This is a genomic window from Caballeronia sordidicola (genome assembly GCF_000729995.1).
Classification (GTDB): Bacteria; Pseudomonadota; Gammaproteobacteria; order Burkholderiales; family Burkholderiaceae; genus Caballeronia; species Caballeronia sordidicola_A.
The window spans coordinates 1-93,700 of sequence record NZ_JNFG01000027.1 but is presented as its reverse complement, the minus strand read 5'-3'; the positions used below and the strand labels follow the sequence as shown (position 1 = coordinate 93,700).

At 58.6% G+C, this 93,700-nt stretch carries 99 protein-coding genes and 2 pseudogenes; 42 read left to right on the top strand and 59 right to left on the bottom strand.

Annotation, left to right across the window (positions count from 1 at the left end; all coding sequences use genetic code 11):
- Nucleotides 1–45 precede the first annotated feature (45 nt).
- From FH08_RS0124810 to FH08_RS0124800, 3 genes are read left to right on the top strand one after another with little or no spacing between them, the layout of a single operon-like run.
- The gene (locus tag FH08_RS0124810; protein WP_031360950.1) at nt 46–1,323 is read left to right on the top strand and encodes a NupC/NupG family nucleoside CNT transporter; all 1,278 of its coding nucleotides are present in this window, start codon (nt 46–48) and stop codon (nt 1,321–1,323) included.
- 10 nt (nt 1,324–1,333) lie between these two features.
- Nucleotides 1,334–1,723, top strand: a complete 390-nt coding sequence (locus FH08_RS0124805) for a cytidine deaminase (RefSeq protein ID WP_031360949.1) — start codon at nt 1,334–1,336, stop codon at nt 1,721–1,723.
- Nucleotides 1,720–2,685 (top strand): nucleoside hydrolase, encoded by a 966-nt coding sequence (locus tag FH08_RS0124800; protein ID WP_031360948.1) that lies wholly within the window; start codon nt 1,720–1,722, stop codon nt 2,683–2,685. The genes FH08_RS0124805 and FH08_RS0124800 overlap by 4 nt, the downstream gene beginning before the upstream one ends.
- Here the strand turns inward: FH08_RS0124800 and FH08_RS0124795 are convergent.
- Nucleotides 2,672–3,379, bottom strand: coding sequence for an alpha/beta hydrolase (locus tag FH08_RS0124795; RefSeq protein WP_031360947.1), 708 nt, complete (start codon nt 3,377–3,379; stop codon nt 2,672–2,674). The two genes, FH08_RS0124800 and FH08_RS0124795, sit on opposite strands and share 14 nt — an antisense overlap.
- A gap of 30 nt (nt 3,380–3,409) precedes the next feature.
- Nucleotides 3,410–3,799 (bottom strand): MAPEG family protein, encoded by a 390-nt coding sequence (locus tag FH08_RS0124790; RefSeq protein WP_031360946.1) that lies wholly within the window; start codon nt 3,797–3,799, stop codon nt 3,410–3,412.
- An 88-nt stretch (nt 3,800–3,887) separates the two neighbouring features.
- Between FH08_RS0124790 and FH08_RS0124785 the strand changes: the two genes are divergently transcribed.
- Complete coding sequence (locus FH08_RS0124785; protein ID WP_031360945.1) at nt 3,888–4,286, top strand: PPC domain-containing DNA-binding protein; 399 nt, start codon at nt 3,888–3,890, stop codon at nt 4,284–4,286.
- Here the strand turns inward: FH08_RS0124785 and FH08_RS0124780 are convergent.
- From FH08_RS0124780 to FH08_RS0124765, 4 genes are all read right to left on the bottom strand, one after another.
- The gene (locus tag FH08_RS0124780; RefSeq protein ID WP_051888482.1) at nt 4,277–5,110 is read right to left on the bottom strand and encodes a phosphatase PAP2 family protein; all 834 of its coding nucleotides are present in this window, start codon (nt 5,108–5,110) and stop codon (nt 4,277–4,279) included. The genes FH08_RS0124785 and FH08_RS0124780 overlap by 10 nt on opposite strands.
- Nucleotides 5,107–5,961, bottom strand: a complete 855-nt coding sequence (locus FH08_RS0124775; RefSeq protein WP_031360943.1) for a metallophosphoesterase family protein — start codon at nt 5,959–5,961, stop codon at nt 5,107–5,109. The genes FH08_RS0124780 and FH08_RS0124775 overlap by 4 nt, the downstream gene beginning before the upstream one ends.
- A complete protein-coding gene (locus tag FH08_RS0124770; RefSeq protein WP_031360942.1) occupies nt 5,958–6,968 on the bottom strand; it encodes a diacylglycerol/lipid kinase family protein in 1,011 nt (336 codons plus the stop codon). The genes FH08_RS0124775 and FH08_RS0124770 overlap by 4 nt, the downstream gene beginning before the upstream one ends.
- A 268-nt stretch (nt 6,969–7,236) precedes the next feature.
- Entirely contained in the window at nt 7,237–7,677 is a 441-nt protein-coding gene (locus tag FH08_RS0124765) for a CBS domain-containing protein (protein ID WP_031360941.1), read from the bottom strand.
- Between the two features lie 401 nt (nt 7,678–8,078).
- Between FH08_RS0124765 and FH08_RS0124760 the strand changes: the two genes are divergently transcribed.
- Nucleotides 8,079–9,041, top strand: a complete 963-nt coding sequence (locus tag FH08_RS0124760) for a chemotaxis protein (protein ID WP_031360940.1) — start codon at nt 8,079–8,081, stop codon at nt 9,039–9,041.
- Nucleotides 9,042–9,203: 162 nt separating this feature from the next.
- Here FH08_RS0124760 and FH08_RS0124755 read toward each other — a convergent pair whose 3' ends face one another.
- From FH08_RS0124755 to FH08_RS0124745, 3 genes are all read right to left on the bottom strand, one after another.
- Entirely contained in the window at nt 9,204–9,470 is a 267-nt protein-coding gene (locus FH08_RS0124755) for a hypothetical protein (RefSeq protein WP_031360939.1), read from the bottom strand.
- Between the two features lie 350 nt (nt 9,471–9,820).
- Complete coding sequence (locus FH08_RS0124750) at nt 9,821–10,258, bottom strand: response regulator (RefSeq protein WP_031360938.1); 438 nt, start codon at nt 10,256–10,258, stop codon at nt 9,821–9,823.
- A gap of 178 nt (nt 10,259–10,436) precedes the next feature.
- Nucleotides 10,437–10,769, bottom strand: a complete 333-nt coding sequence (locus FH08_RS0124745; protein ID WP_031360937.1) for a hypothetical protein — start codon at nt 10,767–10,769, stop codon at nt 10,437–10,439.
- Nucleotides 10,770–10,995: 226 nt separating this feature from the next.
- On the opposite strand from FH08_RS0124745, the gene FH08_RS0124740 reads away from it, so the two are divergent.
- Nucleotides 10,996–12,021 carry a transporter gene (locus FH08_RS0124740; RefSeq protein WP_031360936.1) on the top strand — a complete coding sequence of 342 codons (1,026 nt, stop codon included), beginning with the start codon at nt 10,996–10,998 and terminating at the stop codon, nt 12,019–12,021.
- Between the two features lie 120 nt (nt 12,022–12,141).
- Here FH08_RS0124740 and FH08_RS0124735 read toward each other — a convergent pair whose 3' ends face one another.
- On the bottom strand, nt 12,142–12,609 hold the full coding sequence (locus tag FH08_RS0124735; protein ID WP_031360935.1) for a DUF1348 family protein: 468 nt from the start codon (nt 12,607–12,609) through the stop codon (nt 12,142–12,144).
- Nucleotides 12,610–12,753: 144 nt separating this feature from the next.
- On the opposite strand from FH08_RS0124735, the gene FH08_RS0124730 reads away from it, so the two are divergent.
- The gene (locus FH08_RS0124730; RefSeq protein WP_031360934.1) at nt 12,754–13,350 is read left to right on the top strand and encodes a TetR/AcrR family transcriptional regulator; all 597 of its coding nucleotides are present in this window, start codon (nt 12,754–12,756) and stop codon (nt 13,348–13,350) included.
- Between the two features lie 118 nt (nt 13,351–13,468).
- Here the strand turns inward: FH08_RS0124730 and FH08_RS50090 are convergent, their stop codons facing one another.
- A complete protein-coding gene (locus FH08_RS50090; RefSeq protein WP_031360933.1) occupies nt 13,469–13,957 on the bottom strand; it encodes an RcnB family protein in 489 nt (162 codons plus the stop codon).
- A 346-nt stretch (nt 13,958–14,303) separates the two neighbouring features.
- Between FH08_RS50090 and FH08_RS48580 the strand changes: the two genes are divergently transcribed.
- Both FH08_RS48580 and FH08_RS0124710 read left to right on the top strand, forming a co-directional pair.
- Complete coding sequence (locus FH08_RS48580; protein WP_035567064.1) at nt 14,304–14,786, top strand: DUF3331 domain-containing protein; 483 nt, start codon at nt 14,304–14,306, stop codon at nt 14,784–14,786.
- Nucleotides 14,787–15,282: 496 nt separating this feature from the next.
- Entirely contained in the window at nt 15,283–15,486 is a 204-nt protein-coding gene (locus FH08_RS0124710) for a hypothetical protein (protein ID WP_031360931.1), read from the top strand.
- A 121-nt stretch (nt 15,487–15,607) separates the two neighbouring features.
- On the opposite strand, the gene FH08_RS0124705 is transcribed toward FH08_RS0124710, so the two are convergent.
- From FH08_RS0124705 to FH08_RS0124695, 3 genes are read right to left on the bottom strand one after another with little or no spacing between them, the layout of a single operon-like run.
- Entirely contained in the window at nt 15,608–16,114 is a 507-nt protein-coding gene (locus FH08_RS0124705; RefSeq protein ID WP_031360930.1) for a cupin domain-containing protein, read from the bottom strand.
- A 12-nt stretch (nt 16,115–16,126) separates the two neighbouring features.
- On the bottom strand, nt 16,127–16,888 hold the full coding sequence (locus FH08_RS0124700) for an ABC transporter permease (protein ID WP_031360929.1): 762 nt from the start codon (nt 16,886–16,888) through the stop codon (nt 16,127–16,129).
- Complete coding sequence (locus FH08_RS0124695) at nt 16,885–17,811, bottom strand: ABC transporter ATP-binding protein (RefSeq protein WP_031360928.1); 927 nt, start codon at nt 17,809–17,811, stop codon at nt 16,885–16,887. The genes FH08_RS0124700 and FH08_RS0124695 overlap by 4 nt, the downstream gene beginning before the upstream one ends.
- A 163-nt stretch (nt 17,812–17,974) precedes the next feature.
- Between FH08_RS0124695 and FH08_RS0124690 the strand changes: the two genes are divergently transcribed.
- From FH08_RS0124690 to FH08_RS0124680, 3 genes are all read left to right on the top strand, one after another.
- A complete protein-coding gene (locus tag FH08_RS0124690) occupies nt 17,975–18,403 on the top strand; it encodes a DUF1810 domain-containing protein (protein ID WP_031360927.1) in 429 nt (142 codons plus the stop codon).
- A gap of 267 nt (nt 18,404–18,670) precedes the next feature.
- Nucleotides 18,671–19,639: a ketopantoate/pantoate/pantothenate transporter PanS gene (gene panS, locus FH08_RS0124685; RefSeq protein WP_031360926.1), complete on the top strand. Its 969-nt coding sequence runs from the start codon at nt 18,671–18,673 to the stop codon at nt 19,637–19,639.
- 273 nt (nt 19,640–19,912) lie between these two features.
- Nucleotides 19,913–20,179, top strand: coding sequence for a cupin domain-containing protein (locus tag FH08_RS0124680; protein ID WP_031360925.1), 267 nt, complete (start codon nt 19,913–19,915; stop codon nt 20,177–20,179).
- A 245-nt stretch (nt 20,180–20,424) separates the two neighbouring features.
- On the opposite strand, the gene nhaR is transcribed toward FH08_RS0124680, so the two are convergent.
- Nucleotides 20,425–21,318 (bottom strand): transcriptional activator NhaR, encoded by an 894-nt coding sequence (gene nhaR / locus FH08_RS0124675; RefSeq protein WP_031360924.1) that lies wholly within the window; start codon nt 21,316–21,318, stop codon nt 20,425–20,427.
- Nucleotides 21,319–21,459: 141 nt separating this feature from the next.
- Here nhaR and FH08_RS0124670 point away from each other — a divergent pair, with 141 nt between their 5' ends.
- The 3 genes from FH08_RS0124670 (at nt 21,460) to FH08_RS0124660 (ending at nt 23,605) form a co-directional block, all read left to right on the top strand.
- Nucleotides 21,460–21,780 (top strand): zf-TFIIB domain-containing protein, encoded by a 321-nt coding sequence (locus FH08_RS0124670; RefSeq protein ID WP_031360923.1) that lies wholly within the window; start codon nt 21,460–21,462, stop codon nt 21,778–21,780.
- A gap of 76 nt (nt 21,781–21,856) precedes the next feature.
- Nucleotides 21,857–22,324 (top strand): CBS domain-containing protein, encoded by a 468-nt coding sequence (locus FH08_RS0124665; RefSeq protein WP_051888481.1) that lies wholly within the window; start codon nt 21,857–21,859, stop codon nt 22,322–22,324.
- Nucleotides 22,325–22,768: 444 nt separating this feature from the next.
- Complete coding sequence (locus FH08_RS0124660) at nt 22,769–23,605, top strand: DMT family transporter (protein WP_031360921.1); 837 nt, start codon at nt 22,769–22,771, stop codon at nt 23,603–23,605.
- Between the two features lie 35 nt (nt 23,606–23,640).
- On the opposite strand, the gene FH08_RS0124655 is transcribed toward FH08_RS0124660, so the two are convergent.
- The 5 genes from FH08_RS0124655 to FH08_RS0124630 form a co-directional block, all read right to left on the bottom strand.
- Nucleotides 23,641–24,228 (bottom strand): hypothetical protein, encoded by a 588-nt coding sequence (locus tag FH08_RS0124655; protein WP_031360920.1) that lies wholly within the window; start codon nt 24,226–24,228, stop codon nt 23,641–23,643.
- Between the two features lie 329 nt (nt 24,229–24,557).
- Nucleotides 24,558–25,715 (bottom strand): metallophosphoesterase, encoded by a 1,158-nt coding sequence (locus tag FH08_RS0124650; protein ID WP_031360919.1) that lies wholly within the window; start codon nt 25,713–25,715, stop codon nt 24,558–24,560.
- Between the two features lie 400 nt (nt 25,716–26,115).
- The gene (locus tag FH08_RS0124645) at nt 26,116–26,469 is read right to left on the bottom strand and encodes a DUF4148 domain-containing protein (protein ID WP_235210485.1); all 354 of its coding nucleotides are present in this window, start codon (nt 26,467–26,469) and stop codon (nt 26,116–26,118) included.
- 189 nt (nt 26,470–26,658) lie between these two features.
- The gene (locus FH08_RS0124640) at nt 26,659–27,357 is read right to left on the bottom strand and encodes a nitroreductase (protein ID WP_031360917.1); all 699 of its coding nucleotides are present in this window, start codon (nt 27,355–27,357) and stop codon (nt 26,659–26,661) included.
- 620 nt (nt 27,358–27,977) lie between these two features.
- The gene (locus FH08_RS0124630) at nt 27,978–28,496 is read right to left on the bottom strand and encodes a hypothetical protein (RefSeq protein WP_031360916.1); all 519 of its coding nucleotides are present in this window, start codon (nt 28,494–28,496) and stop codon (nt 27,978–27,980) included.
- A 324-nt stretch (nt 28,497–28,820) separates the two neighbouring features.
- Here FH08_RS0124630 and FH08_RS49605 point away from each other — a divergent pair, with 324 nt between their 5' ends.
- A complete protein-coding gene (locus FH08_RS49605; protein ID WP_051888480.1) occupies nt 28,821–29,342 on the top strand; it encodes a DUF6572 domain-containing protein in 522 nt (173 codons plus the stop codon).
- A 266-nt stretch (nt 29,343–29,608) separates the two neighbouring features.
- On the opposite strand, the gene hfq is transcribed toward FH08_RS49605, so the two are convergent.
- Nucleotides 29,609–29,938, bottom strand: a complete 330-nt coding sequence (gene hfq, locus FH08_RS54420; RefSeq protein WP_031360914.1) for an RNA chaperone Hfq — start codon at nt 29,936–29,938, stop codon at nt 29,609–29,611.
- Between the two features lie 316 nt (nt 29,939–30,254).
- Between hfq and FH08_RS0124615 the strand changes: the two genes are divergently transcribed.
- Nucleotides 30,255–30,605 carry a hypothetical protein gene (locus tag FH08_RS0124615; protein ID WP_031360913.1) on the top strand — a complete coding sequence of 117 codons (351 nt, stop codon included), beginning with the start codon at nt 30,255–30,257 and terminating at the stop codon, nt 30,603–30,605.
- Here the strand turns inward: FH08_RS0124615 and FH08_RS48570 are convergent.
- The 12 genes from FH08_RS48570 to FH08_RS0124545 all read right to left on the bottom strand — a co-directional run bounded on the left by FH08_RS48570 (nt 30,599) and on the right by FH08_RS0124545 (nt 41,127).
- Entirely contained in the window at nt 30,599–30,826 is a 228-nt protein-coding gene (locus FH08_RS48570; protein ID WP_035567061.1) for a hypothetical protein, read from the bottom strand. The two genes, FH08_RS0124615 and FH08_RS48570, sit on opposite strands and share 7 nt — an antisense overlap.
- A gap of 163 nt (nt 30,827–30,989) precedes the next feature.
- The gene (locus tag FH08_RS0124605; protein ID WP_031360912.1) at nt 30,990–31,559 is read right to left on the bottom strand and encodes a TetR/AcrR family transcriptional regulator; all 570 of its coding nucleotides are present in this window, start codon (nt 31,557–31,559) and stop codon (nt 30,990–30,992) included.
- 243 nt (nt 31,560–31,802) lie between these two features.
- Nucleotides 31,803–33,131, bottom strand: a complete 1,329-nt coding sequence (locus tag FH08_RS0124595; RefSeq protein WP_031360911.1) for an LLM class flavin-dependent oxidoreductase — start codon at nt 33,129–33,131, stop codon at nt 31,803–31,805.
- A gap of 206 nt (nt 33,132–33,337) precedes the next feature.
- Entirely contained in the window at nt 33,338–33,721 is a 384-nt protein-coding gene (locus FH08_RS0124590) for a DUF427 domain-containing protein (RefSeq protein ID WP_031360910.1), read from the bottom strand.
- Between the two features lie 297 nt (nt 33,722–34,018).
- On the bottom strand, nt 34,019–34,315 hold the full coding sequence (locus FH08_RS0124580; RefSeq protein ID WP_031360908.1) for a YciI family protein: 297 nt from the start codon (nt 34,313–34,315) through the stop codon (nt 34,019–34,021).
- 20 nt (nt 34,316–34,335) lie between these two features.
- The gene (gene catC / locus FH08_RS0124575; protein ID WP_031360907.1) at nt 34,336–34,620 is read right to left on the bottom strand and encodes a muconolactone Delta-isomerase; all 285 of its coding nucleotides are present in this window, start codon (nt 34,618–34,620) and stop codon (nt 34,336–34,338) included.
- Nucleotides 34,621–34,653: 33 nt separating this feature from the next.
- Nucleotides 34,654–35,988: a short-chain fatty acid transporter gene (locus FH08_RS0124570; RefSeq protein ID WP_031360906.1), complete on the bottom strand. Its 1,335-nt coding sequence runs from the start codon at nt 35,986–35,988 to the stop codon at nt 34,654–34,656.
- A gap of 80 nt (nt 35,989–36,068) precedes the next feature.
- Complete coding sequence (locus FH08_RS0124565) at nt 36,069–37,028, bottom strand: 3-hydroxyacyl-CoA dehydrogenase (protein WP_235210484.1); 960 nt, start codon at nt 37,026–37,028, stop codon at nt 36,069–36,071.
- Between the two features lies 1 nt (nt 37,029).
- Nucleotides 37,030–37,731, bottom strand: coding sequence for an SDR family oxidoreductase (locus FH08_RS0124560; RefSeq protein WP_031360904.1), 702 nt, complete (start codon nt 37,729–37,731; stop codon nt 37,030–37,032).
- A gap of 18 nt (nt 37,732–37,749) precedes the next feature.
- Nucleotides 37,750–38,808, bottom strand: a complete 1,059-nt coding sequence (locus FH08_RS0124555; protein WP_031360903.1) for a cyclase family protein — start codon at nt 38,806–38,808, stop codon at nt 37,750–37,752.
- Between the two features lie 57 nt (nt 38,809–38,865).
- The gene (locus tag FH08_RS0124550) at nt 38,866–39,609 is read right to left on the bottom strand and encodes an IclR family transcriptional regulator (protein WP_031360902.1); all 744 of its coding nucleotides are present in this window, start codon (nt 39,607–39,609) and stop codon (nt 38,866–38,868) included.
- Nucleotides 39,610–39,993: 384 nt separating this feature from the next.
- The gene (locus tag FH08_RS0124545; protein ID WP_031360901.1) at nt 39,994–41,127 is read right to left on the bottom strand and encodes an acyl-CoA dehydrogenase family protein; all 1,134 of its coding nucleotides are present in this window, start codon (nt 41,125–41,127) and stop codon (nt 39,994–39,996) included.
- Between the two features lie 307 nt (nt 41,128–41,434).
- On the opposite strand from FH08_RS0124545, the gene FH08_RS0124540 reads away from it, so the two are divergent.
- Nucleotides 41,435–42,457, top strand: coding sequence for an AraC family transcriptional regulator (locus tag FH08_RS0124540; RefSeq protein ID WP_235210483.1), 1,023 nt, complete (start codon nt 41,435–41,437; stop codon nt 42,455–42,457).
- A 1,026-nt stretch (nt 42,458–43,483) separates the two neighbouring features.
- Here the strand turns inward: FH08_RS0124540 and FH08_RS0124530 are convergent.
- Nucleotides 43,484–43,888, bottom strand: a complete 405-nt coding sequence (locus FH08_RS0124530; RefSeq protein ID WP_152602907.1) for a hypothetical protein — start codon at nt 43,886–43,888, stop codon at nt 43,484–43,486.
- A 28-nt stretch (nt 43,889–43,916) separates the two neighbouring features.
- Complete coding sequence (locus FH08_RS0124525) at nt 43,917–47,021, bottom strand: ATP-binding protein (protein ID WP_081889558.1); 3,105 nt, start codon at nt 47,019–47,021, stop codon at nt 43,917–43,919.
- 430 nt (nt 47,022–47,451) lie between these two features.
- On the opposite strand from FH08_RS0124525, the gene FH08_RS52985 reads away from it, so the two are divergent.
- Nucleotides 47,452–48,003: a hypothetical protein gene (locus FH08_RS52985; RefSeq protein ID WP_200878783.1), complete on the top strand. Its 552-nt coding sequence runs from the start codon at nt 47,452–47,454 to the stop codon at nt 48,001–48,003.
- On the opposite strand, the pseudogene FH08_RS53515 reads toward FH08_RS52985, so the two are convergent.
- Nucleotides 47,966–48,456, bottom strand: a pseudogene (locus FH08_RS53515) (site-specific integrase); the annotation flags it as partial. The gene FH08_RS52985 and the pseudogene FH08_RS53515 sit on opposite strands and share 38 nt — an antisense overlap.
- A 238-nt stretch (nt 48,457–48,694) precedes the next feature.
- Here FH08_RS53515 and FH08_RS0124515 point away from each other — a divergent pair.
- Nucleotides 48,695–48,883, top strand: a complete 189-nt coding sequence (locus tag FH08_RS0124515; protein ID WP_031360896.1) for a hypothetical protein — start codon at nt 48,695–48,697, stop codon at nt 48,881–48,883.
- A gap of 6 nt (nt 48,884–48,889) precedes the next feature.
- On the opposite strand, the gene FH08_RS0124510 is transcribed toward FH08_RS0124515, so the two are convergent.
- Nucleotides 48,890–49,546 (bottom strand): hypothetical protein, encoded by a 657-nt coding sequence (locus FH08_RS0124510; protein ID WP_031360895.1) that lies wholly within the window; start codon nt 49,544–49,546, stop codon nt 48,890–48,892.
- 454 nt (nt 49,547–50,000) lie between these two features.
- Here FH08_RS0124510 and FH08_RS0124505 point away from each other — a divergent pair, with 454 nt between their 5' ends.
- On the top strand, nt 50,001–50,258 hold the full coding sequence (locus FH08_RS0124505; RefSeq protein WP_031360894.1) for a helix-turn-helix domain-containing protein: 258 nt from the start codon (nt 50,001–50,003) through the stop codon (nt 50,256–50,258).
- Entirely contained in the window at nt 50,258–51,610 is a 1,353-nt protein-coding gene (locus FH08_RS0124500) for a type II toxin-antitoxin system HipA family toxin (RefSeq protein WP_031360893.1), read from the top strand. The genes FH08_RS0124505 and FH08_RS0124500 overlap by 1 nt, the downstream gene beginning before the upstream one ends.
- Nucleotides 51,611–51,701: 91 nt before the next feature.
- On the opposite strand, the gene FH08_RS0124495 is transcribed toward FH08_RS0124500, so the two are convergent.
- Nucleotides 51,702–52,997, bottom strand: coding sequence for an MFS family transporter (locus FH08_RS0124495; protein WP_031360892.1), 1,296 nt, complete (start codon nt 52,995–52,997; stop codon nt 51,702–51,704).
- Between the two features lie 448 nt (nt 52,998–53,445).
- On the opposite strand from FH08_RS0124495, the gene FH08_RS0124490 reads away from it, so the two are divergent.
- Nucleotides 53,446–54,477 (top strand): DUF2891 domain-containing protein, encoded by a 1,032-nt coding sequence (locus FH08_RS0124490; RefSeq protein WP_035567059.1) that lies wholly within the window; start codon nt 53,446–53,448, stop codon nt 54,475–54,477.
- 36 nt (nt 54,478–54,513) lie between these two features.
- Here the strand turns inward: FH08_RS0124490 and FH08_RS0124485 are convergent, their stop codons facing one another.
- Both FH08_RS0124485 and FH08_RS0124480 read right to left on the bottom strand, forming a co-directional pair.
- Nucleotides 54,514–54,834, bottom strand: coding sequence for a YnfA family protein (locus FH08_RS0124485; RefSeq protein WP_031360890.1), 321 nt, complete (start codon nt 54,832–54,834; stop codon nt 54,514–54,516).
- 63 nt (nt 54,835–54,897) lie between these two features.
- A pseudogene (locus FH08_RS0124480) lies at nt 54,898–55,116 on the bottom strand (alpha/beta fold hydrolase); the annotation flags it as partial.
- 158 nt (nt 55,117–55,274) lie between these two features.
- Here FH08_RS0124480 and FH08_RS0124475 point away from each other — a divergent pair.
- Entirely contained in the window at nt 55,275–55,787 is a 513-nt protein-coding gene (locus tag FH08_RS0124475; protein WP_031360888.1) for a hypothetical protein, read from the top strand.
- The gene (locus FH08_RS0124470) at nt 55,777–56,346 is read left to right on the top strand and encodes a hypothetical protein (RefSeq protein WP_152602906.1); all 570 of its coding nucleotides are present in this window, start codon (nt 55,777–55,779) and stop codon (nt 56,344–56,346) included. Before FH08_RS0124475 ends, FH08_RS0124470 begins: the two co-directional genes overlap by 11 nt.
- A 265-nt stretch (nt 56,347–56,611) precedes the next feature.
- On the opposite strand, the gene FH08_RS0124465 is transcribed toward FH08_RS0124470, so the two are convergent.
- The 6 genes from FH08_RS0124465 to catA form a co-directional block, all read right to left on the bottom strand.
- Nucleotides 56,612–57,706 carry an alpha/beta fold hydrolase gene (locus FH08_RS0124465; protein ID WP_081889557.1) on the bottom strand — a complete coding sequence of 365 codons (1,095 nt, stop codon included), beginning with the start codon at nt 57,704–57,706 and terminating at the stop codon, nt 56,612–56,614.
- A gap of 301 nt (nt 57,707–58,007) precedes the next feature.
- Nucleotides 58,008–58,784, bottom strand: a complete 777-nt coding sequence (gene benD, locus FH08_RS0124455; RefSeq protein ID WP_031360885.1) for a benzoate diol dehydrogenase BenD — start codon at nt 58,782–58,784, stop codon at nt 58,008–58,010.
- Nucleotides 58,781–59,803 (bottom strand): benzoate 1,2-dioxygenase electron transfer component BenC, encoded by a 1,023-nt coding sequence (gene benC / locus FH08_RS0124450; protein WP_031360884.1) that lies wholly within the window; start codon nt 59,801–59,803, stop codon nt 58,781–58,783. The genes benD and benC overlap by 4 nt, the downstream gene beginning before the upstream one ends.
- A gap of 40 nt (nt 59,804–59,843) precedes the next feature.
- The gene (gene benB / locus FH08_RS0124445) at nt 59,844–60,332 is read right to left on the bottom strand and encodes a benzoate 1,2-dioxygenase small subunit (protein ID WP_031360883.1); all 489 of its coding nucleotides are present in this window, start codon (nt 60,330–60,332) and stop codon (nt 59,844–59,846) included.
- Nucleotides 60,329–61,687: a Rieske 2Fe-2S domain-containing protein gene (locus FH08_RS0124440; protein WP_031360882.1), complete on the bottom strand. Its 1,359-nt coding sequence runs from the start codon at nt 61,685–61,687 to the stop codon at nt 60,329–60,331. Before FH08_RS0124440 ends, benB begins: the two co-directional genes overlap by 4 nt.
- 112 nt (nt 61,688–61,799) lie before the next feature.
- Nucleotides 61,800–62,732 (bottom strand): catechol 1,2-dioxygenase, encoded by a 933-nt coding sequence (catA, locus tag FH08_RS0124435; protein WP_031360881.1) that lies wholly within the window; start codon nt 62,730–62,732, stop codon nt 61,800–61,802.
- 175 nt (nt 62,733–62,907) lie between these two features.
- On the opposite strand from catA, the gene FH08_RS0124430 reads away from it, so the two are divergent.
- From FH08_RS0124430 to FH08_RS0124410, 4 genes are all read left to right on the top strand, one after another.
- Nucleotides 62,908–63,831, top strand: coding sequence for a LysR family transcriptional regulator (locus tag FH08_RS0124430; protein WP_031360880.1), 924 nt, complete (start codon nt 62,908–62,910; stop codon nt 63,829–63,831).
- A 105-nt stretch (nt 63,832–63,936) separates the two neighbouring features.
- Nucleotides 63,937–65,064, top strand: a complete 1,128-nt coding sequence (locus FH08_RS0124425) for a muconate/chloromuconate family cycloisomerase (protein WP_031360879.1) — start codon at nt 63,937–63,939, stop codon at nt 65,062–65,064.
- 91 nt (nt 65,065–65,155) lie between these two features.
- Nucleotides 65,156–65,434, top strand: a complete 279-nt coding sequence (gene catC, locus FH08_RS0124420) for a muconolactone Delta-isomerase (protein ID WP_031360878.1) — start codon at nt 65,156–65,158, stop codon at nt 65,432–65,434.
- Between the two features lie 701 nt (nt 65,435–66,135).
- Entirely contained in the window at nt 66,136–66,702 is a 567-nt protein-coding gene (locus FH08_RS0124410) for a Uma2 family endonuclease (RefSeq protein ID WP_063771227.1), read from the top strand.
- Between the two features lie 245 nt (nt 66,703–66,947).
- On the opposite strand, the gene FH08_RS0124400 is transcribed toward FH08_RS0124410, so the two are convergent.
- From FH08_RS0124400 to FH08_RS0124385, 4 genes are all read right to left on the bottom strand, one after another.
- Nucleotides 66,948–68,609 (bottom strand): bifunctional aspartate transaminase/aspartate 4-decarboxylase, encoded by a 1,662-nt coding sequence (locus FH08_RS0124400; RefSeq protein WP_031360875.1) that lies wholly within the window; start codon nt 68,607–68,609, stop codon nt 66,948–66,950.
- Nucleotides 68,610–68,656: 47 nt separating this feature from the next.
- Complete coding sequence (gene aspT, locus FH08_RS0124395) at nt 68,657–70,348, bottom strand: aspartate-alanine antiporter (RefSeq protein ID WP_031360874.1); 1,692 nt, start codon at nt 70,346–70,348, stop codon at nt 68,657–68,659.
- A gap of 227 nt (nt 70,349–70,575) precedes the next feature.
- Nucleotides 70,576–70,980 (bottom strand): helix-turn-helix domain-containing protein, encoded by a 405-nt coding sequence (locus FH08_RS0124390; RefSeq protein ID WP_031360873.1) that lies wholly within the window; start codon nt 70,978–70,980, stop codon nt 70,576–70,578.
- Nucleotides 70,981–72,140: 1,160 nt separating this feature from the next.
- Nucleotides 72,141–72,593 (bottom strand): ferritin-like domain-containing protein, encoded by a 453-nt coding sequence (locus tag FH08_RS0124385; protein ID WP_031360872.1) that lies wholly within the window; start codon nt 72,591–72,593, stop codon nt 72,141–72,143.
- Between the two features lie 798 nt (nt 72,594–73,391).
- Between FH08_RS0124385 and FH08_RS0124365 the strand changes: the two genes are divergently transcribed.
- Complete coding sequence (locus FH08_RS0124365) at nt 73,392–73,895, top strand: methylated-DNA--[protein]-cysteine S-methyltransferase (RefSeq protein ID WP_031360871.1); 504 nt, start codon at nt 73,392–73,394, stop codon at nt 73,893–73,895.
- Nucleotides 73,896–74,000: 105 nt separating this feature from the next.
- Here FH08_RS0124365 and FH08_RS0124360 read toward each other — a convergent pair whose 3' ends face one another.
- The 5 genes from FH08_RS0124360 to FH08_RS0124340 all read right to left on the bottom strand — a co-directional run bounded on the left by FH08_RS0124360 (nt 74,001) and on the right by FH08_RS0124340 (nt 77,626).
- Entirely contained in the window at nt 74,001–74,705 is a 705-nt protein-coding gene (locus FH08_RS0124360) for an OmpA family protein (RefSeq protein ID WP_031360870.1), read from the bottom strand.
- A 409-nt stretch (nt 74,706–75,114) separates the two neighbouring features.
- The gene (locus FH08_RS0124355; RefSeq protein WP_051888479.1) at nt 75,115–75,816 is read right to left on the bottom strand and encodes a DUF2968 domain-containing protein; all 702 of its coding nucleotides are present in this window, start codon (nt 75,814–75,816) and stop codon (nt 75,115–75,117) included.
- Between the two features lie 220 nt (nt 75,817–76,036).
- Nucleotides 76,037–76,306 (bottom strand): hypothetical protein, encoded by a 270-nt coding sequence (locus FH08_RS0124350; protein WP_152602905.1) that lies wholly within the window; start codon nt 76,304–76,306, stop codon nt 76,037–76,039.
- 206 nt (nt 76,307–76,512) lie between these two features.
- Complete coding sequence (locus FH08_RS0124345; RefSeq protein WP_031360867.1) at nt 76,513–77,241, bottom strand: LrgB family protein; 729 nt, start codon at nt 77,239–77,241, stop codon at nt 76,513–76,515.
- A gap of 16 nt (nt 77,242–77,257) precedes the next feature.
- The gene (locus FH08_RS0124340; protein WP_031360866.1) at nt 77,258–77,626 is read right to left on the bottom strand and encodes a CidA/LrgA family protein; all 369 of its coding nucleotides are present in this window, start codon (nt 77,624–77,626) and stop codon (nt 77,258–77,260) included.
- 322 nt (nt 77,627–77,948) lie between these two features.
- Between FH08_RS0124340 and FH08_RS0124330 the strand changes: the two genes are divergently transcribed.
- The 4 genes from FH08_RS0124330 (at nt 77,949) to FH08_RS0124315 (ending at nt 80,565) form a co-directional block, all read left to right on the top strand.
- Nucleotides 77,949–79,448: an ATPase domain-containing protein gene (locus FH08_RS0124330; RefSeq protein ID WP_051888478.1), complete on the top strand. Its 1,500-nt coding sequence runs from the start codon at nt 77,949–77,951 to the stop codon at nt 79,446–79,448.
- Nucleotides 79,445–79,801: a response regulator gene (locus FH08_RS0124325; RefSeq protein WP_031360864.1), complete on the top strand. Its 357-nt coding sequence runs from the start codon at nt 79,445–79,447 to the stop codon at nt 79,799–79,801. The genes FH08_RS0124330 and FH08_RS0124325 overlap by 4 nt, the downstream gene beginning before the upstream one ends.
- A gap of 111 nt (nt 79,802–79,912) precedes the next feature.
- Nucleotides 79,913–80,167 carry a CsbD family protein gene (locus FH08_RS0124320; protein WP_031360863.1) on the top strand — a complete coding sequence of 85 codons (255 nt, stop codon included), beginning with the start codon at nt 79,913–79,915 and terminating at the stop codon, nt 80,165–80,167.
- A gap of 164 nt (nt 80,168–80,331) precedes the next feature.
- Nucleotides 80,332–80,565 carry a hypothetical protein gene (locus FH08_RS0124315; RefSeq protein WP_031360862.1) on the top strand — a complete coding sequence of 78 codons (234 nt, stop codon included), beginning with the start codon at nt 80,332–80,334 and terminating at the stop codon, nt 80,563–80,565.
- A gap of 52 nt (nt 80,566–80,617) precedes the next feature.
- Here the strand turns inward: FH08_RS0124315 and FH08_RS0124310 are convergent, their stop codons facing one another.
- Nucleotides 80,618–81,004 carry a hypothetical protein gene (locus FH08_RS0124310; RefSeq protein ID WP_051888477.1) on the bottom strand — a complete coding sequence of 129 codons (387 nt, stop codon included), beginning with the start codon at nt 81,002–81,004 and terminating at the stop codon, nt 80,618–80,620.
- A 113-nt stretch (nt 81,005–81,117) separates the two neighbouring features.
- On the bottom strand, nt 81,118–82,617 hold the full coding sequence (locus FH08_RS0124305; RefSeq protein WP_035567052.1) for an AarF/UbiB family protein: 1,500 nt from the start codon (nt 82,615–82,617) through the stop codon (nt 81,118–81,120).
- 1,196 nt (nt 82,618–83,813) lie between these two features.
- Here FH08_RS0124305 and FH08_RS0124300 point away from each other — a divergent pair.
- Together FH08_RS0124300 and FH08_RS0124295 are read left to right on the top strand one after the other, a co-directional pair.
- Nucleotides 83,814–84,359: a hypothetical protein gene (locus FH08_RS0124300; RefSeq protein ID WP_031360859.1), complete on the top strand. Its 546-nt coding sequence runs from the start codon at nt 83,814–83,816 to the stop codon at nt 84,357–84,359.
- Nucleotides 84,360–84,722: 363 nt separating this feature from the next.
- Nucleotides 84,723–85,088: a hypothetical protein gene (locus FH08_RS0124295; RefSeq protein ID WP_031360858.1), complete on the top strand. Its 366-nt coding sequence runs from the start codon at nt 84,723–84,725 to the stop codon at nt 85,086–85,088.
- Between the two features lie 101 nt (nt 85,089–85,189).
- On the opposite strand, the gene FH08_RS0124290 is transcribed toward FH08_RS0124295, so the two are convergent.
- A complete protein-coding gene (locus tag FH08_RS0124290) occupies nt 85,190–85,618 on the bottom strand; it encodes a hypothetical protein (protein WP_031360857.1) in 429 nt (142 codons plus the stop codon).
- On the opposite strand from FH08_RS0124290, the gene FH08_RS54025 reads away from it, so the two are divergent.
- The 6 genes from FH08_RS54025 (at nt 85,514) to FH08_RS0124260 (ending at nt 93,315) form a co-directional block, all read left to right on the top strand.
- On the top strand, nt 85,514–85,921 hold the full coding sequence (locus FH08_RS54025) for an AMP-binding protein (RefSeq protein WP_075583371.1): 408 nt from the start codon (nt 85,514–85,516) through the stop codon (nt 85,919–85,921). The genes FH08_RS0124290 and FH08_RS54025 overlap by 105 nt on opposite strands.
- A gap of 30 nt (nt 85,922–85,951) precedes the next feature.
- Nucleotides 85,952–86,779, top strand: a complete 828-nt coding sequence (locus FH08_RS0124280; protein WP_031360855.1) for an alpha/beta fold hydrolase — start codon at nt 85,952–85,954, stop codon at nt 86,777–86,779.
- Nucleotides 86,780–86,884: 105 nt separating this feature from the next.
- The gene (locus tag FH08_RS0124275; RefSeq protein WP_031360854.1) at nt 86,885–88,135 is read left to right on the top strand and encodes an NRAMP family divalent metal transporter; all 1,251 of its coding nucleotides are present in this window, start codon (nt 86,885–86,887) and stop codon (nt 88,133–88,135) included.
- A gap of 400 nt (nt 88,136–88,535) precedes the next feature.
- Nucleotides 88,536–89,507 (top strand): ferritin-like domain-containing protein, encoded by a 972-nt coding sequence (locus FH08_RS0124270; protein ID WP_031360853.1) that lies wholly within the window; start codon nt 88,536–88,538, stop codon nt 89,505–89,507.
- A gap of 700 nt (nt 89,508–90,207) precedes the next feature.
- Complete coding sequence (locus FH08_RS0124265) at nt 90,208–91,959, top strand: ABC transporter permease (protein WP_031360852.1); 1,752 nt, start codon at nt 90,208–90,210, stop codon at nt 91,957–91,959.
- Nucleotides 91,960–91,971: 12 nt separating this feature from the next.
- Nucleotides 91,972–93,315, top strand: coding sequence for an AAA-associated domain-containing protein (locus tag FH08_RS0124260; RefSeq protein ID WP_031360851.1), 1,344 nt, complete (start codon nt 91,972–91,974; stop codon nt 93,313–93,315).
- A gap of 197 nt (nt 93,316–93,512) precedes the next feature.
- Here FH08_RS0124260 and FH08_RS0124255 read toward each other — a convergent pair.
- The coding region (locus FH08_RS0124255; RefSeq protein ID WP_031358769.1) for a hypothetical protein at nt 93,513–93,700 on the bottom strand (188 nt) is incomplete at its 5' end.

The following is a 93,700-nucleotide window of genomic DNA, read 5'->3' as shown; positions in this document are numbered from 1 at the left end:
GGCGTAGCATCCGCCCATTCCTCTGACAAACACACACAACGAGACATGGCCCTGATCGCACGCAATCTACTCGGCATCGCCGTACTGCTGCTCATCGCTTTCATCTTCTCCACCAACCGCCGAGGTGTTCGCCTGCGCACCGTCGTGCCCGCATTGCTGGCGCAGGTCGGCATCGGCGCCTTCATCCTGTTCGTGCCCTTCGGCAAAAGCGTGCTCTCCGCCGCGGCAGCGGGCGTCAACCATGTACTCGGCTACGGCAACGCAGGCATCGAATTCCTGTTCGGCGGTCTCGTTCAATCGAAGATGTTCGAACTCTTCGGCAATGGCGGTTTTGTCTTCGCCGTTCGCGTGCTGCCCGCCATCATCTTCGTGACCGCGTTGATCTCGGTGCTCTATTACCTCGGCATCATGCGCTGGATCGTGATCGTGCTCGGCACGATCTTCCAGAAACTGCTCGGGGTATCGAAGATCGAATCGTTCTCGGCCGTCACCACCATCTTCCTCGGCCAAAGCGAAATGCCCGCGGTCGTAAAGCCGTTCGCGCGCGACATGACAAGCGCGGAACTGTTCGCCGTCATGTCGAGCGGCATGGCAGCAGTCGCAGGTTCAGTGCTCGCAGGCTATGCGGGTCTTGGCGTGAAGGTCGAATACCTGCTCGCTGCATCGTTCATGGCCGTGCCGGGCGGACTGCTGTTCGCCAAGATCATCCACCCCACGAGCGAAGCCAGCCGCGTCACCCTCGAAAACCTCAGCTTCGACGAAAAACGCCCGGCCAATGTGATCGAAGCGGCCAGTTCGGGCGCCACCGTCGGCCTGAAGATAGCGGTCATGGTCGGCGCCATGCTGATTGCGTTCGTTGGCCTGATCGCCATGCTGAACGGGATCGTGGGCGGCATAGGGGGCTGGTTCGGCGACCCCAATGTATCGATGCAATCCGTGCTCGGCGCCGTGTTCGCGCCGCTCGCGTATCTGATCGGCGTGCCCTGGGATCAGGCTGCGCTCGCCGGCAATTTCCTCGGTCAGAAACTCATTCTCAACGAGTTCGTGGCCTACGCGTCGCTGTCTCCGTATCTGAAGGACTCCGCCAGCGTCGCCGCGGCTGGATTGCAGGTGCTCGATCCGCGTACCATAGCGATCTTGTCTTTCGCGCTGTGCGGCTTCGCGAACTTTTCGTCGATCGCCGTGCTGACCGGCGGCTTCAGCGCGGTTGCGCCGGAGCGGCGCGCGGAAGTGGCGCGCTACGGCCTGCGCGTCGTGCTCGCCGCCACGCTCTCGAACCTGATGAGCGCGACGATCGCGGGCATGTTCCTGACGCTGAACTAAGGAGAAAATCATGACGATGGACGAATTGCTCGAACGCGCGAAGAACGCCCGCGAACGCGCTTACGCACCCTATTCCAAGTTCAAGGTCGGCGCAGCCTTGCTAACAAAAGACGGCAGCGTATTCGATGGCTGCAACGTCGAGAACGCATCGTATGGACTGTGCAATTGTGCGGAACGTACAGCGTTTTTCAGTGCAGTCGCCGCAGGTTACACACGTGACCAGTTCGCAGCGCTTGCGGTCATTGGCGACACGGACGGGCCGATCGCACCCTGCGGCGCGTGCCGTCAGGTGATCATCGAACTGGGCGGTCCCGAGCTGACCATTCGCCTCGGCAATCTCACCGGCGCGATCCGCGATACAACCGCCCGCGAACAACTCCCCGACGCGTTCTACCTATGACAACACATAAGGTCATCTACGACACCGACCCGGGTGTCGACGACGCCATGGCGCTGGTGTTCCAGGCGCTGCATCCCGAGATCGAATTGCTCGGCGTCACGAGCGTGTTCGGCAACGCGACCATCGAAACAACCACGGCCAACGCGCTCTACCTACGCTCGCGTTTTGCACCCGGCGTGCCGGTGGCACGCGGAGCGGCAGCGCCGTTGCATCGCGCGCCGCCTGCGCCGCTCGGCTGGATTCACGGCGATAACGGTCTCGGCAATATCGAACTGACCCAGCCCGCCGATACAACGCTCGACCCGCGTCCCGCGCATCAATTCATGATCGATACGATTCGTGCGCTTCCCGGCGAAGTGACACTGATCGCGGTCGGTCCGCTCACGAATCTCGCGCACGCGTTGCAGGCCGACCCGGACATTGCCGCTCTGGTGAAGCAGGTCGTCATCATGGGCGGCGCGTTTGGTACGGCCGGTGTGCTTGGCAACGTATCGCCGGCGGCGGAGGCCAACATCATGTGCGACCCCGATGCAGCCGATCTCGTGCTCGGCGCAGCGTGGCCGGTCACGCTCGTCGGCCTCGACGTCACGCAAAATACGCTCATGTCGAACGAATGGCTGGCATCGATTCGCGATGGCGCGGGCGAGGCCGGTCGTTTCGTGTGGGACGTATCACGACATTACGCGCAGTTCCACCAGGACAGCGCCGGACTCGAAGGTATCTATGTCCACGATGCATCGGCGGTGGCCTATGTGCTGGCGCCACATCTTTATGCGGTGAGGAAGGGTGCCGTGCGGGTGCTGACCAGCGGTATCGCGACCGGTCAGACGATACAAAAACCCTCGACCATGCGCGTTCCCGCGCCGGACTGGGACGACCGTCCGGCGCAGTCGGTCTGCATCGGCGTGGATGCGGCCGGCATGCTCGAGTTGTATAAAAATACCTTGTTCAAGGCGCTTTAAGCGGCGAGTCTTCGGCAAGCCTTTCGGCGAGCCTTGCGCCTAACCAAACGCGCAAGGCCTCGACTTCCTCGCCACAGACCGAGTGCGGCATCGGGTAGGTATGCCATTCCAGCTTGCAACCGTGCGCGAGCGCAAAGTCGCGGCCTTGAGTGGCCAGTTCAATCGATAGCACAGGGTCTTGCGTGCCATGTGCAGCGAAGATAGGCGTATCGCGATTCGCTTCGCTGAACGCAGCATCGATCAATCCAGGCGACGGCACGTAGCCGGACAACACAATAAGTCCCGCCAGTTTCTCCGGATGGGTGAGCCCCGCCGTGTAGGTCATGGCTCCTCCTTGCGAAAACCCCGCCAGGAAGATCTTCGAAGTTGGAATACCACGCTCGTTCTCCCGCGCGATCAGTGCGCGAATCCGTTCGCACGATGCCTTCAATCCGGCTTCATCGACCCGGCGGTTCACGCCTTCGAACGACAGAATGTCGTACCACGCGCGCATCACGTAACCGTTGTTGCCGGTAACCGGCATTTCGGTGGCGTTCGGAAAAACGAAACGCACGGCGGGCAGGTCGCCCAGGCGCAGCTCGGGCACCAGCGGGATAAAGTCGTTGGCGTCGGCTCCCAGGCCGTGCATCAGGATCACGGCGAACTCGGGATTCGGCGCGGTTTCCACGTCGATGGTGGTGAGCAAAGCGGTCATTGACTGGACTCCGGTTTCAGATGATTGATTTCAGATAATAGGGACGAGAACAAGAATGATGCCGAAAAGCGAGACCATCCATACCAGCGAGCGCAGGAACGGAATCCCTGCCGCATACAAAGGCAGGTAGATCACGCGCGCGACAATGTACAACCACGCGCCGTAAAGCGTCAGCGTGCCTTCACGGCCGGCCATGTGCGCGATCAGGATGGCGATGGCGAACACGGGCAAGGTCTCGAACAGGTTGTTCTGGGCACGCATCAGACGGCCGGTTACCTTGCCGACCGGCGGCCCCGGCTGGTCGCGAGGTCCGCCGTTATGTCCCAGGCCCGTTTCGCGGCTGCGCACCACCGACGGCAGCAGCACCTGAATGAGGGCAAGCACAAGCGTCCAGGCAAGGATATGAAGTTCGGTTGTCATGGGAAATGTCAGTTGAATTTGGGAGCGTTGCGCGAAATCGGAATCATCATGCCATCATTGAGTCTCCAAGTAGCCTTGGGGTTCACTCATGCAAACACTTCCCGTGCGCCTGGTCCCCGGCGACGACCTACGTGCTGCGCTTGAGACAATCGCGCGAGATCAGGCCATTGGCGCCGCATTCGTGATGCAGGGCATCGGCAGCCTGAGCGTGGCGAACCTGCGTTACGCGGGTCTCGACCAGCCGACCCGCCTTGACGGTGACCTCGAAATCCTGACGCTGGCCGGCTCACTTTCCGCCGATGGCGCGCATCTTCACATGGCCGTCTCGAATGCCGAGGGCCGCGTGGTCGGCGGCCATGTATCGCCGGGATGCATCGTGCGGACGACGGCGGAAATCCTGATCGTTTGTCTGGACGGCGTGCGCTTCTCACGCGATCTGGATCCACGGACCGGCTTTCCCGAACTGTCGATACACCCTCAGGACTGACGCCGCGGCTTCGGCCAATATCTGCGTGTCAATTCGATGCTCAAGATGCACGCCACTAGCCAGACCGTTCCCAGCGCAAAACCCGCCAGCACGTCGCTCGCGAAATGCACGCGCAGGAACACGCGGCTGCTCGCCGTGGTGATAGCTATCAGCGTGGCCGCCACAATGACGGGCAAGCGCCAGCCGTCCGGCAAGACCCGCACGAGCACATACGCGATGATGCCGTAGGTGACAAGCGACCCCGATGAATGGCCGCTTGGGAAACTCCATCCGGTAGCAGTGGCGATCGATACATCATGCACTGGCCGCGCGCGTTCGAAGATGTGTTTGATGATAGTGTTAAGCAAGCCGTTGCCGACTATCGCGAGCGTGAAGCCAATCGCAAGCGCGTACCGTCGCCGTATGGTCAGCGCCGCTGCGCCAAGTACGCACCAGACGGCGAGCACCCATGCATCGCCCAGATGCGTGACTAGCGCGAACGTACGGACCACGCTGATGGGAACAGCGCTCGCCATGCCGTCCGCGAAGGCCTGATCTAAGCGGCCAAGTGTCTCGCCCGCGCCGATTTCAGCGGCGATCGCGGCGAACAAGGCAGCCGCCCCGACGATGATGGCGAAGCTTACCGTCAAACTAACAACCAGCAAAACCTTGGGCGACAGGCCGCCGTTTTCCCGCGGCACACCGTACCGTTGAACGAGTTGCCACGCACTCAGCACCACGACCATCGCGAGAATCAGGGACACCGCAAACACCATCAGTGCATGCTCACCGGCACTATGCGCTATTTCAAACAAGCCGACGTACGGCACCTCTATCTGTTTCATGAAAGCGTCGCTAATGGAGCCTTGAGTGACTCGCTATCCAGGTCAAGTTCGTGCTGCATGTCGGGTTCAAACGATGCGCTCGCCCGATTAAAATCCCAGCGTGCAACAATTGCACGGCGTTTGCCCGTAGTGGACGCATCGTAGTTGATCACGTTCACCGAATTGGGCACGCGCCCACGCACCCGTGAAGACAACGCGGTTCCCGCCTGGACGGCCCACATCTGGCGCGGCAAATCCTTATACGCAACATGCAGCGGCGTCACATACGGAAGATGGATATGACCGCCCAGGATCAGGTCCACGCCCGCTTGCGACCAGCGTTCAATCGCATGTTCACGGCCGTGCAACAGGTTCCTGATGTCGTTGGCACGCGCCGCCACCACGGGCTGATGCGTGACGACAATCCGCAGCTGACGCGGCGTCGCATCGCCGAGAAGCCGGACCACGCGCTCCACTTGCCTCGTCGATATTTCGCCATCCTTACGACGATACGCCCGCGTAGTATTCACCCCGATCACCAGCAGCTCTGCCGATTCGAACACGGGCTCGAGATCGTCTCCGAACACACGCTGGTAATTGGCATAGGGATGTGCAATGCGCGCGAAGAGGTTGTACAGCGGAATGTCATGATTGCCGGGCACGACCACACAAGGCGCTGCACCGATTGCATCGATTGCATCGACGAACGCACGTGCCGCGCTGAATTGTGCACGCCTTGCGCGCTGCGTAATGTCGCCGGACATCACAACGAGATCGGGCTGCAACGTACTGGCGAGACGCAGCAACGCTGCCACGACCGGCGGTTGTTCGGTGCCAAAGTGCGGATCTGAAATCTGGAGCAACAGGGTCATGAGCGATTGGCGTTGGCCACGTCGGCCTCGGGCTTGAGCAGGAACAGCGGCTCCGAGGCGACGCGAAATTCGAGCGGCATGGTGATCCAGTTTATCTCGCCATCGGTGGCGACCTTGACGTGTCGGTGACGTTTGGACGGATGCGTTACCGTGATGCGCTTGAACGCGAAGCTGATCCCGTTGTCCGCATCGCTCATCCGGCGTGCCGCACCCCGCAGCGTGAGACCAAATTGCGCAAGGCGTCCGATCGCGCGAGGTGCGATTGCCGCGAGCAAACCGCGTTCCAGTTGCGGCGCTTGCGCCATACCGATTTGTTCAAGCTGCAAGCGATTGTTGCCAACAAAGAGCGTGGATGTCCGGACCTCATGCATTGTGCCATCGTGCTCAATGTGAAGGTGCAAATGACGGTGCGCTCGGAGCAGCGTCACAGCCGCTGACCAAAGCGCGATCAGGCGGCTGCGGCCAAACTGCCGCTTGTATCTCTCGCGGTCTTCCAGCAGCTTCGGATATAAACCGAGACTCGCATTGACGAGAAACATGCGCTCGTTCACAAAGCCGACCTGGACTGGAAACGCTCGCGCGTTGAGCAGGAGAGCAATGGACTTTGCAGGGTCCGCGGGGATGCCGTGGTCGCGGCTGAAGTAGTTGAATGTGCCGCGCGGCAGCACCGCGAACGCACAGCCGCTGCCGAGCACCGCTTGCGCCACCGCGCACAACGTCCCGTCGCCGCCTGCACCGACCACCACACCGTTTTGCGCTTTCGCATCGTGTACTGCCTGGCGTGTGATATCGGCGAATTGCGAAGGTCGCTCGACCAGGCGAACATCAAACTGGCGCCCGGCCGCACCCAGCGTTTCTTCGAGCGCAACGCGTATTTCGTCGCTTTGCTTGCGTCCTGAACCCGCATTCATCACGATGATAAATGGTGCATCTGCAGCGATGACGCGCGGCACAGGGTCAGCGAGACGGGTAACCGAAGGTGACGTGGAAAGTTCCGGGGGCGTCATGAACTGCGCTCCTCTAAGGTCGGGGCCGAGCGCAAGTCGGCGAGGATATAGGCGCCTTGAAATCAGGCCTGACTGCTGCACCTGACAATTACAACAATTAGCTTACAACGAGATTAACTGAACGAACCGCGGCAGCGGTCTTGACGGAAGGAACGCGGACTACAGAGCGAGGCAACACGAACTGCGTGAGCGCGATGCACACGCAGCGGCAACAACAATAAAACACAGCGCGGCGTCTTCACGCCGCGCTGCATTCCTCCCGGGCAAGCTACATGTGCTCGCCTCGTATATATCCCTCGAGCTGATGAATCGTGAGTTGCTGCTCGGAGATGATATTCGCCACCAGATCGCCGATCGAAATCATGCCCACCAGCTTTTCGCCATCGATCACCGGCAAGTGCCGCATGCGGCGCTCGGTCATCAGCGCCATGCAGTCGTCGGTGGTCTGGTCGGGCCGCACGAAGCGCACTTGCGATGTCATGATTTCGCGCACGGGAGTCTGCCGCGAAACACGGTCCATCAGCACGACTTTGCGCGCATAGTCGCGCTCGGTCATGATGCCGACGATCGCTTCGCCGTGGGTCACGATCAACGCGCCAATCTGCTTCTCCGCCATCATCGCGATGGCCTCGTAGACCGACGCCGTATCGGCGATCGTGAAGATGGTGTGATCGGGTTTCGAGTTAAGAACTTGTGCGACTGTTGCCATCGAACGCCTCCGTTGAACCGCGCGACGCCTGCCGGGTGGCGGGCGTTTCATGACCGGGTAGCTGGAGACCGGAACCCGGCACGACGGCTGACACTCCCAATCCGCCGCGTGAATCATTCGCCTTGCATCCAGCGCCTGACATCCCTTGCATCCACATTCTTACATCTACATTACCCAGCCCATTCAAAAAGTATAGGCCAGAGACCTGCTCCGTGAACGCTGGAAAACACTGCTTTTTATGCGTCCGAGGGTCTATCCCGATGCTGCCGCACGCGCGACTTGACCGGCATGAAACAGTCTCGTCACAAAGCGCCGAAAAGTGCTTCAGTTTCTCCGCGCCGCGCCGCTAATCAGGAACCGGCTATTTAGACGCACGGCATAAATCGATCAGGAGAACCACCTTGAGCAGTTCACAACACGACATCGAACAGCGGGTTCGGCTCGCCGGCAACAACATGTTCGAACTGCTCCTGTTTCGCCTGGGCGAAGCGCCGGACTCCGAACAACGGGAGCTTTACGGCATCAACGTGTTCAAGGTGCGCGAAATCCTCGCGATGCCGCCGATCACCGTGGTCGCCGGGGCCAACCCGGAGATCCTTGGCGTAGCCGACATCCGCGGCCAGATCATCCCCGTGATCGATCTGGCGCAGGTCACGGGCTGCAAGCCGAAGAACGGTCTCAAGATCCTGCTGGTCACCGAGTTCGCGCGCACGACGCAAGGTTTTGCCGTCGAGGAAGTCGATGACATCGTGCGGCTGGAGTGGAATCAGGTTTTATCTGCGGAATCGCATTCGAGCGGGCGAACGGTGACCAGCTTCGCGCGCCTCGACGGCAACGTGGACGGCTCGCGACTCGCGCAAGTGCTCGACGTCGAACAGATCCTGCGCGACGTGCTGCCATCGACGCAAGTGGACATCAATGAGGAGAGCACGGGCCGGCTGGTTCTGAAGCCCGGTACCAAAGTGCTCGCCGCCGACGACTCCGGCGTCGCGCGCAGCCTGATCGAACAAAGCCTGACCGCGATGGGCGTGTCGTTCATCATGACCAAGAGTGGCCAGGAAGCGTGGAACGTACTGGAAGACTTGCAGAGCAAGGCGGAAAAACACGGCCGTTGTGCCGCGGACGAAATTGCACTCGTCCTGACCGACCTCGAGATGCCGGAAATGGACGGATTCACGCTGACACGCCGTATCAAGGCGAACGCCGGCATGCAGGCCATTCCGGTCGTGATTCACTCGTCGTTGTCCGGGTCGGCGAATGAGGAGCACGTGCGCAAGGTGGGCGCGAACGCTTATGTGGCCAAGTTTGCCGCGGGAGAACTGGCGGCGGTGATGCGCGATGCGCTCAAGATGACAGGCACCTGAAGCGGTCATTCTTCATGTAATTCTTTGCGCAGAAACACAAACGCCCGCTGAACTTTCGTTCAGCGGGCGTTTGTGTTTCTGTACTACACGGCAGTCAAGCTTGGCGCGATCACGACGGCACGCGTTGTGCCGGCCGTGCGCGTAGGAGCTTGAAACGACTAATTACTGGCCGAAGAAAACAGATTGCGGGCTGGTCGTACGGTCGCGGCTCGAACCCGATTGCGACACCGTATTGCGTGCGCCACCGTAACCGTTCGCATCAGCGTTGTTTTGTGCAGCGATGGTTTGCGTGTTGATGCCTTGTTGCGAAACCGGAGCGCCAACCGACGGACGATACGACGGTGCCGGGCCGTAGCCGCTGGCAAATGCCGGAACAGCGATAGAAGCAGTAGCGGCGACGAGTAACGCGGCGAGAAGATTCTTTTTCATGGTGAGCTCCGATATAAGTTCGTTCGACTTTCAACTGGTTCAGAAGACGTCGCAGCGTTCAAACTTTGTTTCGGTAGCTGCTTCGTCGATGAAATGCAGTGTATACCCCTACTATCGGTTTTTTATCCCCATAAACTTCAATACACTTTTCGGGATACGCCAATAATCGGAGAACGTCCGGAGCGGGGGAAATCGGCGCGAGCGAGGCTGGAAAAGGCTCACCCGGAAGTTGAGGTAAGAAAGATTTTTAAGGGCCGTACCCCGACGAAACCAAACGAACCCAAGAAAATTTCGATGGGATGCTCATGGCCCCTATCGAACCGCGGCCTAGAGCGTTCGTTCAAGTTCGTTCAATGAACCTGCACCAGCCGGCTGATCAGGTCGACCAGAACGCCGGGCGCGTTGCCCTTCTGGCAATAGCCGTCGAACCCTGCGTGGACGCCTTTCGAGCGTACGTAATCCTCGCCGAGCGCCGTGAACGCAATGATTCCAGCGTTCCGGGTCGGAGAAATCCGGCGCAGCACGCGCGCGGTCGCAAAGCCGTCGTGCTCGGGCATGCTGATGTCGAGTACCACGACGTGCGGCACCCAGCCGTCAATAGCATGCAGCGCGTCGACGCCGCTCAGCACATAACGCGCGTCGCAACCGTCCGCGCTCAGCGCTGCGGCAAGGCCTTCGGCGCTTGCCGCGTTATCGTCGACAACCAGGATTCGCCAGCGTTCGGCGTCGGCTTCGACATTCCGATCGGTCCATAACACGCAGCTTGAAGTAGAGGAGACTGAAACCATGACCGCTCAGATTTATGCATGTGCAGCAAATGCAGCACTTTCCGCGCCAACCTGCTGTTTTTGATGCGAGCGTTTGTGTCGACGTGATGAAAAAACCGCCAGATCTCTTGTCCGATAAAGCCAGACAAGCTTAAAACCGGTGCCGTTCAGACTCCACGACTCGCCGGCCAGCCCGGCTTCAGGATTTGGTTTTGGCTTTTTTGCTGGAAGATTCGTCCGTCGAACGTAGTTTTGCGTTCGCGGAAACCAACAGATTTGCATCGACCTGACGGACCGCCTGTTCAAGTCCGTCCAGCGCATCGCGCAAACTGCGTTTTTGAGCCTTGTTCAGCGGTTGCGGCCCCGATTCCTCCACCAGCTTTGCTTCTTTTTCCAGCCGTTTGAGCAATTTGGCTCCCAGACGGCTGTCGATGGCTTGCTCGCCCAGCAATTCGACGATGCTCGTCGCGAGCCGCGTCAGTCCATCTGCCGTGGTTTGCGTAGGTTCGTCCTGCTCGACGCGATCTTCCATGTGTGTTTCCCCGATGACGCGAAAAGGGTCGGGCTGCGCCCGACGGCCCTCTTGCACCGCGCGAGTCTACCCATAGGGCGTGACAACCATAAGTACTTTATGTGTCGCGCGGCATTTGCCCAACAATAACGCAAATCCGGCGAACGTTGCTTGATTCGAAATGCGCGGCAGGGACAATCGAAGGCCGAATGACCTTTCAATTGCCGTTGCCGATGACTGAATCACCATGACTGAACTACGAGCGAGCGCCCAACCCTACGCCACCGATTTCTCCGGCATTGTGTGCGGCTTTCGTTTCGCGCCGGACGCGCCCGGCGTGCCCATCGACTCAGTGGGTGCACTCGAGTGGCTGGCACAATCCGACTATGCTTCAGACGACTTCGTGTGGCTGCATTTCGACCTCGCGAACAGCGCCAGCGAACGCTGGATGCGCACGCAACTCGATCTGCCGGACGCCTTCTTCGAGAACCTGCGCGACGGCTCGCATTCCACGCGCATAGAACACCAGGAGGGCGCGCTGCTCGCCGTCATCAACGACGTGATGTTCAACTTCGACGTAACGCTGTCCGAAATCGCCACGCTATGGGTCTACACGCGCGAAAAACTGCTCGTCACGGCGCGGCTGAAACCGCTGCGCTCCATCGATACGCTGCGGGAATCGGTACGCAACGGCGAGGTCTTCCGGTCCACCGCTGAACTGCTCATTCATCTGTTGCGCGACCAGGCCGATCTGCTGGTACAAATCGTCCGGCGCACGAGTATTGATATCGACGCAATAGAGGACCGTTTTCTTTCGATGCGCTCCCCCGCCACCCGCTCGGAACTCGGTGCGTCGCGACGTGTGCTGGTCAGGCTGCAGCGTTTGCTCGCGCCTGAACCGGGATCGATTTTCCGGCTGCTGGCGCGGCCGCCACGCTGGCTGCAAACGTTCGACCTTCAGGATTTGCGCGACGCAACCGAGGAATTTTCGCTGGTGCTGGGCGATCTGGCGGGACTGGTCGAACGCATCAAGCTGCTGCAAGAAGAGATCGCCGCGCGCATGGACGAGCAAAGCAACCGCACGCTCTTCACGCTGACGCTGGTCACCGTGCTGGCGCTGCCGATCAATATAGTCGCGGGGATTTTCGGCATGAACGTTGGGGGCGTGCCGCTCGCCGAAAACAAGCACGGGTTCTGGCTGATGGTGGCGATCGTGGCGAGCTTTACGGTTCTCGCCGGATGGTGGGCCTTTTACCGGCGGCGAGGCCGTTAGCAGGCCGGCAATCACTCGATGCAACCGGCCTTCTCAAAGGCTGAAGACCGGAGCAGGGGATTGGCAACCACGTTGTGCCGGCCACCTTGTGCCAACCACGTTGTGACGGCCACGCTTCAATCAAAAACCCAGGTCGCTCAAGCCGGGATGGTCGTCGGGACGGCGCCCCAACGGCCAGTGATACTTCCGCTCGGATTCCTTGATCGGCAAATCGTTGATGCTCGCGTGCCGATGCGTCATCAAGCCGGCTTCGTTGAACTCCCAGTTCTCATTGCCGTAGCTGCGAAACCAGTTTTTTGAATCATCGTGCCATTCGTAAGCGAAGCGCACCGCAATCCTCGATCCGGTGAACGCCCACAACTCCTTGATCAGCCTGTAGTCCAGTTCACGCGCCCATTTACGCGCCAGGAACGCCTCCACGTCAGCACGTCCCGACACAAACTCTGCGCGGTTGCGCCAGCGTGTGTCTTCGCTATAGGCCAAGGCAACCCGCTTCGGGTCGCGTGAATTCCAGCCGTCTTCCGCGAGACGGACCTTTTGCCGGGCGGTATCGGCATCGAATGGCGGGAATGGAGGTTTGCTTTCCATGGCGCTTCCTTTTGATCGTGGAGGGTTGATTAGCCGACTTAGCCGACGATATGCCGTCAACCGGGAGGCTCATCCGGCAGTAGACAGATCTGTCTACTGGCATACTCTAGCGCAGGGAGACAGACCTGTCTACAATCACTGGATATGGACAATCATTCATCGGATACAGCGCTTTCGACAGCGCTTTCGACAGACCTCCCGCCGGCCGAACGCATTCTCGTGACGGCCCACGCGCTGTTCTATCGGGACGGCATTCGCGCGACCGGAATCGATCGCGTGATCGCGGAATCGGGCGTCGCGAAGAAAACGTTCTATCGCTACTATCCGGCGAAAAACGATCTGATCGTTGCGTTTCTGGAGTATAGGCACCGCAACTGGATGACGTGGTTCGAAGACGCCGTGAAACGGCATGGCGCAGACGCGAACGCGCTGGTGCCGGCGCTGGCAGAATGGTTCGAGAGCGATGAGTATCGCGGCTGTGCGTTCATCAACGCGGTGGTGGAAGTGGGCGGGACCCTGCCCGAAGCAGTCGATATCTCACGACGACACAAGCTGGATATGGCTGCGGTCATCAGGACGCTGCTGCCGGCGGCGTCGAGGACCGCGAAGGCCGACGCGCGAGCCATGGCCATGGCGGTCGACGGAGCCATAGTGGGCGCGCAATTTGAAGAATCGCCTGACATGGCCTTGAAGTCGCTGGCGCGCGTAGTGAAAGCGATCACAGATACCGCCAAAGGGTAGGCGCGGTTTCAGTTCACGGCGTACATAAAACAAGGCCGGGCCGAACTTGCGTTCGGCCCGGCCTTGTCGACTCAATTCGCGGCTATGTTCGCTACGGTAGCGTTGCGCGACTAAAAGTTTAGTGCCCGTTGCTCAGCACGATCTGCGCAATCACCCCGGTCGCGATCGCGGCAAGCACGTAATCGCCGTTCACGCCCACCCAGTGGTAACCGCGCGGAGGTTGTTGCAATCCATAGCCGTGATAATCGTCGACCACGTACTGGCGATCGCGATAGTCGTTTGGCAAGCGGTCGCCACGATGCCAGTCATGTGGTCCATCGCCGCGCGCGCCGCCGGGGCCGCCGCGTCCCGGACCGTTTTCCGCGTGCATTGGCTCGGATGAACGGCCGTTGTTGTGATTCTGCGCACCAGGGCCGCCTTGCGGGCCGTGATTTTGATTTTGATTCTGATAACCACCGCCGTTATGGCCTTGCATGGCGGGGCCGCCCGGCCGCTCTTGCTGTCCACCTTGATTGCCCGGGCCGCCGGGGCCATTTTGGGCAAACGCCGTGGCTGTGAGACCAAGACTTGTAAACAGTACTGCAGCAGCAATATGGCTTTTCTTCACGAACACCTCGTTCAACGTTGTAAGTATCTAGCTAGTATGGCCCACGCAAGTCGCGTTCCACGGTATGTCGCGGAATTTGACATCTTACGTAAGGCATACAAATCGCCGCAACGAAGTTCCTTTGGCACGCGAGGTGCCAGTCAAGCGGCGCTACTATCGAATCCATTAAAACGTTTAATGAAGCGCACACGGCGTTTGCGCCGCAACGCAATATCGGGCAAAGCCTTATTGCATAACGCGTTGTTGTGATTATTCGCGCTAACAAGACAGTGTATTCACCTTAATGGTATTTATCCGGGCAGGCTGATTGCGTAAGTTCGACCATGAACCATGCCAGGAACGAACCATGACAGCGTTAGCGAGAAGCGCGGACCCGTGGCTGCAAACGGTCCGCTCATTGACAGCGACCCTCAACCGCGCGGCAGTACCTGCCCCGCAGCGAAAGGCCGTGCACCCGTTTTTAGAGCGGCTCACGCGAGCGTGGGAGCGCGATCATCCGCACGTCGCATCGCCATCGGCATCGCCGCAATCACCGCGGCCGTTCCCTGAGGCTGTGGTGCGTGTGATCGAGCGGCCAAGCAGCGCGACGGCGATCGTGTATTGGTCGGATGCGGCAACCTGCCACTATGGTTACCAGGGGTGGCGCGTGACCACGGCCACGTCGGACGGCGCCTGCGCACTCACCGGCGCAGCCATTCATCGAGGCGATTCCGTGTACCGGCCGTCACAGCGCGACCCGAAACCACAGAACGCATCGGCGATGATTCTTGCGGCTTCCATGCCACAAGACGAGACCAGCGACGCCGATTTGCAGGATCAGCACGCCTGAATGGATCGGGCTAGCCGTTAATGGCCTGAAAGCACGACTGCATCATGCGGTCGTGCTTTCCGCCATGTGGAACAGCTGCGTCCGACACGCCGATTCTGAGAAACAGCTTTATGTTTCCGTCGATGCTAATGGGCACGCGGGTCAGCGCGGTTCCATGCTGATCCACACTGACCGCGTGACACATCTGCCTGACTCTCCAGCACGCTCCAACCTGCCCTCGCAAACGCTTGCGTCAATTGCAAGTTTCAAGCCCAAAGCCGTGTTGCATTGCTGATAATGCCAACATCGTTTCATAAGCCAGAAGTACGAATCCCCCCTCGCGACGACATTAAACTGGAGAGCCGCGCTTTCATTGCACGGTGCGCAACACGGCTAGGGGCGGGTGGCCGCCCGCCATTCCCGTCGTGCACCGAAAAGCATCAAGCGTAGTAAATCTGTCATGGCAGTTCCGTAGCATTGAAGTCTCCCGTCGCTCCATCACTGCAAGGAGTTAATCGTGAAGAGTTATCAAGCGCAGCGCGTCGAAGCCAGAGACACTATTCGTTCAGGTGACACAGCTTACGAATCGCCGGCACGCCGCGAATCGCAAGAAGTGCGTGCACAAGCGGATCAGGACGTCTATGGCGATTCACTCGACATACCGCTGAACTATGGCGGCATGATGGACGCCGTCCGCGACGCAGTCAGGGCCAACCTATAAATAGAAGCATGAAAAAGCGGCGCCTCAGAAATGAGCGCGCCGCTTTTTTTTGTTCTGCTTTTTTGTACTGCTTTCAAGTAGTGCACATCGTGCGCGTTGCGTGCCACGCTCCGGCACGCGCTTAGCGCTTCGCACCCACCGCCGGACCCAACCTCCCGATCACGGCCCCGTGCTGCGGATACGCTTTTGTCAACGCGGCCACATCGGCAAGTTCGAACTCGCTGAACTCGAAACCCGGCGCCACCGTGCAGCCCACCAGCGCGAACGTCGCCGGGTCACATAATTCTGCGGCGAACCACTGCCCAGCCGGAACAATCGCCTGGAACACGGCGTCCTGATGCGTCAGCGCATTACCCAGGCGTTGCGAGAGCAACTGCCCGGCGGTATCGATGACATGAACATCAATTGGCTCTCCTGCATAAAAGTGCCAGACCTCGTCCGAGCGGATTCGATGCCATGCCGAATGTGCGCCATCGCAAAGCATGTAGTAAATCGCCGTCGATGCCGAGCGCGTTTCGCCGGGCGAAACTTCGCGTTCAACCCTGTCCTCACCGCGAAACGTCTCGCGGAAATAGCCGCCTTCAGGGTGCGGCTGGAGCCCGAACCGTTCGATCAGCACATCACGCATCAGCTACGCTCCTTATGCTTTCAGCCTGTAGCCTGTCTTGAAGATCCACGCGACCACGCCGATAAACACCGCGAGGAACACCAGCGTCATGATGAGGCTGATCTCGACGCTGACATCTGCGGTGCCGTAGAAACTCCAGCGAAAGCCGCTGATCAGGTACACCACCGGATTGAACAACGCGACGGCTTTCCAGAACGGCGGCAGGATATCGATGGAATAAAAGCTCCCGCCGAGGAAGGTCAGCGGCGTGATGATCAAAAGCGGAATGACCTGCAATTTCTCGAACCCGTCCGCCCAGATGCCAATGATGAATCCCAGCAGGCTGAACGTCACCGCCGTCAGCAGCAGGAACACGATCATCCAGAACGGGTGATCGACGTGCAGCGGCACGAACAATCGCGCGGTCGCAAGAATGATGAGGCCGAGGATGATCGACTTGGTGGCGGCCGCGCCAACGTAGCTCAGCACGATCTCCAGATACGAGATCGGCGCCGACAGCAGTTCGTAGATGGTCCCGGTGAACCTCGGAAAGTAGATGCCGAACGACGCGTTGGACACGCTTTGCGTGAGCAGCGACAACATCACGAGCCCCGGCACGATGAACGCACCATAACTCACGCCGTTCACTTCGGGAATACGCGAGCCGATCGCGGCGCCGAACACGACGAAATACAGCGAGGTGGAAATCACCGGCGAGATGATGCTGCCCATGATGGTGCGCCAGGTGCGCGCCATTTCGAATACATAGATTGCGCGGACTGCATGAATATTCATTTTTTCTCTCCGACCAGGCTCACGAAGATATCCTCCAGCGAGCTTTGCGTCGTGTGCAGGTCCTTGAATTTGACGCCGTTATCGGCGAGGTCTTTCAGCAGCGTAATGATGCGGCCCGGTTCATCCTGCGCATCGTAGGTGTAGGTCAGTTCGCAGCCGTCGGCCGACAGGTCAAGCCGGTAAGCACTCAGGCCGGCGGGAATCCTGTCGATCTCATCCTCCAGTTGCAGCGCGAGTTTCTTCTGGCCGAGTTTGCGCATCAGTTCGGCTTTTTCCTCGACCAAAATGATCTCGCCGCCGTTGATCACGCCAATCCGGTCGGCCATTTCCTCGGCTTCATCAATGTAGTGCGTCGTCAGGATGATCGTCACGCCGCTCTCTTTCAGGCCGCGCACGAGATTCCACATATCGCGGCGCAGTTCGACGTCAACGCCCGCAGTCGGCTCGTCCAAAAACAGGATTTCCGGTTCATGCGAGAGCGCCTTGGCAATCAGCACGCGGCGTTTCATGCCGCCGGACAGCGTGACCAGCTTGTTGTCCTTCTTGTCCCAGAGCGACAGCGACTTCAGCACTTTCTCTATGTGCGCCGGATTCGGCGGCTTGCCGAACAGGCCGCGGCTGAATGAAACGGTCGCCCAGACGGACTCGAAGGCATCGGTGGTCAGCTCCTGCGGCACGAGGCCGATCATCGCTCGGGAGGCGCGGTAGTCGGAGATAATGCCGTGACCGTTGACCTTGACCGTGCCTTCGGTCGCATTTACGATGCCGCACACAATGCTGATCAGGGTCGTTTTACCGGCGCCGTTCGGCCCGAGCAGGGCGAAGATTTCGCCACGGCGAATGCTCAGCGTGACGTTTTTCAGAGCCTTGAAGCCGGACGCGTAGCTCTTCGACAGATTCGAAATTTCGATGATGTTTTGCATGGCCGTGAAGATATCAGAAAGCGGAATATCGTTCGCAAATGGCCGGGATTGGATTTGGGGCCACGTGGCCCCATGGCCACGAAAAGCGCCGGGAACGGGGTTTGCGGTTCACTCCGCGGTGGTATTTTAGGAAGACCTCGTCAGGAAGACCCCGGAGGCTCGCATGACCGATCCCGATCCTTTTGACTTGCAGCGTTTTATCGATGCGCAGGATCCTGTTTTTCAGACCGTGACAGCCGAGCTCGAGGCCGGCAAGAAACGCACGCATTGGATGTGGTTCGTGTTTCCGCAAATCCAGGGGTTGGGTCACAGCGAAATGGCGCGCCGGTACGCGATTTCATCGGTGGACGAGGCACGGGCCTACCTCGCTCATCCCGTACTCGGCGAGCGCCTGTTGATCCTCACACAAATCGTGAACGCGCTCGACGGGCGTTCGGTGGAGCAAATTTTCGGGTACCCCGACGACCTGAAATTTCATTCATCGATTACTCTCTTCGCCCACGCCGCCAGCGACAAGGCGCCGTTCGAACTGGCGCTGAATACCTATTTCGGCGGCGAACCGGACGCGGGAACGGTAGCGCGCCTGAGGTAAGGGCTGAGGTAAGCCCGCCATCCGCTACGGCAGATCTCGTCCGACGAAACGGTACAATTCGCGTCGATGCACATTCGCCGCCTGCCGGTCCCACAAGAACCCGCGACGGCTTGCGTCACTGGCCGCATTTATCGATGGCATGGTCAGCCGAGTCTGGAACACCCTTCTGTTCGCCTCGCTTTATCGCTATTTGCCCAGCGCCGCGTGCACCTGTGCATCCCGGCGCTCCGGGCGACGCCCTTATCAATCAGCCAGGATCGTCTCTCCATGCTTTCGCGCGTCACCCGCTTGTTCCCTCTTTGGGCCGTTCTCATTTCTGTCGTCGCGTACTTCTCGCCGGCAACGTTCACCGGCATCGCGCCGCACGTCACCCTGCTACTCACCATCATCATGTTCGCGATGGGCGTGACGCTTTCATTCGCCGACTTCCGGCGTGTTTTCACGCGGCCGGCGCCAGTTATAGCGGGGATCGGCCTGCATTACCTGGTGATGCCGCTCGCGGCCTGGGCAATAGCAAAATTGCTGCGCATGCCGCCCGACCTGACCGCGGGCATGGTGCTGGTCGGCAGCGTTGCCAGCGGCACGGCGTCGAACGTGATGATCTATCTCGCGCGCGGTGACGTGGCGCTGTCCGTCACCATCAGTGCCCTGTCCACGCTGGTCGGCGTGTTCGCCACACCGCTCTTGACGCGCCTTTATGTGGATGCGTCTATTGCCGTCGATGTCCACGGCATGCTCATGAGCATTCTCCAGATCGTCGCGTTGCCTATCGTGGCCGGCCTGATCATCAATCAATTGTTCAACAAGACCGTGCGCGCAATCGAGCCCGCGTTGCCGATCATCTCCATGATCGCGATCCTCCTGATTATCTCTGCCGTGGTGGCGGGGACGCAGAAAAGTATTGCGTCGGTCGGCTTGCTGGTGATGCTCGGCGTGATCCTGCATAACGGTATCGGCCTGCTTGGCGGATATTGGGGCGGCCGCCTGCTTGGTTTCGATGAAGCCGTGTGCCGCACGCTGGCGATCGAGGTCGGCATGCAGAATTCCGGACTCGCCGCCACGCTGGGCAAGCTGTATTTCACGCCGATCGCAGCGCTCCCGGGCGCGCTGTTTTCGGTGTGGCACAACTTATCGGGATCATTGCTGGCAGGCTACTGGGCTGGGCGGCCCGCCAAGGGCTCGACGCATGAGATTGAAGCGATGGAGTTGGCGCAAGGTTCGCGGCTGGAAAGTTGAGTTTAATTTGGGGGCGATCCGCGTGCATGGCCCCTTGCTGTTTTCAACTACCCTCGCTGCAATCCCATCACCACCTCATCGGTCGACCGCACGTGCTCCATGCGCGTGCAAATTTCCCGCGTCACAAACGTGTTTGCATCCGGGGTCAGCTGGGGAATGGCGTCTCCGCAAACAAGGGGCGTCGTTCATCGAGCGCTGAGCATCCTTGCCTGCGTATCGCGTTTTCAACTTATATTAGTAGGTGACCAGGGGCCAGCTATGAGGGGAACGATCATGGAACGCGACGATTTCATCGAAATGCTCGCACGCGAGGGTTTTCAGACCACCGTGCTAGTGGAGCGCGAAGCCGGCGCGTCTCTTGACGACCACGCGCATGCGTTTGAAGCCAAGGCCCTGATTCTGGAGGGTGAACTGACGCTGCGCGTCGCCGATAAAGACACGCGCTATCAGTCAGGCGACGTGTTTCATTTGAGGGCAAACGAAACGCATAGCGAGCGTTACGGTCCCGACGGCGTCTGCTTTCTGGTGGGCAGGAAATAGCAAGAGATAGCAAGACGGCCGGATGAACACCAGCCGTTCCCTCATCAGAAACGAACGAAGCCGGAGAACCCTTCGGCTTCGCCGCATCGCATGGTCATCCTTCGCGACCGAAGCAAACGACATGTCCCCAATAGCAGATGCATGCTTCTGCTTGTGCGCCTGCCGCATCGGCTTGAGCACAAAGAGCGCCAGCAGCGCCAACGTCGCAGCCAGCCTCGGCGTCGCGTTCCCTGGTTTTCTTGCCATCACGCATTGAACAGCTCGCTGCGCGCCGTGCTCATGATCGACGATATGGCGGGATGGCTGATCCGTCGTTCAATAGAGATGGCGAAGAACTCCTCAACGATTGTGTCGATGTGTCCAACCGCAATCAAACCGTGCTCTCGCTTGAGTTGTGCCGCGAGGACCGTCGGTGCAAACAGCACACCCCTTCCCTCACGGCCGAACGCGAGTGTCAGCGCGCTGTCGTCGAATTCTCCTACAACGCGCGGCGAGATCATGCGCGACTTCAGCCAGTGATCGAGTTTTCTTCGGACTGCTGACTCAATGCCGGGCAGTAGCACCGGCATGTCGCTGAGCGACGCGGGAAAAGCTTTTGCGGCGCGCGCCGCCAGGGCTTTGGATGCGAAGCAACTGAGCGTCGAACGGCCAAGCGAATGGTTGAACGCCTTGACGTTCACATCGGGCGGGATGGGTGCGTCGGCAATGATCAGGTCCAGCCTGTGCACAGCGAGCTGCGAAAGCAACGCATGCAGCTTGCCTTCATGACAGATCAGCCGCAGTGAGTCAGACAGATTCAATGCCGGCTCGAGCAGTCGATAGGCCACAGTCTTCGGAACCGAATCCGCCACGCCCACGCGCAGTTGCGCACGCGCGGCTTCCTTCTCCTGCCTGACCGCGCTTTCCAGCTCGGCGCCGAGCGAGAAGATTTCATCGGCGTAGTCGAGTGCAAGCCGGCCCGCATCCGTTAGTTCAAGGTTGCGGCCGCTCTTTTTAAAGAGCTTTTTATTGAGCGCATCTTCAAGCAGCTTGATCTGGCCACTCAACGTTTGAGGCGTGATGTGCAACTGCGTGCCGGCACGCGCAATGCCGCCCGCATGCGCCGCCGCCCAAAAATAATACAGATGCTTGAAGTTCATCCATGCCTCCACACCGATGCTTTCGGCGTCAGGATACATCGGTTTTTTCGACGTATTGGCGTCAAAAATACGAATTTTACATTATGCCTACATCCGATACATTGAGGCTTCATTAGGGTGTTTGACGAAGGAGGTAAGGCAATGAAATGTCCAGTGTGCAAGACCCCGGATCTGCTGATGGCGGACCGCCAGGGAATCGAAGTCGACTATTGCCCGACGTGTCGCGGCGTGTGGCTCGATCGCGGTGAGCTCGACAAATTGATCGACCGCAGCCCTGACGACTCGGTTCCGCAAGCGCAGGCGGCAGCGGCAGGTACCCCGGTCGCGCGGCGGCACGATGAAGGCCGTCACTACAACGACCATGATCGCCGCAACGGTCACGGGGACGATGAGTATCGCGACCGGCGTTATCCGTACAAAAAGAAGAAGTCGCTTCTCGGCGACCTGTTCGACTTCGGATGACTACGCCATCCGAAGAGCATGGATACACGCGCAACACGCGCAGCAGCTCAAACCTATTTCTTGATTGAGGCACATGATGGCAACAGTCGCACAATTGCTGAGTTCGAAAACAGATCAGTCATTTCACACGATCGAGGCGTCCGCGAGTGTCTTTGACGCCATCAAGCTGATGGCACATAAACAAATCGGCGCACTCGTGGTCACGTCCGGCGAGCACATCACCGGCATTGTCACAGAGCGCGACTATGCCCGGAAAATCGTGTTGCACGACCGGTTGTCAAAAGAGACGCCCGTGGGCGATGTCATGTCGAAGGCTATCCGGTACGTTCGCCTCAATCAAACGACCGACGAATGCATGACGATCATGACCGAGAACCGTGTACGTCATCTTCCCGTGATCGATGGCGGCCTGCTGATCGGCATGGTGTCAATCGGCGATCTCGTCAGGAACCTGATCGTCGAGCAACAATTCACGATCCACCAATTGGAACACTACATTCGCGGCAACAGTCATGCGCCAGCGTTGGAAGTCGAGACACGTTAGACATGGGTTGCGATTATTAGGAAGGCCCACATCGACTGAATCTCCCGGCGAGCTCGCGTTTGGTGAGGCGCGAATCGCCCCTATGGCCCTGACCTTGATCTTCAGGCTCGGTGTTAAGTTGTCCCCTTCATGCATCAGCATGGACGCAGTCTCACGCGTTGTTCTGTCATTTCCTCCCGGTGCGTGGCCACACGGGGAGACGCTGCGCATTCCACATCGTTGGCTGCCGCGGTATCGGCGTGTTCAAGTGCCTAAATAGAAAAGCGACGTGCGGTCGAACGCAACGCGTGCAAATCCTGGACAAACGGTATTTTCATGACGGGCGGCTCGCTTAGGCCAGCGGCACCTCCCGATCTCTGCCATAATGGCGTTTCGCCGTTTGCCACTTTTCGCCATTAAACGCCTTACCTTGCCTCGCACACCGTCACCCTTCCCGCGGTCCTGATGCAGCCTTTCATCGTCCTGCTCGTCCTGTTCTCCGCGCTGCTGCACGCCACCTGGAACGCCTTCCTGCATACCAGCGGCGACCGTGTCTGGCAGTTCGGCATGATGTCTTTTCCCTACCTGGTGTGCTCGGCAACCGTGTTGCTGTTCGTGCCTGCGCCGGCGCGCGAAAGCTGGCCGTACATCGCTGCATCGGCGGCTTTGCAGCTCGGTTATTGCGTGGCCTTGGCGAAGGCCTACAAGGCAGGTGACTTCGGGCAGATTTATCCAATCGCACGCGGCCTCTCGCCGCTGCTCGTGTTCGCGGGCGCGTTCGTTTTTGCGGGCGAGCACCTGCGGCCGCTCGCGCTGGCGGGCGTCACGCTCGTGTCGGTCGGCATCATTTCCCTGGCATTCCGCAAGCGCCGTTTCGCCACCGCAAGCGTGCCGGCCGCGCTCGTGACGGGCGCGTTTATCTCCGCTTACACGATCGTGGACGGCATCGGCGTGCGGGTGGCCGGCAGCGGTTTCGGATATATCGCATGGGCGTACATCCTCTTCAACTTGCCCTTGGCCGTAATGGCTTTTTATCGATACGGCGGTCCGCGCCGCCTGTTCCTCGACGACCCGCGACGCTCGCTGCAAGCCTTAAGCGGCGGAGCGATTGCAATGGTCGGGTACACCATCATCATCATTGCTTTTCGTTACCTGCCGATTGCGATGGTTTCAGCGTTGCGCGAACTGAGTTCGATCTTCGCCGTTTTGATCGGCTGGCTATTCATGCGCGAAAAGCTGACCGCGCGGCGCGTGGTGGCGTGTGTGCTCGTCACGGCCGGCGCGGTTTTGATCCGCATTTAAGCGTTCTTTTGCCGATTTTAAATCAAGTCCATGCATTATTTCGGCGTGGGCGTCACTTCCACGGCCGTGGCTGAAATCAACACCGCGTGCACGCTATCGCCTGGCTTCAATTTATATGCGGCTATTTCAGAGCTTAAGTCGTACGTTTCGGTACGCCACGGGCCACGCAGGGTAATTGTTTTATTCTTGCTATTGACACTCTGCACCGTTGCGAAAATCTCGGTTTCATGTACAGCGCCAAAACCCTGAGAACCCGATGCGGGCACATAAACATCGGTATCAACACGTTTTCGCAATTCATCTCCCTTCGCTGACGCTTTCGTTGCCCTGATCAGCAGCGCGTCCCTGACCTGCACATCCACACGATCGCCGATCTTCAAGTCATCGAAGTTCGTGACTTCCTTGCCGACCGCGACCGGTATCACCCGGCCCTTCGCGCCTTTCAGCGTCAGGGTCCTGGCGCCCGTGTCGATACCGACAATCTGCGCATGAAGCTGCTTCGGCGGGGCATTCAGCGCGGATTGAATAGCGGCACTGGAAAGTTGCTGATCGGTTTGCGCGCCGACATGCGCTGTCACGGTTAATAAGGCAAGCGATAAAGCGACAGTCCATTTTGCGTTCATGCAGTTTCTCCGGGCGAAGGGAAATTAAATCGCGCACTGAATCGAATGATTAATTCGATTCTGAAGCGCCAGCGCATTAATTTGCGAACGTTATTTATACAGCGCTCGCCGGAGTTCTGTCCACGAAATCGCATTAATTACGGATTATCAAGTAATCGAGCGGAATATTTAACAAATCGGATTTATTCTATTTTTTATAATGATCGATTCGGTGCAACTGGAATTCGACGCAAACCAGTGTCCTTTTAAGGACACCGGCCAAAGCTGAATTTCTTGAAGTTCATGGTACTTACGACCAAGGACTCAGGCAGGGCGCGCGCCGCTCACGTTCACCTCACGTTCACCAACCGCAAACGCGTAATTTCGGACGGCGCGCCAATCCGTATCGGCGGTCCCCAGTAGCCTGTACCGCGGCTGGTGTACACCCACAAGTCGTTGAGCTTTTCGAGTCCGGCAACGAACGGCTGCTGTAACCGGACGAAGAAATTCCATGGCAGAAACTGACCGCCATGCGTGTGGCCGGACAATTGCAGCGTAAATCCCGCTTTCGATGCCGCCTGTGCGCTGCGAGGCTGATGGGCCAGCAGCAGACGAAACGCAATGTCTGTGGGCGCGCCGAGCATGGCTTTGGCCGGATCGCTTTTGTGGGCTGGGTCGAAACTGCCCGCGCCGTAGTCGGTCACGCCGGCCACGACCGCACGCGCGCCATCGTGATCAACAATTACGTGTTCGTTAAGCAGCACCTTCAACCCTAGCCGGCGGAATTCAGCAATCCACTTGTCCGCGCCGGCGTAATACTCGTGGTTGCCGGTGACCAGGAACGCGCCATGCCTCGCCTTCAGGTCCGAGAGCGGCCGCGTATGCGCGGCAAGATGCGGCACCGAACCATCAACCACGTCGCCCGTCACCGCGATCAGGTCCGGTGACAACGCATTGACCGCAGCCACGATCTTTTCTACGTAATGACGCTTGATGGTCGGGCCTACGTGGATATCGCTGATCTGCACGATGGTGAAACCATTCAACGCGGGAGCCAGGTTCTCAATCGGCACGTCGACGTTCTTCACGCCGGCACGCCGCCGCGCGCTGTAGATGCCGAACAGCGTGACCAGCACGGCGAGCAGCGGCACGCCAAGCGCGCTCCACGCAATAAAAGCAGGCCACCCGGCCGCGTCGTTTTGCACCTTGCTGATCAGGTGCAGGACAAGCAGCACGATATCGCGGAAAAACGTCAGCGCAAGAAGCGAGGAGAAGAACCCCATGGTGAGAAGGCCGATCCACGCAAGACGATCGGACAGCGGTTGCTGACTGATATTACGCGCGGCCATACCGAGCGGAATCAGCAAGCAGGAAGCCACGAGTGCAAGCACCGCCAGCCATCGCAGCGGCGCGCCAACGGGTGCAGCCGGAATCAGGCGCACGCCGATATACACGTGAAACAGAATCCCGATACCGATGACACGGATGAAAAACGCGGAACGTCGCATAGACCGCCTGGTAAAAAATGAAGCCGGTAGGTTGAACCGAGATTGAGACTGGCGACCTGCTGCGTCGATACGTTTGACCGTCTGACTGTCTGCTATCAAGCCCGGCCCGAAACGGCCTCCGATTCTACCGGTACAACAAAAAACCTGCCCGTGCGTAGCCGTCGCCAAAAGGTTTACAACGGACCCGCAACGCGCATGCCATAAAGGATTCGTCAAGGCTCGCTCTGCGCGAAAACAGCGGCAAGCATGACAAGCCACTGCCTGGAACCGCAAAGGAATCCGTGCTTAGCCAAGAACCCGGTACGGACGAAGTGAATCGCCGCGAGTTGATGCACCGAAAAAAATAACCCGCTTTTAGCGGGTTATTTTCATGCGATCACACTACGTCCAACGTCTTTGTTCAGGGTGCAGAAGCTGCCTTGGCTTTCTCTGCCGCCGACTTCTTCTCCGCATTTTGAATATTTTGCGGATAGTTGGTCTGGTCACCGCCTGGCTGGTAGCCGTTCTTTTCCAGATCCTTCAGTTCGGCGTTTTTCTTCGCACGGGCAGCCTTGCGATCGGCTTTGCGTTGCGCCTTCTGCGCCTGCTTCGAAGTGGAAGCGCCGGTGTCGCTAGCGGCGGTTTGTGCCATTGCGACAGAGGCAGTCAGTCCGGCAATCGATACTGATACGACAAGTGCCATTGCAGCCATGCGGATTCGGTACATAACGAGATTCTCCACGAAAAGCGGTTTTTTTTGGTGCGGCAGCGCCATGGGCGTCCACCGCGTTTGTCGTGCTAGACCTGCGTGCTTCGCTACATGCCGGACAATCCCGCCCCTACGACCCTGTTCGCGAGCAGTCGGACACGCGGGGATATATTAACCAACTCTTCGTTACAACGTGTAGCACATCCGTAAGAACTAAATCACAAAACTGCGTTTTTTTCGATGCCGGCCCTGCCGTCACCTCAAGAAGCGCACGAAGTCATCGACCTCCTCGCGTCTGCTGACGAGCGTATTCTCAGGTTGCGAGAGATCCGCATAACCGATGCTCATGCCGCACACCACGATCTCGTTATCGGGCAGTGCCAGATGTTTCGCGATGATCCGGTGATAGCGATTGAACGCGGCTTGCGGACAGGTATCCAGACCGAACGCACGTGCCATTAGCATGACGCTCTGCAGGAACATGCCGTAGTCGAGCCATGAACCTTGCTCCATGCCGCGATCCATAGCGAAAATCACGCCGACCGGCGCGCCGAAGAATTCGAAATTGCGGCCGAGTTGGGCCTTCATGCGGGTTTTATCGTCGCGTGTTATGCCGAGCAGCGAGTACAACGACCAGCCGAGTTCGCGCCTTCTGTCGATAAACGGCGAGGTCCACTTGAGCGGGTAATAAGCGAATTCTTCCTCGTGCAGCTTGTCGGCCTCGGGATCGTTGTACACGGCAAGGATCTTCCGTGAGAGCGCATCGCGCGCTTCGCCAGTCAGTACGTAAGCCTTCCACGGCTGCGTATTGCTGCCTGACGGGGCGCGCCGGGCGTGATCGAAGATCTGGCGCAAAATGGTTTCGTCCACCGCGTCGGGCAGGAACGCACGAACGGAACGGCGTGACATCAGCGCCTGCATCACGGTTACGGTTGCAGTTGCGTCATTGTTCATCGAAGGCTCTCATCTCGAGGGATTTGCATGCCTTGAGCGCATTGCGTCGGCGCCCAGGCGTTCGCCGGATACTTTATCGCGTACCCGCCGAACTCGCCTCGGCGCGTTCACTTCCACATTAGACGTTGCGCCGCGCGCGCCACACCGGCTTTCTTCCGGGGAATACCCACGTTTGTAGATTAGCGTCGGCCGTTCGAATATCGTCATTATTTTGTTATCCTTATCAATTGAGTTAGCCTTCATTGTGACAATGCGCTGCAAATCGCATCGAAACTGCGCAGCTTGCGTGCATGGGCTTCCAGATAGCGCCGGATCGATGCCCCACTCACCTACCCAGCGAAGTCATGATCCAGCAGCAGCTCGACGCAACGAAGCGTCGTGGTTACGTTCGGTGCATAAAAAAAATCCATCCGGCTTGCGCCGAATGGATTTTTTTGCGATAACGCGTAATCGTGGAGGTACCTTGATTGCCGCGTTGCCGCGCTTCTGTAGAAGCTCGAAACCAACCGGTTTTACCCGGGCGATTCGCCGTTGGTCACCCAGCGGGGATCTGGATTTCCAACGATGTACGCATGATGAAGTTGAGGCGAATCGCCGGCTATCGGAGGAATCCGACTGCTTTACTTGAGCGCTTTTCCTGAACCCAGCGGAGCCGGTGCCACGAGATCGACCAGCACTCGTGTACCCGGAATAACCGTGGCTGCGGCCTTCGGCGAATTTGCCTGCACGGTCAACACCGCGCCTTGCGTGTCCTTGAGCGTCATCATGCCGCCATCGACACGTGCCACGCTGGCCACGACCTGGCTGCCGTCCTGCGAAGGCACAGCCCCCAGCGTCGATGAATCAAGTACCGTCAGCCTGACCGCGCGCTGGGCCGTGCCGAACACGTTCGTGCCGGGTTTAAGTTTGTCCAGGTTCGGCACGTCGCTGCCGACCTGGAACGCTTCCGTGCCGCCCTGTGCGTTAATGACCGTGACCTGGTGCGTGCTCACATCCACAGATTGTAGCTGCCCGCCAATACGCACTGCCGTGGTGCCGTCGATAGTCGCGGCAAATGTGCCTGTCATGACCATGGACGATGCGGCCGCGATCAGTGCGGACTTGAATGACCAAAGGGCCTTCCTTGATTTCTTTTTCATGCTCTTGCTCCTGCCGGACAAATGAGGTTCCGCTCGTGCGATGTCCGATCTAATCGCACAAACTGTTCAAATAACGTGAACCCAGTTTGTTTTTCGAGATGAGGCCTGTCAATCGACCCGGCTTATTTTTAGGTATCCTCCTATTTCAAGACATCGATTTAGGATGTGCACCAAAACAATCAATTTCGAAGCTTGTTAGGAGCCGTAAAGCTTAAAGGTCGTACACTGTTGCAATCGTGCTCCGCGTACTTATTTAGGATGACGCAGTCCATTACAATAGGCACCTGCAATCTTTTGCCCGGCATCGGGCGCTGGGGAAATACCATGTCTCTTCTCGACGTGGACACAATCGATTACGTCGGCGTGAACATTTTGTTCAAGCGCGTCTACGTCGGCATTTTCGACGACCTCGACTGGGACGACGAAGCGAAGCATTTTGCGTTGCTGACCAAGAAAATCGATCGTTACACGCAGTACATCCGTTCGGGTCAGTTACTCGCGGCTTACCCGCGGGTGCGCGGCTATCCGGTGATTATTGAATACGTTGCAATGCGACCGATGACCCGCTCAGCCGAAGCATTCTGGAAGACGCGCGAGACGCTCATCCGGGCGAGCGGTTTTGACGTCCGGTGCCGTACCGTCGACGTGCGGCATGCGCTGGCCGCGGATGCCGAGGCGAAGGTGAACGACGCTGAAGTTGCCGCTGACACGCGGCTGGAATCGGTTGTCAATGCGCTCGATCTTGCCACGCGGCCGCCTCCTGAAGAGAAGCAGCGTGAAGACATCGTCCATGCCGGACGGCGCGCAGTGCTGGTGATGCGCAAGAAAACGTCCTCGGGACGATGAAAACGTACGAGCGGCCACGGTGAATGCCGTTGGTCGGACGTTTGATTGCGACCAAATGGTGACAATCAACCGAAAAAAGGCGAGGCCCAATCGGGCGTCGCCTTTTTTTCGTGTTCTGCGGTAGGTTCGGGCCGGAGCGCCAGCCTTCGCCGTGTTCCTTGCCGAGGCCTTCGCCTCGGGTCTCGGTCCAGCCAACCTGAACCGGCTTTTCACGCAACAACCGTGGTTCACACGCCGCTCCCGCCCTGGCGCATGAACCAGGCGTTTCATTCGCCGCCCGTATTCATCGGCAAGCGCCGCTTATGGGAAATAGCGACGGGACGCTTTGAATCCGCGTCCCGCGGAGCGCCCGCGCCGGTGCGCCCCGCGCCGGCAGTGAATGCTTTGCCGGTGTCTTCCTGGATGGTCGAAATCGAGTGCTTGTAGACCGCCTGGATGCCGGCGGCAGAACTCAGCATAACCAGATACTGGTCGAACGATTCGATGTGACCAACCAGCCGTACCCCGTTCACGAGGAAAATTGCGACACGCTTACGCTCTTTGCGGGCGGCGTTAAGCACGTCGCTCTGACTTTGCTGCTGGGGTTCTGTAGCCATTCTCATTCGACCTGACGTTAGTATTTCAGACTGTTCCGGCAGACATCCACCAGAATCTTGATGCGCGTTACTCATTGCGACATTGCGACAGTGCGCGGCCCTCGGACTCACTATTGAATCCCGGAGAAACGACTTTCGCTGACCGATGCTACCGTTTCTTGCCGCTCGGTAACGCCATGATGCCAGATGGCCGCGCCGCGCACCGTTTGCCTCCATTCGAGCAACGCCGCTCCCGGGAGTTCAAAGTTCGCACGAAAAATCAGTTTCGGAATATTCGCAAGCCCGACAAAACGCCCTCACTCGCATATTAGATCGCATGTTCAATACTAACCCGCTGGAATATCGTGTGGGCGTAACTGTTGAAGCCGAACAGGATCAAAACTGGAAAATCTCCCGCTGGCCGGCGCCGCGCTGTGCAGTTCGATGCGACACGCACTATCGGGCAACAACACGCAACTTCCCGGTGATTGCTGAAAAGTCCTGCACGCTGAGCTGCATCGAACATGCGGTCAGCGGCATGCGCGAGTTCCCAGGCAATCCGCCATTCAAATGGCGAAAAAGGTCAAAAAAAGCCGCCCCGCCCGGTTTCCCGAATCGAAACAGCACTTTTGCGCTCGCCACCGGCAAACCCGGATGGCGCCTGGATTCTTACGTCCAGCCTTATTGAGCAGGTGTTACCGGCTTCTTTTGCTTGTGCTTGAACAGGTGGGGCTTGCCTCTCGAACTTCCCGGTGTGGAGCTGTTGTCGCCGCCCATGGTCGGGCCGGCCGTTGCTGCACCATGCGCGTTGCCGCCGCCCGAACCGCCGTTGCCGTTTCCCTGGGCCGCGGCCATGCCGGACGCGCCAAGGAGGATTGCAGATACGCAAATCAGGTTAAGTACTTTCATTGTCAATCTCCAAAGAGCACGCATAGAGCACGGTTCGGCATTCGGTTGCCGCCCTCCAGGCTCATGACTGATGGGCCGGCGTCGACCAGGCAGCCGACGGGTTGAATGTAATGGATTGACCTCACTGCTTCAAGAATTGTTTACATTCAGCCCCTGTTCGTCCTCACCCCGGTGGCCCCGGCAACAAGCGCGTCAGTTGCCCGGCGACGCTGTCCAGAATTTCCTTCGACAAAACCGGGTCCGAGACCGCTCTCGCCAATCCGATCGCGCCGAGACACGCGCTCAGTTGCAGAATCGCGCGGGCGCGGCGTTCAGCCGGATCCGCGATATCGAGCAAACCCTCGGAGAACGCGAGATTGTGCTTGACCCGGTCTGTGAATACCTCCCGCGTGGCGTCGTTGCTGCGCCCGATATCACCCAGCAATGCACCCAGCGCACAGCCTTGGCCGGGGGCATCCCGATGCGCCTCGCTCAGGTAGTCGCGCACCGCCTGCGCGAGGTTTTCTGCACGTGCTTCCCATACGTCGAGGCTCTTGAATGCAACCTCGAGCGCCTCGGTCACAAGTTCGTCGCGCGATTCAAAATGCTTGTAGAAACCGCCGACTGTCATGCCGGCTTCCTTCATGACGTCGGCAACGCCAATGCCGTCCAGCCCAAGTTCCCGAAAGCGTCGTGCGGCGACATCGACGATCCGTTGATGCGTTGCCGCCTTCTCTGCCTGTGAATGTCCCATGACCTTCGTTTGTCCTGTGATCGGGTGACTACTGAGGTGACTATAGGCACCCCCGAGACATCAATCTTAATGCAGAAAGGCAATGGCACACGCGAGGTCTGGCTCGACGCAGTATTCATCGCCGCTTGCCTGTTCGCGTCATCTCCGCAATACAATTGAAAATTAATCAGGCATGCGAAACGATTGACAAAAAGAAATCCTGATTTCCGGATGACGCCTCAACCAGACAACGTCATCCGCTCTTCAGGCCTTGAAAAAACGGTTCCCGGGCCTCGGTAATCCAAGATTCTCTCGCAGGGTGACGCCTTCGTATTCACGTCGAAAGATATCTCTTGCCTGCAGTTCGGGCACAACCTTGTCGACGAAATCGTCGAGTCCGCCCGGCAGATAGGGGAACATTACGTTGAAGCCATCAGATCCGTTCTCCACGAGCCATTGCTCCATCTGGTCCGCAATCATCGTGGGCGTGCCGATCATTTCAAGCCCCGAATAACCGCCGACCCGCTGCGCAAGCTGACGGATCGTCAGATTGTCGCGGCTCGCCCATTCGATCACCCGCTCGCGGCTGCTTTTGCTTGCGTTGGTTTCAGGTATCTCAGGCAGCGGCCCGTCGGGGTCGAAGCCTGAGACGTCGTGACCCAGCATGATCGAGAGCGAGGCGATGCCGCTGTCGTAATGAACCAGGCTATCGAGACGCGCCCGCTTTTCAAGTGCATCGTCCAGCGAATCACCGACCACGACGAACGCCGCCGGCAGGATCTTGAGATGGTCGGGATTTCGCCCGAGTTTCGCCATGCGTCCCTTGATATCGGCGTAAAACCGCTGGCCGTCCGCCAACGTGGTCTGCGCGGTAAATACGGCTTCCGCCGTCTCGGCCGCGATCTGCCGGCCCGCTTCCGACGACCCAGCCTGCACAATGACCGGCCAGCCCTGCACAGGTCGCGCGATATTGAGCGGCCCACGCACCGACAGGTTCTCGCCCTTGTGGTTCAGCACATGCATCTTGGCTGGATCGAAGAACGTGCCGCTTTCAACGTCGCGAACGAAGGCGTCGTCAGCCCAGCTATCCCAGAGACCGGTCACGACGTCGAAGAACTCCCGGCCTCGCCTATATCGCTCGCCGTGCTCCACATGTTCTTCCAGACCGAAGTTGAGCGCCGCGTCCGGATTGGCCGTGGTGACCAGGTTCCAGCCCGCGCGCCCGCCGCTCAGATGGTCGAGCGAGGCGAAACGGCGCGCGACGTGATAAGGCTCGTCGAACGTGGTGGACGCTGTCGCGATCAGGCCGATGCGCTCAGTCACCGCGGCGAGCGCCGACAACAACGTCAGCGGCTCGAACGATGTGGCCGTGTGACTTCGCCTCAAGGCCTGAGTGGACATGTTGAGGACGGCCAGATGGTCTGCCATGAAGAAGGCGTCGAAACGGCCGCGCTCCAGCGTCTGCGCAAAACGCTTGAGATGCGCAAAATTGAAGTTCGCGTCCGGGAATGCACCGGGATAACGCCAGGCTCCGGTATGGATGGTGGCCGGGCGCATGAAAGCGCCCAGGCGCAAGCGACGTTGCGTGGTCATGGGATGTCTGTTCCAGCGTTGATAAGAATGCCTCGACGTTCAAGGCAAACGCTGCGCTCGCGGCGTCATCGATAAAATACGTCGAATAGCGAAAGCGTGCACAAGCGGCTATCGATGCAGGAACGGTTTGGTGAGTCGTTTGTCTTTGAGCAAGCGTGTGGCGTCGCCGATGCATGCGACTTCGCTGGCGACGCCGGGTGGCCGTGTCAGTCCGCCGGCTGGATATCGAATCTGTCTACACGATCCGTATAGAACGCCAGATGGTCCTTGATCTCTGCGACCGCAGGATAGGTGTCTTCATAGGTCCATACCGCATTCACTGAACGTTCGCCGCCCAGCGGGATGCTGTAGTACGAGCAATCCCCTTTGTACGGGCAATAGGTCGCGTGTTCCGTGCGCTGCAACAACGACATGTCGACGTCCTTGCGCGGAATGTACTGAACCGCCGGGTACGACGCTTCACGCAACGTCAGCGCCTCGCGCGTGTCAGCAATAACCCGGTCGCCTATGGCGATAGTGATGCGCGCCGGGTTCGGCTCGATCGTGATGGGGTGATCGGGCCGGGGAATTTTGACTGTTTTGGTCTGCATGGCTTCGTGCTCCTTGAAGCAAGGGTGAACGGACTGAAGCGTAGTAAGCGAGTCGTTACCTACGAATACCGCAGCGTATCGGAAAGTGCATTTTCTTGCCGCGACGGTGCTGCCTGGCCGGATCGGGTGCCGGGACAGCATGTTTGCGCAAAGGAGGAGATAAGCCGCGGCGCCAGGAACACGCGCAGGACGGCCAAGCCACGGAAACGATGTTGAAAGAATTGCGTTGCTTGCCGAGCGCCACCCGGCTCGCCGGATCGAACAATGCCGAACCGCATGAAAGCAATGCAGTACGGCCTATAAATAACCCTTGCTGTCTACATAGGCCTTGCGCCAGCGTGTAATCGTTACGCGCTCGAATAAACCCGCAAGCGCGAACGGGTCCTTCGCGATAAAACGTTCGACTTCCTCACGCGTGTCGAGGTCGACCACATACAAGCCGCCGCCCGCATTGCTGCCGTCGTCCTGGAGTTTCGCGCCGCACGCAAGCAACAGTGCCTTGTTCGCTTCGAGGTAAGCCAGATGCACATCACGCTCCTGAATGCGCAACGGCGCGTGACCAGGCTTATCCCAGGTTTCGATAATGAACGGCATGCCCCCTCCTCTTATCGAACTCAGTTCTGCGCGATAGCCGACGGATGCTGCGCGAGCGGCGTGACTTCGATCGCCATGTAGGGGAAGAGCGGCAGCGAGCTGAGCAGCGTATGCAGCTCGTCGTTGGACTCGACGTCGAGGACGCTGTAGTTCGCGTACTGTCCCACCACGCGCCACAAGTGACGCCACGTTCCCTCCTGCTGCAGCTTTTGCGAAAGCGCTTTCTCGTCGGCCTTCAGGCTATTGATGAGCTCGGTGTCGGCGTCGAGAGGAATCTGTACCACCATATGAACCAGGAACAACATGATCGAACCTCTGGAAGATGATTGAAGAACCGCTTAGCCCCAGGCCAGGATAGCGACCGTATAAACAATGCCGATCCAGAACATCATGATGACCGTGTAGCCCATGATGTCTTTCAGCTTGAGCTTCGACAAAGCCAGCGCCGGCAAGATCCAGAACGGCTGGATCAAGTCGTTCCAGGCGTTGCCGAGCATGACTGCGGTGGCCGTATGTCCCACCGAAGCACCAATTGCCTTCGCTGCCTCGATCATGAACGGCCCCTGGATGACCCAGTGACCGCCGCCTGAAGGTGCGAAGAAGTTGATGAAGAACGAACTGATGAGACCCCAGAACGGCAACGTATGCGGCGTCGCGATCTTGACGAAGAATTCCGAGAACGTATTGACCAGTCCAGACGATGCCATGATCGCCATGATGCCCGCGTAAAACGGATATTGCAGGATGATGCCGCTGATCGTACGAATGCCTTCGTTGAGTTTCTCCACGTACCGGATCGGCGTGCCCAGCAAGACAATGCCGAGAAACAGGATGATGAAGTTGATCAGGTTCAGATCCATCGTGCCGCCGCCATGGAAATACAGCACCACGTAGGCCACGCCGATCAATCCGATCAAGCCGCTCAGCAAGCGGCTGTTGTTCAGGCGGCTGGCGAACGTGTGTTCGTCGCCGGCGTCGGCGGGGACAGCCGCTTGAGCTGCTCGCGTACGCTCCTCGAGCGTACGGTCAATCTCGGTCACCGGCTGGCCCGCCTTCGGATGCAGCCACGCATTAAGCAAGGGCAATGTGATCAGCACGACCAGGCTGGTCACGAGCATGGTCGGCGAAAAGATAGTTTCCGAAAGGGGAATCACGCCCATCTGCGCTTCCATCGGGTGACCTTTGGTCGAGATGAGCACAGGAATGCTCGCCGACAAACCAAGACCGTAAAGCGTGAAACCGCTGTAAGCCGACGCAATGATCAACGGGTAATGCACGCCCTTCACGCTGAGCGCCAGCTTGCGGGCGACGATGCCGCCGATCACCAGCCCGAAGCCCCAGTTGAGATAACTGCCGATGCCGCCCACCAGCGTTGCAACAATGATCGCCATGCGCGGATCGTGCACCCGCATGACGATGCGATCGAGGAATCGCTCGGTCAGCGGTGCAGTTGCGAGCACGTAACCCATCGCGAGGATCACGGCCATTTGCGTGGTGAACGCGAGCAGCGTCCAGAAGCCCTTGCCCCAGCTTGTTGTCAGCGCGACGATGCCCTGGCCCTGCACCAATACGGCCAGGACCATGGTGAGAAGGGTCAGCCCGATGGCAAATACGAACGGATCGGGCAAATACTTGCGCATCAGTTCGGTGAAGAATCCCGTTATTTTCTGCATTGCAATGTCTCTTGAGTATTATTTAGTTTAGCGAATTGATTGATCATGTCCGCGCTGGAAAGAGGCCAGTGGCTTGACTCTCAGGAATCGTTGCCTGAAGCTGTCGATCGCCGGTGGCGAGCCAGCGCCATCAATGCGCGGTCCCGCCATGCCACGCGTTCTTCCCATTGTTCAAGCGGCACCGCCGCACGCCTTGCCGCGGCCACCGTGTCGACCAGCTCCGGTGTCCATGGATCGTGCTGACCGCGTTCCGCGCCCATCCGTTCGTACGCGGGCCCCATCTTCTGCGCGTGCGATCTGATGCCACCGCGTGTATTCAGATCCACCGTTTCGAATGGCCCGATCACGGACCACCGCAAGCCGAGGCCATCACGCATGACCTTGTCGATGTCCTCAACGGTCGCAACGCCGTCGCGCACGAGGCAATACGCTTCGCGCAGCACGGCGCCCTGCAACCGGTTGAAGACGAACCCCTCGACTTCTTTCGATACCAGCACGGGTTGCAGGCCGGCATCGCGGAAAAGTTGTAGCGTGCGTTGCGTGACGTCAGGCGCGGTAAAAGGCGCGGGCACAATCTCGATCACGGGAATCAGGTACGGTGGATTGCCCGGATGCGCAATCAGGCAACGATGCCTGCCGGCCAAGTCGTCAACAAAGCTTGATGCCGTCAAAGCCGATGAAGCGCTGGCGAAGATCGCCGACGCAGGCGCGGCAGCATCGAATTGCGCGAACAGCGCACGCTTGATGTCCGCCCGCTCCGGCGCGCACTCCTGCACGAGATCCGCGTCGGCAACCGCTGTCTCTATGCACGCTGCCATCTGGACGCGTGCCGCCACCGTGTCAGCAGCTTCATCGAGTAATCCAAAGCGCGCCAGTTCATTCAGGCGCTGCGCGATCTCTCCCGGTGCAGCATCGCGGCGCGACGCGTCGGGATCGAAGAGACGCACGGGCCATCCCGCGCGCGCAAACACCACAGCGAACGCGACGCCGATACTCCCCGCTCCCACGATCGCCACACGCCGCATTTCAGCCATGCTCATCTCAGACTCCCGCTACACCGACCGTCATGCCGCCGCACACATAGAGCACTTGCCCAGTGACAAAACCGCTGCGGGCATCGAGGAAATAGGACACGGCATGCGCGATATCCTCCGGCGTGCCCACGCGTTTCACCGGCACGCTCGCAACAATCGCGCGCGTACGCGGACTGTCTGGCGGGTTCGCACGATTGAAGAGTTCAGTGCGGATCGGGCCAGGACCAATCGCATTCGCCGTGATGCCATGACGGCCGAGTTCGAGCGCCCATACGCGCGTCATACCAATCAACGCCGCCTTGGTCGCCGAGTACGCAGTACGTAATTCCTTGCCTAGCGCCGCGCGCGAAGACATGTTCACGATACGGCCGAACCCCGCGGCCTGCATGCCCGGCAGCAGCGCCTGCATGCACTGCATCGCGCAACGCACGTTCAGGGACCACGCGAGCTCGAGTTCTTCGAGACTCTGTTCGCCGGCACCGGCCGGGACCACCACGCCGACGTTGTTGACCAGCCGCGTGATCGGGCCTCCCGCGAGCGCCTGATCGAGTGCTTTTGACGTTGCTTCGGCATCCGAAAGATCGGCGATAAGACCACGGCCCACCCGGTCGATCACAACGGCTTCGAAGCCGTCCGCTTCACAGCGCTCGGCACAGGCCGCACCGATCCCCGCCGCGCCGCCGGTAATCAAAACTCGTTCTCGTGTCATATTGTTTGCTTGATGAAATCAGACGGTTGCAATCGGCGTCACGGGCGAACCCATCGCGCCCGGCAGACGCAGCGGCGGCGCCGTGAGCATGAAGTGCGAGCGAGCGTTGGCGCGCAACCATGCCGCCAGATCGCGCAGGTACCAGAGCTCGCCGAGCGGCAGGCCAAGCTTGAACAAACAATGGTGATGCAGCGGCATCAGCGGATAGTGACCTTCCGCCGGACGCGCGGGATAACGCTCGACTGCATAGTTGTCCGCCACCAGCGCCGCAATGCCCGAATCGGTCAGCCATTGCAACAGCCGCTGATCGCGGCCGTCGAGTGCGCAGCATTGACTGTTGAGCACGGCTTCATCGGGATGACGATTCATTTCCAGCACCAGTTCAGCGAACCCGGTGCGCAGCAGCAGCATGTCGCCGCGATCGATCTGTACCTTGTCTGCATCGATCGCAAACATCAGGTCGTCGTAACCCACGGTGCGATGCTCGCGCCCGTAATGCGCCACGAGATCGACAAGAACGCCGCGTCCCTGCATACCCTTCACCGCGAGATTTTCGATACCGAGCGCGTCCGCATGGCTGTGTTCGCTTCCGCATGCGTGCGGCGCAAACGCGTCGTCGCGACGGTATTCCATTGGCCCGACTACGTCCGTATTCGCCTTGTAACCGTTGTAGTAGACGCTTTCAGCCACGCCGTCGCCGTCGGCGTCGAAGAGCGCGCCCACGTGCGCGAGCGAGTCCCATTGCGTGGAATATTGCAGGCTCATCAGCACTTGGTCGTCGCTGACCACGTCGGTCGCCTGCTCTTCCATGCGCGCGAACGGAAAGTTCACGTAGGGCAAACCGTCCTTCGTCGTGGGCCGCAAAACCGGCGGATGACGACGCACGTTCAGCTTGCTGTCGCCCGGATAATCCAGCGGCAGGGACAAGCAAAAACTCAAGCCCGCGCGAATCTCGCGTGCGCCTTTCAGCACCTGTTCCGTGGTGATCAGGTTCGGTCGTCCGAGCTGATCGTCGGGGCCAAAATCACCCCAGTTCGAACCGTCAGGCCTGTTTTTCCAGCGCCTCTGATCCTGCATGTTCCTCTCCTTGCACGACGTCTTGAGCCGTCGGCCCGACCATGGTTTCCTCAGCCGCTAGCCAATCAAGGTCTGCGGTATCCGGTCGAAAATATCGAGGAGCGCCGCGACCGCGTGCTCCTGGTTCTTCAGCAGGCGCGCCTTCGGCCCGCCGATAACAAGCGCGAACGCTTCACCGTGGATCGAGAATCCCTTCGCCAGGCCCGCGACATCCTCGACGTTCTCTCCGGTCGAACGATGCCAGCCAAGCGTCACGCCCTGCTCCACTTCCACCTCGAGCGTCGCGCGATCGATCACCGAACCATCAATCGATGCGCTCAACGGCTCGCAACTGTCGAGCAGGCGCCTGCGCGCATCCACCGGCAATGCCCCCAGCAGCGCCTTGCCCGCCGCGCTGGCGTGGACGTACATGAAACCGCCGGGTTCGTCGCTGTAGCGAATCTTCTGGCGCGATTCCATGACGTCCAGATAGACGACCCGATTGCCTGCGAGCGTCGCAAGCCCGGCCGTTTCTCCGGTCGCGTCACGCAGCGCTGTCAGCAACGGCTGGAATAGCAGCGTCAGCGGGTCCTCGCTGCAAATGTCGCGTGCGACATGCAACAAGCGCTGCGTCGGGTAATAACCTGCTTTTACGCCCGGCGCGTAGAGATAGCCCTTCGCCACCATCGTCTGCAAGAGCGCATGACAACTCGACAAAGGGATTTCGGTTCGACGCGCAATCTCGCTGTAGATCATCGGTTGCCGGACTTCGGCGAACAGGTTGATCACGTCAAAGACGCGCACTGCAGTTTTCACATCCATGACAACATTATCGGTATATCGATAACTTGAACGCAAGAGCTCTGGGGTATACACCTAGGAATGGGCTTCGCTCACCGATTTCAGGTCCGAATCAACGTCCGGACGTAGCCGGCTTGGAAAAATCCGCTTAAATAGATAGCTATCCTTATAAATATCTTCGTCCGAGATCGAAACACGACGACCGGTGAGAACCTGCGGGATGCGAGCGGTGAGTCTATCCGGGAGTGCGACCTGCGATCACGGTGAGTCTTTGCGGGAGCTCTAAGTGAGCATATCCGGGGGCCATAAAAAAAGCGGCGAGCCTCTATACAAGGCCTCGCCGCTTCTAAACCGCTTGAACCGAAGGTGTCAGTCAGCGTTACATCATCCGGAACCTCGTGCGCCCTAAAGCTGCCGCGCGATCACCATGCGCTGCACTTCACTCGTGCCTTCGTAGATCTGCGTGATGCGAGCGTCGCGATAATGACGCTCGACCGGATAGTCTTCCAGATACCCATAACCGCCGTGAATCTGGATGGCCTGCGAGCAAACCCTTTCCGCCATCTCCGACGCAAACAGCTTCGCCTGCGACGCCTCGCTCAGGCACGGCAGGCCTTCTGTGCGCATGCGCGCAGCGTGCAACACAAGCAGACGCGCGGCGTTCAGGCTGGTCTGCATATCGGCGAGAAGGTTGGCTACCGACTGATGCTCCTTGATCGGCTTGCCGAACTGCACGCGCTCATGGGAATAAGCACGTGCCGCGTCGAATGCCGCGCGCGCAATGCCCACCGCCTGCGCCGCGATACCAATTCGCCCGCCCTCCAGGTTAGCCAACGCGATCTTCAAGCCTTCGCCGCGCGCGCCCAGCAAGTTGGCCGCAGGAATTGCACAGTCCTCGAGTGAAATCGGGCAGGTATCGGAGGCACGAATGCCCATCTTGTGCTCGGGCCGCCCGACGTTGAAGCCCGGTGTATTCGTCGGTACGATGAACGCCGACAAGCCCTTCTTCCCAAGCTCCGGATCGGTCACGGCGAACACGATCGCCATGCCCGCGCGCGCGCCGTTCGTGGTGAACTGCTTTGCGCCGGAAAGCACCCACTGGCCGTCGCGTTCAATCGCGCGCGTCTTCAGATTATTGGCCTCCGATCCGGCTTGCGGCTCGGTCAGGGCGAACGCACCGATCATCTCGCCCGTTGCCAGTTTCGGCAGATATTCCGCCTTTTGCGCTTCGGTGCCGAACGCGAGAATCGGTCCGCAGCCCACCGAATTGTGCACGGCCATCAGCGTGGAACACGAGGCACACCCCGCCGCAATTTCCTCGATAGCCAACGCATACGCCACGTAGTCGCTGAATGTGCCGCCCCACTCCGCGGGCACGATCATGCCAAGCAAGCCGAGCTCGCCGAGTTGCCGCACGACTTCGTCCGGCAAGGCGGCATCGCGGTCCCATTGGCCCGCGTGTGGCGCGAGCACTTCGGTGGCGAAATCGCGCGCGGCGTCACGGATCATGCGTTGGTCGTCGGTCAGGAAGCTGTCGATCATGATGGTCTGGCTCGTGTGGAATACGGGGAAACGGTCTGGGCTTACACTGCTGCGCTTAAGCGGTGGAACGGTGAAGCGGATGGCAAATAGAAATGGCAAAAATAGCCTCACGCCAGATTCTAGGCGCGACACATCCCGTCTGCCGATGCCTGAAACGATCAAGCTTCCTGAGCGAATGCGCCACCTAGTGACTACCCCAACGCCCCAAAGCCCGCATGATCAACGGCCCCGGCCGGCTGTGACCGTGGCTCCGCCCGCCCTCAGGACACCACGCGGCCAAGGCCAAGAACGCGGGACCATAGCGGTGGATTTCGTCGAAGAAGCGTTGCGGTGCGCCGAGCGTCGCGGCGTGGCACGCATCGCGTTACTGGATCGAGCCGGCATCAACCCCGCCACGCTCGCGGCGCCGCTCGCCCGTGTATCGGCTGCGCAATACGGCCGCTTATGGAGCGCCATCGCAGACGCGCTCGACGATGAATTCTTCGGCCAGGACAGCCATCCAATGCGCCGTGGCAGCTTCGCGCTGCTGTGTCATGCGGCGTTGGGTTCACGCGACGGTGGCCAGGCGCTGACCCGCATTGCGGGCTTCCTGCGGCTCGTGCTGGACGATCTGCGATGCGAAATCGATGCGGACACAACACGCGTCAGAATTCGCCTCGTCGACACCGCTGCTGAAACCCGCTCACCCCGTCCGATGTTCGCTTACGCAACCGCGTTCATCATGATCTATGGTTTGCTCTGCTGGCTGGTCGGCCGTCGGATCCCGGTGCTGGCCGCGCATCTGCGCTGTCCGGAACCCACGGCAACCGACGAATACCGGCTGATGTTCTGCGACGCAATGTGCTTCGATCAACCCGCATCGTCTGTCGATCTCGCGCCGGACTGTGTCACGTTGCCGGTCGTTCAGACAGCCGCCACGCTGAAGGTTTTCCTGCGCGAGGCGCCGGCCAACTTCATCGTGAAATATCGCAATCCCAATTCACTCGCCGCGCGGATTCGCCGCAAGTTGCGGCAGGCGCCGCCCGTCGACTGGCCGGATAGCGAAGACATTGCCGCGGCGTTGAACATGGCCGAAGCCACGCTAAGGCGGCGCTTGAAGCAAGAGGGCGCGACTTATCAGTCGATCCGCGATGCGCTGCGGCGCGATCTCGCCATCGCGCGGCTTGCCGACACGACGCAGACGATAGCGGAGATCGCGCATGCGCTCGGGTTCGCAGAACCCAGCGCATTTCATCGCGCATTCAGGAAGTGGACGGGGGTGCGGCCGGCAGCGTATCGCGGCATGCGTGCCGATACTAATTCGGCGTGTGACGCGGTAAGTTATTGAGAAATAAGCGTAATTACTCAAAATCTCGCGAAATTAAATAGTGTTTAACAGCAGTAGATTAGCGTAGAACAACACATCCGAGTAAAGCTGAGTGCTGTTCCGCGGCAGCACCGAATTTGGCATGTCATGCGCCGTTTGGATTGCGTGTTCAGTGTCAGCGTTGAGCAGCAGCGGGCACTCCGAGTCGAAGGGAGCTTCGAAGCGCTTTGTGCAATCAATGGATCACAAATGTGTGTGGCGTTACCGCTACTTAGGGAATGCTGATCGAACAGGGCGGGACAACTAGGCTTCGTGGTCCGGCGAATCTATCGCCGCGAGACTTCCGGCGTAGCCGAGCCGTCGCCGGGGTGGCGCAACTGCACGAACGATCGGTGTACCTTAGCAGCTGCCGGTGAAGTGGTGTAGGATCGGATAGCCGAGACGGGGGTCGCTTAGAGCCGATCGCGTCCGGCGCAGAATGGCCAGTTCGAGACGTTCGATCCGGGCGCCGCAATCGTCGACGCCCATTAGCGAGCCCGCTGTCAAGTGAGCGAATATCCTCGACTGCCTGAGCAGCCCGATTTCGATTCCACTGACCGATTGCATTAGCCGATCTCACCCTTTTCTTCGGTTCATGGCTGCGACGGATCGCGCCAGACACCCATCGGGCTCAAGCGATCGGCGTACATCGGCTGCCTGTCGCCCTGGTGGCTCTGCGACCGCAGAAGAACTTTGGTGCCGCAACGCGTCCATTGGGTTCACACAATACTCGTGGTTGGCAAAGGTCCGGCACCAATTCAGGGCTGGCTCGTGTTGCAGACGATCCGCTTTGCTACACATCGGGGACGGCGGCAAGGCATCCCATTCAATCTCAGTGGCTTATCGCCAGTCAACGATCAGGGCTTGCCGGTCGCCGTCGTAACTCTTGTGCGAAGCAGCGCATTCTGCCGGGAGTTATGCGCTAAAGCCGCCTCGCCCGACCGCCGGCTTTGCAGCTAGTGATCTAGCGATGATGCGGCAAGCTCGACCGACCGGCGCACGAACGATTTAGTGCCCGTGCGACTTGGTCGAGATAGAACCAAATCCTGGCCAAGACTTCTCCATCTGTGCGTCGATTTTATTCCAACGCTCGACTATCATGTTTGCAGAAGCCGTACTAGACTCGATCGATGCTAATCTCAGAAGGGCCTGCAATTGATTTTTTTTGTCGTAATGCCATTTTGCTTTGTCCGAAAATCGAAATGTTGTCGTAAATATTAGTACCAAGCCGGGAATTGCTGTGACGGCCGCGAGAGCCTTGCCTGCGCCAAACGAGTTCAATGCCATCATCGTCGACGATACACTTGCAAGCACCGCCACAATATAAAGTGTAAAAACACAATAATAATTGGCTTTCGCTAACCTGCGATATTTTGCAACTGCAAGCCTCAAGTTATCTTTAATTTCATTCACTGTTCTATCACCCAGTTAAATATAACTTTTAAAATTCCGGTGACTCTCGTCGAGACCAGAGTGAAGGGGAAAAAGCCTCCCATTTAGTTTCACCGACAAGGTCAATAAACTCGGACTCAGATTCAGCGGTCATCCGGAATTCCGGGCCGACAATATTGGACCAAACGTTGATTTGTCTCAACACCAAGCGATCGGGCTCTGGAACTTTTCCGGAATAACGAAAACACTTTTGTACTACGGATATATAAAAGGCTGCTGCAATCTGATTTGCGATCACGTCGGGCTCAGCGGCGAGTCGTTTCAGTGTTGGAGTCAAAAATATTGCCGCCGGCGAGTCATACATCAGATATAGGTGGTCCGCCGTATTCACCGCCGACCCCAGGTCACCATCAGCTTCGAGCGGTTGTAAGCCTACAAACACAGAGTTAATCGGCAATTCGTGTCTTTCACGATTATCTCGTTCCAAAGAAACGTGCCGCAAAAAATCGGGCTGATTACCGGTAAATGCTATCCAATTTGGATTGGCTGCAGTATGCCGCCAGCGCAAATCAATTCGTCGATGATCCCGATCAATTACAATTTTATCCACCTCCCGTCCTTTGAACGCGTACTGACCGAAAATCGAACCGTGGCGGACGCCGCATAAGATCTCTCCATCAGGTAGTGGAAAGTTGCTGAGGCCTAATGCCTCAACTAGCTGCCGTAACGAAGCAGACGTTTTTGCTTGACGGATTAGGGCTTCGGCCTGGCTAAGTGGCGCACACTCCAAGGTCCAGAAATCTTTTTTCTCGTTTAGCACAGTGGAGGAGATCAAAGCCCGCTCAATGCCGTTTTCGATGGCTAATACATCTAGATTTTCGAGCGCTTCGTCTAGCAACGCTTTGCTTATTGGGGCTTGTTGCAAAGGTGCGGCGAGAAACCTTGCCTCATCCGCAGCGCCTGTTAAAGAATATGAACGGCTTTTTCGAAGCAGCTTGACCTCATTTGAAACATGATCACGAAAAATCTTGTAAATTCTCTTGAGCATTTCGTCGCGTTCTAAAGTTGCTTCGATGCCCGAACGTGCTACGTTTGTTTTTGGCGAGTTGGGTCCTGTTACATTTGCTAGTGCTACTATTGTGGGAGTAAGGAAACCGGGCGTTTCAAACTCAACGCGGATTCCTTCAATACATGTGCCAAGCCGTAGAAAATTATTGGACGAATTGCGTTGTCCGCGATCTGCGGATATGAATGACCATTCTCGGAAGTGTGGATTCCAAGAAACTGCATATGCAACGCAAACACCATCATAGCGCCGCTCAACGACACGGGTAACCGCCTTATTCGGATCGTCAAGCGGCGCATCAATGTCGCTGCTTTCGCACCGAATACCGGTTTCGGCCAAAAATTCGACAATTGCGGGTGCAGGTGAAACATGTCCAATTTTGACAGGATCTTTTCCATCTATAGAAATATCTACATCGCATCCGGGGACCACCACCCACATTCTTGCAAGTTGGACTGGATCATCCATACGAACGCTCCTTCGGAGCTTCATCGAGAACGTCGTTCCGTGAGGGAAAATTTCCGCAACCTTTGAGTCCTTTTTGTCCAAAAGTCGTATTAGATATTTTCCGTGCACGGAACGGAGCGTGAGTTGGCGCGCTTGCACATCATCCGGATGACAGGTGAAAATTTCCACTGAGTCCGCGATCATGAACGTAGACAAAACTCCAATTCCAAATCTGCTTATCGATGAGAAGTCCGGATAGCGTTTTTTGAAGTCTGGATCCTGATATCTGGAAGTACCAACCTTTAATAGAAAATCCGAAATAACCGTCTGGGTCATGCCTGTACCGTTGTCAGTCACAGACAACATCCTGTCCACGGAATTCCATTTAATGTTGACCTTCCCGACGCCAGCCGATGAGTCCGGATAATTCTGAAGTCTAATGGCGTCTAGAGCATTCTGTACGACTTCGCGGAGTACTACGCGTGTGTCATTGTAGAGCGTATGCCCGGTCAGCAAGTCAAGGATCTTTGGCTGATCAATTGCGAACTCAAACGTATCCCGTATAAATCCTTCCGTCTGGATGTTGCTATCATCGATACGGCGCCAAGGGAATTCGTGTTTGGATAGCTCGTCTTTGTTGGAGCTCGCAATCCATTGGTGGCTGAGCTTTAGCTGTTCCGAACAATAAGCTAGATAAGTTGTCAGCCCGAAAAAACCATCTTCACTGGTAAAATATGCATATACTTCGATCGTGTCCTTAATCGCTTTCTCGTCTGGCTTACCCTCTTCATTCACGCCCATCTTCGCTATAACACGCTTCACAGCACTCTGTTTTGCCCATTCGTCCTGGCTTATTGGATCGCTTGGACTGATGACTTTAAATGTAATCGAAGGAGTGCGATCTGAGGTAACATGAAGAAGATCAGCGGTCCTAAGCAGAACAGCACAGTACTGAATATTTGCTGTCTCTTCAGAGCTGTCGCCGTAAGGTTCGACTAATTTATATTTTTTTCGATCGTTTAAGTCATTCAAATGGTGACTTTCGCAAATAAGCCCAAGATCGCGTCTAAATTGTTTTCCAAGGGGTGTCAGTAGTTTATCAATTTCGTCAAAGACTGCGTTTGTAACACCCAAAAACTGAGACTCTTCGCCTGCAATCCACATCCTTACTCGCTCAGCGTGCTTGTTTCGAACAAATTCTTGATACAAAAAGCGTTCCGCTCGATCCGGGGTAAGCTTATTAACCTTGTCTCGATAGTCAACGCCATTAGACCCAGAAAAAAGGACCTCTTCTTTATATCGTGGAAAGTCGCTTTTGTCTCGTTGGTCAAATTCGCTAGAGGTGACAAGCATCCCCAAGTCATGGAAATAAATGGCGAGTACCGTCATGAGCCAATCAGTCGCGCTCATCACAGGTTTCGATGACTGAGGGATGATCCAGTCGAGGCTATTTAGCATTTTATCAATATGCGAAATATCATGATTGGTGTATTGATCGAATACGCCATCCCGCCCAATCATGCTCAACAACTTCTCGACTTGCCGTCGAATATGCACTAAATTCAATCCGTGATACGCTGGAAGCAGCTCGGCACGTTTGGCGCCATGTTCAGCATTAGATAATTGGATTTCTGGTCCCATAATTTTATTTTTTAATAAAAATTAAATATCGAAGAGAATATTTTAATCTATTCGTGGCGGCAGCAGCTAAGTATAGCTCATCAAGTCCACGATCGAAATGGTCCGCTAACTAAGGCCCGGTTCGCGCCGAATACAAATTCCGTAATCACCTCAGCAAGGCACCGGCACGCGCAAGATGACCGTTCAAGACCGCAAAAGCATGCTCAAACCCGTAGTTTTGTCAGGCAAACTTACTGCGACAAATGCTGCCTACAATTGTAGTCTTCCGGTCGTCCCACTGTTTGTGGTCGGAAGAGGACGCAACGAGGTTTGCTTCGCTCCAGGGGGGGCATCGCTATCAAATTGATTGTTGGCTGCCTGTAGAGATTCTAGTGGTTCTCGGGTAAGACTTCTAAGACGTACATTGCTTTGCTGCTCAGGCATTTCGTTCTTGATCATGCTGGATGCAAACATTGTCGCTGTGTCGCTTCCGGCGACCGCTCAGGACATGCATGCGGCGTTTTCCGATATCGAATGGGTGGTGAGCGTGTATGTCCTCAGCTTCGCAGCATACTGCTACCGACCGGTTAGCTGGCTGATCGACTTGGTCGCCGGCGAATTCTGTTTGCTGGCCTGGCGATATTTTCGATCCCGCCATACTCTGCGGGGTCGCGCAAAGCCCAGCTATGCTGAACTGGTCGCGCGCGCTTCAAGGTGTCGGCGCCGCTCTCCAACTCGGCGCAGCGTTGGGCTTGCTGGGGCATACACGCACTTCCTGACACGCAGGTTGCCGAATGCCCCCGGCGTCAGAATAGTTGTCGTGTTTTCTGATTCTTATAGACGTGGTCCGGGGGCGGTAAAATCAGGGCGAATGAAAGCCTACTCAGCAGAAAGAAAAGAAGCGCTGGTGTGGGGCATGATGCCGCCGGAAAACGCGCTGGTTTCGGCGCTGGCCAGAGAAACGCCCGCCCCTCGCCGGGGCTCGGCTTCCGAATATTGGTAACAGGGTTGGCACCAGGCCGATGTGCCATTCTTTGATGGCGATCGTGAAAAGGTGGCCGAGAAGCGCGAGCTCCAAGCGGGCTGTGTTGTCTGCTTTTCCTTCGGCAAAGGGAGCGTCCCGAAACTTGGCAACGAGATCGGGAGTTATGGCGGCTAACGAGTATTGTCCAAACCTTTGTTTTACTAGTCGAAGCCGTGCAGCCTCGCGTCGCTGTGTGCTCACTTTCTTCGTCGGAACGATTTCGCGTTCGTATCTGTCCAGCGCGTCTGCGATCGTTGTCCTTTCGGAAGGGCCACGCTGAATGAAAACGCCGCGAACCATTTCGTCTTCCGTTCGGCGGCTCCAATCTTCAGCATCGCGCTTGGTTCGGAACGTTTTTACGGCAGTGGGCCATCCGACGCCCCGGATAGTCGCTTTCCAAGTTCCCGAGGGTGTTTTTGTTAGTGCAGCCATGGTGCTCCTCGTTGGGGTGGCACCGCGTATTGCACCGTATCTGCACCGAGAAGGACCTGTAAAAGAAAAAGGCCCTGCGGAATAACCCGCAGTTCACAGAGCCTTTTAGATGCTGGTGGCGAATCAGGAATTCGAACCCCGGACCTGCGGATTATGATACCGATGCCAACGCATGACAGCGCGCGCACCTTCGCGCTGCTATAGTGAAAATCTGCTGGTTCATTGAAGGAGCGTTGCCATGGCGCAACCGAAAACACTACCGCACGGCAAGCCGGAAACGCCGGCAGACGCAAAGCATCGCGAGGCTGCCCTGGACGAAGCGCTGGACGAGAGTTTTCCCGCAAGCGATCCGGTCGCGATCTCGGTCGATCATGAACCTGCCCTGGAGCCGGAACGTCGCAACAGTCACGGAAAACGGACGCGTTAGTCCGCTCTAGTCGTCGAGACCGGTCAGCAGCAGGGCCAGCTTATCGACATGCTGCATCAGCATGGCGCGGTGTTTGTCGATCTGCTCGATCCGGCCGGCAAGATCGGCTTTCACCGGATCGTCCAGTTTGCCCGACGCGCGCAGATCGTCCGCCTTCGCACTGATGCTATCAAGCTGGACCATCGAAAGCTGCCGCTCCACGCGGCGCAGATCAGTCAGCAACAGGTCGCGGTTGCGCCGGAACATCTGGTCGCGCCGATTCGTCTCCACCTGCTGAAGTGCCTGGTCGGCGATGCGCCGGGTCGCCTCCGTCTGAGAGAGGAGCGGTTCCGGCCCACGCAGCACGGGCCGCTTGGGGGCCGGATGTGCATTGCCGCGGAACACGGCAGCGGGCGTTTCCTCGTCCATTGCGCGCTGGGTCTCCAGCGGAATGTCGCGCCGGTCGCGGCGCTCGTCCAGCCAGCGCGGCGGCAAGCCAGTGACGGTTTCCACCCCGCGCACGAACTCCTCACTGAAATCCCGCCTTCCGGCCAAGATCAGTTTCATGTACGACGGGGAAAAACTCATCATGCGGGCAATCCTCGCGCCGCCAGCCGGCGATCCTGCGAGCACGTTCAGGTTGGCTCGCCACACGAGGTACAGCGTTTCATCGAAATCTTCCATGGGCTAGTCTCCAAGCAGACGGACTCGCAAGCGCCGCGCAGCTGGTTCACATGCGCTTGACGCTCAGGTCCTGGCGAGCCCGTCATGACGGCGACGAGCCGGATCGTGATCGGGGCGTCGCCTAAGTAGGCATCTGATCGCAATCTTACCGTTATCTCAATAATGCGCGTTTTGTCTGAGCAGGCGGTAAAAACTAGCAGAATCAACAGCAAACCCGTGGTTTAACGGCAACCCACGCGCACAGAGGCGCGTAATTGCGGGCACAGGGGCGCAAAAACTTGATCCCCTCAGGCCTCCAGCATCGTTTGATGCCGGTGTCTCCAGGAATATCTGTCACACGAATAAACGCCAATTATGCGTGTGACAGATAAATGCCAAATATCTGCCACACGCATAATTGACAAATATCTGTTAAACGAATAAATTGCTTTTATTCGTGTGAGAGATAATTGCCATGCAGCAGACCATCACAACGCCTTACCAGATGGGTCAGGTTCTGGCGGCCGGCCGCCGGCGCGCGGGCCTCACCCAGGCCGAGGCGGCCGCGCGGCTCGGCGTCAGCCAAAGCCGCATATCAACGCTCGAAACCGATGCCGCTGCGTTGACACTCAATCAGTTGCTGACGCTTTTTGGTGCATACGGGCTGCAACTTCAGGTTCTGGACAAGGGTTCGTCCGTTCCAACCTCCCCTCCGTCTGCACTGGAGTGGTAATGGCAGGACGCAAACCACATTCCCGAGCGCTGTCGGTATGGGTCAACGGCGTACGCATGGGCGTCTGGAACATTCCGACTCGCGGCCCGATGGAACTCGCCTACGACCCCGAGTGGGCTGCCTCCGAGCTCAGCCGGCCCCTCTCGCTCTCGTTGCCCATCCCGCTCGATAACGCCCCGCTCAAAGGCGATCGGGTGCTCAACTACTTCGACAACCTGCTGCCGGACAGCGATGCCATTCGAAAGCGAATCGGCCAGCGGTTCCGCACCGACACGCTGGATGCGTTTGATCTTTTACAGGCCATTGGCCGGGACTGCGTGGGCGCGGTCCAGCTCCTGGGCGTCGACGAAGAGCCCACTGGCGTCGAGCAGATCGATGGTACCCCGCTCAGTGACGCAGAAATCGAGACGCTCCTGAATCAGACTGCCGGCAGCGGCACTTTTGGCCCTCAGGACGACGAAGACGACTTCCGGATTTCTCTCGCCGGCGCGCAGGAAAAGACCGCGCTCCTCTGGCACGAGGGTCAGTGGATGAAACCCCATGGCGCCACGCCCACCACGCATATCCTCAAGCTTCCGCTCGGCCTGGTGGGTAACCGGCGCGCGGACCTCACCACGTCGGTCGAAAACGAATGGCTGTGCATGCATCTCCTGCACGCCTACGGCGTACCCGTTGCTGAAACGGAGATCAAGACCTTCGGCCGGCAACGCGCGCTGAGCGTCAAACGCTTTGACCGCCAGATGCACTCAAGCGGCAAGTGGATTTTGAGGCTGCCGCAAGAGGACTTTTGCCAGGTAATGGGCCTGCCCTCGCACAAAAAGTATGAAAACGAAGGTGGCCCGGGGGTGATCGATCTGGCACAAGTGCTCCAGCAATCCGAGACGGCCAGGGAAGACATCGAAACGCTGCTGACCACGCAGATACTCTTCTGGCTGCTGGCGGCCCCGGACGGGCACGCGAAGAACTTCAGCATCCGCTTGCTTCAGGGCGGACGTTACCGGCTGACGCCGCTTTATGACGTCATGTCCATCTGGCCGGTTGAGGGGAAGGGAGCGAGCCAGTGGTCGTGGTTCAAGGCCAGGCTTGCGATGGCTGTGTCGGGTAAGAACCGTCACTATGCTTTTCGCGATATCCAGCGCCGCCACTTCAACGCAATGGCGCCACGATGCTCGTATGGACAAGATGCGGAGCCGATCATCCAGCGGCTGATTGCGCGCACGCCGGGTGTTATCGAGCGCGTGTCGGCTGAGTTGCCGGAGGGGTTTCCGGCCAGGGTCGCCGACCGTATTTTCGAAGGACTGCGCAGGACGGTGGCCTCACTCGACGCGATGCCAGCCAGATTAGTTGCGTGAGAGGTGACATGAGCGACGACATGCGCGGCGACCTGGACGATTCAGCGTCAAACCCGGCTCACGCCGGGTTTGAATCAAGTCAACCATGCCATCAAGGCACGTCGCGCAAGTACCCTTCCTTCGACGAATCGCGCATCCGCAACGAGACGATCCAGGAAATCGCGCACAGTGCCGTCACGTACCAGTAGAACGTCGATTCGCTGCCAATCGACTTCAGGAACAGCGCCACGTATTCCGCCGAGCCGCCGAACACCGCGTTGGCGACCGCATACGACAAACCCACCCCCAGCGCGCGCACTTCCGCGGGGAACATCTCGGCCTTGATCAGTCCGCTGATCGACGTGTAGAGACTTACGACAGCCAGCGCAACCACCACCAGTACGAACGCCATGACCGGGTTCGTGACGTCCTTCAACGCGTACAGGAGCGGCACGGTGCAGAACGTGGCGAGGCCACCGAACCAGAGCATCGACGTGCGACGGCCAATCCGGTCCGACAACGCGCCGAATGCGGGCTGCATGATCATGTAGATGAACAACGCCGCGGTCATCACGTTGCTGGCCGTCTTGGCATGCATGCCGGCGGTGTTCACCAGATACTTTTGCATGTACGTGGTGAACGTATAGAAGATCAGCGATCCGCCCGCCGTGAAACCAACCACGGTGAGGAATGCGCCTTTATGCTGCATGAGGCCGCGCAACGTACCGGCCTCCTTCAATTTGCGAGTTTCGGCGGTGGTGGTTTCATCGAGCGATTTTCGCAAATACAGCGACACGACCGCCGCGAGCGCGCCGATCCCGAACGGGATACGCCAGCCCCACGCTCTCAACTCTTCCGTGGTCAATAACTGCTGCAGGACGACCAAGACGAGCAAGGCGGCAAGTTGCCCGCCAATCAGCGTCACGTACTGGAACGACGCGAAGAACCCGCGCCGCCCCTGCAGCGCCACTTCACTCATGTAGGTCGCGCTCGTCCCGTATTCGCCGCCCACCGACAAGCCCTGGAACAGCCGCGCGATCAGCAGGAAGAATGGCGCCCATGCACCAATGCTCGCGTAGGTCGGCAAGAAGCAGATCACGAGCGAGCCCGCGCACATCATGAGCACGGAAATCATCATCGAGGTGCGGCGGCCGTGTTTGTCTGCGATACGGCCGAACATCCAGCCTCCAATCGGCCGCATCAGGAAACCCGCTGCAAACACGCCCGCGGTGTTGAGCAACTGCGTGGTCGGGTTCCCGCTCGGAAAGAACGCCGGCGCGAAGTACAGCGCGAGGAACGAGTAGATATAAAAGTCGAACCACTCGACGAGATTTCCCGATGAAGCGCCGACGATCGCGAGAACGCGTCGCCGGGTGTCGGCTGAAGTTGAGAGGACGGTGTCGGCCATGCTGGGTGAAGCTCCTGTCGCGTGTTAAAAACGGCGGCATGTGGCCGCTCTTGCGCCGGTCTCATGCCGACGATGGGCCGCCTTGAGCTGCGTTGGCGCGCACGTTTATACGACGAGAAGCAGCTTGATGCAATATGACAGTCAGCCAAAATTTAGCTTACATATTAATTTCCATGGAAAGAAATTTGTCAGAACACGAAGTGATCAAAATTCCGCAAAGCCCTTCTTAGCTTTGAATTTCCACTAGATCAACGGTTTACGGCCAACCGAGCGACAGCGTGAAACACTCAGAATGAACCCTTACAATCACTCGAATTGAAAGAATTTAGTAATTACCCTGAGTTACAAAAAACGACGCCCTGCCCGCGCGTTGACGCTCTCTATTCACGCGGTCCCTCAGCCGAACTCTTGCCATAATTGCGGACGCCTGTTTTTCCTGGAGAACCGCATGACCTCGCAGTCCGATCAAACGCATCACACGCTCGACGCCGCCCTGGCATCGAAATTCGCCCGGCTCGCACTGGGCCACCTGACGCGCGAATACCCGAACAAGCTCGACCACGTGATGGGCAGCGCCGCCGATGCCCAAGGCCCGCGCGCCCTCCATCCCATTTTCTATGGCAGCTTCGACTGGCATTCGTGCGTTCACGGATACTGGTTGATCGCGCGGCTTGTGAACCGCTTTCCCGCGTTGCCCGAAGCACCCGAAATTCGTGCGTTGATCGACTTGCATTTCACTCATGCCAATGTCGCCGCCGAACTCGCGTACTTGCAGCGCCCGGAGGCACGTGGTTTCGAGCGTCCGTACGGCTGGGCATGGCTGCTCGCGCTTGCCGGCCAGCTCCACTCGATGCAGTCAACAGAAGGCCAGCGCTGGTCCGTGACATTGGCGCCGCTTGCGCACGCGTTTGTCGAGCGTTTCACGGAGTACCTGCCGAAATTGACGTATCCGCTGCGGGTGGGCACGCATTTCAATACGGCGTTCGCGTTGACGCTGGCTATCGGCTATGCGCGCCAAGTGGGTGACACGGCGTTCGAAACGCTGATCGCCGATACGGCGCGCCGCTGGTATCTGAACGATGCGGATTGTCAGGCGTGGGAACCGGGCGGCGATGAGTTTTTATCGTCGTCGCTAATGGAAGCCGAGTTGATGCGGCGGGTATTGCCCCCGGCCGAATTCGCCGGCTGGTTCGACCGGTTCCTGCCCCGGTTGGACGCGAGCGAACCCGCTACGCTGTTCGTGCCGGCCACTGTGACAGATCGCAGTGACGGCAAGCTCGCCCACCTCGACGGCCTGAACCTCAGCCGCGCGTGGTGCCAGCGTTCGCTCGCGCGTGCGCTGCCGGCGGGCGACGTGCGTATCGGTTTGCTCGATGCCGCCGCGAACGCCCACCTTGCAGAGGGCTTGGCGCATGTGGCGGGTGACTACATGGGCGAGCACTGGCTCGCGACGTTTGCGTTGCTGGCGCTGGAGGCTTGACTTTGAATTGTTCGACGCCTGGCTTTTTCAGCTCGATCACCCGCGCGGCTGAAACGCGATCACGCTCATGCCGGCCAGCGCGATCGCGACGCCGGCGAGATCCCAGCTAGTCGGGCGAATCCGTTCGACTATCCATAGCCACATGATCGCCACGGCGATATACACGCCGCCGTACGCGGCATACACGCGGCCGGCGGCGCTGGCATGCAGCGTGAGCAACCATGCGAAGAGTGCGAGTGCCATCGCACCGGGGATAAGCAGCCAGGGAGAACCGCCCTCCTTCAGCCATCGATAGGGGAAATAGCAGCCCACTATCTCGGCAATGGCGGTCACAACATAGAGCAGGAACGTCTTCATAGTGGCAGCCGGGGTATCGTGTGCACGAGGGGATCTCTATAGGCGGTCTCTACAAGCACCCTGTCAATTACTATTCCCACCAAGCGCTGCCAGCCCTGCGAGCAATGCCTGATGAAACGCCTGCGGGTCCTGCATCTGTGGCGCATGCCCCAGCTCCGCAAACTCGACCAGCTTTGCACCGGGGATCGCCTCCGCCGCGCGTTTAGCCAACTCTGGATAACGCCCGAACGTCGGGCGGATCTCCGGCGGCGCAAGATCCTTGCCGATCGCGGTTGTGTCCTTAGAAAGGAAGCGGCGACATGCTAGCTTAAAGGATTTCGAGACAGATTCAGTGGTAGCCTGACGCCTCAGATATGAGTACGAGAACACTGCTCATGTCTCACTGATACGGGCAAATATATCGAATGTGCTGGCAGGCGTTGGCGTGCCGCAGTGGGCGCATGCTGACAATACAAGGACAGATAGTGGCTGAACCGAAAACTGAAGATGCAGGCTTTTCTTCCATCGAGTATGTGGAGCGCGTCACGAGCTTTTTGGGGGCAGTGAGTGGCTGGTGCAGAGAACATGGTCTAACCGTAGAACGCGACACTGTAACGCTCAATGAAGAGCTAATGGCCCAATATGATGCCCCGAGCCTTCACATATCAAAGGACGGAGTGTTAGTGGCCAAGATCCTGCCTGTCGGATCAAAAATCATCGGCGCGCAAGGGAGAGTGGACCTGATCGGCCGTGTGACGAGACATGCGTTCCTTTTCTATGTTGGAAAAGGTCCGGCATTTTCGACACAAACTATCGTTGGTGGAAAAACCACCGCCTCGTCGTCGACACCCATGCTTTCTGGAGTCGACGGAGATGGCTGGTACTGGATCGAGGCCAGGGTACGCCGGCCAAAGCGCGTTGATGAAAGTCTGTTTCTTGACCTGCTCACGGACGTGTCCGACTATGAATTTTAATAACCCACTGGATCCCGTATATAAGGCATTTGCTGTGGCGAACGATTGCTTCAAGGTCGCCACGCGCACGATTCAAATCCAGCATGAAGAACTCATCCGACGCACACAGTTCGTTGAGGCAACTCCGGAGGAGGCAAATACCGCCCTCGAAGATGCAGCAAAGCAAGCAGCGGACCTTGCCATCTTGGCGCTGTTCGCCACATTCGAGCGGTTCGTCATCGAGCATCTGCAAACGGCGAACCGTCTGCTGGCCGCAGGATATCCACAGCAGTATGCGAACAGGCTGGCAGAAAAGTTCGAAAGTGAAGTCGAGTACTGGCGGTTTGGTGAGATTCTCAACCTTTTCAAAGGCGAAGTTGACTCTGATCTCATCGGACAGGTCAAGCAAATCAAGCAATATCGTGATTGGATCGCACATCAAAACCCAAGCAAGCCAACCCCGACGCAGGCCACGCCGGAAACGGCCTTCGATGTCTTAACCAGGATGATCGAGCAAATCCGGCAGACCCACACACATCCGTCGGAAGAGGAAGCGCTCGACGCCGTCGCACCGGCATAAGCTCAATAGGTGGCGAGTCTGTCGCGAAGCCGCTCTAACATTCGCACGCTTCTGATCCGCACAAACAAACGTTAGCCATAAAGTGCATGGCGGGTGCTGCTTGAATGTCCGAACTTTCGCTTTGCCTACGTGGAAAGGCGGCGAATCATCCTGTGGTAAATGGCCGGTGTCAATCTGCGATGACCGGCAAAATAGCTCCAGGCATTTTCGCCTGGCGGCGAGGGACGCAGCAGTACGGTGGCGCGACAGGAAGCCGTTTGAACGCTCAGCGATTCGCCGGCAGCGCTGCCAGCCCATCGAGCAGAGCCTGATGAAACGCCTGCGGGTCCTGCATCTGTGGCGCATGCCCCAGCTCCGCAAACTCGACCAGCTTTGCACCGGGGATCGCCTCCACCGCGCGTTTGGCCAACTCCGGATAACGCCCGAGCGTCGGGCGGATCTCCGGCGGTGCGAGATCCTTGCCGATCGCGGTTGTGTCCTTATCGCCGATCAGCAACAAAGTGGGTGTCCGGATCTGCCCAAACTCATACACGACCGGCTGCGTATAAATCATGTCATAGAGCAAGGCCGAATTCCACGCGACAACGTCCTTGCCCGCACCGCGATACATTCCCGCCAGCATCTGCACCCACGGCTCGTAACGTGAGTCCCAGTGCCCCGCGTAATAGGTGGCTTGCTCGTATTTGCGAATGCCATCGGCGCTGGTTTTCAACTCGCGCGCATACCAGTCATCGATCGAAATGGACGGCACGCCCTTCGCCTTCCAGTCCTCCAGCCCAATCGGATTCACCAGCACGAGCTGCTCGGTCTCTTGCGGATACATCAGCGCATAGCGCACCGCAATCATGCCGCCCGTGGAATGCGCGACGAGCGTCGCTTTCTTCACCCCAAGCGCCGCAAGCAACGCGTGCGTATTGCGCGCCAGTTGCTGGAACGTGTACTGATACCGCACCGGCTTGGTCGATTTGCAAAAGCCGATCTGGTCCGGCGCGATCACGCGATACCCCGCTTCCGTGAGCACGTCGATGCTCTCCTTCCACGTCGCCGCGCAAAAGTTCTTGCCGTGCAGCAGGACCACGGTTCGTCCGTTAGGACGCTTGGACGCGACGTCCATATACGCCATGCGCACGATTTGCCGCTGCGATGAAATCGCGAACCGGCCGACCGGATACGGATAGTCGAAGCCCTCGAGTTCGGGGCCGTACGCAGGACCATCGTTGTCGGACGGCCCCGGTGATGAAGCGACCGTTGGCGAGGACGCGGCCTCATCGGTGGAAGCGGTGGAAGCAGCGAAAGCAGGCGATGCAATCGATACGGCTAAAGCTAAAACAGCGCAAAGCATGCGGCTGATCGAAGTCATGGGCGCGGAAGCTCGCAAATGGAAGCAAAGGAGAAACCGGCAAAGTCGCAGCATAGTCGGACGCGACCGTCGCGGCCCCACGATGCACGCATGCACCATGCGACGGCGGGAGCATTTTATCGCGTGTGCGTTTTGGCCGCCGACCGCATGAATACCGTCGATACGATCGCCACATGATGGTCCTCAGCGCATCCTGCTCCACAAGCTTGACGCTGTTTGTCGCTCCAGCCAATCCTCCGATCGACAACGAACCGGTCACATAGGGAGTGCCACTGTCCTGCGTGACCGCGCTCATCAAGGGTCAGCCGGTGTCCCCCCCGGCTACTGGCAACACAGTGCCGGTGATATAGCCTGCCTCGTCCGAAGCGAGGAACAGAATCGGCGCGACCTGTTCGTCGATGCTGCCGTAGCGCTTGAGAAAGGTCGATTCAGTGACCTGCTTGACCGCGTCGCCCATCCAGGCTTTTTCCTGCTCGCTGTCGCCTGCCGTATTTCGCGGGACCCGTCTCGCAGGCGCGTCGGTCCCGCCCGGCGCGGTGGCGACCACGCGGATGTTGTGCTCCGCGTATTCCATCGCCAGTGACTGCGTCATCGCGTTGACTCCGCCCTTGGCCGCCGAATACGGTACGCGGCGGATACCGCGCGTGGCATTCGATGAAATATTGACGATTGTTCCGCCGCCGCGCTTAAGCAGGTGCGGCAGCACTGCATGGCAAGCGTACAGCGTCGGCATGAGTGAACGGCGAATCTCCGCGTCAATCTGCTCAGGTTCGAACTCAGCGAACGGGCGCATGCGAATCGCGCCGCCTACACCATTGATGAGTATGTCGATACCGCCAAACTGGCGCACTGCAAAAGCCATCGCCGATGCCGCGCCTTCGTAGGTCTCCAGGTCAGCGACGAACCCTACCGTGTCCGCCCCGCTCGCCTCGGCGGCTACTTCGGAGACGAAGTCCGCGCGGTCGACGAACAGCACCTTGGCGCCCTCGGCTGCCGCACGCAGCGCCACGCCGCGGCCGATGCCCTGCGCCGCGCCGGTGACAACCATGACCCTGCCGGCAAATCGTTGCGTGTTCATGCGGTCCTCGGTGCTGCGTTGGGAGTGAACTTCTCGTAGTGGAAGCTGTTGGGCTTCACGCCGTTATCGTCGAAATACTTACGCACTGCATCGACCATCGGTGGCGGGCCGCAGAGGTAAACGTCGACGTCACCCTCATTCAAGGCCTCGGCCGGCATGTGCTGCGTCACCCAACCCTTGGCGGGATGCATTGAATCCGTGTCAGCCACCACGGTGGTGTAGGTAAAATTCGGCAACTTCGCCAGGTAGGCTTCGATTGCATCGACCTGCACCAGGTCAAGGTCTCGGGTCACGCCATAAATCAGGTGGACCTTCTGCTGCGAATCGGCGCGCGCCAGCACTTCCAGCATTGACAGGAACGGAGCCAGGCCCGTGCCGCCGGCGAGGAACAGCAACGGCCGCTCCACGGCACGCAGATAGAAACTCCCCAACGGCCCGATCAACTCCACCTTGTTGCCTGGCTGGGCGGATTCAAGCCAGGTGCTCATCACGCCACCGGGAATCCTCTTGATCAGAAAACGTACCTTCGATTGCCCCGGTGCCGATGAGAAGGAATACGAACGATGCTGGCCACTACCGGGAACATCGATGTTGACATACTGACCCGCCAGGAATACTGGTGCGGCCGAATCCACGTCGAGTTCGAGCACGACGGCCGCATCATTGTGCGGCTCAACCGTCGATACCGTCGCGGCAAACTTGCTCTGTTCAGTCTTGCAAGCAGTGGAAGAGGCCGGCACTGCAATCACGCAATCGCTTTGCGGCACCATCTGGCAGGTAAGTACGAGGCCACTCTCCTTCTCGTCCTCGCTCAGCGCGTCTTCAATGTACTCGTCGCCAAGGTCATAGCTGCCGCTCTCGGCGCGGCACTTGCAGGTACCGCACACGCCATCGGAGCAATCCATTGGCAAGTTGATCTTCGCGCGAAAGGCGGCATCGAGCACCTTCTCGCCCGGCTTGCATGCGACGAAGCGGGTCACGCCGTCTTCGAAGTTCAGTGCAATGTTGTAGCTGGACATGCTGTCTCCTTCACTTCCAGTTTCCTGCCGGTACTCGACATCAAACGTGATAAATGTCGAGCACCTGGCGGATGTAGTCGTTCTTCAGCACAATTTTCTTGGCTGAAATCAACCATGCGTCGTCGACATTCCGCAAGGTGACGAACATGGTTCCGAAAAAATGGTCGTTCATTCTGTAGCGGTGACTGAGCGTGCTGAAGTTGTAGCGCACGTCCACTTCGTTGCCGCGTTCGGCCAGCACTTCCACATTGGTGACGTTGTGGCTGGTACGCGGCTCAGGCATAGAGGCGCCACTGCGTTCGGTCTTGATGCGAAATACCCGGTCTTCCAGGCCACCACGGTCCGGGTAATACATCAGCGAAACCTGATTCTCGTGGTCGTCGGTGAGCTGGTCGTCGTCATCCCACGCGGGCATCCAGTAGCTGACGTCTTCGGCATAGCATGCTAGCCACTCGTCCCACTGGCGGTCATCAAGCAGGCGTGCTTCCCGGTACAGCACGGCGCAGATTTTTTGGCAGTCGACGCTCATACCAAAGCCCCCCCTTGTTCCTTTTTCAGTGCATCGCGCATCACGTGCACCCAGTATTCGTGCTGGCATACAAACAAGCCTTCGTCTTCGCTGCGCTCGCCTGATATAACCGGTTCGATACCCATACTCTTCGCATTCGCGTCGGGGCCATCGACCCACAACGGCGCCCCGCGCGACAGGTCGTTCCACAACGCAGTGGTGCCGGCATAGCCGGTTTGACAAGCGCGGAACTCTTCAAGGTCATCAGCGGTGCCCATTCCCGTGACGTTGAAAAAGTCCTCGTATTGGCGGATCCGGGTAGCGCGGTCGGCTGCGCTCTCACCCTTTGGGGCAAAGCAGAAAATAGTGACCTCGGTCTGGTTCACGCTCAAGGGGCGTACCACGCGAATCTGGGTGCTGAACTGGTCCATCAGGAACACGTTCGGATACAGGCACAGGTTGCGAGTCTGGTTGACGATGAAATCTGCCTGCACTTCGCCCACGCGTGCCTTGATTTCTTCGCGATACTGATAGACCGGTCGCACTTCCGGGTTCATCGTTTTGGTCCACAACAGAATGTGGCCGTGGTCGAACCCGTACACGCCGGCTACCGACTTGCTCCAGCTGTTTGCATCCACCGCCTTGGTGCCGTCAACCTTGCGGCGGTCCATCGTCGCGGCGTAGTTCCAGTGCACGGTGCTGACGTGGTAGCCGTCGCAGCCGTTCTCCATCTGCATTTTCCAGTTGCCGTCGTAGATGTACGACGAATTGCCCCGCAACACTTCAAGCCCGTTCGCGGCCTGGTCGACGATCTGGTCGATGACAACCTTGGTCTCGCCGAGGTAGTCTTCCAGGGGCAGCACGTCTGCGTTGAGACTGCCGAAGAGGAAGCCGCGATAGCTCTGAAAGCGCGCGACTTTTTTCAAGTCATGCGAACCGTTGGTATTGAATTGCACCGGATATTCGGTCGTCTTCGCATCCTTCACTTTCAGCAGCTTGCCGGTGTTGGCGAAGCTCCAGCCGTGAAACGGACAGGTGAAGGTGCCTTTGTTGCCGTGCTTTTTCCGGCACAGCATCGCACCCTTGTGTGCGCAGGCGTTTATGACCGCGTGCAGTTCACCGCTCTTGTCGCGAGTGACAACCACGGGCTGGCGGCCGATCCAGGTGGTGTAATAGTCGTTGTTGTTGGCGATCTGGCTTTCGTGCGCCAGGTACACCCAATTGCTCTCGAAGATGTGCTTCATCTCGAGCTCGAACAAATCGGCGTTAGTGAAGATGTCGCGTCGGCAGCGGAATACACCGCTCTGCTTGTCATCCTGAACAGCGGTGTGCAGCAGTTCATCCAGCTGCTTGGCTTTGTCAATAATGGCGGACATGAGTGCTCTCCCTCACGTGCTCCAGGCAATGGAGCACGTGCATAGGTGTCAAAAGATTCTTGCGGAGAATTGAGCGGCAGCAGTGGGTCGACGTAGCAGCCGCGCTAAGCAGTTACGCCGTGGCCGACGCTCGCAGGCGATGGACGAGCTGGTTATCCTTGCCCTGAACCAGCGGAGTCAACTCGATGTTGAACTCAATCTCCTTGTAGATATCAGCCTTCATTTCCAGCGCAGTGCCCCCACTCTTTTCAACCACATGCGGAATCAAATCCTCGCGGGTGGCGTAGGCGAAATCGTCCCAAATCAACGGGTCGCCTTCAATATTGATTTGAGTAGTCAACTTGCGGTGCTTATCGCTGGTGACAAAGAAGTGCACATGAGCCGGACGGTCGCCATGGCGGGCGAGCACGTTCAACAGTTGCTGGGTCGCGCCCTGCGGCGGGCAGCCGTAGCCCACCGGCATGAGCGTACGGAATTCGTATTTGCCGTCGACCCCGGTTCTGACCGCACCGCGCAAATTGAACTCGCTCTGCGCGCCGGTCGGGTCAAAGTGCGAATAGAAGCCGTGTGAATTCGCGTGCCAGCATTCGACTACCGCATCCGCGACGGGCTTGCCGTCCGGGCCGGTGACCGTGCCGCGGATGACCAGCGGGCCGGCATCCTGGTCGGGATCGATGTCAATCCTGGACACGCTATCGCGCACCGGGGCACCGGCGACATACAGCGGACCTTCGATGGTACGCGGCGTGCCGCCGATGTCGGCTTCCTTGTCTTCGGCATCCATGCGAATGTCGAGATACTTTTCCAGACCGAGACCAGCGGCAAGCAACGCTGCTTCGCCGTCCTGGCCGAGCTTGTTGAAATACTGGACGCCGGCCCAGATTTCATCGGGCGTCATGTCAAGGTCGTCGATGGCCTTGAACAGATCACCCAGCAGGCGATGGACAATCTGTTTGCCGCGAGCATTGCCATCCTGGCTTCCGAGGTTGGTAGCGGCCTTCAGCAGGTCCTGCACTTCCTTCGTATTGAACACTTGCACGCTCATGTCTGCTCCTGAACTCTCTATTTTTAGATGGGGTTAACCCTGTATTCAGCACCGACTTAGATATGCCTGGAAGGTATAATCTGGCGCTGAAACAGGTGTAAGTGGAGAATAATGGAGGCTGGAAAGCCCCGTCCAACACTGATTTAGTATTGGTCTATATCCAGGAGGTATTGAGATGGAACTGCGGCATCTTCGCTATTTCGTCGCTGTGGCCGAAGAACGCAATTTCACGCGCGCGGCAGAGCGGCTGCACATGGCCCAACCGCCCTTGAGCCGTTCGATACAACAACTGGAAGAGACGCTTGAGGTTCAGCTATTCCAGCGCGACTCGCGCCCGTTGAAGCTGACGGAGACGGGCAAGTTCTTCTATGCCCATGCCGTGCAGTTGCTGGCTCAGACAGCCGAGCTCGAATCAATGACGAGGCGCGTGGGCAACATCGAGCGCAGCCTCTCTGTCGGTTTCGTGGGTTCGACGCTGTACGGCATGCTGCCCAAAATCATCCGGCGCTTTCGCGACGAGAACGCGACAGTCGAACTCAGCCTCCACGAAATGTCGACGATGGACCAGATCAGGGCGCTGAAGGACGGCCAGATTGATATCGGCTTCGGCCGTATCCGACATGAGGACGTGAACATCCGCCGCGTGATTCTTCGCGAGGAGAAGATGATTGTTGCACTCCCCGAGGGACATCCCCTCTCTCTCCTCAAGCCCATTCTCGCTCTCAGCGATCTGGTGAGCGAAACCCTGATCATCTTCCCCAAGTCGCCGCGACCCAGTTATGCAGACCAGGTGCTCTCGGTATTCCAGGACCGTGGTCTCAAGCCGCGGCGGATATATGAAGTACGAGAGTTGCAGATTGCGTTAGGACTTGTCGCAGCGGGGGAAGGCATTTCTGTCGTTCCAAGCAGCGTGTACGGCCTGAAGCGAGACGATGTGAGCTACAAGGAACTGGACGACCCCACTCTGGTTTCCCCCATCATCATGAGCATGCGCATGCTCGACGAGTCGCGAGACATTCAGGAAATGCTCGAACTCATCTATCGGCTCTACGCGGAGGAAAAGATATCGTATGCACCCCGTATTGAAGCGGGGCGGTGATAAGCGTCATACCTCGGGGGTATGACACTAGACGTCGATGGTGTTGGACAGGCGATTCCTGGGCGCGCAATACTTCTGCAACCCATCCACTCCGCCATTTCAGGTATGAACGCCCAAATCACCTCCGTCGAAGCGATTCTCGTAGACCTCCCGACCATTCGCGCGCATCAGCTGGCAATGGCGACGATGCGGCAACAAACCCTGGTTATTGTCCGTCTGCGCACAAGCGATGGCATTGAAGGTATTGGCGAAGCCACCACGATTGGCGGTCTGTCGTACGGGGAAGAGAGCCCCGAAGGCATCAAGCTGACCATCGACACTTACCTTGCACCCGCAATCGTCGGGCACGATGCGACCAACATCAACGACGCAATGCTCAAGCTCAACAAGGTCGCTCGAGGAAACCGGTTTGCCAAGTGCGCAATTGAAACGGCCCTGCTGGACGCTCAGGGCAAGCGCCTGGGCGTCCCGGTTTCAACGCTGCTGGGAGGCACTGTCCGCAAGACACTTCCGGTCCTTTGGACGCTCGCCAGCGGGGACACCCAACGGGACATCGAGGAAGCGGAAATGCTCCTCGCCGAGCGTCGCCACAATACGTTCAAGCTGAAGATTGGCCGGCGTAGCGTTCGTGATGACGTAGCGCACGTATCGAGAATCAAAGCCGCGCTTGGCGACCGCGCCAAAGTCACTGTAGACGTAAATCAGGCATGGAATGAGGTTGACGCAGCGCTGGGAATCGAAGCGCTCGAAGCTGCCGGCGTCGACCTCATCGAGCAACCCACTCCGCGAGAACAGCGCGGAGCACTCGCCAGACTTGCAGCGCGTTTTATCGTGCCCATCATGGCGGACGAAGCAGTGACCGGTCCGGAGGACGCCCTTGAGCTCGTGCGCGGCGCATGTGCGGACGTGTTTGCATTGAAGATCGCGAAGTCCGGTGGAATCTACGGAATGTTGCGTACAGCGGCCATTGCGGATGCAGCGGGCGTGTCCCTGTATGGGGGCACGATGCTTGAGGGCAGCATTGGATCGATTGCATCGGCACACGGATTCGCCTCTCTTCCACAGCTTTCCTGGGGTACAGAGCTGTTCGGACCGCTCTTGTTGAAAGACGACATCGTCACGGCCCGCCCCCAATACCGGGACTTCGATCTTCATTTGCCGCAAGGGCCCGGCCTGGGCCTGCATATCGATGAAGAGAAGCTCGCTTTTTATCGTCGCGACAAAAATATCTGAGCGCGCAGTCAACCCGGCACCCACAACATAGACGCATCTAATTATTGTGCTGGCGGACCTGAGAGACCCCTACTTTTTGAATGAGAGACCTATGCTTTATCTCGTAAGAATGGACGTACACCTGCCACACGACATGCCATCTGCTCGGGCCGACGAAATCAAGTCACGAGAAAAAGCCTACTCACAAGAGCTCCAGCAGCAAGGCAAATGGCAGCAGCTACATCGCGTTGTTGGTGAGTATGCGAACTACAGCGTTTTCGACGTCGACTCGCATGACGAACTGCACACCATCCTGTCAGGTCTGCCGTTGTTTCCGTATATGACGATGAAGGTGACTGCGCTCGCACGTCATCCGTCGTCCATCCGCTGAAGCTGCAAACGGATGCCGTGAGTCGCGAGATCCGGGCGAATGATGCCGCGCGAGCGGCAACTTGAGGTGCCTCGCCCGGTAGGTAGTACCGTTATCGGGCCGCAGGGGCTTGGATAATGCCGATAATTAACGTTAACCCTAAGTTTTTCGAAAGTCCGTTTACTGTATCTTGCTACATAGTTTAGTTTAATGTACTAAACATAAGACTAATGGGCGCATGATAGACGTAAGCGGGCTGCTGTCGCTAGCGACGCACGCGCGTCAGGTACAAGAAATTTACAACTGAGAGAACGCAGTGAAATCCGCCAGTAAAAAAGGAGCTGTGGGCGTGAGCCCGTATACGCCTCAAAATATTGACGTCGCAATTAGCCATCTCGAGCGAGTTCTTTGCACGGAGGGTGCGAACTCATTGTTTGCGCAAGCTTACTGGCGCGGTCGGGTGCTTCAGGCCTATGCGACGCGGGGGCTAATGCGCGCGCAACAGGATCGGTTGCAGCGATTGCTCGACCGCCTCGCAGCGGCTACCGCGGATGTAAATCCCCAGGAGCAGGTTGTTTAGGAATTCTTCATCGATGCATCGACGGACCGGCGGTAGCGGTCCAGGGCGGCGGCTTCACATCGCTGCACGAATACCAATGATTTGCCCGCGCTCTCCGCGCGCCTGCGTACTACAGTTAATTTGTCGTCGGGACAGCGCGCCAATGAAAACGCATTTTCTACAACCAGACTCTCTCCTTGCTATCTGGCGCACGTTAGCGGTCCGACGCGACCTTGCTGACACCGCATTTGAACTTAGCCCGGCCGGCGATATTCTGGTTCGGGACGAAGACCCCTGGCATCAAATATTTAAAACCGACGTGTTTTGCCAACTCGCCAGCCAATTGGGTCCCCGCGTGGCGTTACGTTTGCCTATCGTCACGCGGACTTTCGGCGTCCGGGTTCCCGATATGGTCTGGATGCCGGAAGAGAAGTGGCCCGACGATGATGCAGAGCAAGGGACCCATCCCTTAGCCTTCGCTCCGGACCTATGCGTGGAGGTACTGTTCGGCAATGCAGTCTGCGCGGCCAGTCTCGACAGCCGGACCCACGCCTACCTTTGCAGCGGAGCGGAGGAGGTCATTGTGGTGGGTGCCGACGGGACCGTAGAGTTTCGTGGCCGCGAAGGTGTGCGCAGCCGCTCGGTATTCAACGTCACGCTTGACCTCGGTACCTGCCTTCTTCCGTACGGCCGGACCGTAACGGCACCCGCTGCTGTCTCGCTGCGCTAAGGCGCACCGCCGTCCGACACGCAACGCCGCCACAACCGGTTCGGCATGCAGCCGAATCGCATGACCGAATCGCTCGCGGCCGAGCTTATCCTGCTGTCGCAGGCCTCTGCGCGCCTACTCCTGCGATTCATGCTCGCCACGGGCCGTCGTAGCCGCAGTAAAAGCGTGTGACGGGTAGAAGGCAGGCCGGAAGCTGACATCGCGCCCTCGATATGTCCGGCCTGCAGCTGCTCATGGCCTGAGCGCTAAATGGCTTTCCCGGGCTTCAGATGGCTTCCCGTCGCCGTGTTGTAGCGCTCCACGTACTCGTCCATCAACTTTCGCAGCGCCCGTCCTATCTTGCGATAGTCGGACTCGTTCAGGTTCGCGAGCGAGATACGCCCGGAGCGATGCTGGGTGCCGAAACCAAGGCCAGGCAAGAGCACGACGCGCGCCTCCTTAGCCAACTCGAAGAGCAGTTCCGAGGGTTTTGTGTTGTCCTCCAGCCATTTGACAAATTGAGGTCCATAGGCGCGTTCGCCCAAAAAATTCAGGTCGAGGATGGTGTAGTAGTCGACCTGGTTCGGATCATCGTCCTTGAACGAAATACCGACCTCTTCGTACAGCGCTCGCTTCCTCGAGCGGATCAACCGCTTGAGCGCAGTCTTGTATGCGTCCTGCGTGTCCATCAACGAGAACAGCGAGAACAGCACCATCTGGACCTGCTGCGGCGTCGACAGTCCAGCGGTATGGTTCAACGCCACCGTCCGGCTGTCTGCGACAAGGCGGTCGATAAACCTGAGTTTTTCCGGTTCCGTCGTGATGGACTCGTACCGATGGTTCAGCTCTTTTTTGATGTCTGCAGGAAGCTCGGCCAGGAGCCGGTCGAGGACGTTGTCCTTGTGCGTTGCGATGGTGCCCAGGCGCCATCCAGTCGCCCCAAAGTACTTTGAGTACGAATACACGAGAATCGTGTTCTGCGGCGCAAGCGCGAAGAGCGACACGAAATCGTCCGCAAAGGTCCCGTATACGTCATCGGTCAGCAGAATGAGGTCGGGCCGCTCCTTAACGATATCCGCAATGTATTGCAGGCTTTCGTCGCTGATCTTCACGGACGGCGGATTGCTCGGATTGACCAGGAAAAACGCTTTCACTTTCGGGTCACGAAGCTTGTCGAGCTCTTCGTTCGAGTACTGCCAGTCGTTCTCGACCTTGGCATCAAGGTTCACCACCTTGAGCTGATAGTCATTGAGCGTTGGAATCTCGATGTACGGCGTAAAGATGGGTCTTCCCAACGCGATGGTGTCGCCCGCCGTGATGAGATGATTCTCCCGCATGGTGTTAAAGATGTACGTCATTGCGGCCGTGCCGCCTTCGACCGCGAAGATATCGAACTCTCCAATAAACGGATGCTTGCCAATCATCTCGCGACGCAGATACTGCCCGACGATGACCTCCGACAGCTTCAACATCCGGTCCGGTACAGGATAGTTCGACGCAAGAATGCCCTCACACATTTCGTACAGCCAGTCCGTGCCCGAGAGGCCCAGCTGGTCGCGAACGTAGGACAGGGCGCCAGCCAGGAAATCGATGCCGGGAACGCCCTTGTTCTCCCGCAGAAAAAGTTCGAAACGTTCAGCAAGGCCCTCATGCTTCGGGAAGCCTCCGATGCCTTCAGGCATGTAGGCAAACGAGCGCTCGGACTCACGCATCGCGAACAGACCCAACTGCCAGAATCCGTGGCGCGGAATAGTCGCGAGGAAGTTGGGATTTCCGCGCCCGGCGTTGAGCATCGAGACGTTCGCCGGCCGCTCCACGGCTGCGCCTCCGGCCGCCTTGATAAGCTCGTCCTTGAGTTCAAACGGGCTAAGAGCAGCGAGCGCTCCGTGTCCCGCCGCCTCCTTCTCTTTCTTTTCATGCTTGGCCATCAGTCACCTCCGCAAACGATTCGGATAAGGGTCGACGCGCGAGCTTGCTACGAAAGAAGCATGACGACCACCATGCCCCAAATGGTCAAAAGCGTGTTTCCCACCGCGTAGGTCACGGTGTAGCCGAGTCCGGGCACCTGACTCTTTGCCGCGTCGGTCAGCATGCCTAACGCTGCGGTCGTCGTGCGGGCCCCGGCGCACACGCCGAGCAGGATGGCCGGGTGGAAGTGAAAAACATACTTGGCGATGAACATCCCCATGATGAGCGGCACCGTGGTGCAGACAATTCCCCACAGGAAGAGACTTACGCCGAGCTGCTGGAGACCGGTAACGAATCCCGGTCCTGCCGTAATGCCGACGACTGCGATGAATACATTCAACCCGACGGAATTCATGAACCAGACCGTGGGCTCCGGGATGCGGCCAAAGGTGGGATGGATGGCACGCAACCAGCCAAAGACAATGCCGGCGATAAGCGCTCCCCCGGATGTCGAGAGAGTAAGAGGTATGGCGCCAACCCTCAGAACCAGCGAGCCAATCAGCGCGCCAGCGGTGATAGCAAGGCTGACGAATGCAATGTCGGCCACGCTGGTGGGCCGGTCGAGCACGCCGATATCCTTCGCGGCTGCAGCGGTGTCTTGAGTGCGCCCGACAATCGTTATTGTGTCGCCGCGGTGCAATATGGTCTTTGGCAGAACCGGAATCTGCGTCTCGGTCGGTCCACGCTTGATTCTCCGAAGGAAAATACCGCGGGCGCCGGGCAGATGCCCGAGCTCCTCCAGCGTCTTGCCATCCACGGCTTTCGAAGTGACGTAGATATCCACGCCTTCTGCCGGCACTGCGAGCAGCTCCGGGTCGTCCATCTCACCACCGCGCGGCGACAGCAGCGCGACCAGTTGCTCCCGTCGCCCTCCCACAGCGGCGACGTCCCCTGCCTGCAACTTGAAATCAAGCGTCGCATCGTAAATCTCGGCGCCGCGGCGGATTCGCTGAATGAACAACCGCGTTCCCGCCGGCACACTTGCTTCGGCAGCCGCTACCGTCATGCCAACAGCCGGACCGTCTGGCGCAATGCGGTATGCGCGAAGCTCGAACTGGTGCCAGGCCTGACCCTCGCCCCCGCGTTCCTGACCGCCGCTGAGTTGCGCCTCATATTCCTTGCAGGCGGCGACGAGGTCAATACGAAGCAGCATCGGACCCAGTGTCGCCAGGATGAGTGCCGACCCGATGGTGCCAAAGATGTACGTCACCGCATAGGCAGTCGGCATGGCGTCGAGGAGTTTTTTGGCTTCGTCCGGAGCCAGCCCAAGCCGGTTAATCGCATCGGTCGCCAGGCCCATGGATGCGGAGATAGTTTGCGACCCGGCGAACAGGCCCGCGGCGGAGCCGATGTCGTAGCCGGCAATCTTCGCGGCCGCCACGGGTATGGCCAAGCAAAGCACGCACTGTATGACCGCGAAAAGTGCCTGCGGCAACCCGTCCTTTGCAATGCCGCGTACGAATTGCGGCCCCACGCCGTAGCCAACGGCAAACAGGAACATGAGAAAGAAGACCGACTTGACGTTAGCCGAGATGGTGATGCCGAACTGGCCGATGGCGATGGCTGCCAGCAGGGTCGCGGTTACCGCACCGAGACTGAAGCCTTTGAAGCTTTTACCTCCGACCCAGTAGCCGATGCCCAGAGAGAGGAAAACTGCGATTTCCGGATACTGCCTTAAGGTTTGCGCGAACCAGGACATGAACGTTCCTTTTCGAAAAGGAGGCGATAAGCCGAGCGGCTCATTGAGGCCGGGATGACCACCTTCAATGCTTCACTCCTGGCGGTATCCGCGAAGCCGGTCACTATTGATACGTGAGACCGGCGGGATGGATACAGTCGCACCTGTTTCAAGGTGTTTGATGTAACCATAGACTTCGAAACTCGCGGCCATTGCCCGGTCAACCTTGCGCCGCGTGAACCGCCCAGCTATCGCCTTGACTTCGTCAGTACGTGACCCAGGCCAAGATTGGTGACGAGTTGCCAAACATAGACGCGAGAGAAGCGCACCCCGAACTTCCTCTCAATCAGCAGTCGCACGCGGGCATTCGTCCACCCGTCGCTTTCGAACCCGTAGACTCGCGCTGATTCCTGAAGCACGGCGGCGATCTGCAGGTAGCCATCGGCACCCAGCGCCGATTCGCGCCCACCCACTCCCATCAGCTTTAATGCATCCAGACCTCCCGATTCGACGAGCTTGCGATATCGCCGAACGGTCACTTTCGACAGTCTGAGCTCTTTCATCACCATGTCATCGGAGGCGCCCGTCAATAGCAACTCGCCCGCCGCAATACGCCGCGCGATGGTAGGAAGTTCGCTTGGCTGCTTCAGCATTGAAAACTCCCACGAAAGGTCTTGCCCGAGGGTTTGCTCGGAGCAATGCGATGCAGGTCGGCCGACAGCGAGCGCGTGGATTTCAACGCATCACGACAACGTGATGAACCGACATGTAGCGGTCCAAAAATATCGCGCAACGCCTGGAAAAACCTCAAGTCAGGATCATGACGTTAGCAACCAATAACCGCTTTTGTTGCAAAGATAAAGAGCCGCGACGAAAAGATGCGCCTTGATGTATTCGCATCCGTGGACTATGAGTGAGCACTGTAAATCTTGCTTCTTGCGAAGTTCTGGAACTATGAGTTGCACTAACTTATCGGTTTGCTAGCATCTTATTGGACCGCGCTTGCTGAGCTAAGAATAAAAGGTGTGTCGTGATACGTTGCATACCAATCGGAGAGCGTTGTGAAGTGCCATCCTATTCATCGATTTCGGCTTTTGCTTACCTCGGCTCAATCGGGAATACGCTGGCGCATTCTCGAACGAGCGTTAATGACGCGAATGAAAGTAACAACCCACTTAAATTCTGATTTGTTTAACGTTCAGGAAACGAGCAATGTGCAAGGATCGCCGCATCAGAGGGCGTACGTCTCCAGTGTTAACGTTGAGCATCCGCGCTGCTCGGGTGCAAATCAGAAAGCTGATTGGAGATTGCAATGAGACGCTTCCGAGGCGGCTCAAACAATCTCAGTGACCGCGCCGAGCGAGAGGTCTTCCTGTTGACAACTGACGCAGTCAGGCGAGCGTTCAAGCTTGTCTGTGGTGCTTCGAAGTATCGAACATTGCTGCGCCGAATCTTTTCATCACGCGCTCCCTGACTGGGCAGTCGTGGAAATGGCGCCGGTCAATGCTGACCAATATTCGACCAATACCAAATTTTCTGGAGAATGGCATTGTCTTCGGATTGGCCAGTCAACTGACAGCCAATCCACTGAAAGGCACGAATGACCCTTGCATCTCTGAAGCTGGCGTTGAAGTCGCGCCGAGCCATAGGTCGCTTTCGGCTCGACAAGGGGCAGTCCCGCATCGCGGAGCGCCGCCGCTCGCGAAGACCGCAGCGGGCTACAGAACAACGATGCCGGTTACAGCTGTGTCGGCTAAGAGGCTTCCCCGAGATGCCGCCATATTCAGTTTAATCACCGTCGGGCCGCGTGCCCTCAGGCCGACGTCGTCATTTCACCAGGGCGACGCAGCATCTTGTCGACTTCGCCCGCGTGCATCTCTTCAATATGGATCATCTGACGGGCGAACTCCTCGAGCGCAACGGAGCGGTCCTCGACCCGCGCGAGCAGTTCGCGATAAAGCCCCAGCGCGAGGTTCTCGGCTTGCAGCGAGTCGCGGAGGATCGAAGAGATATCGAATGTGTGCGAGTCCAGGAGGGGACCGATCGCAAGCGACGGATAGGCGCCCAGAGTGGTGATCCATTCTCCGACCTGCTGTGCGTGCAACAGCGATTCATCGGCCTGCTCGCGCAGCCAGGATCTGATCGGAATACGTCCGAATCCGAAAATAAGAAACGAATAGTGTGTGTATCGAACGACGCCGGCCAACTCGGATTCGAGAATCCGGTTCAGCACCGCAACAACGTCTTCCTTGTCTATCTCTGCCATTTGGCATCTCCTTTTTATGTCACTGCGAGAGACCCAGTACGCGTTTTCGCCGCTCGTCTCACTCCGTGTGGTCTTGCCGGATGTTGATTAAATGTAGTCCCGCAAGGCGATAGCGCAAGGTATAAGTTTGGGCGTACGCGCTGGCCATGCTCGCTACGACAATGCGCTAGCCATTGAAATAGCCGCTGGAAAGGCCCACCGCTTGCAGGGCAAGAAGAGCTCCCAGGGTTTGTTGGGGCACGCCGCGAGCTACGTTTCGGCGCTTGAGGCCGGAGTAACGGTTCATCGCGCATTTCCTGTCTTGGGGAGTGCACTGCGCACGCCATTGAATCTCCAACACTGATGAAGTGTCCAGCCTAGGAGTCGCCTCTCGCTTACTCGCCCCTGAAATTCCCTGATCGCCTCGGTAAAAGAGTAGTTAATTATTTACAACCACTCAAAAGCGACTGCGAAATTCGAGCAGCGAGCATGGCAAGATGCTCGCTGCTTGAAGGACTGAAAGGTCTTTAAGCCATTTGCCAACGATACCGATACACTCAACATCAACATCAACGGCGACGCGCTCGTGATCGCCAACGACGCCGCGCGCATCTCCATTTCCGGCGACCTGGAAATGTACGGGACAAGACCGGTTTGACCACGGCGCTGGCGCTGCAAAAAAGTGCGATAAACGCTATCGTCGATGCCTTGCAGAATGACGCAAGCCTACCCGTGAAACTCGCCGTGAACCGCTGAAGCCAGCGGGCAAGACGGATAATCCGTTCATCTGAGCGTTAAAAAATTGGCTGGAGACGTAATTTGATTGAATGCCACATTGCACCAAGTCCGCTGGGCCATCTTGCGTATCGCGCGGAGGACGACTGCCTGACGGGATTGTTCTTCGTCGGCCAGAAGCACTTTCCGGCCGGTCTCATCGATACGGGTCCACCGAAGTCACGCGCAATCATGACGGCGATGGAACAGATCGCCGAGTACTTCGCCGGTGAGCGCAGCGTGTTTTCCGTACCGCTGCGGCTCAATGGCACCGAGTTCCAGCAACGTGTATGGGCGGCGTTGCAAGAGATCCCGTTCGGCACCTCCTGGACCTACGGCGATCTCGCGCGCCGGATGGGTGTGGCCGCAGGCGCGTCGCGTGCCGTGGGCGGCGCGAACGGGCGCAATCCCGTGGGGATCATCGTGCCGTGTCATCGCGTGATAGGCGCAGATGGCGAACTGACCGGCTACGCGGGCGGCGTGGAGCGCAAGCAACATCTGCTGACGCTTGAAGGCGGTCCAGGACGCGCGCAACTCACGCTGTTCTGAACGTACGTGCATAAAAAAACCCCCGCAGGCGCTACGCGCCTGCGGGGGTTTTACGCTTCTGGATGCCTGGCAACGGCGCCCGGAGTGTTGAACCTGCTACACCGATTATTGCTGCGTGCTGACGCGAATTTCCACGCGGCGATTCTTGGCGCGGCCAGCGACGGTCGAGTTCGATGCGACCGGATTCGCTGCGCCAAACCCTTGCGCCGTGTAGTTTTGCGAATGCAGGCCATGGCTCTTCAAATACTGCATCACCGATTCAGCACGGCGTTGCGACAACTGCCGGTTGTGCGTTGCCGAACCCGTCGAATCCGTGTAGCCCGCCACTGCGACCTGGCGCAACGTCACGCCTTGGGCAGCGGATACGAATTCGTCGAGCGTGTCGCTCGCTTTCGGCGTCAGCGTGGCGCTGTCGGTAGCGAAGTTAGCGTCGCCGCTCAAATCGATCTGGCGGGGCATTTCCGGCGCGGCTTGCGGGACCGGAGCCGGCACCGGGGCCGGGGCAACTTCAGGTTGAGCGGGCGCGCCGCACTGGAACGTCAGGACACGCGGATCGGCCGGATCTTCCGACTGTGCGCGAAGGCGTTCCATGGTTTCAAGCTTGTATGCGGGCTTGTCGCCGCAAATCTTCTGGGCCTGCTTCACGCAGGCCGCCACGCCTTCGAACAAACCGTGACATTCCACGCGATAAACCTGCGCGCCATTGGACGTCTGGATCTCGTTGGCGTTGAAAGTCGGACCCGAAGCCGTAGAGCAGCCAGCGAGTGCGCCGATTGACAACAGACCTGCAGCGATTAGTTTATTGGACATCTTGTTTACCATTCTTAAATTGACGTGTGACTGAGATATCGAGACAAATGCGTACTGGATGGGCCATCAGACAGTTACCCGATTTTCACAGCCACCTTATTCGCCTCAAGCCTTCGATCCGGATCTTGAAAATGATCTGGAATCCGAAATCGCGCGGCATGTTAGCACGCAAAAACTAGCATTCCTAACTGGATAATTCCTAATTAGCGAAACACTTTCGAGCAATTTTTGAAACAGCCGATAAACGTGAATAATCAGAAAACATTTGCGGCGCCATTACCGTGCGGGAAATAAAAAACGGCCGCGAATGCGGCCGTTTTTTCACACTTCGAAATGCACTAAGCGCGATCGATGCGCAGGCGGGAAAGGCAATATCGGAAAGCCGGATCCCGGATCCGTAAAGCGCGCTTTACTTCGGCAACGGCATCAGGTCGACATCCGACTGGCGTTGAAGATCCTGCACCTTGGTTTGCAACGCACGCAGTTGCGCTTGTGCGGCATCCTGTTCCGCGCGCAGCGAACGGATCGCTTCCTGCTGCTCCGCCTGCCGGTCGGCGACCTGGCTTTGCTGCGCCCGCGCGACATCGAGGTCGGCCTGCAGACGATTCGCGCGCCCTTGCTGGACCGCGATCAGCCGGTCAGCAAAGCTCTTCTCGGCTTCGAGCTTGGTGCGGCGGATCTCGGTATCGGCGAGCGCGGCGCTGTTCTTGGCAAAGTCCTCGTAAATCGTTTCCGCTTTCGAATCCACTTGAGTCTTGACCACGCGCCAGAATTTCTTTTGCTGAAACAATGCAATATAAAACGTCATTTCATCGGGGTAAAACAGCAAGCTCGCGCCATAGCTGCCGTTATACGTGGTGCGCAATTCCTTTACCCTTCCATCGTGAATCATTTGCTGCAGTTCCGCGACGTTGCCATTTACTGATGCCTGCGGTTCGTCGGCTGCGCCGTTGGTCAGGAGACTGCGGCGCGCGCTCGAGTCCCCGAGTGCATTGGCTGCCGGGGCACTGCCTTGCATGGGCGCTGTGGGCCCGGCGGCACACGCTGCGCCGCACAGGACGAACCATGCCAAGACCAGTGCCCCGCCTCTCGTTGTATTGTTGGAGTTCATGGAATTTCCGGGTTGAACGCAATTAAGAATGCGAAAGCACCGGAATTATGGCAGATAGAAAAGCCAAAGCGGAAAATGCGTGAGGAGGCTTTTTATAGTCTCACCATCGCCTGAAAACACTCCACGGTTTGAAACAATTTATGCAGCGATTCGTGCAACGGCTGATTGCGGATTGATTGGCCGCTTCACCGACACAGTGCATCGAGACGCCTGCCGTTCTTTACAGATCGTGACGCAAGCGCACGTGATCCTGAACGCGCTTCGGGGCATGCGGGTCGCCCGGCATGTCGATAGGCGAGAAGATGCGCCCATCAACGGGTGGTGTCGGCACACCGGAAAAGATGCCGCGATCCGCCTTGAAAGCGAACGGCGCGTTGGAGTAGATACCCGGGTCGACGGAGGTCGCAGCCTGGCTCGGCGAGACCTGCAACAAACCGCCCAACGCAATCAGGCCGGTGATGAAGAAAACTGAACGAACATGCAAGGACATGAGAAGGACTCGCCGCAAAAAAATGCCTGCGCGCGAATGATCATTGAACCGCGTACTCGTGACAGGCGTGAACCAGTTGTGGGACTTGCGTGCGCCAATAACAGCGCTCGCAACCAACCAGCATGAGACCATCAGCGTGCCGCCCGGACCATGGGCGAGTTCCGAATTTCTCCTGGATTGCGACTATCGTTTCAATTCTTTGCGAGTCAGTTGATCCAGCGCAAAATCATCGGCAACAAGACCGGCACCACGAATGCGGTGAACAAGCCGTTCAAGCCCATGCCGAGGCCGGCGAATGCGCCCATTTCGTCGCTGACCTGAAAAGCGCGCGCCGTCCCTATGCCATGCGACGCCACGCCTAACGCGAACCCTCGCACCTCGGGCTCTTCGATACGTAAAACATTGAGGATCGTACGCGCCGATACCGCCCCGAACACGCCGGTGCAAATCACCAGCACGGCGGTCAGCGACGGCAGGCCACCCAGCCGCTCGGCTATAGCCATCGCGATCGGCGTGGTCGCGGACTTGGGCGCGAGCGATATCACCGTCACGCGCGACACGCCGAATAACATCGCAACGGCGGTCGCGGACACAATCGCCGTCAACGATCCGGCGATCAGGCCGCCGGCCAGCGGCACGGCGGCGCGACGCAGCTTCGGCAGTTGACGATAGAGCGGCAAGGCGAGCGCGACAGTCGCGGGTCCGAGCAGGAAATGGACGAACTGGGCGCCCTGAAAATAGATCTGATACGCCGTGTGCGTCATGCTCAGCACGGCAACGACCAGCGCCACCGCAATCAACACGGGGTTCGCGAGCGGGTTGAACCTGGCGCGAGCGTAGATGCCTTGTGCGATCAGGTACGCGAACAGCGTCATGGTCAAACCGAGCAGCGGTGTCGCGGCGAGGTAGACCCAAAGGGCGCCGAGTTGTGTCATGGCGTGGTCCTCATAGTCATGAAGGCGTATTCACGTGTGCCCGGCGCAGCTGGCGCCGCATCAGCGCCCGCGTGACAAGCGCGGTGACGGCAATTGCCAGTGTCGTGCTCACCACCAGCGCAACCGCGATCCCGATCCCTTCGCCGCGCACCTTGCCGGCGGCAGCCATGATGCCGACGCCCGCGGGCACGAACAGCAAGGACAAATGCCGGAGCAGCTCGAGCGCGGTAGGCTCGATTGAATCGACGGCAGACGGTCTCATCAGTAGGTAGCCGAACAGCAGCAACAAACCAATCACAGGGCCGGGAACGGGCACATGCAAGCCCATCGAAAGGCCTTCTCCGAAACACTGGAATAACAACAAGGTAGCAAGGGCGCGCAGCATGACGGGCGAGTTGAGTGGTGTTTGACAAGCTAAAGCGGTACGGCCTGGATGATGACACGCGTAGTGCCCAGCATTGTGCCAAGCGCCTCGTTCGTCGACAACGCGACCGGGCGCGAAAAGTGCGCGCGATCAGGCTGATGCGGCAGGGCCGATGCGGCGCGGTCCCGGATCAAGCCCCTATCTCGCGTTTCCAGTCGATTTAATCGCCGGGTTTAATCGACGCCGCCATCAAAATTTACAAATACCGGTATCGCTCGCCATCTCGGCGATAATCCGCGTCTGCACGACATACGTACGAGCCGGGCGACGACACGAGATCTCCATGACCGACCAAGCCACATCATCCAGCCGCACCGATTCTGACCCGAGCACCGTAACAACCGGCGTGCCCGGCCTTGACGACATACTCGGCGGCGGCCTGATCAAGGGCGGCTTGTATCTGATAGAAGGCATGGCAGGGGCGGGCAAGACCATCCTGTCCACGCAGATCGGTTTTCATCGCGTGGCCGAGGGTGACCCGGTGCTGTACATCACCCTGATCGCGGAGTCGCATTCCAAGCTCCTGTCGCATCTGAAAGGGCTGTCGTTCTATAACGCCGACGCGATCTCGGACAAGATGCTGTTCGTCTCCGGCTACCACGAACTGATGCGCGACGGCCTGAACGGTTTCCTCGCGTTGATCGCGTCGACCATCAAGACAAGCCGTCCGCGTTTCATGGTGATCGACGGTTTTCGCAGCGCCCGCGAATTCAGTTCCACCGAGCTGGAGTTGTCGCAGTTCATCCACGAATTGAGTGCGTTTGTATCGGCTGCGGGCTGCACCACGCTGATCCTCGCGCCGCTCTCGGGCAACGAGCCGCATCCGGAACACACGCTCGTGGACGGCCTCGTCGAACTCAACCGTTTCGCCACCGGCATGCGGCGCGCGCGGGAAATCGAAGTGCATAAACTGCGCGGCCGCGATCATCTGCTGGGACGCCATTTCTTCAAGATCACCGCCGACGGCCTTGTCACTTTCCCACGCCTGGAAGCGCGCTCGAAGCTGCTTGAAGGGGCGCCGGACCTGAAGTCAAAGCTGGCGTTTGGCCTTCCCGACTTCGACGCCATGCTCGGCGGCGGCGTGGTGAAAGGCTCGACCACGACACTGATCGGGCCATCGGGAATCGGCAAGACGCTGCTGTCACTGAAATTCCTCGAGGCCGGCGTAGCTAATGGCGAATGCTGCGTGTATTTCGGTTTTTACGAGTCGCCGGAGCGGCTGGTCGCCAAGGCAGAATCCGTGTCGATTCATCTTGCCGAAGCAGTCGCCGACGGTCGCCTGATCGTCGAGTGGCGGCCGGCGGTGGAGCTCGCCATCGACGAACTTGCGGCCGAGCTGATTTCGGTGGTCAAGCGCACGGGTGCGTCGCGGCTGGTGGTGGACGGGATTCAAGGGTTCCGCGACTCGGCGAACCGCGTGGAGCGTTTCGGGCTGTTCCTGAACGCATTGACGCACCGGCTGCGCCAGGAAAGCATCACGACGCTGCTCACCGAGGAGCTGCCGCTTTATGCCGACATGGCGCATGGGGGTTCGATCCGCGCGTCGGCAATGACGGAAAACATCGTATTGATGCGCTACGTGGAGACAACCACGTCGCTGTACCGGATCGTCTCCGTCGTCAAGCAACGCGAAAGCGCCCACGATCCGTCCATCCGCCGCTTCGTCATCGATGAAAACGGCTTGCATCTCACGGACGGTTTCATCGGCGCGACCACTTTGTTATCGGCGCGCGGCACGATCCCGCTCACGCTGTCCGACCCGGACACCGGCACGCGGACATGAAAAAAATCCTCGTCGTAGACGATGAATTTGACCTGCTGACCACCTGGCGGCTTGTGCTCCAGATGGAAGGATACGAGGTCAGCACGGCGTCAAACGGCTTGTTGGCGCTTGAGTCAGCGCGTGCCAATCCTCCCGACCTGATCATCACGGACTGGATGATGCCCACCATGGACGGCGTCGCGTTATGTCACGCACTCGCCGCCGACGACACCCTCGCGCAGATTCCCGTCGTGCTCTCGAGCGCCGCCGCGCGCACCCCGGCGGTCACGCATCCGCACCTTGAATTCCACCGGAAGCCGCTTTCCATCGATCAGCTCGTCGAAATTACCGCCCGCCTGATCGGCACGGCTTGAGGGCGGCCCGCGTAAGGGAGGCCCGGCGCTTGGGCACGATCCCTGCTGAACCAAACGCTTCCGGTGAGCCGGATTCTTCGATAAACCGCTTCAACTAGAACGGGAGGCACCATGGTGCAGGATCAGGTAGAAGGCGCGGCGCAAACCGTCGTGGGCAAGGTGCAGGATGCGGTCGGCGGTTTGACCGGCGACACGGCGACGCAGGCTGAAGGCAAGGCGCGCCAGGTGCTCGGCAAGATTCAGCTTAACTACGGCGAAACCATCGACAACGTCCGTGAGGCGGTCATCGCAAAGCCAATCAATGGCGTGCTCGTAGCTGGTGCAATCGGATTCGTGCTCGGCGCGATCTGGGCAAGGCAACGGTAAATTGGGTGCCACGGGTTGTGTGAGAAGTTGTGCGAAAACCGGCTGGCCCTGCTGAAAAGTGCGGCCAGTTTTTTTGGGTCCTGATCGGCTCGTTTTCAGCCGGGCTTCACGGATCGGGGCGGTAGGTGATACCTTACATGATGTAAATTTGATAGGAAAACCCAATGACAATCACCGCAAGCCGTCTCTCTGACACAGAATTTCTAGTCGACCATACGGTTTATACGTTTTCGGACAGCGCCGTGGCCGACGCGTTTCAGCGTTGCATCGCACAGGATTCAGTCGATTCGTGCAGCACGAACCACGCGCCGACGTCGTCGCGCACAGCGAACGATGCTGCCCCGGACGACCTTGGCGCCCGCAGCATCATTTCACCGTCGCCAGGCGACATGCCATGACCCGTTTTGCATAAAACGGGCGCGGCTCCCGCTACTCGAATATTTCGACGGCTTATCGTGGCTTATGGTCCCTGTCGTCAGTCGCGGGCATCGGATCCACCGACCGCGGCTTCGATACTCCTTCCGGCTCCGAACTGTGTGACCCGAACCCGCCGCGACCACTCGCTTCGGGCGTATTACCGCTGCCCAACGGGACTTCGGCAGTCTGTTTCGGATGCTGCGTGAGATCCCGGTCGTCAGGCTCACCGGGTTCAGCTTTCGAGTTCGATGACAGCGGCGCGTCGGCGGGCCTCACGCCTTGGCGCGCGTCACCGCCTGTTGCCGCCCCGCCCGGCAGATTGCCGCCGGAGCCGCCGCCGCTCGCGCCGCTGCCGGAGTCGCCAAGCGGTTTGCTGTTATCGAGGTCGCGTTGTGTTGTGGTCGGTTGCGTCGTGGTCATTGTGTGCTCCTGTCCTGATGGTTTGAGGTTCCATCAATCGAGCAACCGACGTTCCTTGTCGCGCTTTCCAGGTCTTTTTTCCAGCTCCGCGCGACCGGCACATTAAAGCGCAGCTACCTCGCGGACCGCGAATCCGCGTTCCGGCGATTCTGCCGTGTCACCCAGGCCGCCAGCAGATTCGGCACGCGCGGCAGCGCGTGCGGCCAGTGCACGGCTTCCTTCGCCAGTTGCGCCACGAGGCCATGCGAGCTGAATTGATCCAGCGCCAGACGCATGATCACCCGGCGCGCGATCGGCCACACGTCGATATCCGGAGCAATCCGCCGCGCCATTTCCTCGATGCTCTGCGCCGAGCGCGCGAGCAACGCCGCCCGGGACGCAATGCCCGTGTGTGCGTCGCCGAATGCGTGCTCCAGCGGTCCTTTGCCCAGTGCCGTGAACAGATCGGCGGCTGTCCGATGTCGATGGGCATCGCCGGCAAAACGCTCCGCCTCCCGCCGATACGTCGCTTCCACACGCACCGAATGCTGCTCCTCGTGTTCGTCGGGCCGGCCATGTCGCATGTGTTCACGCGCCGCCGCCTTGTGATCGCCGTGCAACAACGCGTGCGAGCCGGCCACGAGAAAACTGCGCTCGTGCTCGGCAAAAAACGTGAGCGGCGAATCTCCATCAAGCACGAGCGACCCAAGGCTGTCCGGCTCAATGCTGACCGCGGCGCCCGCCGCTTCCAGACCGGCGTGGAACACGCCTTCGCCGAGCGCAGTCTCGAAAAAAACCTCGATCCATGTGGCAATCAATTGGGTCGGGTCCAGGCCGCGGGCGCGCAGCGCCTGGGCGTCCGAAAGCGGCACGCTGCGCACGAAGCGCGTGACGAGCACCGTGTCGCTGCAAAAATCCCAGAGCACTTCGGGCACGACGACGCGCGAGTCCTTGTTCACCTCGCGCAACCGGTAGCGGAGGAAACTTTGATCCGCAGCGCGCTGGCGCAAATCGAGCATGCCGGTAATCGACTCCGTCAAACGTGCGATCAGCGCGCCCACGTTCTGCTTGCGAACCTCACGTGAAAACCGGCCGGCCAAACGCGCCGCCGAGTTCGCCACATCCAGGTCTTGCACCAGTTCGGTGCGTGTATCGGTACGGATCAACGTGACGCGCACCGCTACCGGCGGTTTTGCTTGGGTGGATGCGGGGGGCATGTCGAGGGTGATCAGCGCACGATGCGTCTGCTGCGCTATTCCACAGCGTTCAGGCTCGGCGTCCACATCGATCAACGCGGCAGAGCGTCCCGGCGGCAGCGCGATCTCCAGCGCCCGGCGCAGCGACGCGTCTTTCAGCGGCGCCTTGAGGCTGTCCAATTCGGCGAGCGCGACACGCACCGCCGTCTCGGCCAACCCCGGATGTTGCGCCAGCAGGCCCGATGTCATGGTCAGCACACCTGAGAGGTTCTGCAACACCGGCACCCGCTGCGCCAGACTGGTCGCGCCGCGGCTACGCACGCCGGCGCTGAACGAGCGCAGGACACGATGAATCGGGGCGTCGGCCGCGGACTTTTTGCGGCTTTCGCGCACGAACAACATCGCGAGGCGCCAGATTGCACGCACGCGCGGCGTCATCGGTTCACCCGGTACATGCTTGAGTAGCTGATTTTCCGCTCCTTGGGTGAGTTGGATCGGGTGGAAGGCAGTAGAGCCCGGGCGGGTTAAACCGCAAGAGAACGATCGTTGCCCAATTCACCTTGGTCACGTAAGCATTTGGAGAGTTCTCATGGATAACCCTCAGGTCACCGGCGGTGGCCACCGAGTTGAGCAAGATAAAGCAGATTGGTCCGGCGCGTCGAACCTGGACTGGACGATCTGCGGCATTCATCGATAAGTACTCGCACGCCCGCACAGTCCGAAAGCTGATTCTCCAGCATGTGTCTCGAGCAGTTCTTCTTCGCTGAGGCTGTAATTTTTGAAATGAACAAAACACATTGATTGTCTGATGTTTTAAATCAAATTTTCATGCTACATATCAATTCATGGCATTGTTTCAAATTTCAATCTTTAATTGCTGGTTTTTCATGCGGTTCACCACACGAGAGGACGATCCATGCAATGGCTTATGCCGATTTTTACCCAATATATGGGCTAATAATCCATTTGGGCCGTGAAATCGCGATGTATATAGCCACACGTTAAAATTCATGAAGGCCGCCTCGTGCGGCCTTTTCCAATTAACACCACCCGCTCCAGCCAGCGCAGCAAGGCGCCGTGCCACCAACAGCGATCCCTGCACCATTTCCCAAGATGCGTCAAAATTTGCAACGAACTACGGATTTGATTCTCTGCGCCATTCAGAAACAACGTCCATCGAACGAGCGAGATATACATGCAAACAATTAACAGCTTCTCTTTTGGAAAATTTTCATTGGACCTGCGAATAATTTACAAATTTTGAAACTAGAAATACCGGTTCCTCTTCTCGAACCCGAAATGACGATTATTAAAATGCACCTCTGACCATGAGCGTAGAACAGTTAAAAGCTGCAACGAGTCAAAAATCTATTTCGACGCAGTAAATGTTTTTGCTAGGCGGGTCGGTAACTTTCACGTTTCTATGTGAATTATCTTCTTCGAACAGGCAAGATCGACCGAAACGTCCAGAATGGGATCCATTCAGACACATTGTTTCCTTCTCCTGTCTGCCTGCGCGCGATAACGTCCACCTTCGCAACGATTCATCGAACCAGTCGCTTTCATGATTGGCACGCTTAATGCTCTTTGCATCGAATCGAAACAGTTATCTTTGTCCACCCCTGATTATCACTATGCTAACTACTCCAGTGATCGAAACGCACCTGAGTGCCTTCCATGAGGTCATTGCAGAATGCACCGACCTCAAAAGCCGTGTTGAGACGGAGCGCGTGGCGGTATCGGCAATAACAGCTGCAATTGTCAATGCAAGTGGAACGCTCGTCAGGCGGGGTTACATGACGCAGCAAAAGGTGGAAGGACTCACCCTGTCGATAGAAGAGAACGCGCTCGACCTGAAAGCCGCGCTCGATGAAGTCGATGCCTCCATTCGCACGGCCATTGGCCCGGTCGAAAAATTCGCCGCAGTGACAGAACGGTTGAGGACGGCCCAGAGAGGGGCGCGTCCGGTTCACGTCACGGCGGCATCGGGTCAATCGGAAGGGCCGGAAGCATCGATGTTCGATTTAATGGCGGCCCAGCATTCCGCCTTGTGCGAGCATTTACTGGAAAGCGTGCGGGAACTGGCTAACAAAGCCACCTACCGGCTCGACGATCTGCGGGAAAGGATCGACCGGCTGCAGTCGTCTTATGGAGAAATCACTGCGGCGATGGCTTCCTGAAGCGTCGGCCACGAGGCCGGTGGCGTGTGCGTGTCGCCGTGCGTAACGTTACGTAGGTTACGTTACGCACGTTACGTAGGCAGGAAAGGAGAGGTACGGCCGTGAGTGAAGGCGCAGGCGAACCCGTCCGTCCGTCGACGAATGCGCGCCGCTCAAACACCCTGTCCGGCATCGCAGCGCAAAAGGCGCCGGAGGGGCGCTGCACAGCGCGCCCGGGTGCCTCTGCCAAGATCTTTGCCGCGCTTGTTCGCCCGCGAACGCACGGTGAAAATGGAGGATTCCGCATTGCACCGTGGCGTGCTATCGTTTTCATGCCGGAATCAGAACGTCCGGCACACGTCAATCATCTTCGTGAGCTCCGCCATGAACGATGTACGCCACAATCTCAGCCCGACCGACCGCGTGGAATTGCTCTGCTGGCTTACCTGCGGGAGCCTCGGCGCCTATTATCTGAACGGCTCCTGGCCCAATGCGGCTTTTCACGTGCAGGCAGCTCACAAGTGGCTGGACCGGCATAAGCGCCAAGCTGAATGGCTCGCCATCGCGAAGCTCTCAGCCATTGCAGCCGATCTCGCCCAGCGCCACTCGGAACTCGTGGATGCCGACTGGGCCCGTGATGCCGTGGAGGAGATTCTCGACAGCGACGACCTCAACTATCAATCAGAGTTGGTGTTGCGCGTGCTCGATGAATGCAAGCGCGCGCTCGCCGACAAACGGCCGGCCGACTGACCCCCGGCAGAATCAGGGGCCTTCGTTGATCGAGAATCATCGATGCGGTGAAAGCCCCTTCTTTAAAGCAGCTTTTGCTGCAACGTTTAAACGCGTCGGCTTCAGAACCTCGTGCGCATGCCGATCCGGATTGCCGTCGACGAATCTCCCGAGCCGACATACACCCCGTTGGAAAACACGGGTGCCGAGCCGCCGCCGAGAAACACCGGCGCGGCTCCCCCCGATACCCGCAAGCAGGTAGCGCTGGTGTAGACGTCCGTGCGCTTGGACAGTGCATAGTCAAGCAGTAACGTCCCGTTCTGAAACTTCTGCTCGCCAAGCTTGCTGTACCAGTAGCCGCCCATCAAGGTCGTCGCAGGGGTCAACTGAAAGACCTCGTTGATCTCGTAGGTCGGCATCGAACCGCTGTCTCGGGCTATGCGAAAGTGGGTATCGGTGAAGAGCAGCCGCGTGAGGCTGCGTCCATACCTGTAGCTCGCGCCCGCGCCGATCGTGCTGACGCTCGTGGCCAGGACCGGCGCCCCCGACAAGTTCGGAAACAGCGTGGTTCCCGCCTGTGTCGGGGCGTTGAGCCCGAGGATGCTTTCAGGTTGTGTTCGTCAGGTTCGACGGGCAAACCTAAAGGCGCCGTCCATACGCATGCGAACCTGTCCTGGACCGCGGAGGGCGTAGCGGCCACGGACGAACTCGCCGTCGAACTAAAGGCCTTCGTCAAGGCCAGGATGGCGCCTCACAAACACCCGCGCGAGATCCTGTTCGCTGAAGACCTGCCGAAAACCGCGACTGGTAAGATCCAGAGGTTCAAATTGCGCGAACCGGCTCTCGACGCCTGAGCGTTCCCCTTCCTTGTCAGGCTTCAAGTCATGGACCGATCAGTACCACACACCTCTGTAATCCATCTGGCGGATCTGCCCGCAACGGACGACCGTGAATCGCTCCGTCTCGAGTATCAATGGTTGAATGCCGGCCAGCCCGATGCGCCTGTCGCCGTCTTCTTGCACGAAGGGCTCGGCTCCATTTCCATGTGGAAGGACTGGCCGCAAAAGCTGTGCGAGCAACTCGCGTTCCGTGGCCTGGTCTATTCGCGACCGGGTTATGGCGGCTCGACCCCGCGTGCAGCCGATGTGAAATGGCCGGTCGATTTCATGCACCGGCAGGCTCATGACGTGCTGCCCGCATTGCTCGACTTCCTTGGCATGGACAGCGCCGAACGTGCCCGGATGTGGGTCATCGGCCACAGCGACGGCGGTTCCATCGCGTTGCTTTATGCCGCGGCTTTCCCAGACGCACTGGCTGGCGTGATCGCGATTGCGCCGCATGTGTTCGTTGAGGATGTATCAGTCAAGGCGATCTCCGAAGCAACCACTCTATACACGCAAGGCGATTTCCGGGCCCGGTTGTCGCGTTATCACGCCGATGTCGATTCCGCCTTCTACGGGTGGAACGATATCTGGCTGAATCCCGAATTCAGGCGCTGGAACATCACGGACCTGCTGTCTTCAATCCGCGGCCCTCTGCTCGCCGTACAAGGACATGACGACGAGTACGCGACAATGGCGCAGATCGACGCCATTGCGTCGCATGTGCCGCACGCACAGCTCGTCAAGCTGCCGGCTTGCGGACATTCTCCGCACCGTCAGTGCCCCGCCATGCTCGATGCCGCGATCGCCGCGTTCGTCAGGCGTATCTGAAGCTCAGTTATGAACCAGGACCGCTGAAGGACGTGCCGGCTTGGGAAGACCGAAATCTCGATACAATCGGTCACCCCCTACACTCATCGCATCCTTTCAAAACGCATGACTGGTTCCTCGCTGCTCAAACCGAAGGTTTCACCCAGTCTGCGTTGGCTCACCCTGTGGGGACCGGGCCTGCTCGTCATGCTCGCCGACTGCGACGCTGGCAACGTGGTGACAGCGGCGCAGAGCGGCGCGCAATGGGGCCCTCAGCTACTGCTGGTTCTGCTCGCGCTGATCCCCCTGCTTTATATGGTCCAGGAACTCACCGTGCGCCTCGGCATCTTTACCGGGATGGGTCATGGCGAGCTGGTTCGCGCGAACTTCGGTCCTGGTTGGGCATGGGTCTCGGCAGTCGGGTTAGGCGTTGCCGTGCTCGGCTCGCTGGTGACCGAGTTCACAGGGGTCGCCGGCATAGGAGAAATGTTTGGCGTCGCGCGGTCCGTCACGTTACCGCTCGCTGCAGCGTTCCTGGTCGGCATAGTGTTCACCGGTTCGCACAAACGCGTGGACAAGTTCGCCATCGTCATTGGCGCTTTTGAACTGTCATTCTTCGCGGTCGCATGGCATGCCCACCCGGACATCCCCGGCATGTTTCGGCAGATGACGCAGCTTCCGCTCTCCAATCATCATTACGGTTATCTCGCGGCTGCATTGATTGGCGCGACCTTCAATCCCTGGATGATCTTCTACCAGCAGGCCGCGATCGCCGATAAAAAGATGGGCGCCCAGGACTATTCCGCCGCCCGGATCGAAACTGCCGCCGGTGCGGTTCTCACGCAGTTGCTCACAGCAGCGGTACTTGTCGCCGTTGCTGCAACGCTGTCGAGAGACGGTCAGCAGCACGCTTTTCAAAGCGTGGGTGAAATCAGCGATGTCCTCACCATGGCCGTAGGACCGCGCGCCGGACGATTTCTGTTTAGCGCGGGTGTCCTTGGGGCATCGATGGTAGCGGCCATTGTCTGCTCGCTGTCGCTTGCGTGGGGGCTGGGTGAAGTGGCGGGATACAAGCGCTCACTTGAAGGCGGACCGGCGAGTGCGCCATGGTTCTACGGGGTGTATGTGGCCTCGGTCGTTGGCAGCGCGAGCGTCGTGTGGCTGGCGCCCAACCTCATTTCGCTGAACGTTGCCGCGCAGGTTGTCAACGCGCTGATGCTGCCCCTGGTGGTGGGCTTGCTGATTGCGCTCAGCCTGACCGCGCTGCCGCCTCAGCACCGGCCCCGCGGTGTCTACCTATGGCTTGTGTGCGGCATTGCCGCTGTCGTCTCCGCGGCCGGCGTCCTGGGTGCGGGCCTGAGCTTTTTCTCGCGATAAGCGCCAGCACTTTCTCGCATCGATCCCCTATCCGGTTGCAACGCCACATGCCTCATGTGGCTCAGCATCGGTATTGAATGCCGGATCATTTTTTCACAGCGCGTCAAAACGACCATCTAAAAAGTTTCGCAGTCTTCCATTGGTAAGCACTCGAAATATTTTTGATCGCATGCGCATCCGTCTTGCGGTCGACATGCGTATCCACCCATACGTGACATGAGAGGCGTCGGACCAGCCCTGCTGCTCCGCGTCGGGCTTCGTCACGAGTTCGCGATTCGTGTTTGACACAGGCAGTCCGCCTGGCGCCTCGTCGTCTGCTGTCCGCTGCTTTTCCGTCTCTGGCTTTCATCGGGCGCAGTCGCCGTATTGGTTAGTTCACAGAACGGTTCAAGGAGATATCATGTCGGAAGACTCAAAGGTCATGGATGTACTCGTGCAGCGCGCCGGCAAGCTGGCAAAACGCAGGCAGTTCTTCAGGAGCGCAGGCGGCGTCGGTCTGGGACTGATCGGCGGCACGATCCTCGGCGCATGCGGCGGGGGCTCCTCGGGTGCATCGGCGCAAAGTAGTGGCCCGACAGATCCAGAAATACTTAACTTCGCCCTCAACCTCGAATATCTCGAAGCAACCTTCTATGCGTATGCGACTACCGGCGCGGGTCTTCCGGCCAGCCTGATGAGTGGTGCGGGCACGGCGGGAACGGTTATCCCTGGCCATGCAGTGACCTTCTCCGACCCCGTGGTCCAGGCCTATGCAAACGAGATCGCCAAAGACGAACTCGAACATGTCACGTTCCTGCGCACGGCGCTCGGTGCGTCGGCGGTGGCCATGCCGGCCCTCGACGTTGGGTACCAGAGTCCAACCGGCGCGTTCTCCAAAGCGGCGCAGGCGGCCGGGCTGGTGCCCGCGGGCACCGCCTTCGACCCTTACCTGAACGACGAAACCTTCCTGCTCGCCGCCTTCATTTTTGAAGACGTGGGGGTGACGGCCTATAAAGGCGCGGCGCCGCTGATCACGAACAAGACCTATCTGGAAGCTGCCGCCGGCATTCTCGCAGCAGAGGCGTATCACGCCGGTCTTGTACGCACGGTGCTGTATGCAAAAGGCATTGCCACTCCGTCGCTCGGGCTCATTGCAGCGGCCGGCGCCATCTCCAATGCACGCAACGCGCTCGACAACGTGGGTAACGACGACCAGGGCATTGCCGGAGCAACGGCAGGCAGTTCGAACATCGTGCCGCTCGATTCCAACGGCCTCGCGTTCAGCCGCAATTACCCGAATGTGCTGAACATCGTCTACCTGAACAGTGCGGCGGTCACGCAAGGCGGTTTCTTCCCCGCAGGCGTCAACGGCGATCTGCACATGAGCGCCTGATCGCAGGAGGAACATCCCCGCTTCACCGCGCTGGTTTCTACCGCTTGTGGTGGGAACCAGCGCGGTTTTTTTATGCCTCGACGATTGAAATGAAGGCCCCCATAAAATACAGCATTACTAACTTTTTCAGATCGACACGGCATGGAACCACGCCATGCCCTGAGTAAAGCCCAGGCGTCCCTTACCGTGACGCCACGGCGAAACCGCGTCCAACCCCTCCTCCAGGTTCCGTAAGGGAAACGAAATACTTCCATTGCGTCTCAGCCTTCAAACAGCCGACAAGCACCTTCATACGCACCGACATTAAGCAGATGCTGACCTGGCTCCAGCCACGCCGCTGCGGCGCCAACAACCGCGTGATCTTCGGTGGACGACCGTTATAACCTCAGGCTGCCCGGCAAAAATGGACAAGTTACGCCTCCGAGGTTGTGCCTGAAACACGGTTTGTAGTAGTGTCGGGCCGTCCAGAAAGAACGGTCGAAATTACCCGGACCAATCATGCCCGGACCCGTCGCGCGCACGCTTTCGCTTAGCCGCATTCTTTAACGATTAAAGCTTACAGTTCAGGGTTTATCGCGGCTTGGCCGCATGCCATTGCGTTCGTAGATCTGCATCGGTGAATCACTGCATGGTGGCATTCAAGGCTCGAAGCTCGAAGGGCACGCCGTCATGTTTTCAAGCATAGCTGTTCGGAGAATATATGGACTTCGGATTCAACCTGAACCGCACGGCTAACGCGTCTGCCTGGCGGCTCTTGCCTAATCGATGGGACTTCGTCGCGTTCCCCCTGATCATCTGCCTGATTGCGATGGCGGCTATCGGCTTCCATCAGACCATGGCGCCGATCGCCACGCTTAAAGCCCAGGCGATCTCGCTCGCACCGTCGAACCTGCCTGAATACGCGCTGCGCACAACATTGCGGATGCTCGCCGCCATGATCGCCTCGCTGGTCTTCACGCTCATCTACGGCACCCTCGCGGCCAAGAGCCGTCGTGCGGAAAAGGTACTGGTACCGATCCTGGACATCCTGCAATCGGTTCCGGTCCTGGGGTATATCTCGTTCACGGTCACGTTCTTCATCGCGCTGTTTCCGACACGCGTGGCGGGTGCCGAATGCGCGGCGATCTTCGCGATCTTCACGAGCCAGGCGTGGAACATGACGTTCAGCTTCTACCAGTCGTTGCGCACGACCCCACGGGACCTGGAGGAAGTCGCTCGCAGCTTCCACCTGACCGCGTGGCAGCGATTCTGGAAACTGGAAGTCCCCTTCTCGATGCCGGGCCTCATCTGGAACATGATGATGTCGATGTCGGGCGGCTGGTTCTTCGTGGTTGCCTCCGAGGCAATCACGGTCGGCAACAATACGATCACGCTGCCGGGCATAGGCGCATACCTCGCGCAGGCGATCACCGAAAAGAACATGGGCGCGGTGGGCTGGGTCATTCTTACGATGACAATCGTGATCCTCGGCTACGACCAGTTGCTGTTTCGTCCGCTCGTTGCGTGGGCCGACAAGTTCCGCATGGAAACAACCAGTTCCGGTGTTGCCCCGGAGTCGTGGGTGCTCGGCCTGGTTCGACGCACGCATCTGATTCACCGCTTGCTCGTGCCGGCCGGCTGGGTCTTCGCCACCGCTGCACGCGTCCCGCTACGGCTGCCCTCGTTCGATCGCGCGAATTTGCGTATGACGAAGCGCAAGACGCCGTCGCGTGTCGGCGACATCGTCTGGAGCGTCGTGGTCATTGCGGTCACACTTTATGTGGTGTGGCGCGTGGTCAGCTACGTCCGCACCGGTGTGGATCTCGGTGAAGTCGGCCACGTGTTCGTTCTCGGCCTGATCACGTTGCTGCGGGTAATGATCCTGATCGCGATCTCGTCGGTGATCTGGGTCCCGCTCGGCGTGATAATCGGATTGCGTCCCGCGCTTGCCGAGAAAGTGCAGCCGATCGCGCAATTCCTGGCAGCCTTTCCGGCGAACCTTTTGTTCCCCATCTTCGTGATCGTGATTGTCCGCTTTCACCTGAACCCGGATATCTGGTTGTCGCCGCTCATCGTGCTCGGCACGCAGTGGTACATCCTGTTCAACGTGATCGCGGGCGCAACGGCTTACCCGAATGACTACCGCGAGGTGGCCACCAACTTTCGCATTCGCGGCTGGCAATGGTGGCGCCAGGCCATGCTGCCGGGCATTTTCCCCTACTACGTGACAGGTGCGATCACCGCTTCGGGCGGCGCATGGAACGCCAGTATTGTCGCTGAGTTCGTGCAGTGGGGCGACACCAAGGTGGCAGCGCATGGCCTCGGCGCTTACATCGCGCAGACCACCGCTGCGGGCGACTATCCGAAGATCATCCTGGGCATCGCCGTCATGTCGTTGTTCGTCACGCTTTTCAACCGCCTGCTGTGGCGCCCCATGTTCACCTTTGCCGAAGCCAGGCTTCGAGTCGATTGAGGATCCATCTCCATGCCAAATTCAGACTTCAACGTGGTGTCCCCCGTGACGCCGACGAGCCCTGCTCCCCGTGCTACTCAGGAGATCCTGAACATCAAGGGTGTCTGCCGGGGCTTCAAGAAGACCCAGGGCGACCTGCTCGTGCTCGACGACGTCAACCTCTCCTTGCGCGAGGGCGAGATCGTCGGATTGCTCGGCCGCTCCGGCTCGGGCAAGTCAACTTTGCTGCGTATCATCGCGGGCTTGATCGAGCCGACCACCGGCGACGTCACCTATAAAGGCAAGCCGCTCGAAGGTCCCGCCGATGGCGTGGCAATGGTGTTCCAGACCTTCGCGCTGTTCCCGTGGCTGACAGTGCTCCAGAACGTGGAAGCGGGACTGGAGGCGCAGGGAGTGGGTGCTGCGCCTCGACGCGCGCGAGCGCTTGCAGCAATCGATCTGATCGGGCTGGACGGTTTCGAGAACGCGTATCCGCGCGAGTTGTCAGGCGGCATGCGCCAGCGTGTGGGTTTTGCGCGCGCGCTGGTCGTCGACCCGACGTTGTTGCTGATGGACGAGCCCTTCTCCGCGCTCGACGTGCTGACGGCCGAGAACTTGCGTACCGACCTGCTCGACCTCTGGACGCAAGGCAAGATGCCGATCAAGTCGGTACTGATCGTGACGCACAACATTGAAGAAGCGGTGTTCATGTGCGACCGGATCATGGTGTTGTCGTCGAATCCCGGCCGGGTGATCGCCGAGATCCAGGTGCCGTTCAAGCACCCTCGCAATCGCCTGGATCCTGCGTTCAGATCGCTCGTCGATGAGATCTACGCCAAGATGACCGCGCGGCAATCCGGTGAGGCGACCAAGCAGACGCTCGAGTTCGGCAGCCGGTTGCCGCATGTGTCAACTAACTTGCTGGCCGGTCTGATTGAGACGCTCGCAGTAGCTCCTTACAACGGGCGCGCTGATATGCCGGTGATCGCGCGTTCGCTGCACCTGGAAGTGGATGACCTGTTCCCGATCGCGGAAATGTTGCAGCATTTGGGGTTTGCTGAATTGCGCGAAGGGGATATCTACCTGACACCGTCAGCTCATGTGTTCGCCGACCTGGGGACTCATGAACGCAAGATGATGTTCGCCGAGCATCTGTTGAAACACGTGCCGTTGGCTGCGCGGATCAAGAAGGTGCTGAATGAGCGGCCGGGACATCGGGCTCCGAGGGTGCGTTTCGAACAGGAGTTGGAGGATTTTCTCACCGATGGGGCCGCGGAGGACACGCTCGATTCTGTGATCAACTGGGGGCGGTATGGTGAGGTGTTTTCTTATAACGACCAGACTGAATTGTTTAGTCTGGAAGACGTGGAGTCCTGATTAATGCTCGCGCCGGCGGACGGGGTTTGGTCGGTGGGGGTTTGAGGGTTAGCGGTCGGAGTTGATGTCCCGGTGCTAGATTCCAGGGTTAGTGGTCGGGGTCTATGCCGGGTTGCTGCTTTCGGTGTTAGTGGTCTGCTTGAGTGAGCTATTTTCTTTATCGCCATTAGCCACTGTGCGTGGCGGCACGGGCGGATTCAACTGGTGGTCGCAACACCTATAACTTCTGCAAGTTTATCGGCGGGCGTCATAAAGTCGAGGGTTTTACGTGGTCTTCCATTCAGAAGTGCGGCGACCTTGTTCAACTCGGCTTGTGAATAACCATCCAGGCGTGTGCCTTTAGGGAAGTACTGACGTAGCAGGCCGTTCGTATTCTCGTTGCTAC

Coding starts and splice junctions, on each gene's coding strand:
- FH08_RS0124810 (WP_031360950.1), top strand. CDS start 46: ATGGCCCTGATCGCACGCAATCTACTCGGCATCGCCGTACTGCTGCTC.
- FH08_RS0124805 (WP_031360949.1), top strand. CDS start 1,334: ATGACGATGGACGAATTGCTCGAACGCGCGAAGAACGCCCGCGAACGC.
- FH08_RS0124800 (WP_031360948.1), top strand. CDS start 1,720: ATGACAACACATAAGGTCATCTACGACACCGACCCGGGTGTCGACGAC.
- FH08_RS0124795 (WP_031360947.1), bottom strand. CDS start 3,379: ATGACCGCTTTGCTCACCACCATCGACGTGGAAACCGCGCCGAATCCC.
- FH08_RS0124790 (WP_031360946.1), bottom strand. CDS start 3,799: ATGACAACCGAACTTCATATCCTTGCCTGGACGCTTGTGCTTGCCCTC.
- FH08_RS0124785 (WP_031360945.1), top strand. CDS start 3,888: ATGCAAACACTTCCCGTGCGCCTGGTCCCCGGCGACGACCTACGTGCT.
- FH08_RS0124780 (WP_051888482.1), bottom strand. CDS start 5,110: ATGAAACAGATAGAGGTGCCGTACGTCGGCTTGTTTGAAATAGCGCAT.
- FH08_RS0124775 (WP_031360943.1), bottom strand. CDS start 5,961: ATGACCCTGTTGCTCCAGATTTCAGATCCGCACTTTGGCACCGAACAA.
- FH08_RS0124770 (WP_031360942.1), bottom strand. CDS start 6,968: ATGACGCCCCCGGAACTTTCCACGTCACCTTCGGTTACCCGTCTCGCT.
- FH08_RS0124765 (WP_031360941.1), bottom strand. CDS start 7,677: ATGGCAACAGTCGCACAAGTTCTTAACTCGAAACCCGATCACACCATC.
- FH08_RS0124755 (WP_031360939.1), bottom strand. CDS start 9,470: ATGAAAAAGAATCTTCTCGCCGCGTTACTCGTCGCCGCTACTGCTTCT.
- FH08_RS0124750 (WP_031360938.1), bottom strand. CDS start 10,258: ATGGTTTCAGTCTCCTCTACTTCAAGCTGCGTGTTATGGACCGATCGG.
- FH08_RS0124745 (WP_031360937.1), bottom strand. CDS start 10,769: ATGGAAGATCGCGTCGAGCAGGACGAACCTACGCAAACCACGGCAGAT.
- FH08_RS0124740 (WP_031360936.1), top strand. CDS start 10,996: ATGACTGAACTACGAGCGAGCGCCCAACCCTACGCCACCGATTTCTCC.
- FH08_RS0124735 (WP_031360935.1), bottom strand. CDS start 12,609: ATGGAAAGCAAACCTCCATTCCCGCCATTCGATGCCGATACCGCCCGG.
- FH08_RS0124730 (WP_031360934.1), top strand. CDS start 12,754: ATGGACAATCATTCATCGGATACAGCGCTTTCGACAGCGCTTTCGACA.
- FH08_RS48580 (WP_035567064.1), top strand. CDS start 14,304: ATGACAGCGTTAGCGAGAAGCGCGGACCCGTGGCTGCAAACGGTCCGC.
- FH08_RS0124705 (WP_031360930.1), bottom strand. CDS start 16,114: ATGCGTGATGTGCTGATCGAACGGTTCGGGCTCCAGCCGCACCCTGAA.
- FH08_RS0124700 (WP_031360929.1), bottom strand. CDS start 16,888: ATGAATATTCATGCAGTCCGCGCAATCTATGTATTCGAAATGGCGCGC.
- FH08_RS0124695 (WP_031360928.1), bottom strand. CDS start 17,811: ATGCAAAACATCATCGAAATTTCGAATCTGTCGAAGAGCTACGCGTCC.
- FH08_RS0124690 (WP_031360927.1), top strand. CDS start 17,975: ATGACCGATCCCGATCCTTTTGACTTGCAGCGTTTTATCGATGCGCAG.
- panS (WP_031360926.1), top strand. CDS start 18,671: ATGCTTTCGCGCGTCACCCGCTTGTTCCCTCTTTGGGCCGTTCTCATT.
- FH08_RS0124680 (WP_031360925.1), top strand. CDS start 19,913: ATGGAACGCGACGATTTCATCGAAATGCTCGCACGCGAGGGTTTTCAG.
- nhaR (WP_031360924.1), bottom strand. CDS start 21,318: ATGAACTTCAAGCATCTGTATTATTTTTGGGCGGCGGCGCATGCGGGC.
- FH08_RS0124670 (WP_031360923.1), top strand. CDS start 21,460: ATGAAATGTCCAGTGTGCAAGACCCCGGATCTGCTGATGGCGGACCGC.
- FH08_RS0124665 (WP_051888481.1), top strand. CDS start 21,857: ATGGCAACAGTCGCACAATTGCTGAGTTCGAAAACAGATCAGTCATTT.
- FH08_RS0124660 (WP_031360921.1), top strand. CDS start 22,769: ATGCAGCCTTTCATCGTCCTGCTCGTCCTGTTCTCCGCGCTGCTGCAC.
- FH08_RS0124655 (WP_031360920.1), bottom strand. CDS start 24,228: ATGAACGCAAAATGGACTGTCGCTTTATCGCTTGCCTTATTAACCGTG.
- FH08_RS0124650 (WP_031360919.1), bottom strand. CDS start 25,715: ATGCGACGTTCCGCGTTTTTCATCCGTGTCATCGGTATCGGGATTCTG.
- FH08_RS0124645 (WP_235210485.1), bottom strand. CDS start 26,469: ATGGCGCTGCCGCACCAAAAAAAACCGCTTTTCGTGGAGAATCTCGTT.
- FH08_RS0124640 (WP_031360917.1), bottom strand. CDS start 27,357: ATGAACAATGACGCAACTGCAACCGTAACCGTGATGCAGGCGCTGATG.
- FH08_RS0124630 (WP_031360916.1), bottom strand. CDS start 28,496: ATGAAAAAGAAATCAAGGAAGGCCCTTTGGTCATTCAAGTCCGCACTG.
- FH08_RS49605 (WP_051888480.1), top strand. CDS start 28,821: ATGTCTCTTCTCGACGTGGACACAATCGATTACGTCGGCGTGAACATT.
- hfq (WP_031360914.1), bottom strand. CDS start 29,938: ATGGCTACAGAACCCCAGCAGCAAAGTCAGAGCGACGTGCTTAACGCC.
- FH08_RS0124615 (WP_031360913.1), top strand. CDS start 30,255: ATGTTCAATACTAACCCGCTGGAATATCGTGTGGGCGTAACTGTTGAA.
- FH08_RS48570 (WP_035567061.1), bottom strand. CDS start 30,826: ATGAAAGTACTTAACCTGATTTGCGTATCTGCAATCCTCCTTGGCGCG.
- FH08_RS0124605 (WP_031360912.1), bottom strand. CDS start 31,559: ATGGGACATTCACAGGCAGAGAAGGCGGCAACGCATCAACGGATCGTC.
- FH08_RS0124595 (WP_031360911.1), bottom strand. CDS start 33,131: ATGACCACGCAACGTCGCTTGCGCCTGGGCGCTTTCATGCGCCCGGCC.
- FH08_RS0124590 (WP_031360910.1), bottom strand. CDS start 33,721: ATGCAGACCAAAACAGTCAAAATTCCCCGGCCCGATCACCCCATCACG.
- FH08_RS0124580 (WP_031360908.1), bottom strand. CDS start 34,315: ATGCCGTTCATTATCGAAACCTGGGATAAGCCTGGTCACGCGCCGTTG.
- catC (WP_031360907.1), bottom strand. CDS start 34,620: ATGTTGTTCCTGGTTCATATGGTGGTACAGATTCCTCTCGACGCCGAC.
- FH08_RS0124570 (WP_031360906.1), bottom strand. CDS start 35,988: ATGCAGAAAATAACGGGATTCTTCACCGAACTGATGCGCAAGTATTTG.
- FH08_RS0124565 (WP_235210484.1), bottom strand. CDS start 37,028: ATGAGCATGGCTGAAATGCGGCGTGTGGCGATCGTGGGAGCGGGGAGT.
- FH08_RS0124560 (WP_031360904.1), bottom strand. CDS start 37,731: ATGACACGAGAACGAGTTTTGATTACCGGCGGCGCGGCGGGGATCGGT.
- FH08_RS0124555 (WP_031360903.1), bottom strand. CDS start 38,808: ATGCAGGATCAGAGGCGCTGGAAAAACAGGCCTGACGGTTCGAACTGG.
- FH08_RS0124550 (WP_031360902.1), bottom strand. CDS start 39,609: ATGGATGTGAAAACTGCAGTGCGCGTCTTTGACGTGATCAACCTGTTC.
- FH08_RS0124525 (WP_081889558.1), bottom strand. CDS start 47,021: ATGGGACCAGAAATCCAATTATCTAATGCTGAACATGGCGCCAAACGT.
- FH08_RS0124515 (WP_031360896.1), top strand. CDS start 48,695: ATGGCGCAACCGAAAACACTACCGCACGGCAAGCCGGAAACGCCGGCA.
- FH08_RS0124510 (WP_031360895.1), bottom strand. CDS start 49,546: ATGGAAGATTTCGATGAAACGCTGTACCTCGTGTGGCGAGCCAACCTG.
- FH08_RS0124505 (WP_031360894.1), top strand. CDS start 50,001: ATGCAGCAGACCATCACAACGCCTTACCAGATGGGTCAGGTTCTGGCG.
- FH08_RS0124500 (WP_031360893.1), top strand. CDS start 50,258: ATGGCAGGACGCAAACCACATTCCCGAGCGCTGTCGGTATGGGTCAAC.
- FH08_RS0124495 (WP_031360892.1), bottom strand. CDS start 52,997: ATGGCCGACACCGTCCTCTCAACTTCAGCCGACACCCGGCGACGCGTT.
- FH08_RS0124490 (WP_035567059.1), top strand. CDS start 53,446: ATGACCTCGCAGTCCGATCAAACGCATCACACGCTCGACGCCGCCCTG.
- FH08_RS0124485 (WP_031360890.1), bottom strand. CDS start 54,834: ATGAAGACGTTCCTGCTCTATGTTGTGACCGCCATTGCCGAGATAGTG.
- FH08_RS0124475 (WP_031360888.1), top strand. CDS start 55,275: ATGCTGACAATACAAGGACAGATAGTGGCTGAACCGAAAACTGAAGAT.
- FH08_RS0124470 (WP_152602906.1), top strand. CDS start 55,777: ATGAATTTTAATAACCCACTGGATCCCGTATATAAGGCATTTGCTGTG.
- FH08_RS0124465 (WP_081889557.1), bottom strand. CDS start 57,706: ATGACTTCGATCAGCCGCATGCTTTGCGCTGTTTTAGCTTTAGCCGTA.
- benD (WP_031360885.1), bottom strand. CDS start 58,784: ATGAACACGCAACGATTTGCCGGCAGGGTCATGGTTGTCACCGGCGCG.
- benC (WP_031360884.1), bottom strand. CDS start 59,803: ATGTCCAGCTACAACATTGCACTGAACTTCGAAGACGGCGTGACCCGC.
- benB (WP_031360883.1), bottom strand. CDS start 60,332: ATGAGCGTCGACTGCCAAAAAATCTGCGCCGTGCTGTACCGGGAAGCA.
- FH08_RS0124440 (WP_031360882.1), bottom strand. CDS start 61,687: ATGTCCGCCATTATTGACAAAGCCAAGCAGCTGGATGAACTGCTGCAC.
- catA (WP_031360881.1), bottom strand. CDS start 62,732: ATGAGCGTGCAAGTGTTCAATACGAAGGAAGTGCAGGACCTGCTGAAG.
- FH08_RS0124430 (WP_031360880.1), top strand. CDS start 62,908: ATGGAACTGCGGCATCTTCGCTATTTCGTCGCTGTGGCCGAAGAACGC.
- FH08_RS0124425 (WP_031360879.1), top strand. CDS start 63,937: ATGAACGCCCAAATCACCTCCGTCGAAGCGATTCTCGTAGACCTCCCG.
- catC (WP_031360878.1), top strand. CDS start 65,156: ATGCTTTATCTCGTAAGAATGGACGTACACCTGCCACACGACATGCCA.
- FH08_RS0124410 (WP_063771227.1), top strand. CDS start 66,136: ATGAAAACGCATTTTCTACAACCAGACTCTCTCCTTGCTATCTGGCGC.
- FH08_RS0124400 (WP_031360875.1), bottom strand. CDS start 68,609: ATGGCCAAGCATGAAAAGAAAGAGAAGGAGGCGGCGGGACACGGAGCG.
- aspT (WP_031360874.1), bottom strand. CDS start 70,348: ATGTCCTGGTTCGCGCAAACCTTAAGGCAGTATCCGGAAATCGCAGTT.
- FH08_RS0124390 (WP_031360873.1), bottom strand. CDS start 70,980: ATGCTGAAGCAGCCAAGCGAACTTCCTACCATCGCGCGGCGTATTGCG.
- FH08_RS0124385 (WP_031360872.1), bottom strand. CDS start 72,593: ATGGCAGAGATAGACAAGGAAGACGTTGTTGCGGTGCTGAACCGGATT.
- FH08_RS0124360 (WP_031360870.1), bottom strand. CDS start 74,705: ATGTCCAATAAACTAATCGCTGCAGGTCTGTTGTCAATCGGCGCACTC.
- FH08_RS0124355 (WP_051888479.1), bottom strand. CDS start 75,816: ATGAACTCCAACAATACAACGAGAGGCGGGGCACTGGTCTTGGCATGG.
- FH08_RS0124350 (WP_152602905.1), bottom strand. CDS start 76,306: ATGTCCTTGCATGTTCGTTCAGTTTTCTTCATCACCGGCCTGATTGCG.
- FH08_RS0124345 (WP_031360867.1), bottom strand. CDS start 77,241: ATGACACAACTCGGCGCCCTTTGGGTCTACCTCGCCGCGACACCGCTG.
- FH08_RS0124340 (WP_031360866.1), bottom strand. CDS start 77,626: ATGCTGCGCGCCCTTGCTACCTTGTTGTTATTCCAGTGTTTCGGAGAA.
- FH08_RS0124330 (WP_051888478.1), top strand. CDS start 77,949: ATGACCGACCAAGCCACATCATCCAGCCGCACCGATTCTGACCCGAGC.
- FH08_RS0124325 (WP_031360864.1), top strand. CDS start 79,445: ATGAAAAAAATCCTCGTCGTAGACGATGAATTTGACCTGCTGACCACC.
- FH08_RS0124320 (WP_031360863.1), top strand. CDS start 79,913: ATGGTGCAGGATCAGGTAGAAGGCGCGGCGCAAACCGTCGTGGGCAAG.
- FH08_RS0124315 (WP_031360862.1), top strand. CDS start 80,332: ATGACAATCACCGCAAGCCGTCTCTCTGACACAGAATTTCTAGTCGAC.
- FH08_RS0124310 (WP_051888477.1), bottom strand. CDS start 81,004: ATGACCACGACGCAACCGACCACAACACAACGCGACCTCGATAACAGC.
- FH08_RS0124305 (WP_035567052.1), bottom strand. CDS start 82,617: ATGACGCCGCGCGTGCGTGCAATCTGGCGCCTCGCGATGTTGTTCGTG.
- FH08_RS0124300 (WP_031360859.1), top strand. CDS start 83,814: ATGCTAACTACTCCAGTGATCGAAACGCACCTGAGTGCCTTCCATGAG.
- FH08_RS0124295 (WP_031360858.1), top strand. CDS start 84,723: ATGAACGATGTACGCCACAATCTCAGCCCGACCGACCGCGTGGAATTG.
- FH08_RS0124280 (WP_031360855.1), top strand. CDS start 85,952: ATGGACCGATCAGTACCACACACCTCTGTAATCCATCTGGCGGATCTG.
- FH08_RS0124275 (WP_031360854.1), top strand. CDS start 86,885: ATGACTGGTTCCTCGCTGCTCAAACCGAAGGTTTCACCCAGTCTGCGT.
- FH08_RS0124270 (WP_031360853.1), top strand. CDS start 88,536: ATGTCGGAAGACTCAAAGGTCATGGATGTACTCGTGCAGCGCGCCGGC.
- FH08_RS0124265 (WP_031360852.1), top strand. CDS start 90,208: ATGGACTTCGGATTCAACCTGAACCGCACGGCTAACGCGTCTGCCTGG.
- FH08_RS0124260 (WP_031360851.1), top strand. CDS start 91,972: ATGCCAAATTCAGACTTCAACGTGGTGTCCCCCGTGACGCCGACGAGC.